The sequence below is a fragment of the Amycolatopsis sp. NPDC114484 genome, from assembly GCF_055633755.1.
In genome coordinates this window covers 209900-295353 of record NZ_JBVKDQ010000012.1, presented here as the reverse complement: position 1 = coordinate 295353, position 85454 = coordinate 209900, and the positions used below count along the sequence as shown (strand labels likewise).

The window sequence follows — 85454 nt, the reverse complement described above, 5'->3', positions numbered from 1 at the left end:
TTTTCGGGGCGGGGAATTTTTTCCTGGAGCTGATGGACCACGGGCTGCCGATCGAGCGGTCGGTGCGGGAGGGTCTGCTGGAGATCGGGAAGCTGCTGGACCTGCCTCCGCTGGCGACGAACGATTCGCATTACGTGACGAAGGACCAGGCGGACACGCATTCGGCGCTGTTGTGCGTGCAGGCGGGGAAGACGTTGAACGATCCGACGCGGTTCAAGTTCGACGGGGACGGTTATTTCCTGAAGTCGTCGGACGAGATGCGGGAGTACTGGGATCGGGAGGTTCCGGGGGCGGCGGACAACACGCTGCTGATCGCGGAGCGGGTCGAGTCGTATGAGGACGTGTACACGCACAAGGACCGGATGCCGGTCTTCGACGTCCCCGAAGGCCACACCGAAGCCACCTGGCTGCATCATGAAGTGATGTCCGGGCTGGCACACCGGTTGCCGGACGGGGTTCCCGAAGAGTACCGAGATCGAGCCGAGTACGAACTCGATGTCATTGTGGACAAAGGGTTTCCCGGGTACTTCCTCATCACGGCTGACCTCATGACGCACGCCCGCGAAGCCGGAATCCGCGTCGGTCCGGGGCGAGGCTCGGCGGCGGGATCGCTGGTCGCGTACGCACTCCGCATCACCAACCTCGACCCGATCCGGCACGGTCTGCTGTTCGAGCGCTTCCTGAACCCGGAGCGAGTGTCCATGCCGGACATCGACATGGACTTCGACGACCGCCGGCGCGGCGAGATGATCCGGTACGCCACCGAGAAATACGGCTCCGACCGGATCGCGCAGGTGATCACTTTCGGCACCATCAAAACGAAAGCCGCGATCAAGGACTCCGCACGAGTCCACTTCGGACAACCAGGGTACTCGATCGCGGACCGGATCTCCAAAGCCTTGCCGCCACCGGTAGCAGCCAAGGACATTCCGCTGTCGGGAATCGTGGACGCGAGGCACGATCGCTACGCGGAAGCGGCCGAGGTTCGCGCCTTGGTCGAGACAGACGAAGAGTGCAAGACGATCTTCGACACCGCCCGCGGCCTGGAGGGGCTGATCCGCAATGCGGGCGTCCATGCCTGCGCGGTGATCATGTCGAGCGAGCCGTTGATGGACGCGATTCCGTTGTGGCGCAGGGACGACGGTTCGATCATCACCGGCTGGGACTACCCGTCGTGCGAGGCCATCGGCCTGCTGAAGATGGACTTCCTGGGCCTGCGCAACCTCACCGTCATCGGCGACGCGATCGACAACATCAAGGCCAACCGCGGCGAGGACATCGACCTCGACCGGCTGGCCGTCGACGACGCCGAGACCTTCGCGCTGCTGGTCCGCGGCGACAGCCTCGGAGTGTTCCAATTGGATGGTGGCGCGATGCGGGATCTGTTGCGCCGCATGCGCCCCACTGGGTTCGAGGACATCGTGGCCGTCAACGCGCTCTACCGGCCGGGCCCGATGGCGATGAACACGCACAACAACTACGCGGACCGCAAGAACAAGCGGCAGGCCATCGAACCGATCCATCCGGAATTGGAGGAACCGCTGCGCGAGATCCTCGCCGAAACGCATGGTCTGGTGGTGTATCAGGAACAGATCATGCAGATCGCGCAGAAGGTCGCCGGGTACTCGATGGGCCGTGCGGACGTGCTGCGGCGCGCGATGGGCAAGAAGAAGAAAGAAGTCCTCGAAAAGGAATTCGAGGGCTTCCGTGCCGGGATGGTCGACAACGGGTTCTCCGGCGAAGCCGTGCAAGCGTTGTGGGACACCATCCTTCCGTTCGCGGGTTATGCCTTCAACAAGTCGCACGCCGCTGGGTACGCGCTAGTCGGATATTGGACGGCGTATCTGAAGGCGAATTACACGCCGGAGTACATGGCCGCGTTGCTCACGTCGGTGGGTGACAACAAGGACAAGTCGGCGATCTATCTGTCGGAGTGCCGTCGGCTGGGGATCAAGGTTTTGCCGCCGGATGTGAACGAGTCGGCGTTGCGGTTCGCGGCCGTCGGGAACGACATCCGGTTCGGCATGGGCGCGGTGCGCAACGTGGGCGCGAACGTGGTGGAGTCGATCATCAAGACGCGCGAGGAGAAGGGGAACTACTCCTCGTTCACGGAGTTCTTGGACAAGTCGGAGCTGGTGGCCTGCAACAAGCGGGTGATCGAGTCGTTGATCAAGGCGGGCGCGTTCGATTCGATGGGGCACACGCGGCTGTCGATGATCCAGGTGCACGAGGACGCGGTGGAAGCCGTGGTGCCGCTCAAGCGCCAGGAAGCGATGGGCCAGTTCGACCTCTTCGGCGGCGGGGATGACGAGCCGGCCTCGTCCCCGTTGACGCACGTGAAATTCACCGCCGAAGAATGGCCGCGCAAGCAATTGCTGGCGCACGAGCGGGACATGCTCGGTCTCTACGTTTCAGCTCATCCACTGGACGGCGCGGAAGGTGTCCTCCGCAAACACGCGCCCCGCCCGATCGCGGCGATCATCGACAACCCGCCGAAAGAAGGCGAACTCGTCCTCGCCGGATTGATCACTTCATTGGAGCGGCGGGTGAACAAAAAGGGCGAACCGTGGGCGATCTGCACGGTCGAGGATTTGGACGCTTCGCTGGAGGTGTTGTTTTTCGCGAAGTCGTACGCGTTGTGCGCGGCGGATCTGGTGGAGGACAACGCGGTGCTCGTGAAGGGCCGGGTGAACTGGCGGGAGGACAAAATGTCGGTCTTCGGGGCGGATCTGGCGCCGCTCGACCTGACGGAACTCGGGGAAACGCCGCTGGTGCTGCACACCCGGGCGGAGAAGGTGACGCTGCCGGTGGTGCTGGAACTCAAGCAGACTTTGCTGGCGCATCAGGGAAACACGCCGGTGCACCTGCACGTAGGGGAGCGGCGTTACGCGCTGGACGGGTACTCGGTCAAGGTGACCTCGGCGCTGCTGGGCGAGGTGAAAACGATCCGGGGGATCACGGTGGCCTCGTGAGTGCATAAACGCTCACGACCCCCCGGCCTAGACAGGCAAGTCGCCTGCGAGGGTGCGCGCCGCTAGCCCGGCCGTGCCGTTGGCGGCGCGGGCCAGGCTAGCGAGGTCGCCACGCCGTGGTGAGGGCAGACCCGTCCGCGCGGAACCGAAAGCCCTCCGCTGAGTCTCGCGAGTGGCTGGCACCGGTTAGAACCGGCACCAGCACCCACGAGGATCCCTCAGCCCTTCAGTCCGTGCTCGATCGCCTCGATGATCCGCGGCCGAAGCTGCGCGGTGCTCACGATCGCGTCCACCGACCCGACCTCGACCGCGCGCTGGATGCTGTGCACCCGGTCAAACTCCGACGCCACCTCGCCGAGCTTCTCGGCCCGCACGGACGACGTCACCTCAGCCAGTTCCGCCGCGCACGCAGCCCGCTCGGCCCCGCTCAGCTCGCCCAACCGCTTCTGCAGCTCAGCCACCCGAGGGTCATTGGCCGTCCGGGTCTTCACCTCACCCGCGAAGACCACCGCCGCCGCCGGGGCGCCGCCCAGCACGGACGCGAACGAGCCCTCCAGCGCCAGCACGGTCATGTTCGGGTTCAGCGCCTTCGAGAACACCACGAACGCCCCGCCGTGATACCGCGAGATCACCGTGAACACGATCGGGCCCTCGAAGTTCACGATCGCGCGGCCGATCTCGGCCCCGTACTCCAGCTGGAGCTTCTTCATCGACTCCGGCGACCCGTCGAAGCCGGACAGGTTCGCCAGCACCACCAGCGGACGGTTGCCGCTCGCCGCGTTGATCGCGCGGGCCGCCTTCTTCGACGACTTCGGGAACAGCGTGCCCGCGGTGAACGTGTCCGGGCCGTCGGTGGGCGGGAAGCCGCGGCGCGGCACCGAACGCGATTCGATGCCCAGCAGGCACACCGGGTGGCCGCCGATGTGCACGTCCTGCACCGCGGCGGTGTCCGCGTCCGCCATGCCCGCCCAGCGTTCCAGCACCGGGTGGTCCTGGTCGGACAGCGCGCGCATCACCGTGCGGATGTCGAACGGCTTCTTGCGGTCCGGGTTGTGCTCGGCGGAGAAGATCTGGCCCACCGTGGCGAAATCGCTGCCGACGACGGCGTGCGGGTAGTCCGACACGTCGCGGCCGGCCGGGTCGGTGGTGACCGCCTGGCGCGGGCCCGCTTCGCCCGGCACGACGTAGGTGTGCGCGTAGTGCGCCATCAGCACGTCGCGCGCCCCGGCGAGGTTCGGCGCCCAGTACTGCGCCTGCCCGTTCGGGCCCATCACGCGGTCGTAGCCGCCGATGCCGAAGTTGTCCTCGGCCGACACGCCGCCGGAGAAGTCCAGCGACTGCTTGCCGGTGAGCACCATCGCCGAATCCGGCGTCATCACCAGGATGCCCTTGGTGTGCATGAGCATCGTGGCCTCGGCGTTCCAGTACGGCTGCGCGCCCACGGTGATCCCGGCGACCACGATGTTGATCTCGCCGCCGTCCTGGGTGAACTCCACGATCCGCTTCAGCGCGGCCGCGACCCAGTCCATGTTCTCGGTGCCGGACTCCATCGAGATCCGCGCGCCGGACGACAGCGCGAACCACTCGACCGGAACCCGCAGCTCCTGCGCCAGGTTCAGCGCCGCGATCACCCGCGTGCACTCCGGTTCGGCCAGCGCGCCGAGCGACTTCGTCGGGTCGCCCAGCAGCACCACGCGCTTGACGCCCTCGGGAACGAGGTCGGTCGGCGTGCTGACCACACCCGCCACGAGACCGGCCTTGTTCTGCCCGCGCGGCCGGTCGACCGGGACCAGCGCGCCGCTGTCGTCCAGGTCGTGCTCCGCGAAAGACCCGCCGCCGGCCAGCAGTTCGGTGAGCTCGTACGGGTACACCGTGTCGCGTCGTGCCGCGCGCAGCACCTTCTGCCGGTAGTCGTCCAGCGGCTGCACCGGTTCGGTGCTCGGGGCCTCGACCGACAGCCGCACGCCCGCGCCGACCTCGTTGCGGATCGTCACCGCGATGTCGGTCAGCTCGCCGGTTTCGGCGTTCCGCTGCCGCGCCAGGAACCGGATTTCCTCCAGGCCCGCGCCCGCGGTGGTCGGCAGCACGCGGCGGGCGAGCAGGTTCAGCTCGTCCATCGTCAGGTCGCTCGGCGGCCACACGTAGATGACGATCCGGTTGGTGTCGAACCGGTTCTTCGCCGGACGCCGCGCCTGCGCGTTGCGCACCGCGTCGAGGCACGCGGCGAGCGTGTCCTCGGCCGAGGGCAGCGACACGAGCCTGCCGTCCGCCTCGCGCAGCGGCGTGAGGTCGCGGACCTGCGCCATCGCGATCAGCCGCTCGTCGGCCGGGTTCGCCTTCGCGGTGCCGGTGAACAGGTACACCTCTTCGTCCGCCGACGGCAGCCGCGTGAGGTCGAATTCCTGCAGCCGCTCCAGCCGCAGCCGCTCGGCGACGCGCGGGTGCAGCCCGCGGATCACCCGGTCCTCCTCGAAGCCGGATTCGGTCCGGCGGAAGGTGAAGTGGTGGTGCATCACCGCGCCGCCGCCACCGGCGACGGTGGTGACGACCCGGTCGACATCGGCCGGAAGCGGTTGCGCGGCAACGATTTCGCCGAGCTTCGCGGCCATCGCGTCGCTGTCGGGCTGGTCGGTCCACTTCAGATAGACGTCCGCGGCCACCGGCGCGCCGGCGTCGGCGGACAGCTCGGCCACCGCGCGCATCGCGTCCGGAAGCTGCGGGAAGTCGACCGCGGTGGTGACCACGCGCGCCGGTTCCGGATGCGAAGCGGTGACGAACGAGCAGCCCGCGACCTCCCGCACGCGCACGTCGGTGAGCGCCTTGTTGCCGTAGTAACGCCGGGTCAGCACCTCGAGCATCGGGGCCGGGTCCGCGCCCGGCCGCCCGATCCGCTGGCCGAGCAGCCGCACCAGCGGCTCGTTGCTCGACACCATCCCGGAGATCCGCTCGGCGCGGTCGGCCGCGTCCGGGTTGCGGTCGAGGTAGCTCAGGTGGCCGCGGATCTCGGCGTACACCTCGGCGCGGGCCCGGCGCAGCAGCGGCTGCGCGAACCAGCGGAACACCACGCCGCGGGCGAGGTCGCTGACCGCCGGGAAACGCAGCTGGGTGGCGGCGATCAGGTGCTCCAGCGCGAGCCCGGCCGCTTCGCGCAGCTCGGCCGAGGGCGGGGCCTCGGCGAGCCATTGGCGCAGCAGCGCGGAAACGATCGCGCTGTCGCTCGAAGCCCGTTGCTGGGCAAGGAAAATCCGGAAGACGGCCTCTTCCAGCTCCGGCGTGCGCTCCAGGTCGCCGACGCCGTAGTTGCCGAGCACGCGGCGCAGCCTGCCCTGGAACTTCTCGGGCAGCCCGGCCCGCTCGACGTCGAGGCTCTGCAGATAGGTGTGGAAGTACTCGCGGGCGCTGTGCACCGGGCTCGACGCGCTCAGGTCGTCCGCGGCCGGCTTGTTCCGGCTCAGCTCGGACAGATCGGCGAAGACGTCCAGCAGCCCGAGCTCGCCCTCCAGCGGCCGCGACGCCAGCTCCGCGCGCGCGGCCAGGTAGCCGCTGAGCACGCGGCCCTGGTCGTGCGGGTCGACGTCGAAGCCGAGCAGCAGGCCGCGCAGGTCCTGGCTGCCGCGCTCGACCCGGTCGGCCGCGCTCGTGCCGCCCGGTTCGGCGGGCAGGTCGATCTCGGCGGTCTCGGCTTCCGCGGCGGCCTCGTCCTCGGCCTCGTCGGCGAGCGGTTCGAGGCGCAGCAGCGGCGCCCCGGTCTCCACCTGGCTGCCGATCGACACCGGGAGTTCCTTCACCCGGGCCCGGAACGGCGCGCGCAGCACCGTCTCCATCTTCATGCTTTCCAGCACGAGCACCGGCGCGCCGGACTCGACCTCGTCGTCCACCGCGACCGGCGTGGCGACCACCAGCGCGGGCGCGGGGGAGCGGACGACGCCGCCCTCGTCGCGGCTGATCCGGTGCGTGACGCCGTCGACCTCGACCAGGTGGATCGGCCCGTGCGTGCCGGTGACGAGCCGGAACCGCGTGCCGTTGACGGTGATCTGCCCGCTGTACTCGTCGAACCGCTCGATCTCGACGTCGGCCGGGTGCACGTCGCCGCCGCCGCTGACGCCGATCCGGAACCGCTTCGGCCCGGTGCGCGCGACCGTGACGCGGTAGGACGCGCCGCGCAGTTTCAGGTCCAGCGGACGGATTTCGTGGCGCACCTGCGGACGGCCGCCGAAAGCGGTGGACAGCAGCCGCTGCCGACCGACCTCCTCGTCGTCCTCGTAGGCCTCGATCGCCGCCGCGGCGAGCGCGACCGCGGAGTGCCGCGTGGTGACGAGCCGGCCTTCGGCGCGGACGCGGTCGATCCAGCCGGTGTCCGCGCTGGCGTCGATCACCTCGGGCTGGTCGAGCAGGTCGAGCACGAAGCTCTTGTTGGTGGCGCCGCCCTCGATGAGCACGGACGTCTCGGACATCGCCCGGCGCAGCCGCGCGAGCGCCTGGTCGCGGTCGCGGCCGTAGGCGATGATCTTGGCGATCATCGAGTCGAAGTCGGCGGGGATCGTGTCGCCCTCGCTGACGCCGGTGTCGACCCGGATGCCCGGGCCGGCGGGCAGCAGCAGCCGCGCGATGCGGCCGGGGGACGGCGCGAAGTCGCGGTCCGGGTCCTCGGCGTTGAGCCGCGCCTCGACGGCGTGCCCGGACTCGGCGGGCTGCTCGCCTTCGAGCTTGCCGCCGGACGCGACGTGCAGCTGCAGCCGCACCAGGTCGGTGCCGGTGGTGATCTCGGTGATCGGGTGTTCCACCTGGAGCCGGGTGTTGACCTCGAGGAAGGCGAACATCCGGTCGCCCGGGTGGTAGAGGAATTCGACGGTGCACGCGCCGCGGTAGCCGACCGCGACCGCGAGCCGCTCCGCGGACGCCTTCAGCTCGGCCGTCTGGTCCGGCCCGAGCACCGGCGACGCGGACTCCTCGATGATCTTCTGGTTGCGCCGCTGCACCGAGCAGTCGCGGACGCCGAGCGCCCACGCGGTCTCGCCGTCGGAGATCACCTGGACCTCGACGTGCCGCGCGCCGGTGACCAGGCGCTCCAGGAACACGACGCCGCTGCCGAACGCGCGCAGCGCTTCCTGGCTGGTGCGCTCGTACGCCTCGGTGAGGTCGCCCGCCGACTCCACCTTGCGGATGCCGCGCCCGCCGCCGCCCGCGGTGGCCTTGAGCATCAGCGGGTAGCCGATCTTGTCGCCCGCGGCGAGGGCCTCCTCGAGCGTCGCGACCTCGCCGCCGCTCCACGGCGCGACCGGGACGCCGACCTCCTCGGCGATCAGCTTCGCGCCGATCTTGTCGCCGAGCTTGCGCATCGCGTCCGCGCTCGGGCCGACGAAGGCGACGCCGATCTTGTCGCACAGCTCGGCGAACGCCGGGTCCTCGGCGACGAAGCCCCAGCCGACCCACGCGGCGTCGGCCTTGGTCTCGACCAGCGCCTTCTCCAGTTTGGCGAGGTCGAGGTAGGGCCGCGCGGAGGCGGGGCCGAGCGAATAGGCGACGTCGGCTTCGCGGACGAAAGTCGCGGTGGCGTCCGCGTCCGTGTAGAGCGCGACCGTCTCGATCCGTCGCCCGGTCTCGGCGGACAGGTCCCGGACGGCGTGGACGAGCCGCATCGCGGCCTCCCCGCGATTGACGATGGCGACGCGATTGAACACGGACAAAGCCTCCCAGCGAACCCAACGACATCCACGCACAGCAGGCGACGCCGGACCCGCCGGAACGTCGCCTGTCTTCGTCGTACACATTGCTCCCTTACCGCCGGGTACACCAATGTCGCGGATGACGCATGCCGCGCCTGCCGGTTTGTAGGAACCCGCCAAAAACGGCTCGTGTCAGGTCGTCCGGGCCTGATTTATCGCGAGGTATGCCACAAATCACGCCGGTCGGCCAGGGGCGGCGGCAACTGGTTGGCCAGGCGTTTCCAGGGGGTCGGACAGGGGTTACCCGCAGTTCAGGCGGCGGCGGGGCGACCGAGGACCGAACCGGGCGGATGCCTCGTGGGCAATGGGAAAATGTGACCCTTGACACTCTCCTGGGCTGCCCCTACCGTCTCGGGTAATCGATTTCTCGACGCGGGGCGGGCCGAGAGGGCGGGCATGGGCGACGGCGGCGTCGCGCTGGTCGAGCTGGCCGGCGTCAGCAAGACCTACGGCGGGGTGCGTGCCCTGGGCGCGGTGGACTTCACCGCGGCGAAGGGGGAGGTGCACGCGCTGCTCGGCGAGAACGGGGCAGGCAAGTCCACGCTGCTGAAGATCTTGTCCGGGGAGGTCGCCGCCGGGGAGGGGGCGATCCGGATCGCGGGGGAGGCGGTCCGGTTCGCCCGTCCGGCCGACGCGCGCCGCGCCGGGGTCGCGATGATCCATCAGGAACTGGACCTCGTGCCCGCGCTTTCGGTGGCGGAGAACGTCTTTCTCGGCCGCGAACCGCACACCCGCGGCGGCACCGTCGACCGGCGGCGGATGGTCGCGGCCACGCGCGAGGTGCTCGAGCGCTCCGGAGTCGACCTCGACCCGCGCACGCCGGTCGAACGGCTGCGCACCGGCGAACAGCAGCTCGTCACCATCGCGAAAGCGCTGTCGCTGGACGCCCGGATCCTGTTGATGGACGAACCGACGTCGGCGCTGTCGCCGCGCGAGGTGGAGCGGCTGTTCACGGTCATCGACCAGCTGCGCGCCGACGGGGCGGCGATCGTCTACGTGTCGCACCGGATGGACGAGATCGGCCGGGTCGCGGACCGTGCGACGGTGCTGCGCAACGGCGAGGTCGTCGCCGAGTTCAGCGCGGCGGAGCTGACTGCCGAGCGGGCCGCGGAGGCGATGGTGGGCCGTCCGGTGCACCTGATGTTCCGTGCGGACAGCGCGTCCTCGCCAGATCAGGGCGATGTGCTTCGCGTCGAGGATCTCGCGGTGCGGCCGCGCGCCGGGCGGCGGGAGCCGGACGGGATCAGCTTGACTGTGCGGGCCGGAGAGATCGTCGGTGTCGCCGGGTTGCTCGGCGCGGGGCGGACGGAGCTGCTGGAGGCGCTCTACGGCGCGTCCGGCGGCAAGCTGGTCGGCGGGCGGATTTTCCTGCGCGGCAAGGAGTTCCGGCCGCGGTCGCCGCGCAGGTCGCTGCGATCGGGGATCGCGTTCGTGCCCGAGGACCGGCGGATCGCGGGGCTGGCGCTGGAACATTCCGTCGTGGCGAACACCGTGCTGTCCATTGTGGAGCGACTGGCTCGGTTCGGGATCGTTCCCGGCCGCCGAGGGCGTGCGGTGGCCGGGGAGGAAGCGGGGCGGCTCGGGGTGAAGCTGGGGTCGCTCGCCGATCCGGTGGGCTCGCTGTCCGGCGGGAATCAGCAGAAAGTGGTGCTGGGCCGGGCTTTGCTCACCGAACCGGTGCTGCTGTTGCTGGACGAGCCGACGCGCGGGGTGGACGTGGGGGCGAAGGCGGAGATCTACCGGCTGCTCGGAGAGGCCGCGCGGAGCGGCGTCGGGGTGCTGCTGGCGTCGTCGGAACCGGCTGAGCTGGTCGGGGTGTGCGACCGCGTGGTGGTGCTGCGCGGCGGGCGCGGTGTGCACGAACTGGACACGGCTCATGCGGGCGAGGCGGAACTGCTCGCCGCGTCGATGGGAGACGTCCGGTGAACGGGCGCGGAGTGCTGGCCGCGGTGTTCCGGTTCCAGAGCGTCTTCGGGCTGGTGCTGGTCTTCGCCGCCGCGATCGTCTTTTCCCCGCACCGTGACGGGGAGCTGGTGTTCCTCGGCAGCGGCAACCTGTTCAACGTCGTCCGCGCGATCTCCGAGATCGGCATCATCGCGGTCGGCATGACGTTGGTGATCCTGGTCGGCGGCATCGACCTGTCGGTCGGGTCGGTGATGGGGCTGGCGAGCGTCGGCGTCGCGCTGCTGCTCACCAGCGGCGGCTGGGGGCTCGTGCCGGGCGTGCTGGCGATCCTCGCGCTCGGCTTCGGTTTCGGGCTGCTGCAAGGGATCGCGAGCGCGCGGTTCCGGATCCAGTCGTTCATCGTGACGCTCGCCGGGATGCAGATCGCGCGCGGGATCGCCCGGATGTGGTCCGGCGGCGAGGGCGTTTCGATCACCTACGGCGACGGTCCCGGCCAGGCTCCGGTGCCGTTCTCGCTGCTGGGCGAGCGGACGTTCGGCGGCGTGGTCCCGATCCCGGCGCTGTTCTTCGTGGTGGTCGCCGCGCTGGCGGTGCTGGTGCTGCGGGCGAGCGCGTTTTCCCGGCACGTGTACGCGATCGGCGGCAACGAGAAGGCGGCGGTGCTGTCCGGGGTGCCGGTGGTCCGGGTGAAGGTGCTGGTCTTCGGGCTGTGCGGGCTGCTCGCCGCGCTGGCCGGAATCGTCCACGCGGGACAGTACAACTTCGGCGGGCCCAACGACGGCACCGGCTACGAACTGAACGCCATCGCGGCCGTCGTGATCGGCGGGACCAGCCTGTCCGGCGGGCGCGGGTCGGTGTCCGGCACCGTCGCGGGCGCTCTGCTGGTCGGCGTGCTCGACAACATTCTCCAGCTCAACGACATCGATTCGAACGTCCAGCTGATCGTGGTCGGCGTGGTGATCGTGCTCGCCGCGGGCCTGCAGCGGCTGCGCCCGGCCACGGCCTAGGCGTTCGGGGAAAAGAGGAGCAGATGTCCGGCTTCATCCGCGGCGGGGCGGTCCTGGCGGGGCTGGCCCTCGTCTCGGCCGTCACCGCCTGCGGCACCACCCACGAGAACGCGCCGGGTGCGTCGTCCGGCACCGCGCCGGCCGCCAAGCAGTGCCACGGCCCGAGCGGGAAGTACAAAATCGGGATGAGCCAAGCGAATCTCGCCGAGCCGTACCGCGTGCGGATGGACGACGACGTCCGCAAGGCCGCGGCCGGCGTGCCGCAATTCAGCGTCAGTTACGCGGATGCCGCGCAGGACAACGCGAAACAGGTCGAGCAGGTCAACACCTTCCTCACCCAGGGCATCGACCTGCTGATCATCAGCCCGAACGAGGCGACGCCGCTGACCAGCGTGGTGAAGAAGGCGTACGACCAGGGGATTCCGGTGCTCGTGCTGGACCGGAAAGTCGACGGCGACGGCTATACGTCCTTTATCGGCGCGGACAATGTGGACATCGGCCGCCAAGCGGGCAAGTTCTTCGCCGAGAAATTGCTGCCCCGTGGCGGGAAAGTCGTCGAACTGAAAGGTCTCGCCGGGTCGACGCCAGCCAAGGAACGCAGCGACGGATTCAACCAGGGCATCACTGATCGCAACATCACCGTCGTGGGCAGCGCGGACGCGGACTGGTTGCGGGACAAGGGACAACAGCAGGCGGACGCGTTGCTGAAGGCGCATCCGGACGCGCAGGCGATGTTCTCCGAGAACGACCCGATGGCCGAGGGCGCGCGCATCGCCGCGCAGAACGCGGGCCGCGCGGACCTGCCGATCGTCGGCATCGACGGCCTGCCGGTTCCGGAAGGCGGCATCAAGGCGGTCGAGGCCGGCCGTCTGTCCGCGACGTTCATTTACCCGACCGGCGGCAAGGAAGCCGTTGCGGCGGCGAAGAAACTGCTCGTCGATTGCCAGACCGTGCCCAAGACGCAGACCCTGCCCACTCGCCTGGTGACGCGCGAGAACGCGGCCCAGGTGTACGCCGAGCTGAACCGGAGCTGACATATGGCGCGAATCGGTGTCCTTGCCGTATCCGACGGGCGTGACCACGTGCACCGGCGGAACACCGGCTTCATCCGGTCCAAAGTGGACGACTTCACCGCGGCCCTGACCGCGGCGGGCCACGACGTCGTCACCGGGGGACTGGTCGCCACGAACACCACCGCGACCGCGGCCGCGCGATCGGTCGCCGCGAGTTCGGTGGACGTGACGGTGCTGTACTACGCGGTGTGGGCGTTCCCGCACTTCACGATGCTGGCTGCGGACGCGACACCGGGTCCGTTGCTGCTCGTCGCGAGCACCGACCCGACCGAGCCGGGCTTGGTCGGCATGCTCGCCGCCGGGGGCGCACTCGACCAGATCGGCCGCGCGCACACCCGCTTGTGGGGCGCGCCTGCCGACCCCGGGTTGATCGCCGAAGTCAGCGCACACGCGAGCGCCGCGGCGGCCGTCGGTTCGCTGCGCGGTTCGACCTTCGGCCGTTTCGGCGGGCGGCCGATGGGGATGAATACGGCCGTGGCGAATACCGATCAGTGGATGCGGCAATTCGGTGTGGACGTCGAGGAAATCGACCAGTACGAACTGGTTCGCCGCGCGGAATCCGGCACTTCTTCTGAAGTCGAGGCCGGGCGGAAATGGCTGGAACAACACGCCACCGTGCACTATGATGGAGATCGTCTCACCCCGGAATTATTGGAACGGCAACTGCGCCTGTACCTGGCCGTACGCGATGTCGCGGCGGAACGGCACCTGGATTTCTCTGGTATCAAGGCACAACCGGAGCTGACGGAACATTTCGCGACGGCTGATGTCGCCGAGGCGCTGCTCAACGATCCTTACGATTGGAACGGTCCCAAGGCGGTGCACGTCACCGCCACCGAGGCGGACATGGACGGTGCGCTGACCATGCAGCTGATGCACCGGATCACCGGGACGCCGGTGCTGTTCGCCGATGTCCGGCATTACCACCCGGATCGGGACGTATGGGATTTGTGCAACTCCGGCCAGCACGCGACCTGGTTCGCCGCGCGGAGCGAGGATCCGGCGGAGAACCTGGCGAAGGTGCACCTTTATCCGGAGGTTTTCTTTTTCCCCGCGGGCGGGGCCTCGGTTCAGCACATCGCCGCCCCCGGACGGATGACCTTGGCGCGGTTGAGCCGGTTGGACGGGGAATACCGGATGCAGCTGATGCTGGGGGAATTCGAGAACTACGACGAGCGGACGACGGAGGAACTGGTGTCACGGTCGACGCCGGAGTGGCCGCATGCGTTCGCGCGCCTGGACGTGGCGGCGGAGACGTTTCTGTCGAGCTTCGGGGCGAACCACGTGCACGCGGTGCCAGGAGACCGGCGAAAGGAACTACGCGCGGCGGCCGGGTTGATGGGGGTGCGGGTGGAGGAGTGGAGCCGCTGACCGGTTGAGTGGGGGGCGGGTCGCCGGGTTTGGGCGGTGGGTCGGATTCCTGCTTCGCCGTGGCTGGTGGGGCGGCGAGGTGAGTGATGTGGGTGGGTGGTTTGGGTTCCCGCAATTTCGAGTGGCTCTGCCCTGGATGGTCGCGCGGCGGGGGAGTGATGCCGGTGGGCGGTTTGGGTTCCCGCAACCTGCAGCGGCTTTGCCCGGGCTGGGCGCGCGGTGGGGTGGAGTGATGCGGACGGCGAGTGGGTTCCCTCTGCTCCCGGCACTCTGAGCCTGCCCGGCTGGCCGGGTTAATGCCCAGGCGAGCGACCGAACTCCCGTGGCTTCAAGGATTCCTGTTCCCCGGCTGGTGGTGCGTTGGATTGCAGCGATGCGGGTGCGCGGTTTGGGTTCCCGCAACCTGCGGCGACCCTGCTCCGGCTGGGCGCACGGCGGGGTGGAGTGATGCGGGCCGTGGCTTGGTTCCCTGCCTCCAGCACTGCCTGCCCGGCCGGTCAGGGGGCTGCGACCGGTCGCCCCCTTGGCGTTCCGGCCCCCCCCGGCTGGGTGCGGAGTTCTGCCGGGGATCGGTCCCGCTCCGGATGGCTAGCTTCGCGGCACGGGCGAACACTCGTCGACCAAGGCGGCCACTACGGCGCTGGTGCTCGGGTATCTCGCACTCGAAGTGGCTCGCCTTGTCGGCGTGGCGACGGCGCGCTGAACCCGCGTTGAATTTCGGAGGCTGTCGCCAACCGATTCGTCGCTCGGCTTTGAACCGATTCCGCCCGCCCGGTCTTCATCGTCGTTTTCGCGGCGAGCAAGCCGCCTCCGCCTGACCTGACCCGTCCGGTCCCACGATCGTGGGGATCCGTTTTCGCAGGTCGAAAGCGTTCGCACCCTGCTGGGGTGCTGAGGTGTGCGCTGCCCGATCCTGCTGTCAATGCTGCCCTTGCGTAGCCAACTGAGACGTAGATCTCCACCGTTGGGGTGAAATCTGCTCGGTCGGGCAGCTTAGGCTCTTACGGCGCGTTACTTATTGAGAAACATTCACTTCGGTCCGGACAGGTTCGCGACCGGGTAACGAAGGAGGCGCCGTCGTGGAAACCGAACCGCAGGTCGTCCGCGCGACGATCATCTTCGGGTTGCGGACGTTCGGGTCCGTCCCGCTGCCGGTGCGCGCCGATTTGGAGTACGACCCGTCGGATCCGTTCGCGGTGTCGGTCGGCTACCACGCCGGCGGCGGCGTCGTGCGCTGGCTGTTCGGCCGCGACCTTCTCGCCGACGGCCTGCTCGCCCCGGCGGGCGACGGGGACGTCCAGGTGCGTCCGGCCGCCGACGACAGCCGTGTGCTCGTCGAACTGAACGCGCCCGACGGTTCCGCGGTGCTGGAGGCGGCGGCGAACGAACTCGCCGACTTCCTCGACCGCACCTACGACGAGGTCCCGGTCGGCTTCGAGGACCGCTGCTTCGACTTCGACGAGGAACTGGCGAAGCTCGCCCTTCGCGACTGACAGTCCACAGTGGACATCAGCCGCAGTGCGAGTGGGTAAGTCGCCGAGTGGGCGGGCAGTTCTTGAGCAAGCGGACTGACCCGCCGCCAGACTGATCGGCAGTGACGTGCGGCTCGATCGCGGTGCGAATCGATGGCTGCAGAATGTCGCCACTACGCGAGCGAACTCGACCCACGCCGGAAGAGGCAGTTGCCGCGAGGGCGAACTGTCGCTGGTGCGCAGTTCGGCTCGGCCGCCGTGCGAATCAGGGGCGCGAGTTCCTGTCGCGCCAAGTCGTTTCAGCTGCCAGACGCGCCCGCGCTGAACATGCCGCGCGGGCCCAGCCAGTTTGCTTGCTGCACCAGTGAACGGCCGCAGCCGCGAAGCTCGATCACCGAGCGAATCGATGGGCGAGCAGACTCCGGAGAAAGCCGCCGGGCCAACCTGATCGTCCGCAGTACCCCAGCGCGCCCTAATGATCGTGCGCTCAACCTCTCCCCGAGGCATCACCCGGCCAAGGTGCCCCGCGAGTGAACAGCCACCAAACGAATCCCCGCACCCGCAACACAACCCGGCAAACCCGCCGCCCAGCCCGCCAACCGGGCTCAACCGCTGCGCAACCGGCGATCACCCGATCGGCCAGGCGTCCCCCCGAACAGGCGGACTCAGCCGCCGCGGGAGTGAACCTCCTTGTCACCTGGGTTGACCGCACGGGCAGAACGCGTACGGTCGCAAGGGTTGGCTGTTGTCCAGAACCGTACTGCGGTCAGCGCCCCCAGCAGATCTCTGCGAAAGGAGCGCAAACCCATGACTCCCCATTTTCCCGGCGTCACCGCGCCGGTCGAATTGACTGTCCGCGCGGCCAGGAAAGCGGATGCGATCCACCTCGCCCTGGTCGGAGACCTCGACGCGGCTACCGCGCACGTTTTCGAAGCGGCGGTCGCGCCGTTGACCGGGCCGGTGGTCGTCGATCTGTCCGGCGTCGCGTTCCTGAGCTGCGCCGGCGTCCGTGCCCTGCTCGACGCGCACGACCGGATGCCCCTGTTCGCGGTCGTGCCTGGGCCGGCGCACTCGGTCCGGCGGTGTCTCGCGGTGACCGGCGCGGACGAAATCCTTTGTGTCCGCGAGACTGTCGCTGCCTGATCGAGCGAGTTTCACCGCCGCCGGGCACGGGTAGGCCGCCGATATGACGATCGAGACGAACCGCGTTCCGCAGCTCGAACTCAACAACGGCGTCCGGATTCCGCAGTTCGGCCTGGGCGTCTTCCAGATCCCGCCGGAGGAAACGGCCGCGGCGGTGCGCGAAGCGCTGGAAGCGGGGTACCGGCACCTCGACACCGCGCAGATGTACCGCAACGAAGAAGGCGTCGGCGCGGGCATCCGCGATTCCGGGGTGCCGCGGGAAGAAATCTTCGTCACCACGAAGCTGGCGAACGACGCGCAGGGCCACGACAACGCGATCAACGCGATGGAGGGCAGCCTGCGACGGCTCGAACTGGACTACGTCGACCTCTACCTGATCCACTGGCCGCTTCCGCACCAGGACAAGTACGTGGCCACCTGGCACGGTTTCGAGGAACTGCAGCGCGCGGGCAAGACCCGCGCGATCGGGGTGTCCAACTTCCAGATCCCGCACCTGGAACGGCTGGCGGCCGAGTCGGCGACAGTGCCCGCGGTGAACCAGGTCGAGCTGCATCCCGCGCTGCAGCAACCGGAACTGCGCGCCTACCACGAGGCGCACGGCATCGTGACCGAGGCGTGGAGCCCGCTCGCCCAGGGCGAGGTGCTCGAAGACCCGCTGCTGGCCGAACTCGCCGGGAAGCACGGCAAGACGCCCGCTCAGATCGTGCTGCGCTGGCACGTGCAGCTCGGCAACGTCGTGTTCCCGAAGTCGTCGTCGCCGAAGCGGATGCGGGAGAACATCGACATCTTCGACTTTTCCCTCAGCGACAGCGACCTCGACGTCCTCAGCGGTCTCGACGAAGGCCGTCGCACGGGCTTCGACCCGGATACGTTCGAAGGCTGAACCAGATCGCCCGGTCGCACGTTGTCTCCGGCAGGGAAGGAGGCAGCGTGCGACTGTCCTGTTTCGTGGTGCCCGGCGACATCGACGACCGCAGCGTGCCCAGCGGCGGCAACACCTACGACCGCCGCGTGGCCGAGCACCTGCCGGTCCGGCTGCGGCCGGTCGAAGGGACCTGGCCGGACCCCGGGGAGGACGCGAGGCGTCACCTGGACCAAGCCCTCGCCGAGGTTCCCGACGGAGCGAAAGTGCTGCTCGACGGCCTGGTCGCCTGCGGAGTGCCGGACGTCCTCGCCCCGCATGCGGACCGGCTCGACCTGGCGGTCCTCGTGCACCTGCCGTTGGCGGACGACAGCCCGCACCGCGCGGCCGACCTCGACGCCCGCGAACGGAAGACCCTCCGGCTCGCGAACCAGGTCATCGTCACCAGCGCCGCCGCCGCCCGTGCCGTCGAGAAACGCCACGGGCTCGCTACCGTCCACATCGCACCGCCAGGGACCGATCCGGCACCGCGAGCGACGGGGACCGACGGGGTATCCCAGCTGATCTGTGTCGCGGCGGTGACCCCTCGCAAGGGCCAGGACATCCTCCTGAAAGCACTGTCCGAAGTGGACGATCTGCAAGTGGACCTCGTCGGCTCGCGCACCCGAAACCCGGCCTACGCCAACACCTTGAGCCACCCCCGTGCCCGCTTCACCGGCCCGCTCGAAGGATCAGCTCTCGAAGCCGCCTACGCCCGGGCCGACCTGCTGGTCCTGCCCTCACACGCCGAGACGTACGGCATGGTCGTCACGGAGGCGCTCGCCCGCGGAATCCCGGTGCTCGCCTCGGACGTCGGCGGCATCCCGGACGCACTCGGCCGCACCCCGGACGGCGAGCGACCCGGCCTCCTCGTCCCGCCCGGCGACCCGACAGCCCTCGCGGCAGCGCTCCGAAGCTGGCGAGATGATCCTGACCTGCGGAAACGACTCCGTGCTGCGGCCGCCGCGCGAGCGCGCACACTGGAGGGGTGGGCCGCCGCGGCGGCCCGGTTGAGCGGAATCTTGGCGGTGCGTTGATGCGGTGGCTGCGACTGCTGGCCGGGGCCGCGCTCATCGCTGCGCTGTGGTGGCGGCTGGGGACCGGGGCGTTCGCCGGTGGCCTGCGCGCACTTGGCCCGGGGCCGATCGCGATCGCCCTGGTCATCGGGGCCGTGACGACGCTGGCGTGTGCCGCTCGCTGGCAGCTGGTCGCGTCCCGGCTAGGGCTGCGCCTGCCGTTCCGCGAAGCCGTCGGCGACTACTACGGCGCGCAATTCCTCAACGGCGTCCTGCCCGCCGGCGTCCTCGGCGACGTCCACCGCGCGGTTCAGCACGGACGACGCTCTGGCGACGTCGGTCGCGGCGTCCGGGCGGTCGTGCTCGAACGCGTCGCCGGGCAAACCGTCGTGGTGGCCGCCGGACTGGCCGTCGTGGTCTTCCGCCCGGAGCTGCTGCCGCGGCAGGTGCTGATCTGCCTGGGGATCGTGGCCGCGGCGCTGGTCGTGGCGGCAGTGGCGATGCGGCGACGGATCCGGCAGGTCTGGGCGGCCGACCTCCGGACCGGCGTGCTCGGAGCGTGGCCCGGCGTCACCGGCTGGTCTGTGCTGGCGGTGGCCGGGCATCTGACGTTGTTCGTGGTCGCCGCCCGGGCGGCAGGGGCGACCGCGCCGCTGAGCGTCCTGCTGCCGCTGCTGGTCCTCGCGTTGCTGGCGATGGGGATGCCGCTCAACGTCGGCGGGTTCGGCCCGCGCGAGGGCGCCGCGGCGGTTTCGTTCGCCGCCGCCGGGCTGGGCGCCGAGCAGGGCGTGACGGTCGCCGTCGGCTACGGCGTGCTCGGTCTGGTCTCGACGCTGCCCGGCGGGGTGGTTCTGGCGCTCCGCCGGATGATCCGGCGGCCGGGCCCGGACGCCCGGCCGGTATCGTCCGGCCAGTGGCAGCGGCTTTTCGGGCGATTCGGCGACGGTGGTTCGCGGCGCTGGCCGTCGTCCCCGTTCTGGCGGCCTCGGCCTGCGCGGCTTCGGACGCGGCGATCAGCCGGGCAGGCGACGTCGTGCACACCTCCGCCGGCGCCGTCCGCGGCAGTGTCGCGCCCGATCACCGGCTCTTCCAAGGCATCCCGTACGCGGCCGCACCCGTCGGAGAGCGGCGCTGGCAGCCGCCCGCCCCGGTCGAGCCCTGGACGGGGGAGCGCGACGCCACGAAACCAGGGCCCCGCTGTCCGCAGGCCGCCGCCGGAGCCCTGACCAGCGAGGACTGCCTCTATCTGAACGTCTGGACCCCGCCGTCCGAGCAGACCGGGCGGCCGGTCCTGGTGTGGCTGCACGGCGGCGCGTTCCTCGGCGGAGGCGGCGACCGCTACGGCGCCGCCCGGCTCGTCGACCGCGGCGACGCGGTGGTGGTCACGCTCAATTACCGGCTCGGCGCGCTCGGCTTCCTGGCCGATCCGTCGCTGGGCGCGGAACCGGGCAACTACGGCTTCCTCGACCAGCAGCAGGCGCTGCTGTGGGTGCGCGACAACATCGAATCCTTCGGCGGCGACCCGAACCAGGTGACGATCGCGGGGGAGTCCGCGGGCGGGATGTCGGTGTGCGACCACCTGGTCGCCCCTGGTTCGCGCGGGCTGTTCCGGGCCGCGATCATCCAAAGTGGACCGTGCCAGGCGCAGGCGACGCTGCCCGCCGCCGAACACAAGAGCGTCGAGTACGCCGCCGCGCGCGGGTGCGCTGACCGCCGGACCGCCGCGGAATGCCTGCGCGCGTTGCCGGTCGGGAAACTCCTGGCCGCGCCGGCGTACGGCTCGATCGCGGGCATCGAGATGCCCGGACCGGTCACCGGCGGTTCGGTGCTGCCCGCCAAGGTTCCGGCGACTCCGGTGCCGGTGATGCTGGGCACGACCCACGACGAGTTCACGTATTTCCTCGCCGAGCAGGCGGCGGCCGGTCGCGAAGTCACGCGGCACGGCTATCCGCAAGCGCTTGCCGCCGTGTTCCCCAACGCGGCCGCGGTCGCTCGCGAATACCCGGTGGATGCGTTCAGCGGCAACGCTTCCCTCGCGTACGCGGCGGCGGTCACCGACTGGGCGTTCGCCTGTCCGACCGCGAAGCTGGCCAGTTCGCTGCCATCGGTGTCGACCTACGAGTTCAACGACCCGACCTCACCGGCCGCGGCCGCGCTGCGAGCACCGTTCCCGCTCGGGGCCACGCACACCGCGGAACTGCCGTACCTCTTCGATTTTGCCGAGCAGCCAACAGCTTTCACTCCGGCTCAGCAACGGCTCGCCGACCGGATGGCGGACGACTGGACGTCCTTCGTCCGCGGCGGTCCGACCGGGCAGGCGGTGGCGTACCGGCCGGGCGGCGCGCAGCCGCTGACCGGTTTCGCGAAAGAACACCACTGCGGCTTCTGGGCTTCTCTACGCTGACCGCATGACCGTGCGCGCCGAAGACCTCGACGAAGCCCTCACCTGTGTTTCCGCCGCCCTCACGCCCGTCACCGGCGGCGACTGGACCCGTCCGGCGGGCGATCTCGACTGGGATTGCCGTTACACCGCAGAGCACCTCGGCGACACGCTGCTGTCCTATGCCGCCCAAGTCGTGAGCCGTCCGGCCGACCATTACGTGCGCTTCCTCGCCAAGACCGACGCCGACGCGTCCCCGGCCGAACTGCTCGAATTCGCCCTCGCCGGCGGCAGTTTGCTCGCCGCCGCGGTCCGGACCGGCCAGCCGGACGAACGCGCCTACCACCCGACCGGCAGCTCCGATCCGGCCGGTTTCGCCGCGATGGGCTGCGTGGAACTGCTGTTGCACGGCGACGACATCGCCCAGGGCCTCGGTGCCGCGATCGATCCGCCGCGCGACACCTGCGCCCGCGTCGTCGCGCGGCTTTTCCCTGAGCAGGAGCCGATTCTCGACGCTTGGGACGCGCTTCGCTGGTGCGCTGGCCGGATCGACCTGCCCGGACGGCCCCGGCGGACCGGCTGGAAGTGGCGGGGCAGCCCGCTCGAGGACCGCTCGATTCCCGAGGAGTGAACACGCCTGCCCGCGGGCTGGTCACATCCGGTAGTCTTGACCACCAGGTCGAGAGGCGCTGCAACGGACCGGTGGTCCGCCACGCTCGGCCGGCACCACCATCCAAGGGCGCCTCCGTGGACTCATGCGGAGGTGGCGATGACCCAGAACCTGCGGAACCTGCTCGACCAGCGCGTCGTCGTGCTCGACGGGGCCTGGGGCACGATGCTGCAGGGCGCCGGCCTCGCCCCCGAGGACTACCGGGCGGACTGGCTCGAAGGGCACGAGAAGGACGTCACCGGCGACCCGGACCTGCTGAACCTCACGCGGCCGGACGTCGTGCTCGACGTGCATCGCCAGTACCTCGCCGCGGGCGCGGACATCACCACCACCAACACGTTCACCGCCACCAGCATCGGCCAGGCGGACTACGGGCTGCAGGACCGCGTGCGCGAGATGAACCTGCGCGCCGCCGAACTCGCGCGCCAGGCCGCGGACGAGTTCGGCGGCCGGTTCGTGGCCGGGTCGATCGGGCCGCTCAACGTCACGCTGTCGCTGTCGCCGCGCGTCGAGGACCCGGCTTACCGCGCGGTCACCTACGAAGACGTCAAAGCCTCCTACGCCGAGCAGATCAAGGCGCTCGCGGACGGCGGCGTCGACCTGCTGCTGATCGAGACGATCTTCGACACGTTGAACTGCAAGGCCGCCATCACCGCGGCCCGCGAGGTCGCGCCGCACCTGCCGCTGTGGATTTCGGTGACCATCGTCGACCTGTCCGGGCGCACCCTGTCCGGTCAGACCGTCGAGGCGTTCTGGACCTCCGTCGCGCACGCGCGCCCGATGGTCGTCGGCGTCAACTGTTCGCTCGGCGCCGCGGAAATGCGGCCGCACGTGGAGGAACTGGCGAAGCTCGCCGACACCTACACCGCCTGCCACCCGAACGCGGGCCTGCCCAACGCGTTCGGCGGCTACGACCAGACGCCCGAGGAGACCGGCGGCATGCTCGGCGAGTTCGCCGGGGCCGGGATGGTCAACATCGTCGGCGGCTGCTGCGGCACCTCGCCCGCGCACATCGCGAAGATCGCCGAGGCCGTCAAGGGGCTTCCGCCGCGGCCGGTGCCCGCGCACGAGGCGAGCACGCGGTTCTCCGGTCTCGAGCCGTTCAAGATCGGCGCGGACACCGGGTTCGTGATGATCGGCGAGCGCACCAACGTCACCGGTTCGGCGAAGTTCCGCAGGCTCATCGAGGCGGGCGACCACCAGGCGGCGGTGGACGTCGCGCTGGAGCAGGTGCGCGGCGGCGCGAACCTGCTCGACGTCAACTTCGACGCCGACCTGCTCGAATCCGAGCAGGAGATGACGACGTTCCTCAACCTGATCGCCACCGAGCCCGAGGTCGCGCGCATCCCGGTGATGGTCGACAGTTCGCGCTGGAGCGTGCTGGAGGCCGGGCTCCGCTGCGTGCAGGGCAAGGGCGTGGTCAACTCGATCAGCCTCAAGGAGGGCGAGGGCCCGTTCCTGGAGCAGGCCCGGCGCATCCGCGACTACGGCGCCGGCGTCGTGGTGATGGCCTTCGACGAGAAGGGCCAGGCCGACACCGCCGAGCGCAAGGTCGAAATCTGTTCCCGCGCATACGATCTGCTCACCCAGCAGGCGGGTTTCGCGGGCGAGGACATCATTTTCGACCCGAACGTGCTCGCCGTCGCCACCGGCATCAGCGAGCACAACGGGTATGCGAAGGCGTTCATCGAGGCGCTGCCGCTGATCAAGGAGCGCTGCCCGGGCGCGCACACCTCCGGCGGCATCTCGAACCTGTCGTTCTCCTTCCGCGGCAACAACGTCGTGCGCGAGGCGATGCACTCGGCGTTCCTGTTCCACGCCGTGCGCGCCGGGCTCGACATGGGCATCGTCAACGCCGGCCAGCTCGCGGTGTACGAGGACATCCCGAAGGACCTGCTGGAACTGGTCGAGGACGTCCTGTTCGACCGCCGCGAGGACGCCACCGACCGGCTCGTGGAGTTCGCCGAGACGGTCAAGGGCAGCGGCACCAAGCGCGTCGTCGACCTGTCCTGGCGGGAAGCGCCGGTGGCCTCGCGGCTCTCGCACGCGCTGGTGCACGGCATCGTCGACTTCATCGAGGACGACACCGAGGAGGCCCGGCAGGCGTTCGACCGGCCGCTCGAGGTGATCGAAGGCCCGCTGATGGACGGCATGAAGATCGTCGGCGACCTCTTCGGCTCCGGGAAGATGTTCCTGCCGCAGGTCGTGAAGAGCGCGCGGGTGATGAAGCGTTCGGTGGCCTACCTCGAGCCGTACATGGAGGCGGAGAAGGCCAAGATGCTGGCCGAGGGCCGCATCGCGACTTCCCGCGGCCAGGGCAAGGTCGTGCTCGCCACGGTCAAGGGCGACGTGCACGACATCGGCAAGAACATCGTCGGCGTCGTGCTGGGCTGCAACAACTACGAGGTGATCGACCTCGGCGTGATGGTGCCCGCCGCGAAGATCCTCGACACCGCGGTGGCCGAGCACGCGGACGTCGTGGGGCTGTCCGGGCTGATCACGCCGTCGCTGGACGAAATGGTGTCGGTGGCGCAGGAAATGCAGCGGCGCGGGCTGAAGCTGCCGCTGCTGATCGGCGGCGCGACCACGTCGAAGCAGCACACCGCGGTGAAGATCGCGCCAGCGTACGACCACACCACGGTGCACGTGCTCGACGCGTCGCGGGTGGTCGGCGTGGTGTCCGACTTGCTGGACACTGACCGTGCCGACGCGCTGGACACCGCCAACCGCGCGGAACAGCAGCGGTTGCGCGTCCAGCACGAAAACCGGCACGCGACGCCGATGCTGACTCTCGAACAGGCCCGGGCGAATGCCGAGAAGGTGTCGTTCGACGAGATCCCGACGCCGGAGTTCACCGGGGTGCGGGTGTCCGAGCCGTCGATCCCCGAGCTGCGCGAGATGATCGACTGGCAGTTCCTGTTCCTGGCCTGGGAACTCAAGGGCAAGTACCCGGCGATCCTCGACCAGCCGGTCGCGCGCGAGCTGTTCGACGACGCGAACCAGCTGCTGGACGAGATCATCGAGAACGGCTCGTTCACCGCGCGCGGCGCGTATGCGTTCTGGCCCGCGCATTCCGAGGGCGACGACATCCTGCTCGACGGCGAGTACTCGGACTGGAAGTTCCCGATGCTGCGCCAGCAGACGCAGAAGCCGGAAGGCCGGGCGAACCGGTGCCTCGCCGACTACATCGCTCCCGCCGGTTTTGGCGACCATCTGGGCGGGTTTGCCGTCGGTATCCACGGTGCGGAGGACCTGGCCGCCAAGTACGAAGCCGAACACGACGACTACCGGGCGATCATGGTGAAGGCCTTGGCCGACCGGCTGGCCGAGGCGTTCGCCGAGTACCTGCACCTGGAGGCCCGCCGCCGCTGGTTCGAGCCGGACGTGCAGCCGGACCTGGCGGACCTGCACGCGGAACGCTTCCGCGGCATCCGTCCCGCGCTCGGTTATCCGGCGAGCCCGGACCACAGCGAGAAGAAGGACCTGTTCGAGCTCCTGGGCGCGGAGGAACTGGGGATCGGGCTGACCGAGTCCTACGCGATGACCCCGGCCGCCGCGGTGAGCGGGCTGATCTTCGCGCATCCGGAATCGCGGTACTTCACGGTCGGCCGGCTGGGGCGCGACCAGATGGAGGACTACGCGGTCCGGCGCGGCGAGGAACTGTCCGAAGTGGAGCGGTGGCTGCGGCCCAATCTGGCTTACTGAGCCTCCGTTTCGCGTGCCGGACCGAGTCCGTGAGGGGAACCCTGAGGGAATCAGAGTCCCTGAAGGTTCCCCTCACAGCATCTCCGTGGGCGGCCGTTCCCCAGGCCGGCTCAGGACAGCAGTTCGGCGAGCCGCTCGGTGTCGCGCAGGTACCGCTCGTACGGGAAACCCGCCTTCAGCAAGGCCTCGCGGAACTCGTCCCGGAGCGGTTTCCCGGTGTCGTGGAAGGCTGTCCGGCCCGCGTCGGTGAGGGTGACCAGCCGCCGTCGCGCGTGCTCGGGGTCTTGGCGCACCTGCACGAGCCCAGCCGATTCCAGCGGGCGCAGCGCGCGGCTGATCGCCGGGTCGGAGACCGACATCGCCTGTGCGAGCTGATGCTGCGTCGCGGGTTCGATGTCTTCCACTGTGCCCAGCAATCGCAGCTGGCTGTAGGTCAATCCGCCTGAGCCGTCCGCGCGCTGCCGCGCGGCTTCGCCCAGCAGGAACACCACTCGATGCAGCGCTTCGGCAAGTCCGTCGTCCACGGGAGCAAGCCTACCATGAGTGTTGACGAGTTAATATTAACTATGCAACACTCATCGGCATGGAGATCCCTTACGCAGCTCAGACTCTGTTCCCCCTGATCTGGCCGCTGATCGCGGTCGTCGGTGCGCTAGTCCGCACCCGGAAGAGCCCCTCGCCGCGGGCCAGGCTCGAAACCTGGCAGCGGTGGTGGGCCGTCGCCGCGCTCGGCTGCGGCAGCCTGTGGATGGTCTTCGCCTTCCTCGGCGCGCCGGGCGTGATGGCCGACGCGATCGGGTTCGCCCGCTCGCCGTTCCAGTTCGAGATCGCGTTCGCCAACCTCGGGCTCGCGGTGATGGGCTTCCGCGCCGCCTCGTCCTCGGCCACTCCTCGGGAGCGCATCACCGTCGGCCTCGGGGCCGGGATGTTCCTGTGGGGTGCGCTGATCGGCCACGTGTACCAGTGGTTCGCCAACGGCGACCACGCGCCGGGCAACACCGGTGGCGTCCTGGTCTGCGACCTGCTGTTCCCGGCGGTGCTGATCGTCCTCGCTGTGCGCTCGAAGCGACTGGCCGCCGCCAAGCAGCCCGCGCTGGTCTAACCGACCTGCGCGGCGTGACGGCTGGGTTTAGTTTCGACGCCGTGGCAAGACTCAGTGTGGTCCGATTCGGACTGGTCGCCGGGCTGGTCGTGCTCGCGGCCGGTGCGGTAGCGCTCAGCGCGGCGTCGGCGTGGTGGTGGTGGTTCCTGGCGGCGCCGTTGCTGGTGCTCGCGGCGACCGGGGTGTACGACGTGACCCAGCGGCGGCATTCGGTATTGCGGAACTATCCGGTGCTCGGGCATCTGCGGTTCTTGCTCGAAAGCATCCGGCCGGAATTGCAGCAGTACTTTGTGGAACGCAACTTCGACGGCCGCCCGTACGACCGCGATGTCCGGTCCATAGTTTACCAACGCGCCAAAGGCACTGCCGCGGAAGAACCATTCGGCACCGAGCGCGACGTGTACGCCGAGGGATACGAATTCCTCGTCCCGTCACTAGCGCCGGTGCCGGTTCCGGATACCGTTCCGCGAGTCCGGGTCGGCGGGCCGGACTGTACCCGGCCGTACGAGATGGCTTTGCTGAATGTTTCCGCGATGAGCTTCGGTTCCTTGTCCGGCAACGCGATCCTCGCACTGAACCAGGGAGCCGCCCGGGGCGGTTTCGCCCACGACACCGGCGAGGGCGGCCTGTCGGAGTACCACCTGCGCGGCGGCGGCGACCTGATCTGGGAAATCGGCACCGGCTACTTCAGCTGCCGGACTTCCGACGGAGATTTCGATCCCTCGACCTTCGCCGGCAAAGCCGCCCACGACGCGGTGAAATGCGTTTCGCTCAAACTTTCGCAAGGCGCGAAGCCCGGGATGGGCGGGGTTCTTCCGGGCAGCAAGGTGAACGCGGAAATCGCCCGGGTGCGCGAGGTGCCTAAAGGGGAGACTGTGGTTTCCCCGCCGTATCATCGAGTGTTCTCGACACCGCGTGAACTCGTGCTGTTCATCGCCCGGATGCGCGAGTTGGCGGATGGCAAGCCGACCGGGTTCAAGCTGTGCGTCGGTTCGCGGGTGCAGGTGCTGGCGGTGTGCAAGGCGATGCTGGCTGAAGGGGTTACGCCGGACTTCATTGTGGTCGATGGCGCGGAGGGCGGTACCGGTGCCGCTCCGCTGGAGTTCGCGGATCACCTTGGCACGCCGCTCACCGAGGGCCTGCACACTGTCCACAATGCACTGGTCGGCACCGGATTGCGGGACCGGATCCGGCTCGGGGCGAGCGGAAAGGTCGCTACCGGGGCGGATGTGGTGAAGAGGCTGATCCAGGGCGCGGACTACACGAACGCCGCGCGGGCGATGATGTTCGCGGTGGGGTGCATCCAGTCGCAGCGGTGCCACACGAACAAGTGCCCGGTGGGGGTCGCGACGCAGGATCCGCGCCGGGGGCGGGCGCTGGACGTGGGGGACAAGACCGAGCGGGTGCGGCGCTATCAGGAGGCGACGGTCGCTTCGGCGATGCGCATCATGGCGGCGATGGGTGTTTCGGATCCGGCGGAGCTGTCGCCGCGGTTGTTGCGTCGGCGGGTTGATGCGCGGACGGTGCTGTCGTACGCGGAGTGGTACGACTGGCTGAAGCCGGGGGAGTTGCTGGGAGAGCCGCCGAAGGGGTGGGCGGAGGAGTGGGCCGCGGCTGATCCGGACCGGTTCGCTTGAGCGGGGGCTGGTTGTGCTGCTGACCTCCGCCGGCTGATTCGGCGGCGAGACAGGTTCGCGGTCCGTGAGGGGAACCCTGACGGAATCTGATTCCCTCAGGGTTCCCCTCACGGACCTCTGCCTGGCCGTATCCGATAGGCGGCGGCGCGTGCGACCAGTTCCGGCTCACCGTTCGCCGCAACCAGCCCGACCACCCGGGACTGACGAGCCGCTCTCCGCGACTGGCCGCTTCCGAACCCGCTGATGGCCGAGCGGGCGCACGGCCAGGCGGGGGCCCGCGTTGCCGCCGACCGGCGGTCCACTGGCGATCCGTCCTCCGATCGGGCACGATCGGCAATCATGGCTTCGGGAGACGGGCAGGACGCGGGCGACCTCGAGGTTTCCGTCCGCTGGCGGGGACCGGCCGCGGTCGTGACCGTGGGCGGCGAGATCGACTTGGTCACCGCGCCGGAACTCGGCGAGTTCGTGGGCGGGGTGCTGGAGCGCGAGCCCGGCGTGCTGGTCGTGGACCTGCGCGCGGTCGACTTCCTCAGCTCCTCCGGGTTGCAGGTGCTGGCCGGCGCGCATCGCCGGCTCGACGCGGGCGCGTTGCGGGTGGTGAGCACGTCCTCGATCACCTCGCGGCCGTTCACGACCACCGGACTCGACGAGTGGATCTCGCTGTTCCCCTCGGTCGACCAGGCGCTGGCCGGGGTCGCCGGGGCGGGCGGTTGACCATGGACGTGCAGGAGGACACCCGCGCACTGAGCTGTCACGGGATCGTGGCGGAGCCGGGGGCGTTGCGCGCGTTGCGGCACCGGTTGCTGGCGTGGGCGCTGGAGTCGGGCATCCCGGACGACCGCGCGCACGACATCGTGCTGGCCGGGTACGAGGCGCTGGCGAACGTCGCCGATCACGCGTATCCGGGCGAGCCCGGGCTGGTGGATCTCGACGCGGTGTGCCGTCCGGACAGTGTCGAGGTCGTGATCGCGGACCACGGGGCGTGGCGTCCGCCGGACGACGTCGAGGACGATCCGGTTTCGGTGCGCGGGCGCGGGTTGCTGCTGGTGCAGGCGACCGCGGACCGCTCGGACGTGCGGACCAGCGCGGACGGCACGGTGGTCACCTTGGGATGGCAGCTGGACTGAGGGCCGGTCCGGTCGAGGATCCGGTCAGAGAGCGGGCCAGCGCGGACGGCATGGCGAGGTGGCAGCTGGATCGGTTGCGGCGGCCAGCGCGCGCGGCATGGTGGTCGCGTCGCGGCGGCAGCCTCGAGATCAGCTCACCGGTTCGGCGGCGCGGCGGCGCAGCAGGTACCGCTGGACTTTCCCGCTCGGATTGCGCGGCAGGTCCCGGATGAACTCGACCCGCCGCGGGTATTTGTACGGTGCGGCAAGGGATTTCGCGAAGTCCTGCAGTTCCTTCACCTTCGCGTCGTCGCCGAGGACGCCGTCGTTGAGGACCACGTAGGCGGCGACGATCGAGCCGCGGGCGTCGTCGGGGGCGGCGACCACGGCGCACTCCAGCACGTCCGGATGGCGCAGCAGCACCTCTTCCACCTCGGGGCCGGCGATGTTGTAGCCGGACGAGACGATCATGTCGTCGCTGCGGGCGCGGTAGTGGAAGTAGCCCTCGGGGTCGCGGACGTAGGTGTCGCCGGTCAGGTTCCAGCCGTCCTCGACGAAGACGGTCTGCCGGTCGTCGGCCAGGTAGCGGCAGCCGGTCGGGCCTTGGACGGCGAGGCGGCCGGGGGTGCCGTCGGGGACGGGGCGGCCTTCGTCGTCGACGATCTGTGCGCGGTAGCCGGGGACGGCGCGGCCGGTGGCGCCTGGGCGGGCGTCGTCGTCGGCGGCGGAGATGAAGACGTGCAGCATTTCGGTGCTGCCGATGCCGTCGATGAGCCAGTGGCCGGTCGCCTCGTGGAAGTCGGTCGCGACGGATTCTGGCAGGGCCTCGCCTGCCGACACCGCGCGTCGCAAGCCGGACAGCAGCGGGCGGCGGTCGGACGCCAGGATCGCCCGGTACGCGGTGGGCGCGGTGAACAGGATGGTCACGTGGTGTTCGGCGACGAGGTCCGCCAGCTCGGCCGGGGTGGCGCGTTCGATGAGCAGCGTTGCGGCGCCGGCGTGCAGCGGGAAGACCAGCAGGCCGCCGAGGCCGAAGGTGAACGCTAGCGGGGGAGTGCCGCAGAACAGGTCGGTTTCCTGGGGTTTGACCAGGTGCCGGGAGAAGGTGTCGGCGATGGCGAGCAGGTCGCGGTGGAAATGCATGGTCGCCTTGGGGCGGCCTGTGGTGCCTGAGGTGAAGGCGAGGAGAGCGACGTCGTCCGCGGCGGTGTCGACGTCCTCGAAGGTCTCGGGGCGGGCAGCGCAGCGGACGGCCAGATCGTCGGAAGTGTCGCCGCCGTAGGGGACGAGGGGGAGGTCGAAGGACTGCAGTTCCTCGGGGTACCGGTGGTCGCAGAGGGCGATGACGGGCGTGCCGGCTTCGATGATTTTCGACAGTTCGTGCGCGCGCAGCATCGGCATGGTGGCGACGGCGACCGCGCCCGCTTTCAGGACGCCGAGCCAGCACGCGGCGAGCCAGGGGGTGTTCGGTCCGCGCAGCAACACCCGGTTCCCCGGCACGACGCCCTGTGCGGTGAGTTCGTGGGCGATCTGGTTGGCGCGGGTCAGAAGGTCGCCGTAGGACCAGGATTCGGCGGGGGACAGCAGCGCGGGACGGTCGGCTCCCCAGCGCGCGATCGTGTCGTCGAGCAGGCGAGTGGCCGCGTTGAGCCGGTCGGGGTACCGCAGTTCGGGCAGGTCGAACCGCAACCGCGGCCACTGCTCGAACGGCGGGAGGTGGTCCCGGCAGAACGTGTCGACATGCGCACTCGGCTGGAGCTGCACCACGTGCCCCCAATTCGGACGACGGCCATTCACGCGTCCAGCTACTGTAATACGTTTTACGATCGTCAGGAAGACGCAACATCGGACTGCGCTCGCGGGGGCACGGAGCGCAGTCGGGACGCGGGATGTTCGAACAGGACGGTGGGGGGTGCGAGGACTTCGCTGGGCAGGGGTTCGATCGGCGAGTCTTGCTCCAGAGGCTGCGCACGGCTGATGCGGGTGCGGCGGTCTGGGCCTGGCAGGTCAGGAGCGGAGCTGCTCGCGGAATTCGGCGATGCTTCGGCGGAGGAGGTCGCCTTCGCGGAGCGGGTCTTGCTTGGCCAGCGCCCGCGACACCCGGATCGGCACGACCTGGCCGAGCGGGAGGGGGACGTCCTCGGCGGTGAGCAGGGCGATGGGCTTGCGCCGCAAGCGATGCACGGTCTCGATCAGCCGCGCCGATGCGAGGCTCCGCGAGAAGTCCGTGAAGGGAACCCGGAGGGAATCAGGGTTCCCCTCACGGAACGCGGCTGCTCAGGCGTGGGCGTCCAGATAAGCCGGATCCGGGGGAGGGATCGGGACGTCCGGTTGTCCGGCCAGGAGCTGGTTCATCGCGGCGAAGTACGGCGGTGCGGCGACCGTGCCGCCGAAGGCGCCGTGGCCGCAGTTGCCCAGGTGGACGGGGGTGCCGGGGCAGATTTCCTGGGGGCGGGGGCCGTCGGCGAAGACCATGGACGACACCGCGTAGTGGTCGACTCCGCCGACGAACGCGACGGACTCGCTTTCCTGCGTGGTTCCCGTTTTGCCGATGTCCGGGTGGGTCCAGCCGGCCGCCTGGGCCGCGCGGGCGGACGTGCCGACGGTGGTGTCCTGGCTCAGCCCCGCCTCCAGCGTGTTCGCGACGCCGGGCGGGATCACCTGTTCGCAGGCCTGCTGATGCAGCGAAACCGGCTGGCCGTGGCGGTCGGTGACGGACAGGATCGGGTTCGGCGGGCACCACATCCCGCCGCTCATCAGGGTGGCCGAGACGTTCGCCATTTCCAAGGGGCTCACCGGGCTGTTGCCGAGGGTGAACGACAGCAGGTTCTGGAAATACTGCGACTGCGGTTCGTTGTATTGCGGATTCTTCGACCGCGCGTCGGCCGGGTCGGTGATCGGCTTGCTGCCCGCGTCGTTGGTCGCCATGGTGTTGCGCAGGCCCAGCTTCCGCGCCATGTCCAGCACGGCGGGCATGCCCACTTGCGACTCCAGGCCGACGAACGCGACGTTCGGCGACGTCGCCAGTCCCGTGGCCAGCGAGATCGGGTTCGGATAGCTCGTGCCGTCGTTGCTCACCGGATAGCAGTGCGTGTACCGGTTCATGTCGGGCGGGTTGAAACAATCGCTGAACGGGTTCGGCAGCGGCGTGTTCAGGCCCGCTTTCCCGGTGACCATCGCCGCGGCCGAGGTGAAGATCTTGAACGACGAGCCCGCGCCGAACTTGTTGCTCGCGTCGGCGACGATGTTCGTCGACGTCTCGCCCTGGCCGGGATCGGTGCCGTAGTCGCGGTTCGCGACCATCGCGAGCACCTGGTGCCCGTCGCTGCCGGGCTGCACGATCGCGAAGGTGTTCGCGACGCCGTCCTGGGTGGTCGGCACGTTCGCGTTCACCGCGTCCTTCGTCACCTGGCTCACGTGCGGGTCCATTGTGGTCTTCACGGTGTACCCGCCGGTGTCGATCTGGTCGGCGGTGAGCCCGGACTGCACGAGGTAGCGCACCGCGTACGCGCAGAAGAACCCGGCGTCCGGGGCCGCGCCGAGGCACGTGCTCGACGGTGCTTGCGGCCGCGAACCGCTGAGGCCCAGCGGAGTCGCCTTCGCGGTCGCCCCGTAGGACGCCGGGATCGAGTGCGCGGACACCATCGAATCGATCACCAGATTGCGCCGTTGGAGCGCCTTGTCCGGATGCGTGTACGGGTTGTAGACGTTGGGGTTGTTCACCATCCCGGCCAGCAACGCCGCCTGCGGCACGGTCAGTTTGTCCGCTGTCGTCCCGAAATACGCCTGTGCGGCGGCTCCGACGCCGTAGACCGTGCCGGTGTACTCGACCACGTTCAGGTAGTCGGCCAGGATGTCGTCCTTCGACACGGTCTGGCTCAGCTGCACGGCCATCTTCGCCTCGCGCAGCTTGCGCGCCAGCGAATCCTCCTGGTCCCGTTGCTGCGCCGCCTTGTTGTCGCGGTCCACGACGTTCACGAGGTAGTTCTTCACGTACTGCTGCGTGAGCGTGGACGCGCCCTGCAGATTCCCGCCGGAACTGTTGTGCACCGCGGCGCGCAGCATGCCCTGCGGGTCGACGCCGCCCTCGCTGTAGAACCGGCGGTCTTCGATGTCGACGATCGCGGCTTTGATCGCCGGGGAGATCTGCGCCGGGGTGACCGGAACGCGGTACTGCGCGTACAAAGTCGCGATCGTCCCGCCGTCGCGGTCGGTGACCGTGGTGACGAGCGGCGGCTCCGCGTGCACGAGATCCGCGGAAATGGAGTCGACGGAATCGCTCATCTGGTTGGACAGCACGCCGGCTCCGATCGCGACCGGGGCCAGCGTGCCCGCGACGAGAATTCCGGCCAGCACGCACAATCCGAGAAACGGGGCTATCCCCCTGCGACGAGACACGGTTCCCACGTTATGCCTGTCCCGGTGAGAAACCGGTGTGCGGACGAGGGTGTTTCATCGAGCCAGCCTTCCGAGCAGAGCCGAAGCGACCGCGATCGCCAGTGCGGTCGCACCCGCTAAGACACCGAAGTCCGCTCCGAGGTTCGCGGGGGTGCCGATCAATAACCCCCGCAAGGCGTCGACTTGATAGCTGAGCGGATTCGCGTGGCTCAGCACCTTGAGCCAGGACGGCATCAGGTTCACCGGATACAGCGCGTTGGACCCGAAAAACAGCGGCATCGTGATCGCCTGGCCGATTCCCATCAGCCGTTCGCGCGAAAGCGCCAAACCGGCGATAACGATCGAAAGGCAGCAGAAAAAGGCCGAACCGAGCACAACGGCCGCCGCGGCGCCCAGCAGCCGCAACGGATTCGCGGTCAGCCCGACCCCGAGCAGTGCGGCGAGAATCACCACGATGAACGCCTGCACGAGCGCGCGCACCCCGGCGGCGAACGCCTTGCCCGCCACCAGCGCCGCGCGCGGCGTGGGCGTGACGAGCAGCTTCGCGAGGACGCCCGCGTCGCGTTCCCAGATGATCTGGATGCCGTAGAAGATGGAGATGAACAGCGCGGACTGGGCGAGGATGCCGGGCGCGAGATAGTCGAGGTAGGGCACCGGGCCGGTCGGGATCGCGCGCAGCCGGGTGAACGTTTCGCCGAAGATGAGCAGCCACAGCGCGGGCTGGATCGCCCGGGTGAGCAGTTCGGTCTGGTCGCGGCGGAGTTTTTGCAGTTCCACCAGGCACATCGCGCCGACCCGGGAGAACAGCACGCGCAGCTGTCCCAGCGGGCCGGGGTCAGCCGAGACGGCGGGCGGTGCGGCGAGCGGCACGGACATCGCGGATCCCTCCTGCGTCGAGCGCGTTCCCGGTGACGGTCCGGAAGACGTCGTCCAAAGTGGACTCCGGGCCGAGCCCGGCTTCGAGGTCGGCCGGGGTGCCGAGCGCGCGGATCTTCCCGGTGTGCATCAGCGCGACGCGGTCGCAGTACTGCTCGGCCTCGTCCAGGTAATGAGTGGTGACGAGCACGGTCATCCCGGTTTTGGCGCGGATCTCGGAGATCCGCTCCCAGACCGCCGAGCGCGCCACCGGGTCGAGGCCGATGGTCGGCTCGTCGAGGATCAGCAGCCGGGGCGAGCTGACCAGTGCCTGCGCCAGTTCCAGCCGGCGGATCATGCCGCCGGAGTAGCGGCCGGCCGGGCGGTCCGCGTCGTTCTCCAGCCCGACCAGTTCCAGCGCCTGGCGCACTTGCGCGGCGCGCTGGGCCCTCGGCATGTCGAAGAGCCGGGCGAACAGCGACACGTTCTCGCGGCCGGTGAGCGCGCCGTCGGCGGAAAGCTGTTGCGGGACATAGCCGATCAGCCGGCGGACGGCCATCCGGCGGCGGGCGACGTCGAGTCCGAAGACGCTGATGCGCTCCGAGGAGACGGGCAGAAGCGTCGTGACCATCCGGAGCGTGGTGGTTTTCCCGGCTCCGTTCGGGCCGAGGAGGCCGAAGACCTCGCCGGCCTCGATGGCGAGATCCACGCCGTCGACCGCGACGGTGGCGCCGAAGGAGTGCCGCAAGCCGGTGCAGCGGACTGCCGGTTCGCTCATGCCGCCGCCTCCTTGGGGAGTTTCACGCCGGAGCAAGCTGCGCTCATGTGTCCTCCTTGAGCACCTCGGTGAGCCGTTCGAGAGCGGGCAGCGCGGCGACGATCGCCGAGGTGTCCTCTTCGGACAGTTGAGTGAGTGCGGCGGAAACGAGCCCGATGCGGGCGCGCCGCCAGGCCGCCATCCGGTCCCGGGCCGCGTCGGTGAGCTGCAGCCGCGCGGCCCGGCGATCGGCCGGGTCGACTTCGCGCCGCAGCAGGCCGGCGTCGGTGAGCACGTTCACGAGCGTGCTCACCGAGTTCCCGGCCAGGCTCAGCTCCCGGGCCGCCGCCGCGACGCCGATTCCCGGATTCCGGTGCACCACGCGCAGCAGTTCCACCTGCGAGCCCGGCAGATGCGGTCCGGGGAGTTCGGTCCGCACCCGGCGGCGCACGACCCGGCGTACGCCGAGCACGGCGGTGAGAACACGTTCGGCGAGGTCCATCCGGGGTGCGGGCATGCCGCAAAGTTAGCTCTGACCCAGAGTTATTAGCAACACTAAATGTCTTGTTCGCCGGAAGCCTGCCGATTCATCCCCGGCGCAGGAGAAGGGCGACGCCCAGCGCGATCATCGTGGCCGCGATCACGCCGTCCAGGATCCGCCAGGCCGCGGGCCGGGCGAACACCTCGGACAGCCGCCGAGCGCCGAGCCCGAGGGCGCTGAACCAGACCGCGCTCGCGACCACTGCGCCGATCCCGAAGAGCCAGCGGCTGTCGCCGTGTCCGGCCGCGACGGACCCGACGAGGAGAACGGTGTCGAGGTAGACGTGCGGGTTGAGCCAGGTGAGCGCGAGGCAGGTGAGGAGCGTGCGCTTCGGCGAGGTCAGGTCTGCGGGCGAGACGGCCAGCGTGCCCGGACGGAAGGCGCGGCGCGCGGCGAGGATCCCGTACCCCACAAGGAAGAGCCCGCCGACGATCGCGATCACCTTGATCCCTGACGGCCACCGCCGCAGCACCGCCCCGATCCCGCTCACCCCGGCGGCGATGAGGATCGCGTCGGACAGCGTGCACACGAGGATCACCGGCACGACGAGGCCGCCGCGCACTCCTTGGCGGAGCACGAAAGCGTTCTGCGCGCCGATGGCGACGATGAGGGACAGGCCGGTGCCGAATCCGGCGCTGAGCGCAGCGATCACCCTGCCGACGTTAAGAGCCGGAGCGACCATTATTCCAGGTAAAGATTCTGAACTAAGATAAGCGATCGTGATGTCCGATCTTCCGCTCGACCAGGTCCGCACCTTGCTCGCGGTGGTGGACGAGCAGTCGTTCGACCGCGCCGCGGCGGTGCTGCACGTGACTCCGCCCGCGGTGAGCCAGCGGGTGAAGGCGCTGGAACAGCGGATCGGCCGGGTGCTCGTGCTGCGGTCGAAACCCGTGCGGCTCACCGAATCCGGCGAGGTGCTGGTGCGGTTCGCGCGGCAGTTGACCCGGCTCGAAGCGGACACTCGCGCGGAACTCGGCCTCGGCGGTCCCGGCTTGCCGACGACGCTGCCGATCGCGGTCAACGCGGACTCGCTGGCCACCTGGTTCCTGTCCGCGCTCGAAGAGGTGCCCGCCGAGCCGCCCGTTTCGTTCGACCTGCGCAGCGACGACCAGGACCACACCGCCGCTCTGTTGCGCGAGGGACTGGTGATGGCCGCGATCACGGCGACGCCGCAGCCGGTGCAGGGCTGCACGGTCAGCCGTCTCGGCACGATGCGGTACCGAGCGGTGGCGTCGGCGGAGTTCGCGCGGCGCTGGCTGGACGGCGGCTCGCTGGCCGAGCGGCTGCCTGCCGCGCCCGCCGTGCTGTTCGATCGGAAAGACGATCTGCAGGACCGGTTTCTGCGCCGCCTGACCCGCCGCAAGCTGCCGGGCCGGGTCCGGCACTACGTCCCGGCTTCGGTGTCCTTTGTGGACGCGGTGGCGGCCGGGCTGGGCTGGGGAATGGTGCCGGACCTGCAGCTGGCGGGGAGGGAACTGGTCGATCTCGCGCCGGAACGGGCGGTGGACGTGGTGTTGTACTGGCAGCAGTGGAAGCTCGACTCGCCGTCGCTGGCCGCGGTGGCGGAGGCCGTGGGCAGGGCCGCCGGGCGCGCGCTCGGACCGTGACCGCGGATCGGCAGACAGAACCCGTCCGGACCGGGCATGCTGTGCGCGGGCTTTTCGAGGGAAAGGGACTCCCGTGACGGAACCGGCCACCGCCGAGGCGATCGACCGCCTGAGCGACGACTGGAAGCTGGACGAGGCCGAGGAGCTGGGCCGCCGGGCGGTGCGGGACTTCCCGGACGACCCGGCGCGGTGGATCGCGCTGGGGAAGGTGCAGCTGATCCAGTACCGCCGGGAAGACGCGCTGGAGTCCTTCGCGCACGCGGTGAACTGCCCGGAGTCCCCGGCGCTGGCAGCGGCGTGGCTGGTGGCGGCGTTGAGCCAGCTCCGCCGGTTCGAAGAAGCGCACGAAGCTGCCGAAGCGGGGCTGATCCGGTTTCCGGGCGACTCGGAGATCCTGCACGCCCGGGCGCGGGTGTACTGCGATCAGGAGGACTGGGAAGGCGCGCTGCCGTTCTTCGACCAGGCGTTGGCGGCAGATCCCGGGCGCATCGACACGAAGCGCTGGCGGGTGATGGCGCTGGCTTCGCTGAACCGTTGCGAGGAAGCGGAGGCGGCTGGCCTGCGGGCGATCGAGCAGCATCCGGGAGAGCCGGATCCGCTGACGACGATGGGCCGGATAGCAGACCAGCGGGACCGCGACGAGGAGGCGCTGGCCTGGTACGAACGCGCGCTGGCGGTCGATCCGCGGAACGAGTGGGCGTTGCGGTGCAGGGTGAGCACCCTCTGGTACCTGGACCGGGCGGAGGAAGCGGAGGACGCGGCCAAAGCGGCGATGGAACTGCATCCCCGCGAGCCGCGGCTCCTGGTCGAGATGGGCTGGGTGGCCGACTACCGGGACCGCGACGACGAGGCGCTGACCTGGTTCGAGCGGGCGCTGGAGATCGCGCCCCGGCTCGGTATGGCGCTTCGGTGGCGGGTGCGGAAACTTCGGCTGCTGGAGCGGTTCGGCGAAGCCGGGACGGCGCTGCGGGAGGCGCTCGAAATCCGGCCGGACGACCCTGGCCTTCTGCTGGAGGGCGGCGAGCTGGCCGAGGACGAGTCCCGCCTCGACGAGGCGCTGGACTGGGTCGGCCGCGTCCTGGCGGTCGAACCGCGGGACAAGCTCGCCTTGCTGTCGAAGGTGAACTTGCTGCGGAAACAGCGGAAGTTCGCCGAGGCGGAGGTCGCCGCGCAGGAGGCGGTCGAGCGGTATCCGGCCGACGTGGACTGCTTGCTGAAGGCGAGCGACGTGGCCGAGGACCGGTTCCGCTTCGAGGACGCGTTGAACTGGGCCGAGCGTGCGTTCGCCGTCGATCCGCAGGACTTGAACGCGCTGTACAGCCGGGTGTTCGCGCTTCGCGGGCTGCGGCGGTTCGAAGCTGCCGAGGAGGTCGCTCGGGAGGCGGTCGGACAGCATCCGGACGACCCCGCGCGCTGGGTGCTCGCCGGATGGGTCGCCGGGGATCTGCTCCGGCACGAGGAGGCGCTCGAGCGCTACGACCGGGCACTGGAGCTGGAGCCCGCGCATTTGCCCGCGTTGCGGTCGAAAATCGACACGCTGCGCGACTTGCGCCGTTATGCCGACGCCGAAGCGGCGGCGGAGGACGCGGCCGCGCGCCGTCCGGAGAACGCGGGCCTGCTGGTGCAGCGGGGCTGGGTCCACGGCGACCAGCACGAATACGAAAAGGCACTGGACTGGTTCCGGCGGGCCGCCGACCTCGAACCCGGGTTTTCCTGGGCCTGGCGGTCGCAGATGTCGGCGCTGATTTCGCTGCGCCGGCACGACCAGGCCGAGGCGGTCTTCGAGGAAGCGGTCCGGCAGTGCCCGGACGAACCGGAACTGCTGATGCAACGGGCCTGGCTGGCGACCGACCAGTTCCGCTTCGACGAGGCGTTTTCGTGGTGCGAACGGGTGCTGGAGCTCGATCCGGCGCACGCTCGGGCGTTGGGGGAGCGCGTGGCTTCGCTGCGTCAGCTGCGGCGGTTCGAGGAGGCCGAAGCAGCGGCGGAGGAGGCGATCGAGCGGCGTCCGGACGAGCTGGACCTGCTGGTGCAGCTCGGCTGGGTGCGGTATGACCAGTCCCGGTTCGAGGAGGCCCTGGAGGCGTTCCGCCGGGCGCTGGACGTCCAACCGGCGCATTCCTGGGCGGTGGTGGCGCAGGCGGTGGTGTGTTTCCGCCTGCGCCGGTACGACGAAGCGAAAGCCGGGGTGCGGGTCGTCCTCGACCGGCAGCCGGACAACGTGGCCGCGTTGATGCAGATGGCGGCGCTCTGCCGGGGTTACGACAACGCCGAGGAAGCCATCCAGTGGTATGACCGGGTGCTGGCGGTCGACCCGAGGCACGCCGGCGCGCTGGAATGGCGGGTGACCGCGTTGCGCCGGCTGAAGCGGTTCGGCGAAGCTCGTGCCGCGGTGAACGAAGCGATCGCGCTGGCCCCGCACGAACCCGAATTGCTGGTGGAACGGGCTCTCCTGCTGGACGACGAGGGGCATTTCGAGGAGGCGCTGGAAAGCGTCCGGCAAGCCCTCGACCTGGACCCGCTTCACGCGCTGGCGCTGGAATGGCGGGTGACCGCGCTGGGGCGTCTCCGCCGGTTCGAGGAGGCCGAAGAAGCGGCGAAGGAAGCGATCGGGCGGCGTCCGGACGAGCCGGATCTGCTGGTGGAGCTGGCCCTGCTGTACGACGAGCAGCTGAAGTACGAGGAGAGCCTCGCCTGGTTCGACCGGGCCCTGCGGATCGATCCGCTGCTCGTGGAAGCGATCACCGGGCGGTCCGCCGCGCTGCGCTCGCTGCGCCGGTTCGACGAGGCTGAGCGCGGCGTCGCCGAGGCGCTGGAACGGATGCCGTGGAGCCGATCCCTGCGCGAGGAACTCGTCTGGATCTACCACGACAGCCGTCGGCTGGACGAAGCCGACCAGCAGCTCGCTTTGCTGCGGGCCGATGCCCGGAATTCCAGCGAGGAAGCCGAAACCGCGGCGCAATCGGGGTGGATCCGGTTCGCCGCGGGGGATTATCAGGCCGCTGAGGAAAGGTTCCGCACGGCGTGCGAGAAGGAGCCGGACAGCGCTGATCGCCAGTTCGGTCTCGCCTGGTGTCTGGTCCGGCAGGCCACGCCGCAGCATCGCGACGAAGCCGAGAAGCTCTGTTTTTCCGTGCTGGAGAAGGAAAAACGGTATCACGCCGCGCACACCTGCCTCGGGGTGCTGAATTACCAGCGGCGGCAGTTCGCTCAGGCAGAGCAGCACTTCCGCCGCGCCGTCGAACTCGACCCGAACCACGCCAGCTACGTCGATCTCGGCGCGCTCTACTCTCAGCTCGGCCGGTTCGACGAGGCGGAAACCCATCTCAACGCGGCGCTGGAACGCGATTGGTACGACGCCCAGGCGCACGTCGAACTCGGATTTGTCCATCTGCAGCGGGGAATCGACGATCCGGCGGGCAAACCCAGCGCCAGTGTCGCGCGGCATTTCCGGCAGGCGCGGCAGATCGATCCGGCGAACGGAAGCGCGAGTCTCGGGCTCGCGGTCGCGCTCATGCGGTCAGCGGGGGATTTCGTCGAGGGCGAAGACGTCCTGCAGCAAGCGTTGCGCCGCAACGACTGTGACCTGCCGCGGTGGCAATTGCTGGTGGCAGTGGCCAAATTGCTCATCGAGCGCGGCGACGCCACCCAGGGCAGGCAGTTCCACGCCGACGCGCTCGCTCGCGCGCAGGAGGCGATTTCCCTTGCCTCGAACGAAGCCGAGCCGTATTTCGTCGCGGCCGTCGCGCGGTACAAGCTGGCTGAGTCCGCCGGGGATTTCCCGGCGAAGCCGATGCAGCGGCGCAAGGCGATCCGCGATCTGCGCCGGTGCGTGAAACTCGATCCGGGGAACGTCGAGGCGCAGCGCAGCCTGCAGATCATGGAGGAAAGCCTGCGGATCACCCGGAGCAGCACGGCGGGCAGCGTCGTCGTGGTGGCCGTCGGGATCGCCGCGCTGATCGCGTTGTGGGTCGCGTTCTTCTTGTCCGACAAGATCACCGGCGTCATGCTGACGACGCTCACGCCGGTGCTCGTCGGGCTCATGGTCGTGGGGCTCGTGCTGCCGTTCTTGATCCGGTTGAAGCTTCCCGGCGGGGTCGAGGCGGATCTCAGCGCGAGCATCCGGCAGATCTCGTCCGGCCCCACCGGGGAGGAGACGTTCGGTCCGGGCCGGTTCAGCGTCACCGCGGCCGCGGCGAGCCCGGGACCGCAGGGGCAGCTGGCCCGGCTGTGACGGTCAGCCTTGCGTGATCGGCCAGAGGTCGTCGTTGAGGAGGCGTTTCACGATCTTTCCGGTGGCGTTGCGCGGAAGTTCCGGGACGAAGTAGACGTCGCGCGGCACGGCGAACCGGGCGAGTTTCTGGTGGATGTAGTGCCGGACGTCCTCGGCGTGCATGCGCGCGCCGTGACGGAGCACGACGTAAGCGGCGAGGCGCTGGCCGAACTCGTCGTCCGGAACGCCGACCACGGCCGCGTCGGAAACGCCCGGCAGCGCGGCCAATGCTTCCTCGACCGGGCGCGGGAACACGTTCTCGCCGCCGGACACGATCATCTCGTCGGCCCGGCCGGTGACGAACAGCCTGCCGGACGCGTCCTGGTAGCCGACGTCGCCGGTGGCCATCAGGTCGTGGGCGCGCGCGACGCTGGAACCGTTGGTGTAGCCGTCGAAAAGCATGTCGTTGCCGACGAAGATCTGGCCCTCGTCGCCGGGCGGGACCGGGCGGCGGTCCTCGTCCAGGACCGCGACCTGGGTGCCGGGCGGGCAGCGGCCGGCGGTCGTCGGCGCGGCGCGCAGGTCCGCCGGGTCGGCGATGCTCGCCCAGGAAACCTCGGTGGAGCCGTAGAAGTTGTAGAGGACGTCGCCGAAGGTGTCCATGAACGACGTCACGAACGCGCCCGGCATCGCCGACCCGCTGCTCGCCACGATCCGCAGCGACGACAGGTCGTACCGGTTGCGCACGCGTTCGGGCAGGTCGAGGATCCGCTGCAGCATGATCGGCACCGCGAACAGCGCGTCGCAGCGGTGCTCGGCGATCGTGCGCAGCGTGTGCTCCGCGTCGAACCGGCGGATCAGCGACAGTTCCGCCCGCAGCGCCATGCCGAGCTGCATCGCGGCCAGCCCCCAGCTGTGGAACAGCGGGGCGGCCACGGCGATCTTGTCCCTCGCCCGCAACGGGATTCGCGACAAAACGGTCGCCGACGTGCTCACGCCCTTCGGCGTCGGGCGGCGCGCGCCCTTCGGGGCCCCGGTGGTGCCCGAGGTCAGCACGACGATCCGGCCCTCGCGTTCGCTCGGCTTCGGCCGCGTCGTGGGGGCGTCCTGGAGCAGCTCGTCCAGCGTGCGGTAGCCCTGCTCGGCGTCGTCCCACGTGCTCACGCGCGGGAATTCGCCGGGCACTGACGCGATGATCGGCGCGAACTCGTCGTCGGCCAGTACCGCGGCGGGCGGGTGCTGGGTGAGCACTTCTTCGACAGCGGCGGGGGAGAGGCCGGTGTTGAGCAAAACGACGTCGACGCCGAGCTTGCTGCATCCGACGAACGCCTCGACCATCGCCGCGTGGTTCCGGCACATCAGCGCGACCCGCGAACCAGCCTCCACGTCGAGCGCGGCCAGTGCGTTGGCCAGCTGGTTGCTGCGTTCGTCGATCTCGCCGAAGGTGCGCGTGTTGCGCTCGTCATGCACCGCGATGTCGTCCGCACCGCGCGCGGTCGCGGCGAGATACCCGCCGGCCAGCGTCGCGCCCCAGCGCGCGAACGAACTGAGCTGCTTGACCATTTTGTCCGGCCGTCCCGCGGCCAGCACGCCCGCGCGGACCAGCGTGTTCGCCGTGCGCAGGGCGGTCGCCGGCTCGTGCTCCGGCGGGTCGCCGGGCAGCCCGGACAGCTGCTGCCCGATCCGCTTCGACAGCTGCTTGAGCAGGCCTTTCACCGTGCCGCGGGCGAGCAGGCCGGAGTGTTCCGGCGGCAGCGACGGGAGCATCATCCGCAGCACGATTTCGGTGCCGCCGCGCGGGACCGGGCGCAGTTCGATCGACACCCAGGTCCGCTCGTCCGGCAGCCCGCACCAGACGACGTGCTCGCCCGGCCGGTACACCGCCGCGTGGATGGTGCCCTCGACCACGGTTTCCCGGTCCGGGGCCAGCCGGAGCAGGCAGTGCGGGCCGCGGCCGCGTTCAGCGGGCACAGTGACCTCGCACCAGCTGATCGCCGGGACGAACCTCGGGTACAGCTCGGGCGTGCCGACGATCTGCCATACCTGTTCGGGCGAGTGCCCGACCACCGCACTCGCCTCGACTACATCGTCTCGCATCGCGATCCGCCTCGCCGCCGCACGCGTGTGGGCTCCCCGGTCCTTCCCGGACGCGTGTTCAGGTTGCGGGGACGCTACCAGGCACGAGAGGCCTGGGGTACTCCGAAAGACCGGAAATCCAACCAGGTGGGAATTTTCTTGCGGGGTTTTCCCCGCCGGTGACGGACGCGACCCGGCGGGTTCCGGCGTCCCGGACATAATGGGCCGGGTGGAGCAATTGGTCGAGGAATACGGACCCAGCTGGGACCCGGGCCCGTACGAACGGGGCACCGACGGACCGCGCGTGATCCTGGTCGGCGCGGACACTTCGCCGACCGGGCTGCGGGCGACGGCGTACGGCGGCGGCCTCGCCCGGAGGCAGCGCGCGCGGCTGGTCGTGGTGTACGTGGCCGCGCCGACGGTGTGGACCGGCCTGGCCGCGTCCGCGGTGGTCGACGTGCAGCAGCAGACCTTCGAGGAGGAGATCGAGCAGCTGCGCGCGGAACTGCGCGACCGGGCGGCCGACCTGCAGGTGCCGGTCACGTTCGTGGTCCGCCGCGGCGAGACGTTCCCCGAACTGCGCCAGGCCGCGCAGGAGGCGAACGCGGACATGGTCGTGGTCGGCGCGTCCGAGCAGGGCGGGCACCGGCTCGTCGGCTCGGTCGGCAACCGGCTCGTGCGCGCGGCGACCTGGCCGGTCGTCGTCGTTCCGTGAGCGATCTCGCGGACTTCGAGGACACCGTCGCCCGGCTGCGCGCCGCCGGATGCGTTTTCGCCGAGGAGGAGGCCCGGCTGCTGCTGGGCCAATCGGGCGACCTGGCCGGGATGGTCGAGCGCAGGGTCGCCGGGGAACCGCTGGAGTACATCCTCGGCTGGGCGGAGTTCGCCGGCCGCCGGTTCGTCGTCGCGCCCGGCGTCTTCGTGCCCCGGCACCGCACCGAGTTCCTCGTCCGGCTGGCGGTCGGGTTCGCGCACGATCAAGCAGTGGTGCTCGATCTGTGCTGTGGTTCCGGTGCGCTGGGCGCAACGGTCGCGGCCGAGGTGCCCGGGATCGAACTGCACGCGGCGGACGTCGAGCCCGCCGCGGTCGGCTGCGCTCGGCGGAACGTGCCTGGTGAGGTCTACGAAGGCGACCTCTACGCCCCGCTTCCGTCCAGTTTGCGCGGCCGGGTGGACGTGCTGATCGCGAACGTCCCGTACGTCCCGACCGGCGACGTCGCGCTCATGCCGCCCGAGGCGCGCGACCACGAACCCCGCGTCGCGCTCGACGGGGGAGCAGACGGTCTCGACGTGCTTCGTCGCGTCGTCGCGGAAGCTCCGGCGTGGCTCGCGCCCGGCGGGCACGTGTTTTTCGAGGCCAGCGAACGCCAAACGGAAGCCGCGACCGCTGAACTGCGCCGGGCAGGGCTGGCCGCGTCCGTCGAAGAGGACGACGAACTCGGCGCGACCGTCGTGGTAGGACGGCGCGAACACTGAGCGGCGAACCGGATTCGCCCGCTTCCCGTACTGCGTGCGCCCGGTGGGGACGTCTAGGGTCGACGCATGAAGGTCGGCCTGCTCACCCGGGAGTATCCGCCGGACGTGTACGGGGGAGCGGGGGTGCACGTCGAGTTCCTCGCGCGGGAACTGCGGTCGCTGGTCGACCTTGACGTGCACTGCTGGGGCCCCGACCGCCCGGACGGCGCGCACGGGCACCGCGACGCGCACGGTTACGCCCAGCCCGCGTTCGCCACGATGGACATCGCGGTCTCGATGGCCGACGCGCTCGCCGGCCACGATCTCGCGCACAGTCATACCTGGTACGCGAACCTCGGCGGCCATCTGGCGAAGCTCGCGCACGGCATTCCGCACGTGATCACCGCGCATTCGCTCGAACCGCTGCGGCCGTGGAAGGCCGAGCAGCTCGGCGGCGGCTATCGCGTGTCGTCGTGGATCGAGCGCGACGCCTACGAGGCGGCGGACGCGATCATCGCGGTCAGCTCCGGCATGCGGCGCGACGTGCTCGCCGCGTATCCGAACGTCGATCCGGCGCGGGTGCACGTGGTGCGCAACGGCATCGACACCGAGCTGTACCAACCTGATCCGGGCACCGACGTGCTCGAGAAGCACGGCATCGATCCGAACCGGCCGTACGCGCTGTTCGTCGGACGCATCACGCGGCAGAAGGGCGTGCCGCATCTCGTGCGCGCCGGGGCCGCTTTGGACGAAGACGTGCAGCTGATCCTGTGCGCGGGCGGTGCGGACACGCCGGAGCTGGACGCCGAGTTCCGCGGGCTGGTCGCGGACCTGCAGGAAAAACGGTCCGGCGTGCACTGGATCCCGGAAATGCTGCCGCGCGCCGAAGTCGTCCAGCTGCTGACGCACGCGCTGGTGTTCGTGTGCCCGTCGGTGTACGAGCCGCTCGGCATCGTGAACCTGGAGGCGATGGCGTGCGGCACCGCGGTGGTGGCCAGCGACGTCGGCGGCATCCCGGAGGTGGTCGCCGACGGCGAGACCGGCGTGCTGGTGCATTACGACGAGACCGAGCCCGGCGCTTTCGAGGCCGGGCTCGCGCGCGGGATCAACGACCTCGCCGCCGATCGCGCCCGCGCCACCCGGCTGGGCCTCGCCGGACGGGACCGCGCGGTGGGAGAGTTCGGCTGGGCAGCGATCGCCGCCGCGACGGTCGGGGTTTACGAGGCGTGCGGGAGGGTTTCGTGATCGACGGATCCGATGTGCTGGGGATCGTCCTCGCCGGGGGCGAGGGCAAACGGCTGATGCCGCTGACCACCGACCGCGCGAAACCCGCGGTCCCGTTCGGCGGCGTGCACCGGCTGATCGACTTCGTGCTGTCCAATCTGGTGCACGGCGGGATCCGCCGGATCTGCGTGCTGACGCAGTACAAATCGCATTCGCTGGACCGGCACATCTCGACGACGTGGCGATTGTCGTCGCTGACCGGCGAGTACGTCACGCCGGTGCCCGCGCAGCAGCGGCTCGGCCCGCGCTGGTTCCAGGGCAGCGCGGACGCCATCCACCAGAGCCTGAACCTCGTGCACGACGAATCGCCCGCGTACATCGCGGTGTTCGGCGCGGACAACATCTACCGGATGGACCCGCGGCAGATGATCGACGCGCACATCGCCTCCGGCGCGGGCGTGACGGTCGCCGGGATCCGCGTGCCGCGCGCGGAGGCCCGTTCGTTCGGCGTGATCAGCACCGAGGACGGGACGAAGATCGACGCGTTCCTGGAGAAACCCGAGGACCCGCCCGGCCTTCCGGATTCGCCGGACGAATCGTATGTGTCGATGGGCAATTACGTCTTCACGACGCAGGTGATGCTCGACGCGCTGCACGCGGACGCCAAGAACCCGGCGTCCAAACACGACATGGGCCGCGACATCATCCCGGCGCTGGTGGAGAAATCCGAAGCGGCGGTCTACGACTTCAACGGCAACGTGGTGCCCGGCGAAACCGGCCGGGACCACGGCTACTGGCGCGACGTCGGAACGATCGACAGCTATTACGACGCGCACACGGATCTGATCTCGACGCAGCCGATTTTCAACCTGTACAACCGGAAATGGCCGATCCTGGCGCACCCCGGCCAGCGCGCGGCGGCGAAGTTCGTGGAAGGCGGCACGGCGACCCAGTCGATCGTCAGCAACGGCTGCATCATCTCCGGGGCGCAGGTGGTGGATTCCGTGCTGTCGCCGGACGTTTTCGTGGAGAACGGCGCGGTAGTCCAGGGTTCGGTGCTGCTGGACGGCGCGCGAGTCGGCCGGGGCGCGGTGGTGCGCCGCGCGATCCTGGACAAGAACGTCGTCGTCCCGCCGGGCGCGCACATCGGGGTGGACCTGACGCGGGACCGCGGCCATTACCACGTAAGCGATTTCGGGATTGTCGTGCTGGGCAAGGGAGAAACCGCGATCTAGGGCCGGTGTCCCGGCGAAGCGGCGGTACGGTCGCCGGAACTGTCCGTCGGACGCTTTAACTCTCGGTGGCCATCGCCGGTTGCGTGGCCGCCCACGACGCCAGCAGCGCCAGGCCGTCAGCGGTCGGTGTGCCCGCGGGGGCGGTGTAGACGTTGAGGTGCAGGCCGGGCTCGGCGGCCAGTTCCAAGGGTTCGACGTCCAGGTCGAGCTGGCCCACGATCGGATGGCGCAGCCGCTTGCGGGCGGATCGGTGCAGCCGCACGTTCTGAGACGCCCAGCGCTGCCGAAACAGCTCACTGCACGTGGACAGTTCGCCGACCAGGGCGATCAGCTCCTCGTCGTGCGGATCGCGGCCCGCTTCCATGCGGAGCTTCGCGGCCACGCCATCGGCGATTTGGTCGTAGTCGACAAAGAACTCCCGGGCCGCCTCGGGCTTGAGATAGACGAACCGCGCTGTGTTCGCGGGCCGTCGCGGGTCGGCCAGCACCGGTGAATACAGCGCGCGAGCGAGGTGATTCATGGCGAGCACGTCGAAACGTCCGTTGAAGAGCCAGGCCGGCGCGTCGGAGATCGCGTCGAGCACCTGCTGCAGCGTCGAGCGCACCGTCCCGGCGGGCTTGCGCCGGCGTGGGCCGCTGGGGGTGCCGGATTGGCGCGCGAGGTGGAACAGGTGCTCGCGCTCCGCCTCGTCGAGTTGCAGGGCGGTGGCCAACGCCTCGAGCACGCCGTCGGAAGCGCCGGCGAGGCTGCCGCGCTCCATGCGCACGTAGTAGTCGACCGATACCCCGGCCAGCAGCGCTACTTCCTCGCGGCGCAGACCTTTGACCCGGCGGTTGCCGCCGTAAGCGGGCAGGCCTGCCTGCTCGGGTGCGATGCGGGCGCGACGCGAGCTGAGAAACTCCCGGATCTCGGTGCGCAGATCCATCGTGGTCATCTCTGCATCGTAAGCCCGTCCCGCAGTCCGAGGGAGGCACTGCTGGTACCCCGAAGACTGGAGAGAGGGGCCCTCGCAGTACCTGCATCAAGAGGATCTCCCGGCCGCCGGTGAGGCCTGCTTAATCTGTGGGCAGTTCCCGGCTGAACGCGGGGAAAGCGTTGGCCTGGATGATGTTTACCGAAGGAGCATTTGCAGTGCAGAAGCGCAAGCTTGGACAGCAACTCGAAGTTTCCGCCCTAGGACTCGGCTGTATGGGCATGAGTTTCTTCTACGGTGAGCCCCCGGGCCGCGCCGAGATGACGAAACTGCTGCGGGCGGCAGTGGACCGCGGCGTGACTTTCTTCGACACCGCGGAAGTCTATGGCCCTTTCACCAATGAAGAACTGGTCGGTCAGGCGCTGGCGCCGGTGCGCGACCAGGTGGTGATCGCCACCAAGTTCGGTATCCGGCACGGCGAACACGGACCGAGCCCGATGTCGGGGCTCGACAGCCGCCCGGAGCAGATCCGCCGAGTAACCGAGGCGTCGCTCACGCGTCTTCAAACCGACAGCATCGACCTTCTCTACCAACACCGCGTCGATCCCGAGGTGCCCATTGAAGACGTGGCCGGCACGGTAAAAGAGCTGATTTCCGAGGGCAAGGTCAAGCACTTCGGTTTGTCGGAGGCGGGTGCGGCGACAATTAGCCGCGCCCACGCCGTGCAGCCGGTAACGGCGCTGCAAAGCGAATACTCGCTGTGGACGCGAGAGCACGAAGCCGAGATTATTCCGACCTTGGAGAAGCTGGGCATCGGCCTGGTGGCCTACAGTCCACTCGGGAAAGGCTTTCTGACCGGCAAGATCGATGATCGCACGGCTCTGGCCGACAACGACCTTCGCCGCTCCTTGCCGCGCTTCACGCCCGAAGCACGACAAGCCAATCAGGCACTGATCGAGTTGCTCCAGCAGATCGCCGACGACAAAAAAGCCACTCCGGCCCAGATCGCTCTCGCTTGGGTGCTGGCGCAAAAGCCGTGGTTCGTGCCGATCCCCGGTACCACCAAGCTGCACCGCCTCGAAGAAAACCTGGGCGCGCTGGACGTCGAGCTGACGCCCGGTGACCTGCAGCACATCGAGGAGGCCGCGGCGCAGATCCCCATCCGCGGCGAGCGCGTTCCCGAGCAGTTGAAGTCGCTGTTCGGCCGCTAAACCTGCGGTAGCCGCGCGGTTGCGGTTGAGCGGCGTCGAAGGCTCTCGGTGCCCCGTTGTCCCGATCGCCAGGCACATTCGGTCAGTGAACGAGAACGCGGCCGAATCCGTCCTGCTGCGCCCGTCCCGCGACGCTAAAGTCACGCGTCCGGCAGGCACTTCGAAAAGGATTCCAGCACCGTGAACCAGGAGACCTCGTTCAACCCGGCACTCGGCTTCGGTTCCGGCGGGCTGGTCGTCACGGTCCTCACCGTCGTCGCGCTGTGGCTGGTGTTCGCCAAGGCCGGACGCCCCGGCTGGGCGGCGGTCATCCCGATCTACAACGTCTACGTCTGGCTGAAGATCGCCGGCCGCTCCGGGTGGTGGCTGCTCCTGCTGCTCGTCCCGCTGGTCAACCTCGTGGTCGTGATCGTCGTGTCGCTCGACCTCGCCAGGGCGTTCGGCAAGAGCGGCGTCTTCGGGTTCTTCGGGCTGTTCCTGTTCTCGATCATCGGTTACCTGATCCTGGGCTTCGGCCGGGCGCGGTACACCGCACCCGGCCCCCGGTGACGAGCCCGCTTCAACTCAACGCGGCGACGGTGCGCGCGATGACGTCGGAAGGGCTCGGCTGCCCGGCGATCTCCGCGCGCACCTCGGCCGCGGCCGCGGAGAACGAATCCTCTTCGAGCAGCTGCCGCACCAGTTTCCGCATCGTCTCGACGTCCACAGTGGACGGATCGTGGCTGAGCCCGACGCCCCGCTCGACCACCCGCTCGGCCGACATCGGATTGTCCGCGAAGCTCGGCAGCACCACTTGCGGCACCCCGTAGAACAACGGCGCGGCAGTGGTTCCGGACCCGCCGTGGTGAACAATCGCCGAACACCCGGGCAAGAACGCCGACAGCGGCAAGTACCCGACCGACCGGACGTTCTCCGGAAGCTCGCCCAGTTCGCTCAAGTCAGCACTGCCCGCCGCGAGCACGACCTCGACGTCCATCCCGCCGAGCGCGTCGAGCACCACCTTCAGGCTGCTGACCCCGGTCATCGCCGGCACGACAGTGCCCAGCGTGACAGCCACCCGAGGCCGCCGCGGCTTCCGCAGCACCCACTCCGGCAGCACCGAGCCGCCGTTGTAGGGCACGAACTGCATCGGCCACCAAGGCACGCCGTCGCGTTCGTCGGCGTGCTCCTCGTCCGCGCGCAGGCCGCCCATGCTCGGCGCGCGCGGGTCGATCCGGGCGATGACGTTCGGCGGCGCGTCCCCGAGGCCGAGCTTCTCGCGCATCAGCGTGCTGAGCCCGCCGTCGAGGAAGTCGTCGTGTTCGGTGCGCCAGGAGAGGTCCCGGGCCGACCACGAGATCCGGTTGCCGACCTCGAGCGCGGGCACGCCGAGCGCGACCGCGGCGAGCGGGCCGGCGCCGTGGTCGGACGGGTAGACGACCAGGTCCGCGCCGAACGCCCGGCCCGCCTCGATCGTGCCCTCGGTCATCGCTGCGGTGAAGAGCCCGAACGGACCCTGGTGCCGCCGCGCGATGCGGTACTCCTCGGGTTCGTCCGGATCCGGCGCGGTCCCGTCCTTGACCGCGGCCAGCAGATCGGTCCAGATGTCGCGGCCGGGGAAGACGTCGGCGACCGGCAGCCCGGCGCGCGCGGACACCTCGGCGATCTCGGCGGTGGTGGCCAGCAGCACGTCGTGCCCGGCGGCGCGGGCGGCCCAGACGACCGGGATCAGCGGCAGCGTGAGCCCGTACCCGGGCGCGGACGCGAACAGGATCTGCACCTCTCCGAGACTGCCAGAACCGTGACGCTCCCCGCATCCTGGTTTCTGTTTCGCCGCAGTGGTAACGCGCGGGGCCGTCGCGGCGACACATCCGCAGATCATCTCTCCCGGAAAGGCCCGGTCCCCCATGCGAAAAGCCCGTGTCGCGGCATTGCTGACCCTGGTCAGCCTCGGCATCGCGATGTCCCCCGCCGTCGCCGCCGACGCCGGTCAGACCAGCACCTGGTGCACCAAGAAAGAGCAGGTGGCGATCCTCGGCACGTCGGCCGACACCGGCTACGGCACCACGGGCTACCAGTCCGCCACGGACACCTACGCGCCGACGACCTACGGCTGGACCACGAAAATCGCCAACGACCTCCACGCGCAGTGGAACACCACGACGAAGAACTACGCGCACAACGGCGCGATGGCCACCGACTACCTCCCCGGCGGCCGCTGGCCGGACACGACCGGCGCGCTCGCCGACCTCACGCAACGCCAGCCCGACCTGGTCCTCGTCGACCTCGGCGGCAACGAACTGATCTCGCAGACCGACCCGGCGGTGTTCAAGGCGAACCTCGGCAAGGTCATCGACAACATCCGCGCCGCGCGGCCCGGGGTGGACATCCTGCTGTCGATCTACGCCGAGCTGAAGTGGACGCCCAACCCGTGGGGCGGCCAGACGCAGAAGTACTTCTGGCCGCAGTACGCGACGGCGATCTACCAGACGGCGGTCGCGAAGGGCACGGCGCTGGTGGACCTGCGGCAGTACATCCCGCCCGCCGGGTCGGCGAACCTGCCCAACCCGAGCCCGTGGCTGGCGGACAACGTGCACCTGAACGACGCGGGGAACCTCGCCGAGTACGGGATGTGGTGGGGCTGGACGTCGAGCCTGGGGAGCATTTGCTGAAAGGCCGGTGCGGGGAACCCTGAGCGAGTCCGCTCGGGGTTCCCCGCACCGGCCCGTGGCCTCGCGCGCGCCGGAACCATCGGCCTAGGATCGCCTGTCATGGCAGAGGTCGCCGACTACGCGTCTCCCGGACCGTTCACCAGCCTTGACGGCGTGGCTTCGCTCGCTCTCGAGCCGGTCGCCGCTGATCCCGTGGGCATCTGCGCGCCGGTCCACGACCTGATCGTCCAACCTGCCGACGCGCAACCACTGAATCTTCCCGCCGATCGCTTCGAGGAGAACCAGATCCGGCCGGCGAGTTCGTTGGTCCGTCGGTTGCTCGCACTGGACCCGGCGCCGGTGACCACTGCCCGCGAACCGGACAAGCGGGTGGTCGGGACCTGCCGGCACTTCGCCGTGCTGAGCTGCGCGCTTCTGCGTTATCGCGGAATCGCCGCGCGCGTCCGATGCGGCTTCGCCACCTACTTCCAGCCCGGGCAGGGAGTCGACCACTGGATCACCGAGTACTGGGACGACGGCGGTTCGCGCTGGATTCGCATCGACTCGGAGATCCTCGGGCAGCCGGTCCTTCCCCATCCGCAGGACCTGCGCCCCGGCGAATTCCTCACCGGCGGCGAGGCGTGGAGCGCCTACCGGCGCGGCGAGATCGACGCTTCCCGGTTCGGCGTCTACGGAACCGAGAACTGGGGCCCGGCGGAGATCCAGGGCAACGCTGTGCGGGACCTCGCCGCGTTGAACAAGATCGAAACCCTTCCGTGGGACGAGTGGGGCCGCATGACCGACGCTTACGCCGGGAAGACCGGCGCGGACTATCACACCTTGCTCGACGAACTCGCCGACGTGTGCGCCAGCGACGATCCCGCAGCCGTGCGCGCGCTCTACGCGCACGAGGATCTGCGTGTGCCGGAGAGTCTGATTTCCCTTGGTGTGCAACAGTGTTCCTGACTGACGCGTCTGCTGACTAGTTCGGGTCCGATCGCCGCACGCACCTCCGGTACGACTTCGTGGAGCCATTGCCGCCGGGACTCTTCCCGCTCAGCTGTTCGGGAAGAACGCGAATCCGTCCGCGCCATGCCCTTCGCTCGCCTCGGCCGGTTCGTCGGTCCAGGCTCGCGCTGACCGGCGAGCAGCCCATTCCGTGCTCGGTGGTGCCGCCGACGAACGGGGCTCGTGCCGAAGACGTTGCAGAGGGTGGAAATCGCGGCCTGCCCGGCGGCGGCCCGGTCGATGAGCGGACGCCGAGCCGGACGCGCCCGCCGGACAGCTCGGACAGTGCCCTGACCGTCCGGCCCAGCGCGGGCACCGGGCCGGATCGCCTTCCCCGGCAGCGGTGCCGTTGAACCCGGAATCGAGCCGGACCCCGAAGACGGTGAGGATCCCCTCCCGTCCCGACTTTGCCGGAACTCCCGCGCCGGTGCCGCGAGGTCGCGGTGGCGGAACGCGCCGACGGGTCACTGTTGCTGCTGCTCACGGCGTTTCCGCAGGTCAATGTAGGTGGCGTAACCTCGGCGTAATCAAAATCCAGGTAGCGTCGCCGAAGTGGTGACTACGCAGCGGCGGGCGGAACGGGCCCGGCAGATGGCCGACGGCTTGCGGCAGCGGATCGTCGCGGGCGAGGTCGGCGAACTGCTTCCGGGCGAGCGGGAGCTGGGCGAGTGGTTCGGCGCGTCGCGGAACGTCGTGCGGGAAGCGCTCGGCTTGCTGCGGGACGAAGGGCTCGTCGAGCGCCGGCAGGGCGTCGGGACGTTGGTCGTGCGCCCGAAGTACGGCCACGGCCTCGACCGGTTGACCGGGCTGGCGGAGGAGCTCGAAGGGCACGGCGAGGTCGTGAACGAGGTCCGCACCGCCGAGACGGTCGCCGCGCCGCCCGCGGTGGCGGAACGCCTCGGCCTGGCGGCGGGGGAGGAGGTCGTGCACCTGGAGCGGGTCCGGCGGCTCGGCGGGGTGCCGTTGTCGCTCGACTCGACCTATCTGGTGGCGGATCTGGGGATTCCGTTGCTGGGGAAGGATTTGGCGCATCGAGACCTCTTCGCGTTGCTGGAAGAGGCGAACGGCATCCGGCTGGGGCGGGCGGAGGTGGAGGTGCACGCGGTGTCCGCTGGGCCGGATACGGCGGCACTGCTGGAGATCGCTCCGGGAACGGCGGTTTTCGCGTTGGATCGGCTGACCCGGTTGCCGGATGGGCGGCCGGTGGATGCGGAATGGCTGCATATCCGCGCGGATCGGCTGACGCTGCGGGCGACTTTGCGGCGAGGCGCGGGGTGATTCGGCTGGCGAGTCACTTGGTACCGCTGCCTGCGGCGGGGAGCGGCTTGGGGACAAGGAAATCTGCGCCGGAGTGCCGAGAGAACCGGTTCCCGGGGCGCACTGAAGTTTGGGGTGATTCGATTGGCTGGCCACGGCTTCTTGCCCGTTCTTCTGGCGGGTGACACCGGCCATGGCGAAATTCTGCCGCGAGCGAACGACTTCCGGAGGTTTCCGAGATGATCCCCGCACTTATCGTCACCGGGTTGCTGGCCGGGATCGGCATCACCGCGGTCGGGCCGGGCGGGGTGCTCGCGACAGTCGGGCTGTTCGTCTTCACCTCGCTCACCCCGGCGCAGGTCGCGGGAACAGCGATCGTCACGCACGTCGCCACCGGACTCCTCGGCAGCGCCGCGTTCGTCCATTCCGGACAGTTGCGCGAGCCGGAAACCCGGAAAATCGCGGGAGTTCTCGCCGCGGCCGCGGTGGCGGGAACACCGCTCGGCGTACTGCTGAACTCCTGGGTGTCCACCAAGGCGTTCGGGATCGTGCTCGGCGGGTTCGCGCTGGTGGTGGCGGTGTTCGTCGGCCTGAAAGGGCGGGAGCGGACAGTCGGGCTGCCGGTCGCGGGCGCGATCGGGGCCGGGGTCGCGGTCGTGGCGGGACTGGTCGGGGTCGGTGGTCCGATGCTCGCGGTGCCGTTGCTGGTCGTCGCCGGGATGCCGGTGCTGGGGGCGCTCGCGGCGGCGCAGGTGCAGTCCGTGGTGATCGCCAGCGTCGGCACGCTCGGCTACGTCCTGCACGGAGCGGTCGACTGGCGGCTGGCGGCGATTGTCGGGATCCCGGAGCTGGCGGGCGTGCTGATCGGCTGGCGGATCGCGCACGCGTTGCCGACCAAGACGCTCAAGGCCGCGCTTATCGCGGTGCTGGTCGGGATCGCGCCGTATCTCGCGTTGCGCGGCTGAGGCCGGGTGGCTCCGGAAGGAACCACCCGGCTCGAGCGGGAACTACCGGTCGAACGGGAGTTGCATGACCGCTCCGGGGACTGGCTTCCCGGCTCGGACGGTAGCCAGTTCCTCTGTGGACAGAGCGCGGCGGTAGAGGCGTGTGTCGTCCAGTGCGCCGGTCAGGTGCTGCGCGCCGTCCAGGCGTTCGCCCAGCCACAGCTGGAACGAGACGGTCTGGGTGACCGGACCGGGGGAGTCCGGGCCGGACGCGGCCACCGCGCCGTCGACCAGGATGCGGAGCTGGCCGCCCGAACGCTGGAGCGCCACGTGGTGCCATTTCTGATCATCGTAGGCCGCTTGCGTGGTCACCGACTTGCTTCCGGCCGCGGTGGTCATCATCGCGATCAGGCGGTGTGCCGCGGGTTCAGCGCGAAGCCAGAGTTGCGGCGCGGTCGAGCCCATGCCGCCCAACCACAGGAGAGGTTGCGGGTCCTTTGAAGCACCGTAGTTAACCCAGGTGGAGAAGGTGAAATCGCCGGAGCCGACCAATTGCGCCGGCGAGTACGGGACGCGGACGAAGGCGTTCTTCAGCTGCACAGCCTTGCCGAATTTGCCGGGGACAATACTGGCGTCGCCGAGCACGCGCGCGGGCTGTCCACTTGAGACGTCTGGAGTGGACACTCCGGGCGAGCGCTTCCAGCCGAGGTAGTTCTCGTCGAAGCGGGCGAAGCGGATCTCGTCGCGCGCGTCCACCGCGCCGCCCTCGTACATCAGGCCGATCTTCGCGTTCTTGTCTTGCGGGCCGCTCAGCTGGACCAGATCGGAATAGCCCGACCAGTCCGTCGTGATCCGGGCGCCCTGGTCGGCGTTCTCCCACGTGCGACCGTCGTCATAGGACGAACGGATGGTCATCCAGCGCCGCCGGTCGGTGTCGGCGGGGGAGGCGAACAGGATCCGCTTTCCGCCCGGGCGGTCCAGGCGCAGCAGCGAACCCTGCACCCTCGGGGTCACGAGGTCGGGAATCGTGGTGAAGCGCTGGGAGAACGTCTCGCCGCCGTCGCGGCTCAATGCGTAGTCGCGGTTGCCGATGTCGGTGCCGCTCTGTTCGCGGCCGCCGGCATAGATGGTGCCGTCCGGCAGTTCCACGACGCTGACTTCCGACGGCTTTTGGGTAAAGGTGCCGCCCACCGGATGCAGGTAGTTGTCGACAGCGCCGACGTGCCAGGTGGAGCCGCCGTCGTCGCTGTAGATGAGTCCGGCGTAGTTTTCGACGGAATTGGTGCCGTCACTGCGTTCGGCGTTCACCCCGAAGACGAGCCGTCCCGCGTGCCGGCCGTGCTGGAGCTGGATGCCGTGCACCGGACCCGAGGCGTACCAGGAATCCCACGCGGGCAGCTTCGCTTGCGCGCTGATGTCGACCGGCGTGGACCAGGTGCGGCCGTCGTCAGTGCTGTACTGCGAGTGCGGCGTGCGCGGGCACGGTACGTCGCAGCCCTTGTCGTCGGTCCGGCCCTTGTTGTACGTGGTGATCAGGACGATCCGGCCGGTCTTGGTGTCCACAATGGGCACTGGGTTGCCGTGGGTGTCCCCGCCGCCGCGGTTCACCACCTGCAGCGGCGACCAGGTGGTGCCGCCGTCGGTCGACCGCTTCAGCACCAGGTCGATGTCGCCGGTGTCACCGCAGTTGTTCTTGCGCCCCTCGGCGAAGGCCAGCAGGGTGCCGTTCGTGCTGCGGACGATCGCCGGGATGCGGAAGCACGCGTATCCGGTTTCCTGGTGCGGGTTGAAGAGCGCCTTCTGCTCGAACTGCGGCGCGGCCTGCGCCGTTGTGGCGGGTGCGAGGAAAGCCAGCAGCACGAACGCCAGCACCACGCGAAGGACGGTTCTCATCTGGGCTCCGTTCCGAACTGTCCGGAAAGGACTGACACGCCGTGCGCGGCCAGTTCCACTTCGGACGATGGCTGAGCGGGATCGGTGAGCAAATCCGCACCGGGCGAAGGCAGGGAAACGGTGACGGCTTCGGCGTTGTGGTTGAGCAGGAACAGATAGTCGTCCGCGCCGTGCCGCACGATCGCCTGGACGCCGTCGGGCAATCCGGGCAGCACCGGCGAAACTCCGGCGCCGGCGGTGATCCGGTCGAAGAGCGTGCGCATGACGTCCGCGTCCGGCCGGGTGCCGAGGTACCACGCGACGCCCGAGCCGAACTCGTGCCGCGTGACCGCGGGGCGACCGGCCAGCGGACCTTCGGCGAAGGTGGCGACGACGTCCGCGCCCTCGGCTTCGATCCATTCGGACCAGATCGTCGCGCCCACGGAGACGCCGTCGAGGTCGAGTGTCGTGGAACCGCCTTCGGGCAGCGGCCAGAATTCGTCGACGCGCAGGCCGAGAATGTCGCGCAGCGGAGCGGGATAGCCGCCGGTGTACACCCGGTCGTTCTCGTCGGCGATGCCGGAGAAGAACGACACCGCCAGATGGCCGCCGCTCTCCACATAGGAACGAAGGTTGGCCACCGCCGCGCTGTCCATCAGGTACAGATTGGGCACCACGACCAGCCGATACCCGGACAGATCACGCGACGGGTGCACGACATCGCAGGTAACGTTCGCGTCGAACAGCGGCGCGTAGTGCGCGAGGTGCGCGTCGAGCTGGCTCAGGTCGTCCGATGGATGCGAGTTCAGCTCCAGCGCCCACCAGCTGTTCCAGTCGTGCAGGATCGCGACGTCGGCCTTCACCCGGCTGTCCGCGAGCTGCGGCAGCGACGCCAATTCCTGCCCCAGGTCGCGCACCTCGCGGAAGGTGCGGGTGTCGGGACCGCCGTGCGGCACCATCGCGGAGTGGAACTTCTCGGCCCCGCCCGGGGTTTGCCGCCACTGGAAGAACAGCACCGCGTCGGCGCCGCGCGCGACGGCCTGCCAGCTGCCCAGCCGCATCGTTCCCGGCGGCTTCGGGCTGTTGCGGGTACGCCAGTTCACCGCGCTCGGCGCCTGCTCCAGCAACAGCCACGGCTGTCCGTCCTTAATGGACCGGACCAGGTCATAGGCGAAAGCCGCTTCCAGGTGCCCGCGCGGATCGTACGGGTCGGGGTAGGAGTCGAGGCTCACGATGTCCTCGTGCGGCACCCATTTGTTCCAGTCGAGCGACTTCTGGACCAGGCCGACGAAGTTCGTGGTCACCGGAACATCGGGCGTGACGCGGGCGAGCACCTCGCGCTCGTTGAGGTAGCAGCCGAGCGACGCGTCGGAGGAGAACCGGTGGTAGTCCAGCTGGTGCGCCGGGTTCGGGAAGGTCGGCGCGACGCGCGGCGGCTGCACCTCGTCGAAGGCGGAGTACCGCTGCGACCAGAAAGTCGTGCTCCAAGCTTCGTTCAACGCCTCGATGCTGCCATAGCGTTCGGTGAGCCAGCACCGGAAGTCCTCCGCGGACGTATCGCAATAGCACGCCCGGATGTGACAGCCGAACTCATTGCCGATATGCCACATTTCCAGCGCCGGATGCCCGGCGTACCGGGTGGCGACCTGCTCCACCAGCCGTGCGGCGTGCTCGCGGAACACCGGGCTGGACGGGCAGAACTGTTGCCGCGCACCGGCGGACAGCCGGGTGCCGTCCGCGCGCACCGGCAGGATTTCCGGATATTGATGCGAAAGCCAGGGCGGCGGAGAGGCTGTCATGGTGGCGAGACAGGCCCGGACTCCGCCGGCGGCGAGGTTGTCCAGCACCGTGTCGAACCAGCCGAAATCGAATTCTCCGGGCCGCGGTTCGACCTGTGCCCAGGAGAAAATCCCGACAGTCACCATCGAAACCGACGCCTCGGCCATCAGTTTCAGATCTTCCGCCCACACCTCGGGCGACCAATGCTCGGGGTTGTAATCCCCGCCGTAGTACAGCCGATCCATCAGAGGAGACCCGCTTCCGCCAGCTTTCCCTTGATCTGCAGCAGTTCGTCGTCGTTGAGGGGGAGTTGCGGCGGCGCCATCACCGCGTTGTCGATAAATCCGCGCATCTTCATCGACGCCTTGAACGCGCCGAGCGCGGCCGAACCGCGGCCCATCCGGTTCGGCGGCGCGACGTCGGTAATGCTGAACAGCGTCAGCAGTCGTTCCTGTTCGCGCCGCGCGGCCTGCGGGTTGCCGCCGCGGAAGTGGTCGTAGATCAGCACATAGCCGACCGGGTCGACGTTTCCGAGTCCCGGCACCGCGCCGTCCGCGCCCTGCGCGAGGGCGGCGTCCACGAGCAGTTCGGAGCCGGTGAACACGGCGAACTGCTCCAGGCCGCGTTCCCGCCGCTGTTGCAGCACCAGGCGGAACCCGGCCTCGTCGCCGCTGGAATCCTTGAGCCCGGCCAGAACGCCGTCCGCGGCCAGGTTCAGCACCATGTCGCGGTCGAGCTTGGTGTGCACGGCCATCGGGATGTCGTAGGCGAAAATCGGCAGCGCCGTCCGCTCGTGCAACAGCCGGAAATGCCGGTCGATCTCCGCGACGTGCGTGCGGGTGTAGTACGGCGCGGTCACCACGATCGCGTCCGCACCGGCCGCTTCGGCGGTCTTCACGTGCTCCGCGACGCGCAAGGTCGTCATGTCGATACAGCCGGCGAGCACCGGGACCCGGCCGGCGACCTGGTCGACCGCGGTTTCGACGGTGATCCGCCGCTGGTCGTCGGGCAGGAAGGCGACCTCGCTGGACGAACCGAGCACGAAGATCCCGTGCACGCCGGCGTCGAGCTGGAATTCGATGTGCCGTCGCAGCGACTCGGTGTCCACTGTGAAGTCGTCGTGGAACGGGGTGCACAGCGGCGGGATGATGCCGGCGAACTTGGGCGCAGTCATGAGGCGGTCACTCCGGTCGGGATCTCGGGATGGATGCAGCGGTAGGTGTGCTCGTCCGGCCCGGACTGCGGTGGCAAGACCAGGGAGCACTCGTCGGTGGCTTTCGGGCAGCGCGTGTGGAACGGGCAGCCGGGCGGCGGCGCGGTCGCAGACGGCACCGGTCCACTGAGGACAATCGGTTCCACCGGGTGCAGCAGGCTCGGCGTCGCCGAGAACAGCGCCCGGGTGTACGGGTGATGCGCGTGGTGCGGCAGCTCGGCGGCCGGGGCCCGTTCGACGATCCGGCCGAGATACATCGTCACGATGCGGTCGCTCATCCGGCGCACGGTCTGGATGTCGTGCGACACGAACACCATCGCGAGTTCGAGCTGTTCGCGCAGTTCCAGCAACAGGTTCAGGATCTGCGCGCGCACCGAGACGTCCAAAGCGGACGTTGGCTCGTCGGCCACCAGCAACGCCGGCCGCAGAGCGAGCGCACGGGCGATCGCCACGCGCTGCCGTTGTCCGCCGGACAGTTGCGACGGCAGCGCGTCGGCCACGCTGGACGGCAGCCCGACGAGGTTCATCAGCTCCCGGACTCGCTCGGCGCGTTCGCCAGCCGTGCCGACCTGATGCACGTCCAGCGGGTCGCGGAGGATCTTCGCGACGGGCAACCGCCGGTTCAGCGCGGTCGACGGATCCTGGAAGATCATGCCGACGGTGCGGCCCAGTTCGGCCGGACGCAGCGCAGACAGTGGCTTCCCGTCGTAGCGCACGGTGCCTGAGGTCGGCTTCTGAAGCCCGACCAGCACCTTGGCCAATGTGGACTTTCCGCAGCCGGATTCTCCCACTACGCCAACGGTTTCGCCCTTCGCGATCGCCAGGGTGGCATCGGTGAGCGCGTAGACCCGGTCGTGCCCGAAGAGACCGGACCCGCGGATTTTGTGCACCACGTGCACACCGTCGACTTCGACGAGGCTCATGCCTGCGCTCCTTCCGCCATCGCCACGACCGGGTTCTCAGCGGGGTAGTGGCAAGCCACGAGATGCCCTTCACCCGCCGGTTCAGGTGCGATCTCGAAGCAGTGCCCGCGAGCAGCCGGACACCGGCTCGCGAACCGGCAACCAGGCGGGAAGTCCGCCGGTGCGGGCACGACGCCCTTGATCTGAGTGAGCTTCGCTTCGTTCTCTTCCAGCGACAGCACCGCGCTGAGCAGACCGCGGGTGTAGTGGTGCTGCGGCGCGCCGACGACGGCCGCGGTCGCACCGGTCTCGGCGACCTGCCCGCCGTACATCACCACCACCCGGTCGGCGATGTCGGATACCAGTGCGAGGTCGTGAGACACCAGCACCAGCGCGAAGCCCAGTTCCTCCTGCAGCCGCAGCAAAAGCGCCATGATCTGCGCCTGCACGGTCACGTCGAGCGCCGTCGTCGGCTCGTCCGCCACGATCAGCTTCGGGCCGCGGGACAGCGCCATCGCGATCAGCACGCGCTGCCGTTGCCCGCCGGACAGCTCGTGCGGGTACGCCCGCAGCGTCCGGCCCGGATCGAGGTTGACCAGTTCCAGCAGCTCCTCCGGCGTGCGGGTGCCGCCGCGCCGGGTGAACTGCTTGAGCTGCGCGCGGATCGTCATCGCCGGGTTCAGCGAGCTGAGCGCGTCCTGGTACACCATCGCCAGGTCGTGCCCGAGATGCCGGCGGCGGACGCCCGGCTTCATGGTGAGCAAGTCGTTGCCCGCGAACCGGATCTCGCCGCTGAGCCGCGCGGCGTCCGGCTGCAGTCCCATGATCGACAGCGCGGTGAGCGACTTCCCGCAGCCCGATTCGCCGATCAGCCCCAGCACCTCGCCGGAACGGACCGAAAAGGACACTCCGTCGACCACGTTCACGCCGTTGTGCCGATCCGGGAAGGAGATCGCGAGATTCTCCACCGCCAGCACGGTTTCCCGCCCGGACAGGTCCCTTGCCTTCGCCGCCAGCCGTTGTCCGGCTTCGCGCAGACCGCGCAACGGCAGCACCGGAGCGGTGGCCTCCGGGGCCAGTTCGATCTGCTGCGCCGCTTCGGCCGCCTTCGCGGTACGAGCCGACGGCGCGGCCCAGGCGTCGGAAATCCCCTCGGAGAGAATGTTCAACGCCAGCACGGTGGCCAGGATCAGCAGGCCGGGGAACAATGTCGCCCACCAGCCGCCGGTGAGCACGAGGTCCTTGCCGTCCGACAGCACCGAACCCCACGACGGATCGGGCGGCTGGATCCCCGCGCCGATGAACGACAGCGACGCCTCGAACACGATCGCGTCCGCCACCGTCACCGTGCAGTACACGAGGATCGGCGCGGCGCAGTTGACCGCGACGTGCCGGGCGAGGATGAACAGCCGTTTCGCGCCGATCACCCGCTCGGCCGCGACGTAGTCCTCGCCGTACTGCGCGAGCACGTTCGCCCGCACCACCCGCGCCACCGGAGCCATGTTGAGGAAGCCGATGGCGAGGATCAGCACGAGGATGCCGCGGCCGAACACCGCCACCAGCACCGCGGCGAGCGCGATGCCGGGGAAGGCCATCAGCACGTCGAGAACCCGCATGACCAGGCCGTCCACCCGGCGGCCGGACGTCGCCGCGAACGCCCCGACGAGGATGCCCGCGACCAGCGCGAGCAGCGTCGCGCCGAGCCCGATCGCGAGCGACCAGCGGGTGCCCGCGACCAGCCGGGAGAAGATGTCGCGGCCGGACTGGTCGGTGCCGAACCAGTGCGCCGCGCTGGGCCCGCCGGTGTCGGTGCTGAGCAGGTCCGGGTTGTGCGTGGCGACGACGGTGCCGAGGACCGCGACGAGCCCGAGCACGACGAGCACGGCCAGCGCGATCCAGGAGGACAGGCGAAGCCGCCGGAACCGGACGCCGGGCCGCGACAGCCGGGCGGTCAGGTTCGGGCGGAGGACGGGGCGCATCACGAGCGGCTCCGCGGACGGGGGTTGGCGGCGGGGCAGGGGGTGTCGGCATGGTGGTCGGGGCGCGTCACGAGCGGCTCCACGGGCGGGGGTTGGCGACGGAGAGGAGGGCCGGGTGCGTCACGAGCGGCTCCGCAGACGGGGGTTGGCGACGAGATAGAGCACGTCGACGATCAGGTTCACGAGCACGAACCCGGCCGCGATGGTGATGACGAAGCCCTGCACCTTGGCGGTGTCGCCGTCCTGTACGGCCTGGATCATGTTCTGGCCCATGCCGGGCAGCGCGAACATCGTCTCGATCACCACCGCGCCGCCGAGCAGGTAGCCGACCCGGAGGCCGAGCACGGTCAGCGGGTTGACCAGCGCGTTGCGCAGCACGTTCCGCCCGACCACCACGACCGGCGGCAGCCCGCCGCCGCGCGCGGTGCGCACGTAGTCCTTGTCGAGCTCCTCGACCATCGACGTGCGGATCACCCGGGTCAGCTGCGCCGCGACCGGCGCGGCCAGCGCGATCGCGGGCAGCGTCAGCGAGTTCAGCCAGCCGGGGAAGGAATCCGCCGGGCTGACGTAGCCGCTGGTGGGGAACAGGCCCTTGCCCACGGCCAGCCACTGCACCAGCAGCAGTGCGATCCAGAACGCCGGCGCGGCGACCCCGGCGAGCGTCACGAACCGGATGAGGTGGTCCGGCCAGCGGCCGCGGAACAACGCCGAGGTCACGCCGAGCACGACCGAGACGACGAGCGCGAGCGCCAGGCCCAGCAGGGTCAGCTGCAGGGTGAGCGGGAGCGCGGTGGCGATGGTCTGGCCCACCGGCTCCTTGGTGATCACGCTCGTGCCGAAATCGCCCTGCAGCAGATGCCACACGAAGTGCACGTACCGCAGCGGCAACGGGTCGAGCAGGCCGTTCTGCTCACGGAACTGCCGGAGCTGATCCGCGGTGGCGTTGGCTCCGTTGAACGCGGCCATCGCCGGGTCGACCGGCGAGAACCGCATCACGATGAACACGAACAGGATCACGCCGAGCAGCAGCGGGATCAGGGCGAGGATGCGACCGGCCAGCATCCGCACGACGACTGTCACTTCGCGGGCCTCCTTCTCAGACCGGTTTGGCCTGGTTGAGGTAGATGCCCGGGTAACCCTGGGCGCGCACGCCGCTGATCGCCTTCGGGTCCCACGCGGTGCCCATCTGCGTGAAGACGATCGGGTAGATCACCGCCTGCTCGGAAATCTGGTCGAGCAATTGCTTGTACAACCCGTTCCGCTTGGTCTCGTCGGTTTCCGCGGCTGCCTTGTCCTGCAACGCCAGCAACGCGGTGGTGTCGTCGCCGTTCCATCGCGCGTACTTCGTCATGAGCACCGATTGCGCGTCGTAGTAATAGCGGATCAGCAGGTCCGGGTCGTTGCCGAACTGCAGCGGGTTGTTCGTGGTGGCCACGACCTGGAAGTCGTCTCCGTTGTCCAGTTTGGAGAACAGCGCCTTGGTGTCCTGGGAGTCCAAAGTGGTCTGCACGCCGATCGCGTCCCAGCCCTCCTTGATCACCTTGACGCAGTCGAGCACCAGCGAGGTGTTCGTCGTGGACAGTGAGATCTTCAGGCCGCTGACGCCCGCCTCGGCGAGCAGTTGCTTCGCCTTCTCCGGATTGAATTCGAAGCTCTGCGACGCGGGCTGCGAACCGGGCAGCTTGGGGTTGATGAACGAGGTGCCCGCGGTGCCGGTGCCGCGCAGGCCGATCTCGATCATCTTCTTCTTGTCGATCGCGTAATGCAGCGCCTGGCGGACCCGCTTGTCGGCGAACGGCGAGTGCTGGGTGTTGAAAAGGAGGAACAGGTTGTTGCCGCCGTCGGCGAATTCGACCGTGCGCCCCGCCTTGCGCAGCTGCTCGGCGTTGGCGGGCGGGATGTTCTCCGCGATCTGCGCGTCCGGCTTGGCCCCGGAGATCGCCGCTACTCGCGGCGCGGAATCCACAATGGACTTCCAGAGCATCTTGTCGTACGCGGCCGGGCGCGGGCCGTTGTAGTCGGCGAACTTCTCGAACGAGGTGTGCGAGAGCGGGGCCTGTTCGGTGATCTTGTACGGCCCGGAGCCGACGACCTTGCCCGCGGCGGCGGCCTTCCAGTTGTTCTCGAACACGTGCTTGGGCACGATCTTGCAGATCTGGATCCGCTGCAGCGCGTACGGGAACGCGAACTTCAGGGTGAACTCCACGGTCTTCGCGTCGACCTTGGCGACCGACTCCAGCCACTGCGAGAAGAAGCTGTGGATGAGAACGTTTTCTTTCGGGTCGAGCACGCGGGCGTAGGTGAACACCACGTCGTCGGCGGTCACCGGGTAGCCGTCGTGCCACTTCGCGCCGTCGCGAAGCTCGAAGCGCAGCTTGGTGCTCTTGAGATCGGCCGGCAGCGCTTTCGCCAAGCCGGGGAAGGGTTCCCGGGTGACCGGGTCGCCCTCCACGAGCGATTCGCAGCTGTGCAGGATGGCCGCCATCGCGAACGCCGACGCGGTCTGCAGCGGGTCCCAGGTCTGGTTGTTGCCGTACCCGATCACCGCGGTGACGGAACCGGACGAATTGCCGGTCTTGTTGGTCGACGCGGGACCGCCGCACGCGGCGAGCGTCGACGAAACCGCCGCGGCAGCCCCGGCGAGGCCGGCGTAGCGCAGCAGCGCGCGCCGGTTGAACGAAGTCCCCATGGCGGTTCGGGACATGGCGTCTCCTGACTTGATGCGGTGTTCCACCCAGAAAGCATCGAGAAGTAGGACGTGGGACGTCCTATGACTTGCCGGAACCCTAAGTCCCGTTCTCGCCCCGGTCAAGAGGCTTGTCCCCACCCGCGCGGGTGCGGCGGGACGAGCCGATCATGACGTAGGATGTCCTCCGATGGCGACGTGCCAGTGCAAGAAAGACATCCGGGAGACACGTGTGGCGCGCCCGCAACGCAGCGAAGAGATCACCAAGCAGATCATCGACCTGATCGTCGACCGGCAGCTGCCGACCGGCGCGCCGATGCCGACCGAGCTGAGCCTCGCCGAGGACCTCGGGGTCAGCCGGAATTCGATCCGGGAGGCGGTCAAGGCCCTGCAGGCGCTCGGCATCGTGGAGGTCCGGCACGGGTACGGCACGTTCGTCGGCGCGGCCGGGTCGGAGGCGCTGCAGACGTGGCTGCTCTTCCGCACGCGCAGCCGCGGCAGCACCGACGCCGGGCGGCTGCGCGATCTGCTCGAAGTGCGCGAGATGATCGAAACGGAGCTGACCAGCCGGGTCGCGCGCGACCACCGGCCGGAGCTGATCGGCGAACTGCGGGCGTGCGTCGCGCGGATGCGCCGCAAGGGACCGGACGCGGCGGTGGCCGACCGCGAGTTCCACGACCTGATCTGCGCCGAGGCGGGTTTCGACCTGGCGCGCGAGCTGACCGGATTGTTCTGGGACGTCTACCGGGCCGCGGAAGGCGAAATGGGCGGGCCGGTGTCGTCGGCCCCGGCCACCGCGAAACGGCACCAGGCGATCGTGGACGCGCTCGTGAGCGGGGACGCGGAGGCCGCCGCGCAAGCGGTGCACCGGCATTTCGACGAGGTGCGCAAGCGCGCGAAGGCCGGTCGCTACGGCGGCTTCGGCGAGGCACGGCCCGCGGTTTCCGGCTCGGCCGCGAGCTGAGTGTGGTTAATCTGGGGTTGTGACGACTCCGGAGATCGCTTTTCTGCCGCCGTCCGCCGCTGAGGACACCGCGCTGGTGGCTCTGCTGACCGAGCTGGTGAACACCGTCTACGCCAAGGCTGAAGCCGGGTTGTGGGCCGGTTCGGCCGATCGGACCAATGCTCCGGAGATGGCCGGGCTCGTTCGCGCGGGCGAGATCGCGGTCGCCCGGCTCGCCGGGGACGTGGTGGGTTCGGTTCGGATCCAGCGGCTGGCCGAGGATCTGGGGGAGTTCGGTCTGCTCGCTGCCTCGCCGGAGGTGCGCGGGGCGGGGATCGGGCGCGAGCTGGTGCGGTTCGCGGAGGACCGCTGCCGGGCTCAGGGGTGTACGCGGATGCAGCTTGAGCTGTTGGTGCCGCGGGAGTGGACGCATCCGTCGAAGGAGTTCCTCGCGCAGTGGTACAGCCGGCTGGGGTACCGGGTGGTGGAGACGTCGACGATCGACGAGCCGCATCCCGAGCTGGCCCAGTTGCTGGCCACCCCGTGCGATTTTCTCATCTGGCACAAGGATCTCGGCTGAGCCAGGCCGCGGCTTCCCGTCCGGTTCTGTCCTGGTGTCAATTCTGACCAGGTGGTAGAAATTGGCGAAAGCCTTCTATCGCTGGGAGCTGGCATGGGTGGACCTTCGGTGCAGCTGTACTCCGTGCGCGACGCGTTCGCGGCTGATCCGGACGAGACGTTGCGGCGGCTGGCTGCGATCGGGTTCAGCCGGGTGGAGCCGTACGGGGTGGTGGAGAACGTCGAGGCGCTGGGCGCCGGGTTGGCGGCGCATGGGTTGAGTGCGCCTACCGCGCATGCCGCGTTGGTGGGGAAGGACCTGGAAGCGGTGTTCGCCGCGGCTCGGGAGCTGGGGATCGGGGTGGTTATCGAGCCGCTGGTTCCGGCGGCACAGTGGCAGAATTCGGCGGATATCGCCGCTACTGCTTCGGCGCTCAATGCCGCGGCCGAGGTCGCGGCGGGGTATGGGATTCGGGTGGGGTACCACAACCATTGGTGGGAGCTGGAATCGCGGATCGACGGGCGCAATGCGTTGGAGGTCTTCGCGGATCAGCTCTCTTCGGAGGTTGTGCTGGAGATCGACGTCTACTGGGCCACGGCGGGCGGTGAGGACGCGCCCGCGTTGCTGAAGCGGTTGGGGGAGCGGGTTTTCGCGATTCACGTGAAGGACGGGTCGTTGGCTGCCGATGCCAGCGGTCAGGTGCCCGCGGGGCAAGGGCGGGTGCCGCTCGGGGAAGTGCTCGCCGCGGCTCCGGAAGCGTTGCGGGTGGTGGAGTTTGATCAGCACGAGGACGTTTTCGGGGGTATTGCGGAGAGTTTCGCGTATCTCGCCGGGGTGGAGAAGTGACTGTCGGCGTCGGGGTGGTCGGGGCGGGGTTTATCAGTGACACCTATTTGGAGAATTTGACGGCGTTTCCGGACGTTCGGGTCGAGGCTGTCGCTGATCTCGATGTCGATCGGGCTCGGGCGCAGGCGGAGAAATACGGGGTTCCTCGGAGCGGTTCGGTCGGGGATCTGCTTGCGTTGCCGGATGTTGAGATCGTGGTGAACCTGACTGTGCCCGCGGTGCATGTCGAGGTGAGTCTCGCGGCGGTGGAGGCGGGGAAGCACGTTTGGACGGAGAAGCCGATCGGGCTGGATCGCCAGACTGTGCGGAAGTTGCTTGACCGGGCGCGGGACAAGGGGGTGCGGGTGGCTAGCGCGCCGGACACTGTTCTCGGTGCCGGGCAGCAGACCGCGTTTCGGGCGCTGGAATCCGGTCGGATCGGGGAGCCTGCTACGGCGTTGGCTTTGTTTCAGACGCCTGGGCCGGAGAGCTGGCATCCCGCGCCGGAGTTCCTGTACCAGGCCGGTGGCGGGCCGTTGCTGGATATCGGGCCGTATTACTTGACGCAGCTGGTTCAGGTTTTTGGTTCTGTGCGGAAGGTTACCGGGGTTGGCGCGCGGGGGCGGGAGACTCGGGTGATCGGGTCCGGGCCTCGGGCTGGGACTGAGTTTCCGGTTACGGTGCCCACTACGGTGAACGCGTTGGTGGAGTTTGTGCGCGGGGGTAGTGCGCAGGTTGTGCTGACGTTTGACTCCGCGTTGCGGCGTACGGGGTTTGTCGAGGTGACCGGGGGGTTGGGGACGGCGGTTTTGCCGGATCCTAATCGGTTTGACGGTTCTACTGTGGTGCATTCGGGTGGGGAGCCGGAGGAGTTGAGTGCGGTGGGGCATTCGGCTTCTCGAGGGGTTGGGGTGCTCGATCTGGCTCGGTCGATTCGGGGCGGGGTGCCGGAGCGGGCTTCGGGGGAGCTGGCGTTTCACGTGCTGGACGTGATGGTGGGGGTGGAGGAGTCGATGGAGCGCGGGGTGGGGGTTGAGGTGGACAGCCGGGTGGAGGTGGGGGAGTTGTTGCCGGTGGGGTGGGATCCGTATGTGCGGACGTTGTGAGGGGGGCTCGTCGCCTGGCGGCGACATTGCTCCTCGTTGTTGCGTGGGGCACCCCGAAGCTGATTGTGCTGACGGTCTGGGGGTGCTTGTCAAGGCGGGAAAGATGCCTTGACAAGCACCCCCAGACCGCAGGGAGGCTTCGTATCGGGGTGCGGGGGGGGTGTGGGTGCTTGGCTGGGGTGGGTGCGCTGGCTGCGGTTCGAGGTGGGGTGGGGCTAGCGGTCTGTGAAGGGCTCCTTGAGGGAATCTAAGTCCGTGAAGGGGCCCCTCACGACCTCGCGCTGGTCGTGAGGGGAACCCTGCGGGAATCAGAGTCCCTCAGGGTTCCCCTCACGGACGGCGAGCGGGAATCGGCGGCCATCTGGGCGAGATTTCCGGATTCCGCCTATTCCGGGAACAGGGGGACGGTCAGGAGAGTTTGCAGAGAGAGGCGGAGGGAACCGACTACATCGACTTGCGTGGGGGTGGTGAGCCACTGGACCTGGAGGCCGTCCATCAGTGCGATGAAGGTGAGTGCCGCCAAGTCCGGGTTTACGCCGGGGCGCAGCTCGCCTGTTTCGGCGAGCGCGTGGAACGACTGGGCGATGCTGTCGCGGGCCTCGCGGTAATGGCGGGCGAAGTAGCCGTGCGCGGGGTGGTCTTCGGAGACTGCTTCGGCGGCGAGGCGCGAGTACAGGTCGACGATGCCTCGGTGGCGGACGTTGTGCTCGGCCAGTGCGAGGAAGCGGCGCAGGACGTCCAGGCCGGGCGGGGCGGCGGTCAGTTGTTCGCGCGCGGCGTCTTCGGCGTCGCGGCGTTCCAGGACCGCGGCGAGCAGCGCTTCCTTCGTCGGGAAGTGGTACAGCAGCCCGGCGTGGGTGATGCCCGCTCGTTTCGCGATTTCCCGCAGGGACGACGCGTGGTAGCCCGCCTCGCCGTACACCGCGGCGGCCGCCGAAACGATGTCGTCGCGGCGGATTCTGCCCTTCAGGTAGCCCCCGCTCACGGGGCGGCGATCGGTTCGGCTTCCACCCGCCCATCATGCCCCGCCCGTCCCTGTGTTCCTGCCTGGACCCGACCCCCGAAGAGGAGCCGAGCCCGATGACCGAGCTTTCCCCGTCTCCGGTGCTGCCCCGCGCGGCCCGCGCCGCCACCTGGACCGTGTTCGCCCTGTGCGGGTTCGCGGTCGGCATGTGGGTGGTGCACATCCCGGTGATCGAGCGCGCGACCGGCGTCTCGCACACCGCGCTCGGGGCGTTGCTGCTGGTGCTCGGCGGTTCGGCGTTGATCGGGATGCAGGTGACCGGGCCGCTCGCCGATCGGTTCGGGCATCCACGGGTCGTGTCTGTCGCGGGGGTGCTCCTGGGGGTCGCGGTCGTGCTGCCGGGGCTCGCGGCGAACTGGTGGACGCTCGGGCTGGCGCTCGCGGCGTTCGGGTTCTTCAACGGGTCGCTGGACGTCGCGATGAACGCGCACGCGGTCGTCGTGGAACGGGCTTATCCGCGGCCGATCATGGCGGCGTTCCACGCGATGTGGTCGATCGGCGGTGCGATCGCGGCGGTCGTCGGCGCGGCGGTGCTGGGCGCGGGCGTGCCGACGCTCGTGTCGCTCGGCGGTACCGGGGCGCTGTGCGTCGTGGTTTCGCTGGTGGTCCGCCGGTACCTGCTCGACTCGTCGGACGAGGCTGCCGAGGAAACCGCTGAGGAAGCCAAACCGACGCGTACGCCCACCCGCGTGGTGTGGTTGCTGGGTCTGCTGGCGTTCGCGCTGATGCTGTCGGAGGGCGTCGCGAACGACTGGGCCGCGCTGTATCTGCGAGACGGGCTGGGGACGTCCGAAAGCACCGCCGCCCTGGCTTACGGTTCGTTCGCGGTGGCGATGACAGTCGGCCGATTCGCGACCGACCGGGTGGCCGCGCTAGCCGGTCCGGTCGCGGTGGTGCGCTACGGAAGCGGGCTGGCGGCGCTGGGGCTGGCGATCGCGTCGCTGGCGCCGTGGGTGCCGTTGTCGTTGTGCGGCTGGGCGTTGTTCGGGCTCGGGCTTTCCGGTGGCGTCCCGCAGTTGTTCACCGCGGCGGGCAACCTGGACAAGCGCGCGTCGGGGGCGTTGATGGCGCGGGTGGTCGGCGTCGGGTACGTCGGGCTGCTGGCCGGTCCGGCGATCATCGGCGGGCTGGCGCACTGGGTGCCGCTGAACGTCGCGTTCCTGCTGCCGCTGGCGTTGTGCGTGGTGGCGGTGGTGTTCGCGCCCGCGATGAAGCCTCGCGGCTGAGGTCACCTGCCGCAAGCCTGCGGCTGCAGCGTTTGCCCCCCGCCGGAAAGCGTGATCGTTCCGGACGCCCCGCCCCCGCCCGCCGCGAGCACCGTGCAAACGATCTGCGAGACGGCATTGGGCGACAATTCCCGGACATTGACCCCGATCTCCGCGTCGCCCACCCCGATGGCGATCGGCTCGAACGACGGCGGAAGCTCCGTCGTGTAACCGCCGGCCCGTTCGCCCTCGTCCGGCCCGCGCTCCAGCACCCGGACCCGATCCGCGGCGACGTCGCCGACTCCGCTGCGCACCACCGGCACGACGTTCCCGTTCAACACGAAATACACCGTCGCGTTGTATCCGCTGTTCCCGTTAGGCGGCCCGCTGGGCGCGTTTTCCCCGGGGATCACGCCGCTGGGCCGCACCCCGCAGCCCACCGCCAGCAGCAACACTGCGATCAGCGCCAGCACCCGCTTCACTGCCGCACCTCCCGCGGCAGCCGCAACGTGAACACCGCGCCGCCCCCGGGCCGGTTCCCGGCGGTCAGCTTCCCGTGGTGCAACCGCGCGTTCTCCCAAGCGATAGCGAGCCCGAGCCCGCTCCCTTCCGAGCGGCTGCGAGCGGTATCCGCCTTGTAGAACCGGGCGAACACGTGCGGAAGCACCTCCTCGTCCAGCCCCGGGCCGGAGTCTTCGACGGAAAGCGTGATCCCCGCCTGGTCGCCCCGCAACCGGATGGTCACCGGCTCCCCGCCGTGCCGCAGCGCGTTCCCGACGAGGTTGGCCACGATCACGTCGAGCCGGCGCGGATCGACGCGCGCCCGGATCCCGTCCGGCAGATCGGTCTCCACCTCGAATCCCCGCGCCCGCAGAGTCGCTCGGACCGCCTCGGCCACATCGACGTCGTCCACCGCGAGCGAGGCGGTGCCGGAGTCGAACCGGGTGACCTCGATCAGGTCGTTCACCAGCCGCGCCAGGTTGTGCGTCTCCTGGCTGACCAGCCGGACCGCCTCGCCCGCCGCGTCCGGCAGCCGCTTCGCTTCGGCGTCGAGCATGTCGGTGACCGCGGTCATCGCGGCCAGCGGCGTGCGCAGTTCGTGCGACACGTCGGCGACGAACCGCCGCGCGTCGGCTTCCATCCGGCGCAGTTCGCCGACGTGGCGTTGCAGCGAGTCGGCCGTCGAGTTGAACGTCTCGGCGACGCTGGCCAGCTCGTCGCTGCCGCGGACGGTGATCCGGGCGTCGAGGTCGCCCGCGCCGAGCCTGCGGGCCGCGCGCTGCAGCTCGCCAACCGGCCGCAACACGCTGCTCGCGGCCAGCACGGCAAGCACCAGCGCCACCACCAGCGCGGCCCCGCCGGTGAGCCACGCGTCCCGGGCGAGCCGGTTCACCGCCTCGATTTCCGCGTCGAGATTGCGCAGTTCGTAGACCTCGATGCCGGAGGGGATCGTCGGATTCCGCCGGTCGCCGGTCGAGATCAGCAACGGGGAGCCCAGCGCCAGCTGCGTCACCCCGCCGACGTCCACGCGCTGCCACGCGACCCGGCCGGATTGCACCACCGCCCGCAGTTCCGGCGTGATCACCGCGGCGGGCATGTTGCCCGCGCTGTGCCCGCCGCTGATCACCAGCGCGGAGTTCTTCCGGCCGTTCAGCCGGTCGGCGGCCGACTGCAGCGCGCCCGTGTCCACCGGCCGCCGGGGGAGCGGGTAGAGCTGCTTGAGCTGGGTCGTCATCTCGACGGCGGCGTTGTCCTGGGTGCGCTGCAGGATCCCGTCGCGGGCCTGCACGTAGCCGATCCCGGCGACGGCCAGCGCGGTGAACACGCTCAGCAGCGCGAACGCCACCAGCAGCCGGGTGCGCAGGCCCCGGAACCGCCAGCCGGTCACAGCGGCCCGAAGCGATAGCCGAAACCGCGCAGGGTCTGGACGTACGCCGGTTTCGCGGCGTCGTCCTCGATCTTGGAACGCAGCCGCTGCACGCACGCGTCGACGAGCCGCGAATCGCCGAGATAGCCCTGATCCCACACGGATTCGAGCAGCTGCTGGCGGCTGAGCACGCGGCCGGGGGAGGCGGACAGCTCCAGCAGCAGCCGCAGTTCGGTCGGCGCGAGCCCGATGACCGTGCCGTGCTTGCTGACCACGAGACCCTCGCGGTCGATCGTGAGGTCGCCGTGCCGTTCCGGACCCGGTTTCGCGCCCTGGCCGCGCGGTTCGCCGCCGGTGCGGCGCAGCACGGCGCGGATGCGCGCCTCCAGGACGCGGGCCTGCGCGGGCTTCACGACGTAGTCGTCGGCTCCCGCTTCGAGCCCGGCCACCACGTCGATGTCGTCGTTGCGCGCGGTGAGCATGATGATCGGCAGGTCGCCGGACGCGCGGATGCGCCGGCACACCTCGAAGCCGTCCATCCCGGGCAGCATGAGGTCGAGGACGACGACGTCGGCCGCGTCCCCGGCGAGCCGGGCGAGGCCCTCCTCGCCGGTCTCCACCGCGTCGACCGTGTGACCCTGGTACGTCAGGGCCAGCCGCAGGCCGTCGCGCACGGCCTGGTCGTCTTCGATCAGCAGCACCCTCGGCATGTCTCCCACTATCGCAGCCCGCCCGTCCGGCCGCCCGGACAGTCCACAGCGGACAGCCGGGCCCCAGCCTGCCCGGCCCGCATGCCCGCCCGGTGCGTGCCGTGTCATCGTTCGGTAACAGCGCCGTCGTGGGGAACTGTTACAGAGCTGTCAAACTCCGTGCGCAGTGCGCGCACACTGGGGCCCGAAAGTGAACCCCATGATCGAGTCGCTTCGCCGGCCCCGGGTCCTCGCGGCCGTCACCCGCCTCCTGGCAGTGGCGCTGCTCCCGGCGGCGTTCCTGCGTTCGCCCGGCCGCGGCCGGTACCTGGCCTGCCAGTGGGCGCTCGCGGTGCGATACCCGGCGGAGGACCTCGCGGGCCTCAGCGAACCGGCCCGCGCGGCCTTCACCGCGGCGCGCGCCGAGGCGTTCTGGCAGCACCGCCAGCTCATCGGCCTGACCTCCGGCCACCGCGACGCCGCCCATCAGCACCGGCTGTTCGCCGAAGAGGTGCACCGCACCGGCTCCGTCGCCGCGGCTCGGCGCCGGGTGTTGCCGCCGCACGAGTCGGCACACGTCCGCGGCACCGCACTGGACGTGCGCCCGAGCGAGGGCGCGGCGTGGCTGGAGCGGCACGGGCCGGAGTATCGGCTGTATCGCCGTTACGACAACGAATGGTGGCACTTCGAGTACCACGCGCACACCGTGCCGATGCGGTTGCCGGACCCGGACGCGCTGCGCCCGTCTTCGATGGCCCGGGTCGCCAGCTAGGGTGATTTCCCTGACGCGGCACGGGCTTCCAGGTATTTTTGCTCTGGAAAGCTGAGCGTTTTCTGTGCCGCTGAACGGTAATAGACGCGGGCTTGCTCGCGCTCGCCCGCCAGATCGAGCAGATGCGCGCGCACGACGTCGACGCGATGGTGCTCGTCCAGCCCGGCGATCTCGTCCAGCTGCCGCAACCCCTCGCGCGCGCCGTGGACCATGGCGACCGGGACGATCCGGTTCAGCGCCGCGACCGGACTCGGCGCGACGGCGAGGAGAAGGTCGTAGAGGGCGAGGATCTGCGGCCAATCGGTGTCCTCGGCGCGGGCCGCCTCGGCGTGCACAGCGGCGATCGCGGCCTCGAGCTGATACGGCCCGAGCTGGGCGGTGGCCAGGGTTTTCCCGATCAGGTCGAGCCCTTCGGCGATCGCCGCGGAGTCCCAGCGGGAACGGTCCTGTTCGGCCAGCGGCACGGCGGTGCCGTCGGGCCGGGTCCGCGCGGGCCGCCGGGCGTCGCTGAGCAGCATGAGCGCCAGCAGCCCGGCGACCTCGCCGTCGCCGGGGGCCTGCGCGTGCAGCTGCCGGGTGAGCCGGATGGCCTCGGCGGTGAGTTCGACCCGGTTGACGGCGGTCCCGGAGCTGGCGGTGTGTCCCTCGGTGAAGATCAGGTACAGCACCTGCAGCACCGCGGCCATCCGCTCGGCCCGCTCCTCCGGCGGCGGCATCCGGAACCGCGCGCCGCTGAGCCGTTTCTTCGCCCGGTTGATCCGCTGGCTCACGGTTTTCTCCGGGACCAGCAGGGCCCGGCCGATCTCCGCCGTGGTGAGGCCGCCGACCGCCCGCAGCGTCAACGCGAGCTGGGACGATTTGCCGAGTTCGGGGTGACAGCACAGCATCAGCAGGGTCAGCGTGTCGTCGTCGGCCGGTGCCAGTTCCGGCTGCGGCACTGCCAGTCCGGCGGCGGTGTGCTCGCGTTGCCGTCGGGCGGATTCGCTGCGTTCGATGTCGATGCGCCTGCGCGCGGCCGCGGTGATCAGCCAGCTTTTGGGGTTGTCCGGCATGCCCTGCTCCGGCCACTTCAACGCGGCGGCGAGCAACGCTTCCTGCACCGCGTCCTCGCACCGCGAGAAGTCGCCGAACCGGCGGCAGACGGCGTTGAGCACCTGCGGCGCGAGGTCGCGCAGGAGCTGTTCGAAACCGGGCGGGGGAGTCAGAGATCCAGCTCTTTCACGTTCCGGACCGGCCGTACCTCGACCTTGCCGTACAGCGCGTCCGGCACCCGCGCGGCGTGTTCCAGCGCCCGTTCCATGCTCTCGCATTCGACCAGGTAGAAGCCGACGAGATGCTCTTTGACCTCGGCGAACGGCCCGTCGCTCGCCACCGCCTTGCCGTCCCGCACGGTGACGCACTTGGCTTCGGCGGGATCGGCCAGCCCGTCGCTGAGCACCAGCTCGCCGGACTCTTCGAGCGCCCGGCTGAGCGCGAGGTGGCTCCGGCCGAACTCGGCCTTCTTCTCGTCCGGCAGCTCCTCCCACAGCGCCCGGAAGCGCGGATTGCTGTGGATCATGATCAGGTACCGCACGAAGGCCCCCTTCGAAACTTTTCCGCCGCCGGTGTCGCCTTCCGGATTCCGGCTCCGACGTCCCCGGCGAAGGTCAGCTGAGAAAGGAGCATAGTAGTGCGGAAGATCGTGGCGGGACTGTCGGTTTCGCTGGACGGGGTGACCGAGTCGCCGCCGGACTGGATGATGTTGAACCACGAGGCGGACGAGCTGATCCGGGCCAGTATCGCCGAGTCCGACGCCGTCCTGCTCGGCCGGAACACCTACGCGGAGTTCGCCCGGATGTGGCCAGGGCTGGGCTGCTCGTCGCCGATGGCCGCGTTCCTGAACAACACCCCGAAGTACGTCGTGTCGAGCACGCTCGCCGATCTGGACTGGGGCGGCTCGACGCTGCTCGGCTCCGATCTGGCGGCCGAATTGACCGCGCTCAAGAGCGACCCGGGCAAGAACATCCACATTCCCGGCAGTCCTCGGCTGGTGCGCTCGCTGCTGTCGGCGGGTCTGCTGGACGAGCTGAATCTGCTGATCCACCCGATCGTGCTCGGCTCGGGCGCGCGGCTGTTCGAGGAGCCCGCCGACCGGGCCGACCTTGAACTCGCCGCTTCCCGGACCTTCGAAAACGGCGTCCTCTCGGTGACATACCGACCGAAGCGGCACTGACAGTTCTCAAGGAGAGAAAATGTTCGACACCAGCAAGGCATTCAGCGGTTTCTCCGTGGACGACATCCCGGCCGCGCGGAAGTTCTACGCCGAGACGCTCGGCGTCGAGGTCACCGAAAACTGGGGGATGCTGCGTCTGCGGCTCGCCGAAGGACGCGAAGTGCTCGTCTACCCGAAGGGCGACAAGCACGTTCCGGCCGAGTACACCATTCTCAACTTCCCGGTCGACGACATCGACCAGGCGGTCGCGGACCTCGGCGCGGCAGGCGTTTCCTTCGAACCGTTCGACGGGGTGGACGACAACGGCGTCTTCCGGCTCGGCGGTCCGCTGATCGCGTGGTTCAAGGATCCGGCGGGGAATATTCTTTCGGTCCTGCAGGAAAACTGAAGAGCAAGAGTGAAGATGCCGGACCGGGCGCGCGGGTGAGAAGTTGGAGGCATGACGACAATTTCGGCGCCGGCTCGGACGGGCTGGCGGGGATTGCTCGCGCTGGCGGCGGCAGTAGTCGTGACCGCGTCGGCGGTGGGCTTTTTCCGGGCTTTCCAGATGCCGGGAATGGAGGCGATGGATTCGACGGGTTCGACGGCCGACCGGCGGCTGCACGGCATGGCGCTGGCCGACATGCCGGAGATGTTCGTCGCCGGAACGGCCTTGCTCCTCGCGCTCGGAGCCGCGCTGGTTCTCGGCCGGACGCGCCGCAGTGCCGCCCTCGTTGACCCGCCGCAGCCGAAAGTCCGGGGAAGGCGGACGATCGCGGTGGTCGCTACCGCCGCGCTGACGATCGACATCAGCAAGACCTCGACGCTCGGGTTCGTCATCCCCGGCCTGCGCGCGGAATACGGCATCGACGCCTCGGCAGCGTCGCTGCTGGCGGTGAGCGGGCTGTCCGGCACCGCGTTGGGCGCGTTGCTGTGCGGCCAATTGGCCGAGCGCATCGGCCGCCGCGCCTGCTACCTGCTCGCCACGCTCGGGTTCACCGCGACCAGCATGTGCGGCACCATGCCGGATTTCGGCGGCAACGTGGTGATGTGCTTCCTGATGGGCATCGCCGTCGGCGGGCTGGCTCCGATGCTGATCACCGTGCTCAGCGACCTCTTCCCGGGGCCCGGCAGGGGAGCGGTGGTGACCGGGCTGTCGATCGTGGCGACCGCGATCGGCTACCTGGTCGCGTCCGGTTCGGCGTGGTGGCTGGAACCGGTGTTCGGGTGGCGGGTGCTGTGGCTCATCGGCGCGCCGACCGGGCTGCTGCTGGCCGCCGCGGCGGCGGTCATCCCGGATCGGCGAAGCGCTCCCGCGCATCCCGCGGCGGAGCCGAACTGGCTGGCCCGGAACACGCTCACGACCCGGCTGCAATGGGTGTTCGCGTTTTCGATCGGCTTGACCACGTTCGGCCTGACGACCTGGGTGCCGACCCTGTCCCGCGCCGGCGGGCTTTTGCTGACCACGGCGAACGCCCTGCTCGCCGGATCCGCGGTGGCGATGGTGCTGTGTGCGGGTCTGCTGGTTCTCGGCTACCGCCGGTTCGGCCCGGCCGGCGTGACAGTGCGGTTGGCCGTGTGCACCGCGGTGCTGTTGCTGGCACTCGCGGTGTCCGGATGGGCGGTCGCCGCGCCGTGGCTGTCGGCTGCCGTGCTGACGGTCGCGTTGCTGGGCGTCAACACGATGGCCGCGGTGTTCCTCCCGGTCGCCGCCGACGTGGCCGACGACGGCCAGCGCGGGCGGGTGGCCGGGTCGGTGTCGTTCTTCAACCGGCTCGGCGGATTGGCTGGACCGCTGGCGCTTTCGCTCCTGGTGACGTCGGTGGCGGACGTGCTGACGGCGGTCGCGATCCTCGCGCTGCTGTGCGGTTCGGTCGCGGCTTACACGAGCCGGCGACAACGGGTGCTGCGGAAAGCCGGCGCCGGGTCATTCTGACTGTCCACAGTGGTCAGAACCGCCGGGCGAACGGAAGGGGCCGGCGCATCCGCACCAGCAGCAGCAACGGGATCAGCACGTAGGGCAGGTTGAACGCGAGGAACTTGCCCGGGTTGCCGGTGCGGGTCGCCGGGTCGCCGAAGAACTCGACGCCGAACACGACGATCCCGGTGAGCGTGGCGATCATCGTCGCGTAGATCACCGCGAACAGCTGGATCCCGTTGCGGCCCGCGACGAGACACCAGACCAGCACGACGTAGAACGGGAGGTAGACGAACGCGGAGAGCCCGGTGACGATCCGCATCCAGTCCGGCGGGTGCGTGAAGAGCGGGTCGGCGTCGTGGGCGTACCAGTAGTTGGAGTCGACGAAGAAGTCGCCGGTCGGACGCGAGAAGTCGACGCCGATCGTCGGCAGCAGGTCGCTGATCAGCGACGTCACCGTGAAGACGGAGAAGATCGCCGCGAAGAAGATGTCGATCTTGCGCTCGCGCAGGGGCAGGTTCGCCGTCATCGGCGGATTCTACGGCGGCGCCCGGCGATTCCGGCAGTAAAGTCGCGGTCATGAACGCGTTCCAGGTGTGCCTCTGGGTTTTCGCGGGCGTCTGCGCCGGCTGCTGGCTGCTGTCGGTGCTCACCAGGGAGTACTCCTGGGTGGACCGGATCTGGTCGGTCGTCCCGGTCGTCTACGCCGGGATCTTCGCCGGGCACGCGGGGTTCGCGGACGCCAGGCTGAACCTGCTGTTCGCGCTGGTGTTCCTGTGGGGCGCGCGGCTGACGTTCAACTACGCGCGCAAGGGCGGCTACGCGCCCGGCGGCGAGGACTACCGCTGGGCCGTGCTGCGCGGCCGGATGGCTCCGTGGCAGTTCCAGCTGTTCAACCTCTTCTTCATCACGCTCTACCAGAACGTGATCCTGCTGCTCATCACGCTGCCCGCGTGGACCGCGCTGGACCACCGGACGCCGCTGGGCGCCGCCGACATCGTGCTGGCTGTCGTGTTCGTGGCCTGCCTGGCCGGCGAAACCCTCGCGGATCAGCAGCAGTGGAACTTCCACCAGTGGAAGAAGCGCGAGACGGCCGCCGGGCGCACCCCGGAACCGAGGTTCGCGCAGACCGGTCTCTTCCGCTTTTCCCGCCACCCCAACTTCTTCTTCGAACAAGCGCAGTGGTGGGTGGTGTTCCTGCTGGGTGTCTCCGCGGCGGGCGCGGTGACCTGGACGATCGCCGGCGCGGTCCTGCTGACCGCCCTGTTCGCCGGCTCGACGGTCTTCACCGAGAGCATCACCCTCGGCCGCTATCCGGAGTACGCGGACTATCGGCGGCGCGTTTCGCCGATCGTGCCGTGGTTTCCGCGCCGGGCGGCGCCCGCGTCCGCGCGCGAGGGATAGCCGGTACGTCCGGAATGTGGCGGTGGTCACGTCGATGCCGTGAACCGACGTCATGTCCGATGAGTCGGAAGGATACCGTTCGCTCAGTAGGGTGACGGTTCATACGACTGGGGGTGGACCCATGATCGGTTTCGAAACCGACGTGAAGGATCTGCGCAAGGCGAGCGGGTTCGTAGAGGACGCCGGGCACGCGGCGGAGACCGCGCGCCGCGGGGTGGACGGGCTGGACATGCCCGAGGCGGCCGGCCCGCAGGGCATCTTCGGCGGGTTCAGCCCGTTCGGCGGCGGTCCGACGACGGCTTTCGGCGGCTCGCTCGGCATGCGCCAGGTCGCGGCGGCGTACGAGTACCACCGCTCGAAGGTCGAGGAAGCGCTGGCGAAGCTCGCTTTCACCACGCAGCAGGCGAGCGTCGCGCTCGCGCGCGTGGCCGACCTGTACGAGAGCGCGGACGCGGAAGCGCGGATGGGCGTGCGCAACGCGGCAGGGGAGGGGCTCTGACGTGAGCGACCAGGAAAACTACTTCGGGCTGAGCGGCGGTTCGGGCGAGCGTCCGCGTGCGGAGCTGCTCGAGGGCATCTGCGAGGACCTGCAGCAGGGCGCGAACGACGCGCTGGACGGCGTGCTGGCGTTGCGCTACGCGGAGTTCATGCTGTTCGACATGATGGACGGCCTCTACGAGTCCTATCAGGACGAGGTCACGAGCATCTTCCGCGAGTTCTCCGAGGCCGATCTCAAGGACACCGGCTCGGGCCTGCAGGCGTTGATCAACTCTTACGAGCACATCTGGCAGGACCTCGGCCGCGGCTCGATGACGGAGCTGCGCCGGGCGAAGGAACTGATGGGCTCGTGGCGCGGCGAGGCGGCCGAGGACGTGAAGACGTATCTCGACCGGCTGTCGGAGACCTACGACCAGATGGCGACCGAGATCTCGGTGCTGGAGAGCGGTGTCGTCGCGGGCCGGGACAGCGTGTGGGGCGCCCGGGACGACCTCAACACGCTGGCCAAATCTTTCAAGGACGCCGCGGACAAGTACCAGAAGGACAAGGCCAAGGAGGGCGAGATCTCGCTGTCCAAGGTGCTGACGACGGCCTTCACCGTGGCACTGGTCGGGATGCTCGCCGCGGTCGCGACCCCGGCGGCCGCGGGCGCCGGGCTGACCCTCGCCGCCCAGGGCACGCAGGCCGCGATAGCCGGTGCGGGCGCGGGGCTGTCGGAGGTCATGGCCGAGGCCACGGCGCGGGTCGAAGGGGAGTCCTCGAAGGAGATCTTCGAGAGTTTCCTCGACAACGTCGAGAAGATCCGCTCGGGAATGGACCAGTCGGCCGGACGGCTCGCGGACAAGATCCGCGAGAAGGCCGACGGCCTGCCCGACATCCCGAAGCCCGCCGACGTGAGCCCCGGCGACTCGTTCGACCCGTCCAACTTCGAGACCTCGAACACCCCGAAGGACACGGAGAAGAAGATCCGGGACCGGGGCGTCGACATCGCGCCGGACGGTTCGGTGTCGCAGCCGCTGACACCGTCCACACTGGACTGATGTGTCCGGTCCGGAAGAACTGATCCAGGCACTGTCCGCGTTGTCGGTCGAGGCGTCCTCGCCCGGCAACGCGGTCACGGCCACCGTCAACACCGACGGTGTCCTCACTGGACTGAAATTGACCGGCGCGGTCCGGAATCTGCCGCCGGAGGAACTGGCCGCGCTGGTGCTGCACACGTGCGCCGAGGCGCAGCGGGAGTCCGCGCACCGGACGGCGGCGCTGCTGGCTCCGCTCGGCACTCGCGGGTATGTGATGGACCGGCTGAAGTGGCGGGCCGGGTTCACTCCGGACGTCGCCCCCGCGACTCCGCCCGCTGCTCCTCGGCGGCCTGCGCCGCCGGTCGAAGCGAAACCGCCTGCCGTGCCGGACCGGTCGAAACCCGTTGCTGCGCCAGGGAAGTCTTCCGCGCCGCAGGTGGCTGCCGGGCCCCGGCAAGCGGCGGGCGGCACCTCCGCCGCCCCGGGCGAGGGCGACTACCTCCGCAACCGCACCGGCGATCCCGAGCTTCCCGCGGAGCCGGAACGCCCGGTGAGCGACGAGGACTGGTACGAGGCCGGCGTGCGGTTCGACGAGGCCTGGTAGCCGCTCAGCTCAGCGTGCCCTCGTCGCCGAGCAGCTTGCGCAACCCCGGCAGGACCGCGGAAAGGTCTTTGCCAGTACGGAAAGCGACGACCGTCGTCTCGGTCTCGCCGGTGTTGCCGAACAGCGCGACGGTGTCCGCCATCGCGGCGTCGAATGCCGCTTCCGGGTCGCTCGTCTGCCCGCGCAGCCATCGGCGGAGGACGTGGTTGTGCGCCGTCACCACAGCAGCCGCCATGAGTTCGGCGCGCAGGGCGGTTTCTTCGCCGCCGCCCATCCAGCGGTGGACGAATTCCTGGAAAAGCCGTTGGTACTGCCGCGTGCCGGCGATTTCCCGGGCGCGCAGCGCGGGCACGCTGCGGGTGAGCCGATACCGCGCCAGTGCCAGATCGCCCTCGGCGACGTAATGCCGCAGCACCAGCCGCGAGGCCTCGGTGACCGCGACGGTCGCGGTGCGCGGGTCGGAACCGGCCAGCCGGGCCTCGATCGCGCTCAGCAGCACCTCGTGATCGGGGAAGATCACGTCCTCTTTGGACCGGAACGCGCGGAAGAAGGTGCTGCGCCCGACGCCCGCGCGATCGGTGATGTCGTCCACCGTCGTCTGGTCGTAGCCGCGTTCCTCGAACAGCGCGAACGCGGCCTCGGTCAGCCGTTGCTTGGCTGGTTTCTCGGGCATCGGGCCACCTTTCGCACGCACGCCGCGCCAGCCTAATCGCCCGCCGGCCCTCCGGAGCAGGGTGAGGTGGGCCACCCCGCGCTGGCCTACCGGTCGGTACTGAGTACCGTCATCATGAAACCAAGTACCGGAGGGATGGGTGAGGCACGTGGAGCTCGTCGGCGTGGTCGGCTGCGGCCAGATGGGGGCGGGGATCGCCGAGGTGTGCGCCCGGGCCGGGCTGGCCGTCGTGGCGGTCGAGTCGAACCGGGCGGCCGCCGACGCGGGCCGGGCGCGGCTCGAGGCCTCGCTGGGCCGGGCCGAGCGCAAGGGGAAGATCGAGTCCGCGGCCGGCGTGCTGGAGCGGATCCGGATCACCGAGGACCTCGACGACCTGGCCGACCGCACGCTCGTCGTCGAGGCGATCGTGGAGAACGAGGCGGTCAAGGCGGAGCTGTTCGGGAAACTGGACAAGATCGTCGCCGCGCCGGACGCGGTGCTGGCGTCCAACACCTCCTCGATCCCGATCATGAAGCTCGGCACCGCGACGCAGCGTCCGGCGCAGGTGCTCGGCATCCACTTCTTCAACCCGGTCCCGGTGCTGCCGCTGGTCGAGCTGGTGCCGAGCCTGCTCACCGGCGACGAGACCACCGCCCGCGCGCGGAAGTTCGCCGAGGAGACGCTCGGCAAGCACGCGATCCTGTGCCAGGACCGGGCCGGGTTCGTGGTGAACGCGCTGCTGATCCCGTTCATCCTCGCCGCCGTGCGCATGCTGGAGTCGGGTTTCGCGACGAAGGAAGCGATCGACGAGGGCCTCGTGCGCGGTGCGGCGCACCCGCAGGGCCCGCTCGCGCTGGCCGACCTGATCGGGCTCGACACCACGAAGGCGGTCGCGGAATCGCTGTACGAGGAGTTCAAGGAGCCGCTGTACGCGCCGCCGCCGCTGCTGGCCCGGATGGTCGACGCCGGGCTGCTTGGCCGCAAGACCGGCCGCGGCTTCTACACCTACTGAGTTCCGGCTGACTTTCGACCAGGAGATCCCGATGAGCTTCGACCTGTTCAAAATCAACGAAGACCACGAAGCGATCCGCGGGGCCGTCCGCGCGGTCGCCGAAGAGCAGATCGCCCCGCACGCCGCCGAGGCCGACGAGCGCGAAGAATTCCCCAAGGCGTCCTACGACGCACTGGTCGCGTCGGACTTCCACGCGCCGCACGTGCCGGAGCAGTACGGCGGCGCCGGTGCCGACGCGCTGGCCACCTGCATCGTGATCGAGGAAGTGGCGCGGGTGTGCGCGTCTTCCTCGCTCATTCCCGCGGTCAACAAACTCGGCAGCCTGCCGCTGATCCTGGCCGCGAACGAGGACGTCAAGGCGAAGTACCTGCCGCCGCTGGCTTCGGGCGAGGCCGGATTCTCGTATGGACTGTCCGAACGAGACGCGGGGTCGGACACCGCCTCGATGCGGTGCCGTGCCACCCCTTCCGGCGACGACTGGATCCTCAATGGACAAAAGTCTTGGATCACCAACGCCGGGGTGTCGGAGTACTACACGGTTCTGGCGGTAACCGACCCGGACGGCCGCCGCGGCGCCAATGTGAGCGCCTTCGTGGTCGAGAAGTCCGACGCCGGTTTTTCCTTCGGTGCCAAGGAAAAGAAACTGGGCGTCAAGGGCTCGCCGACGCGTGAGCTGCTGTTCGACCAGGTGCGCATCCCCGGCGACCGGATGGTCGGCGAGCCGGGTCAAGGCCTGAAGATCGCCCTGCGGACGCTCGACCACACCCGCGTGACGATCGCCGCGCAGGCGGTCGGGATCGCGCAGGGCGCGCTGGACCACGCGCTGGCGTATGTCAAGGAGCGCAAGCAGTTCGGCAAGCACATCGCGGATTTCCAAGGAATCCAGTTCATGCTGGCGGACATGGCGATGGCGGTCGAGACGGCGCGCCAGATGGTGTACACCGCGGCCGCGAAGTCCGAACGCGGTGACGCCGACCTGTCCTTCTTCGGCGCGGCGGCGAAGTGCCACGCGTCGGATGTGGCGATGAGCGTGACCACGGATGCTGTTCAGCTGCTTGGCGGGTATGGCTACACGCGGGACTTCCCGCTGGAGCGGATGATGCGGGACGCGAAGATCACGCAGATCTACGAGGGCACGAACCAGATCCAGCGGCTGGTGATGGCTCGGCAGCTTTTGAAGGGCTGAGGTTCTTCCGGTTGTTCGGGCGGCTCTGGCTGCTCGTGC

Annotated in this window: 71 protein-coding genes, 1 pseudogene and 1 riboswitch (1 of these 73 cut by a window edge); of the genes and pseudogenes, 45 read left to right on the top strand and 27 right to left on the bottom strand. The window is 69.5% G+C overall.

Going from position 1 to position 85454, the window contains the following annotated elements; translation table 11 throughout:
• The coding region (gene dnaE, locus ACZ7SW_RS28270) for a DNA polymerase III subunit alpha (RefSeq protein WP_470233386.1) at positions 1-2972 on the top strand (2972 nt) is incomplete at its 5' end.
• Between the two features lie 218 nt (positions 2973-3190).
• Here dnaE and ACZ7SW_RS28265 read toward each other — a convergent pair.
• Entirely contained in the window at positions 3191-8653 is a 5463-nt protein-coding gene (locus ACZ7SW_RS28265; protein WP_470233385.1) for an ATP-binding protein, read from the bottom strand.
• A gap of 441 nt (positions 8654-9094) precedes the next feature.
• On the opposite strand from ACZ7SW_RS28265, the gene ACZ7SW_RS28260 reads away from it, so the two are divergent.
• The 12 genes and pseudogenes from ACZ7SW_RS28260 to metH all read left to right on the top strand — a co-directional run bounded on the left by ACZ7SW_RS28260 (position 9095) and on the right by metH (position 25341).
• Positions 9095-10624, top strand: coding sequence for a sugar ABC transporter ATP-binding protein (locus ACZ7SW_RS28260; protein WP_470233384.1), 1530 nt, complete (start codon positions 9095-9097; stop codon positions 10622-10624).
• Complete coding sequence (locus tag ACZ7SW_RS28255; RefSeq protein ID WP_470233383.1) at positions 10621-11610, top strand: ABC transporter permease; 990 nt, start codon at positions 10621-10623, stop codon at positions 11608-11610. Before ACZ7SW_RS28260 ends, ACZ7SW_RS28255 begins: the two co-directional genes overlap by 4 nt.
• A gap of 23 nt (positions 11611-11633) precedes the next feature.
• Positions 11634-12644, top strand: a complete 1011-nt coding sequence (locus tag ACZ7SW_RS28250; RefSeq protein WP_470233382.1) for a substrate-binding domain-containing protein — start codon at positions 11634-11636, stop codon at positions 12642-12644.
• A 3-nt stretch (positions 12645-12647) separates the two neighbouring features.
• A complete protein-coding gene (locus ACZ7SW_RS28245) occupies positions 12648-14054 on the top strand; it encodes an L-fucose/L-arabinose isomerase family protein (RefSeq protein WP_470233381.1) in 1407 nt (468 codons plus the stop codon).
• A gap of 1079 nt (positions 14055-15133) precedes the next feature.
• Positions 15134-15547, top strand: coding sequence for an SsgA family sporulation/cell division regulator (locus ACZ7SW_RS28240; protein WP_470233380.1), 414 nt, complete (start codon positions 15134-15136; stop codon positions 15545-15547).
• 786 nt (positions 15548-16333) lie between these two features.
• Positions 16334-16669: an STAS domain-containing protein gene (locus ACZ7SW_RS28235; protein ID WP_470233379.1), complete on the top strand. Its 336-nt coding sequence runs from the start codon at positions 16334-16336 to the stop codon at positions 16667-16669.
• A gap of 43 nt (positions 16670-16712) precedes the next feature.
• Entirely contained in the window at positions 16713-17552 is an 840-nt protein-coding gene (locus tag ACZ7SW_RS28230) for an aldo/keto reductase (RefSeq protein ID WP_470233378.1), read from the top strand.
• 53 nt (positions 17553-17605) lie between these two features.
• Positions 17606-18607, top strand: a complete 1002-nt coding sequence (locus tag ACZ7SW_RS28225; RefSeq protein ID WP_470233396.1) for a glycosyltransferase family 4 protein — start codon at positions 17606-17608, stop codon at positions 18605-18607.
• Positions 18607-19416: pseudogene (locus tag ACZ7SW_RS28220) on the top strand (lysylphosphatidylglycerol synthase domain-containing protein); the annotation flags it as partial. The gene ACZ7SW_RS28225 and the pseudogene ACZ7SW_RS28220, both read left to right, overlap by 1 nt.
• A gap of 203 nt (positions 19417-19619) precedes the next feature.
• Positions 19620-20990, top strand: a complete 1371-nt coding sequence (locus ACZ7SW_RS28215; RefSeq protein ID WP_470233377.1) for a carboxylesterase/lipase family protein — start codon at positions 19620-19622, stop codon at positions 20988-20990.
• 4 nt (positions 20991-20994) lie between these two features.
• On the top strand, positions 20995-21597 hold the full coding sequence (locus tag ACZ7SW_RS28210) for a maleylpyruvate isomerase N-terminal domain-containing protein (protein WP_470233376.1): 603 nt from the start codon (positions 20995-20997) through the stop codon (positions 21595-21597).
• A 44-nt stretch (positions 21598-21641) separates the two neighbouring features.
• A riboswitch (S-adenosyl-L-homocysteine riboswitch) is annotated at positions 21642-21718 on the top strand.
• Positions 21719-21735: 17 nt separating this feature from the next.
• Complete coding sequence (gene metH / locus ACZ7SW_RS28205) at positions 21736-25341, top strand: methionine synthase (RefSeq protein ID WP_470233375.1); 3606 nt, start codon at positions 21736-21738, stop codon at positions 25339-25341.
• A gap of 110 nt (positions 25342-25451) precedes the next feature.
• Here metH and ACZ7SW_RS28200 read toward each other — a convergent pair whose 3' ends face one another.
• Positions 25452-25865, bottom strand: coding sequence for a MarR family winged helix-turn-helix transcriptional regulator (locus ACZ7SW_RS28200; protein WP_470233374.1), 414 nt, complete (start codon positions 25863-25865; stop codon positions 25452-25454).
• A gap of 59 nt (positions 25866-25924) precedes the next feature.
• Between ACZ7SW_RS28200 and ACZ7SW_RS28195 the strand changes: the two genes are divergently transcribed.
• From ACZ7SW_RS28195 to ACZ7SW_RS28180, 4 genes are all read left to right on the top strand, one after another.
• Entirely contained in the window at positions 25925-26443 is a 519-nt protein-coding gene (locus ACZ7SW_RS28195) for a DUF6790 family protein (protein ID WP_470233373.1), read from the top strand.
• Between the two features lie 41 nt (positions 26444-26484).
• Entirely contained in the window at positions 26485-28080 is a 1596-nt protein-coding gene (locus ACZ7SW_RS28190; protein WP_470233372.1) for an FMN-binding glutamate synthase family protein, read from the top strand.
• Between the two features lie 339 nt (positions 28081-28419).
• Positions 28420-28794, top strand: coding sequence for an STAS domain-containing protein (locus tag ACZ7SW_RS28185; protein ID WP_470233371.1), 375 nt, complete (start codon positions 28420-28422; stop codon positions 28792-28794).
• A 2-nt stretch (positions 28795-28796) separates the two neighbouring features.
• Positions 28797-29207 carry an ATP-binding protein gene (locus ACZ7SW_RS28180; protein ID WP_470233370.1) on the top strand — a complete coding sequence of 137 codons (411 nt, stop codon included), beginning with the start codon at positions 28797-28799 and terminating at the stop codon, positions 29205-29207.
• 129 nt (positions 29208-29336) lie between these two features.
• Here the strand turns inward: ACZ7SW_RS28180 and ACZ7SW_RS28175 are convergent, their stop codons facing one another.
• The 7 genes from ACZ7SW_RS28175 to ACZ7SW_RS28145 all read right to left on the bottom strand — a co-directional run bounded on the left by ACZ7SW_RS28175 (position 29337) and on the right by ACZ7SW_RS28145 (position 36389).
• Positions 29337-30950, bottom strand: a complete 1614-nt coding sequence (locus ACZ7SW_RS28175; protein ID WP_470233395.1) for an AMP-binding protein — start codon at positions 30948-30950, stop codon at positions 29337-29339.
• A gap of 243 nt (positions 30951-31193) precedes the next feature.
• Positions 31194-31361: a hypothetical protein gene (locus ACZ7SW_RS28170; RefSeq protein WP_470233369.1), complete on the bottom strand. Its 168-nt coding sequence runs from the start codon at positions 31359-31361 to the stop codon at positions 31194-31196.
• 102 nt (positions 31362-31463) lie between these two features.
• Positions 31464-33593 carry a transglycosylase domain-containing protein gene (locus ACZ7SW_RS28165; protein ID WP_470233368.1) on the bottom strand — a complete coding sequence of 710 codons (2130 nt, stop codon included), beginning with the start codon at positions 33591-33593 and terminating at the stop codon, positions 31464-31466.
• Between the two features lie 45 nt (positions 33594-33638).
• Positions 33639-34460, bottom strand: a complete 822-nt coding sequence (locus tag ACZ7SW_RS28160; RefSeq protein WP_470233367.1) for an ABC transporter permease — start codon at positions 34458-34460, stop codon at positions 33639-33641.
• Complete coding sequence (locus ACZ7SW_RS28155; RefSeq protein WP_470233366.1) at positions 34420-35217, bottom strand: ABC transporter ATP-binding protein; 798 nt, start codon at positions 35215-35217, stop codon at positions 34420-34422. Before ACZ7SW_RS28155 ends, ACZ7SW_RS28160 begins: the two co-directional genes overlap by 41 nt.
• A gap of 43 nt (positions 35218-35260) precedes the next feature.
• Positions 35261-35713 (bottom strand): MarR family winged helix-turn-helix transcriptional regulator, encoded by a 453-nt coding sequence (locus ACZ7SW_RS28150; protein WP_470233365.1) that lies wholly within the window; start codon positions 35711-35713, stop codon positions 35261-35263.
• 70 nt (positions 35714-35783) lie between these two features.
• Positions 35784-36389 (bottom strand): LysE/ArgO family amino acid transporter, encoded by a 606-nt coding sequence (locus tag ACZ7SW_RS28145; RefSeq protein ID WP_470233364.1) that lies wholly within the window; start codon positions 36387-36389, stop codon positions 35784-35786.
• A 70-nt stretch (positions 36390-36459) separates the two neighbouring features.
• On the opposite strand from ACZ7SW_RS28145, the gene ACZ7SW_RS28140 reads away from it, so the two are divergent.
• Entirely contained in the window at positions 36460-37344 is an 885-nt protein-coding gene (locus tag ACZ7SW_RS28140; RefSeq protein WP_470233363.1) for a LysR family transcriptional regulator ArgP, read from the top strand.
• Positions 37345-37417: 73 nt separating this feature from the next.
• Entirely contained in the window at positions 37418-41578 is a 4161-nt protein-coding gene (locus tag ACZ7SW_RS28135) for a tetratricopeptide repeat protein (RefSeq protein ID WP_470233362.1), read from the top strand.
• Positions 41579-41581: 3 nt separating this feature from the next.
• On the opposite strand, the gene ACZ7SW_RS28130 is transcribed toward ACZ7SW_RS28135, so the two are convergent.
• Positions 41582-43654, bottom strand: a complete 2073-nt coding sequence (locus ACZ7SW_RS28130; protein WP_470233361.1) for an AMP-binding protein — start codon at positions 43652-43654, stop codon at positions 41582-41584.
• A gap of 208 nt (positions 43655-43862) precedes the next feature.
• On the opposite strand from ACZ7SW_RS28130, the gene ACZ7SW_RS28125 reads away from it, so the two are divergent.
• The 4 genes from ACZ7SW_RS28125 to glgC all read left to right on the top strand — a co-directional run bounded on the left by ACZ7SW_RS28125 (position 43863) and on the right by glgC (position 47547).
• Positions 43863-44348 (top strand): universal stress protein, encoded by a 486-nt coding sequence (locus tag ACZ7SW_RS28125; RefSeq protein ID WP_208637471.1) that lies wholly within the window; start codon positions 43863-43865, stop codon positions 44346-44348.
• Positions 44345-45109 (top strand): putative protein N(5)-glutamine methyltransferase, encoded by a 765-nt coding sequence (locus ACZ7SW_RS28120; protein WP_470233360.1) that lies wholly within the window; start codon positions 44345-44347, stop codon positions 45107-45109. The genes ACZ7SW_RS28125 and ACZ7SW_RS28120 overlap by 4 nt, the downstream gene beginning before the upstream one ends.
• 66 nt (positions 45110-45175) lie before the next feature.
• A complete protein-coding gene (gene glgA / locus ACZ7SW_RS28115) occupies positions 45176-46333 on the top strand; it encodes a glycogen synthase (protein WP_470233359.1) in 1158 nt (385 codons plus the stop codon).
• Positions 46330-47547 carry a glucose-1-phosphate adenylyltransferase gene (gene glgC, locus ACZ7SW_RS28110; RefSeq protein WP_470233358.1) on the top strand — a complete coding sequence of 406 codons (1218 nt, stop codon included), beginning with the start codon at positions 46330-46332 and terminating at the stop codon, positions 47545-47547. The genes glgA and glgC overlap by 4 nt, the downstream gene beginning before the upstream one ends.
• Positions 47548-47602: 55 nt before the next feature.
• On the opposite strand, the gene ACZ7SW_RS28105 is transcribed toward glgC, so the two are convergent.
• A complete protein-coding gene (locus ACZ7SW_RS28105; protein WP_470233357.1) occupies positions 47603-48481 on the bottom strand; it encodes a helix-turn-helix transcriptional regulator in 879 nt (292 codons plus the stop codon).
• Between the two features lie 197 nt (positions 48482-48678).
• Between ACZ7SW_RS28105 and ACZ7SW_RS28100 the strand changes: the two genes are divergently transcribed.
• Both ACZ7SW_RS28100 and ACZ7SW_RS28095 read left to right on the top strand, forming a co-directional pair.
• Entirely contained in the window at positions 48679-49671 is a 993-nt protein-coding gene (locus ACZ7SW_RS28100) for an aldo/keto reductase (RefSeq protein ID WP_470233356.1), read from the top strand.
• 180 nt (positions 49672-49851) lie between these two features.
• A complete protein-coding gene (locus tag ACZ7SW_RS28095; RefSeq protein WP_470233355.1) occupies positions 49852-50220 on the top strand; it encodes a DUF5684 domain-containing protein in 369 nt (122 codons plus the stop codon).
• Between the two features lie 10 nt (positions 50221-50230).
• On the opposite strand, the gene ACZ7SW_RS28090 is transcribed toward ACZ7SW_RS28095, so the two are convergent.
• Positions 50231-51430 carry a glycosyltransferase gene (locus tag ACZ7SW_RS28090; protein WP_470233354.1) on the bottom strand — a complete coding sequence of 400 codons (1200 nt, stop codon included), beginning with the start codon at positions 51428-51430 and terminating at the stop codon, positions 50231-50233.
• A gap of 127 nt (positions 51431-51557) precedes the next feature.
• On the opposite strand from ACZ7SW_RS28090, the gene ACZ7SW_RS28085 reads away from it, so the two are divergent.
• The 4 genes from ACZ7SW_RS28085 to ACZ7SW_RS28070 all read left to right on the top strand — a co-directional run bounded on the left by ACZ7SW_RS28085 (position 51558) and on the right by ACZ7SW_RS28070 (position 55531).
• Complete coding sequence (locus tag ACZ7SW_RS28085; protein ID WP_470233353.1) at positions 51558-52322, top strand: SGNH/GDSL hydrolase family protein; 765 nt, start codon at positions 51558-51560, stop codon at positions 52320-52322.
• A 99-nt stretch (positions 52323-52421) separates the two neighbouring features.
• Positions 52422-53267 (top strand): transglutaminase domain-containing protein, encoded by an 846-nt coding sequence (locus tag ACZ7SW_RS28080; protein ID WP_470233352.1) that lies wholly within the window; start codon positions 52422-52424, stop codon positions 53265-53267.
• 594 nt (positions 53268-53861) lie between these two features.
• Complete coding sequence (locus ACZ7SW_RS28075; RefSeq protein ID WP_470233351.1) at positions 53862-54587, top strand: GntR family transcriptional regulator; 726 nt, start codon at positions 53862-53864, stop codon at positions 54585-54587.
• Positions 54588-54805: 218 nt separating this feature from the next.
• Positions 54806-55531 carry a sulfite exporter TauE/SafE family protein gene (locus ACZ7SW_RS28070; RefSeq protein WP_470233350.1) on the top strand — a complete coding sequence of 242 codons (726 nt, stop codon included), beginning with the start codon at positions 54806-54808 and terminating at the stop codon, positions 55529-55531.
• 42 nt (positions 55532-55573) lie between these two features.
• On the opposite strand, the gene ACZ7SW_RS28065 is transcribed toward ACZ7SW_RS28070, so the two are convergent.
• From ACZ7SW_RS28065 to ACZ7SW_RS28035, 7 genes are all read right to left on the bottom strand, one after another.
• Positions 55574-57403, bottom strand: a complete 1830-nt coding sequence (locus ACZ7SW_RS28065) for an exo-alpha-sialidase (protein ID WP_470233349.1) — start codon at positions 57401-57403, stop codon at positions 55574-55576.
• A complete protein-coding gene (locus ACZ7SW_RS28060) occupies positions 57400-59406 on the bottom strand; it encodes a beta-galactosidase (protein WP_470233348.1) in 2007 nt (668 codons plus the stop codon). Before ACZ7SW_RS28060 ends, ACZ7SW_RS28065 begins: the two co-directional genes overlap by 4 nt.
• Entirely contained in the window at positions 59406-60335 is a 930-nt protein-coding gene (locus ACZ7SW_RS28055; protein ID WP_470233347.1) for a dihydrodipicolinate synthase family protein, read from the bottom strand. Before ACZ7SW_RS28055 ends, ACZ7SW_RS28060 begins: the two co-directional genes overlap by 1 nt.
• Complete coding sequence (locus ACZ7SW_RS28050; RefSeq protein ID WP_470233346.1) at positions 60332-61297, bottom strand: oligopeptide/dipeptide ABC transporter ATP-binding protein; 966 nt, start codon at positions 61295-61297, stop codon at positions 60332-60334. Before ACZ7SW_RS28050 ends, ACZ7SW_RS28055 begins: the two co-directional genes overlap by 4 nt.
• Complete coding sequence (locus ACZ7SW_RS28045) at positions 61294-63255, bottom strand: dipeptide/oligopeptide/nickel ABC transporter permease/ATP-binding protein (RefSeq protein ID WP_470233394.1); 1962 nt, start codon at positions 63253-63255, stop codon at positions 61294-61296. Before ACZ7SW_RS28045 ends, ACZ7SW_RS28050 begins: the two co-directional genes overlap by 4 nt.
• A gap of 120 nt (positions 63256-63375) precedes the next feature.
• Positions 63376-64335, bottom strand: coding sequence for an ABC transporter permease (locus ACZ7SW_RS28040; RefSeq protein ID WP_470233345.1), 960 nt, complete (start codon positions 64333-64335; stop codon positions 63376-63378).
• Between the two features lie 16 nt (positions 64336-64351).
• Positions 64352-65959 carry an ABC transporter substrate-binding protein gene (locus ACZ7SW_RS28035; protein ID WP_470233344.1) on the bottom strand — a complete coding sequence of 536 codons (1608 nt, stop codon included), beginning with the start codon at positions 65957-65959 and terminating at the stop codon, positions 64352-64354.
• A gap of 214 nt (positions 65960-66173) precedes the next feature.
• On the opposite strand from ACZ7SW_RS28035, the gene ACZ7SW_RS28030 reads away from it, so the two are divergent.
• The 4 genes from ACZ7SW_RS28030 to ACZ7SW_RS28015 all read left to right on the top strand — a co-directional run bounded on the left by ACZ7SW_RS28030 (position 66174) and on the right by ACZ7SW_RS28015 (position 69374).
• The gene (locus tag ACZ7SW_RS28030; protein WP_470233343.1) at positions 66174-66905 is read left to right on the top strand and encodes a FadR/GntR family transcriptional regulator; all 732 of its coding nucleotides are present in this window, start codon (positions 66174-66176) and stop codon (positions 66903-66905) included.
• A gap of 19 nt (positions 66906-66924) precedes the next feature.
• Entirely contained in the window at positions 66925-67464 is a 540-nt protein-coding gene (locus tag ACZ7SW_RS28025) for a GNAT family N-acetyltransferase (protein ID WP_470233342.1), read from the top strand.
• A 93-nt stretch (positions 67465-67557) separates the two neighbouring features.
• Entirely contained in the window at positions 67558-68289 is a 732-nt protein-coding gene (locus ACZ7SW_RS28020; protein ID WP_470233341.1) for a sugar phosphate isomerase/epimerase family protein, read from the top strand.
• Positions 68286-69374, top strand: coding sequence for a Gfo/Idh/MocA family protein (locus tag ACZ7SW_RS28015; RefSeq protein WP_470233340.1), 1089 nt, complete (start codon positions 68286-68288; stop codon positions 69372-69374). Before ACZ7SW_RS28020 ends, ACZ7SW_RS28015 begins: the two co-directional genes overlap by 4 nt.
• Positions 69375-69759: 385 nt before the next feature.
• Here the strand turns inward: ACZ7SW_RS28015 and ACZ7SW_RS28010 are convergent, their stop codons facing one another.
• Positions 69760-70359 (bottom strand): TetR/AcrR family transcriptional regulator, encoded by a 600-nt coding sequence (locus tag ACZ7SW_RS28010; protein ID WP_470233339.1) that lies wholly within the window; start codon positions 70357-70359, stop codon positions 69760-69762.
• A gap of 95 nt (positions 70360-70454) precedes the next feature.
• Between ACZ7SW_RS28010 and ACZ7SW_RS28005 the strand changes: the two genes are divergently transcribed.
• Positions 70455-71624: an MFS transporter gene (locus tag ACZ7SW_RS28005; protein ID WP_470233338.1), complete on the top strand. Its 1170-nt coding sequence runs from the start codon at positions 70455-70457 to the stop codon at positions 71622-71624.
• 2 nt (positions 71625-71626) lie between these two features.
• Here the strand turns inward: ACZ7SW_RS28005 and ACZ7SW_RS28000 are convergent, their stop codons facing one another.
• Genes ACZ7SW_RS28000 through ACZ7SW_RS27990 form a run of 3 tightly spaced genes read right to left on the bottom strand, consistent with a single transcriptional unit; the run spans position 71627 to position 74180 of the window.
• Positions 71627-72085 (bottom strand): hypothetical protein, encoded by a 459-nt coding sequence (locus tag ACZ7SW_RS28000; protein WP_470233337.1) that lies wholly within the window; start codon positions 72083-72085, stop codon positions 71627-71629.
• The gene (locus ACZ7SW_RS27995) at positions 72082-73491 is read right to left on the bottom strand and encodes an ATP-binding protein (RefSeq protein ID WP_470233336.1); all 1410 of its coding nucleotides are present in this window, start codon (positions 73489-73491) and stop codon (positions 72082-72084) included. The genes ACZ7SW_RS28000 and ACZ7SW_RS27995 overlap by 4 nt, the downstream gene beginning before the upstream one ends.
• Entirely contained in the window at positions 73488-74180 is a 693-nt protein-coding gene (locus ACZ7SW_RS27990) for a response regulator (RefSeq protein ID WP_470233335.1), read from the bottom strand. The genes ACZ7SW_RS27995 and ACZ7SW_RS27990 overlap by 4 nt, the downstream gene beginning before the upstream one ends.
• 199 nt (positions 74181-74379) lie before the next feature.
• On the opposite strand from ACZ7SW_RS27990, the gene ACZ7SW_RS27985 reads away from it, so the two are divergent.
• On the top strand, positions 74380-74931 hold the full coding sequence (locus tag ACZ7SW_RS27985) for a M15 family metallopeptidase domain-containing protein (protein WP_470233334.1): 552 nt from the start codon (positions 74380-74382) through the stop codon (positions 74929-74931).
• Here the strand turns inward: ACZ7SW_RS27985 and ACZ7SW_RS27980 are convergent.
• Positions 74928-76136 carry an RNA polymerase sigma factor gene (locus tag ACZ7SW_RS27980; RefSeq protein ID WP_470233393.1) on the bottom strand — a complete coding sequence of 403 codons (1209 nt, stop codon included), beginning with the start codon at positions 76134-76136 and terminating at the stop codon, positions 74928-74930. The two genes, ACZ7SW_RS27985 and ACZ7SW_RS27980, sit on opposite strands and share 4 nt — an antisense overlap.
• Complete coding sequence (locus ACZ7SW_RS27975) at positions 76133-76504, bottom strand: YciI family protein (RefSeq protein ID WP_470233333.1); 372 nt, start codon at positions 76502-76504, stop codon at positions 76133-76135. Before ACZ7SW_RS27975 ends, ACZ7SW_RS27980 begins: the two co-directional genes overlap by 4 nt.
• A gap of 96 nt (positions 76505-76600) precedes the next feature.
• Between ACZ7SW_RS27975 and ACZ7SW_RS27970 the strand changes: the two genes are divergently transcribed.
• Genes ACZ7SW_RS27970 through ACZ7SW_RS27960 form a run of 3 tightly spaced genes read left to right on the top strand, consistent with a single transcriptional unit; the run spans position 76601 to position 79058 of the window.
• Positions 76601-77143, top strand: coding sequence for a dihydrofolate reductase family protein (locus ACZ7SW_RS27970; RefSeq protein ID WP_470233332.1), 543 nt, complete (start codon positions 76601-76603; stop codon positions 77141-77143).
• A gap of 19 nt (positions 77144-77162) precedes the next feature.
• Positions 77163-77531: a VOC family protein gene (locus tag ACZ7SW_RS27965; protein WP_470233331.1), complete on the top strand. Its 369-nt coding sequence runs from the start codon at positions 77163-77165 to the stop codon at positions 77529-77531.
• Positions 77532-77582: 51 nt separating this feature from the next.
• Positions 77583-79058 carry an MFS transporter gene (locus ACZ7SW_RS27960; RefSeq protein WP_470233330.1) on the top strand — a complete coding sequence of 492 codons (1476 nt, stop codon included), beginning with the start codon at positions 77583-77585 and terminating at the stop codon, positions 79056-79058.
• A gap of 13 nt (positions 79059-79071) precedes the next feature.
• Here ACZ7SW_RS27960 and ACZ7SW_RS27955 read toward each other — a convergent pair whose 3' ends face one another.
• A complete protein-coding gene (locus tag ACZ7SW_RS27955; RefSeq protein WP_470233329.1) occupies positions 79072-79569 on the bottom strand; it encodes an EXPERA domain-containing protein in 498 nt (165 codons plus the stop codon).
• A gap of 50 nt (positions 79570-79619) precedes the next feature.
• Here ACZ7SW_RS27955 and ACZ7SW_RS27950 point away from each other — a divergent pair, with 50 nt between their 5' ends.
• The 4 genes from ACZ7SW_RS27950 (at position 79620) to ACZ7SW_RS27935 (ending at position 82565) form a co-directional block, all read left to right on the top strand.
• Positions 79620-80444 carry a DUF1295 domain-containing protein gene (locus ACZ7SW_RS27950; protein WP_470233328.1) on the top strand — a complete coding sequence of 275 codons (825 nt, stop codon included), beginning with the start codon at positions 79620-79622 and terminating at the stop codon, positions 80442-80444.
• 121 nt (positions 80445-80565) lie between these two features.
• The gene (locus ACZ7SW_RS27945) at positions 80566-80943 is read left to right on the top strand and encodes a hypothetical protein (RefSeq protein WP_470233327.1); all 378 of its coding nucleotides are present in this window, start codon (positions 80566-80568) and stop codon (positions 80941-80943) included.
• Between the two features lies 1 nt (position 80944).
• A complete protein-coding gene (locus ACZ7SW_RS27940) occupies positions 80945-81982 on the top strand; it encodes a hypothetical protein (RefSeq protein ID WP_470233326.1) in 1038 nt (345 codons plus the stop codon).
• A gap of 1 nt (position 81983) precedes the next feature.
• The gene (locus tag ACZ7SW_RS27935; RefSeq protein ID WP_470233325.1) at positions 81984-82565 is read left to right on the top strand and encodes a YbaB/EbfC family nucleoid-associated protein; all 582 of its coding nucleotides are present in this window, start codon (positions 81984-81986) and stop codon (positions 82563-82565) included.
• A 4-nt stretch (positions 82566-82569) separates the two neighbouring features.
• On the opposite strand, the gene ACZ7SW_RS27930 is transcribed toward ACZ7SW_RS27935, so the two are convergent.
• Positions 82570-83238: a TetR/AcrR family transcriptional regulator gene (locus ACZ7SW_RS27930; protein WP_470233324.1), complete on the bottom strand. Its 669-nt coding sequence runs from the start codon at positions 83236-83238 to the stop codon at positions 82570-82572.
• A 139-nt stretch (positions 83239-83377) separates the two neighbouring features.
• On the opposite strand from ACZ7SW_RS27930, the gene ACZ7SW_RS27925 reads away from it, so the two are divergent.
• The 3 genes in view from ACZ7SW_RS27925 to ACZ7SW_RS27915 are tightly spaced (at most 31 nt apart) and all read left to right on the top strand, a layout consistent with a single transcriptional unit that may run on beyond the window.
• The gene (locus tag ACZ7SW_RS27925) at positions 83378-84229 is read left to right on the top strand and encodes a 3-hydroxybutyryl-CoA dehydrogenase (protein WP_470233323.1); all 852 of its coding nucleotides are present in this window, start codon (positions 83378-83380) and stop codon (positions 84227-84229) included.
• Between the two features lie 31 nt (positions 84230-84260).
• Entirely contained in the window at positions 84261-85415 is a 1155-nt protein-coding gene (locus ACZ7SW_RS27920; protein WP_470233322.1) for an acyl-CoA dehydrogenase family protein, read from the top strand.
• A gap of 11 nt (positions 85416-85426) precedes the next feature.
• Positions 85427-85454, top strand: the beginning of a protein-coding gene (locus ACZ7SW_RS27915) for a hypothetical protein (protein WP_470233321.1). Its footprint extends 326 nt past the window's final position; only the first 28 of its 354 coding nucleotides appear in the window; the start codon lies at positions 85427-85429; its stop codon lies off the right edge, out of view.

Bases quoted from the DNA above. Each gene is read 5' to 3' on its own strand.
- ACZ7SW_RS28260 (WP_470233384.1), top strand. From the start codon at position 9,095: ATGGGCGACGGCGGCGTCGCGCTGGTCGAGCTGGCCGGCGTCAGCAAG.
- ACZ7SW_RS28250 (WP_470233382.1), top strand. From the start codon at position 11,634: ATGTCCGGCTTCATCCGCGGCGGGGCGGTCCTGGCGGGGCTGGCCCTC.
- ACZ7SW_RS28245 (WP_470233381.1), top strand. From the start codon at position 12,648: ATGGCGCGAATCGGTGTCCTTGCCGTATCCGACGGGCGTGACCACGTG.
- ACZ7SW_RS28235 (WP_470233379.1), top strand. From the start codon at position 16,334: ATGACTCCCCATTTTCCCGGCGTCACCGCGCCGGTCGAATTGACTGTC.
- ACZ7SW_RS28230 (WP_470233378.1), top strand. From the start codon at position 16,713: ATGACGATCGAGACGAACCGCGTTCCGCAGCTCGAACTCAACAACGGC.
- ACZ7SW_RS28210 (WP_470233376.1), top strand. From the start codon at position 20,995: ATGACCGTGCGCGCCGAAGACCTCGACGAAGCCCTCACCTGTGTTTCC.
- metH (WP_470233375.1), top strand. From the start codon at position 21,736: ATGACCCAGAACCTGCGGAACCTGCTCGACCAGCGCGTCGTCGTGCTC.
- ACZ7SW_RS28195 (WP_470233373.1), top strand. From the start codon at position 25,925: ATGGAGATCCCTTACGCAGCTCAGACTCTGTTCCCCCTGATCTGGCCG.
- ACZ7SW_RS28185 (WP_470233371.1), top strand. From the start codon at position 28,420: ATGGCTTCGGGAGACGGGCAGGACGCGGGCGACCTCGAGGTTTCCGTC.
- ACZ7SW_RS28180 (WP_470233370.1), top strand. From the start codon at position 28,797: ATGGACGTGCAGGAGGACACCCGCGCACTGAGCTGTCACGGGATCGTG.
- ACZ7SW_RS28160 (WP_470233367.1), bottom strand. From the start codon at position 34,460: ATGTCCGTGCCGCTCGCCGCACCGCCCGCCGTCTCGGCTGACCCCGGC.
- ACZ7SW_RS28155 (WP_470233366.1), bottom strand. From the start codon at position 35,217: ATGAGCGAACCGGCAGTCCGCTGCACCGGCTTGCGGCACTCCTTCGGC.
- ACZ7SW_RS28150 (WP_470233365.1), bottom strand. From the start codon at position 35,713: ATGCCCGCACCCCGGATGGACCTCGCCGAACGTGTTCTCACCGCCGTG.
- ACZ7SW_RS28140 (WP_470233363.1), top strand. From the start codon at position 36,460: ATGTCCGATCTTCCGCTCGACCAGGTCCGCACCTTGCTCGCGGTGGTG.
- ACZ7SW_RS28130 (WP_470233361.1), bottom strand. From the start codon at position 43,654: ATGCGAGACGATGTAGTCGAGGCGAGTGCGGTGGTCGGGCACTCGCCC.
- glgA (WP_470233359.1), top strand. From the start codon at position 45,176: ATGAAGGTCGGCCTGCTCACCCGGGAGTATCCGCCGGACGTGTACGGG.
- ACZ7SW_RS28105 (WP_470233357.1), bottom strand. From the start codon at position 48,481: ATGACCACGATGGATCTGCGCACCGAGATCCGGGAGTTTCTCAGCTCG.
- ACZ7SW_RS28085 (WP_470233353.1), top strand. From the start codon at position 51,558: ATGCGAAAAGCCCGTGTCGCGGCATTGCTGACCCTGGTCAGCCTCGGC.
- ACZ7SW_RS28080 (WP_470233352.1), top strand. From the start codon at position 52,422: ATGGCAGAGGTCGCCGACTACGCGTCTCCCGGACCGTTCACCAGCCTT.
- ACZ7SW_RS28070 (WP_470233350.1), top strand. From the start codon at position 54,806: ATGATCCCCGCACTTATCGTCACCGGGTTGCTGGCCGGGATCGGCATC.
- ACZ7SW_RS28065 (WP_470233349.1), bottom strand. From the start codon at position 57,403: ATGAGAACCGTCCTTCGCGTGGTGCTGGCGTTCGTGCTGCTGGCTTTC.
- ACZ7SW_RS28060 (WP_470233348.1), bottom strand. From the start codon at position 59,406: ATGGATCGGCTGTACTACGGCGGGGATTACAACCCCGAGCATTGGTCG.
- ACZ7SW_RS28055 (WP_470233347.1), bottom strand. From the start codon at position 60,335: ATGACTGCGCCCAAGTTCGCCGGCATCATCCCGCCGCTGTGCACCCCG.
- ACZ7SW_RS28050 (WP_470233346.1), bottom strand. From the start codon at position 61,297: ATGAGCCTCGTCGAAGTCGACGGTGTGCACGTGGTGCACAAAATCCGC.
- ACZ7SW_RS28045 (WP_470233394.1), bottom strand. From the start codon at position 63,255: ATGCGCCCCGTCCTCCGCCCGAACCTGACCGCCCGGCTGTCGCGGCCC.
- ACZ7SW_RS28035 (WP_470233344.1), bottom strand. From the start codon at position 65,959: ATGTCCCGAACCGCCATGGGGACTTCGTTCAACCGGCGCGCGCTGCTG.
- ACZ7SW_RS28020 (WP_470233341.1), top strand. From the start codon at position 67,558: ATGGGTGGACCTTCGGTGCAGCTGTACTCCGTGCGCGACGCGTTCGCG.
- ACZ7SW_RS28005 (WP_470233338.1), top strand. From the start codon at position 70,455: ATGACCGAGCTTTCCCCGTCTCCGGTGCTGCCCCGCGCGGCCCGCGCC.
- ACZ7SW_RS27990 (WP_470233335.1), bottom strand. From the start codon at position 74,180: ATGCCGAGGGTGCTGCTGATCGAAGACGACCAGGCCGTGCGCGACGGC.
- ACZ7SW_RS27985 (WP_470233334.1), top strand. From the start codon at position 74,380: ATGATCGAGTCGCTTCGCCGGCCCCGGGTCCTCGCGGCCGTCACCCGC.
- ACZ7SW_RS27965 (WP_470233331.1), top strand. From the start codon at position 77,163: ATGTTCGACACCAGCAAGGCATTCAGCGGTTTCTCCGTGGACGACATC.
- ACZ7SW_RS27960 (WP_470233330.1), top strand. From the start codon at position 77,583: ATGACGACAATTTCGGCGCCGGCTCGGACGGGCTGGCGGGGATTGCTC.
- ACZ7SW_RS27955 (WP_470233329.1), bottom strand. From the start codon at position 79,569: ATGACGGCGAACCTGCCCCTGCGCGAGCGCAAGATCGACATCTTCTTC.
- ACZ7SW_RS27950 (WP_470233328.1), top strand. From the start codon at position 79,620: ATGAACGCGTTCCAGGTGTGCCTCTGGGTTTTCGCGGGCGTCTGCGCC.
- ACZ7SW_RS27945 (WP_470233327.1), top strand. From the start codon at position 80,566: ATGATCGGTTTCGAAACCGACGTGAAGGATCTGCGCAAGGCGAGCGGG.
- ACZ7SW_RS27930 (WP_470233324.1), bottom strand. From the start codon at position 83,238: ATGCCCGAGAAACCAGCCAAGCAACGGCTGACCGAGGCCGCGTTCGCG.
- ACZ7SW_RS27920 (WP_470233322.1), top strand. From the start codon at position 84,261: ATGAGCTTCGACCTGTTCAAAATCAACGAAGACCACGAAGCGATCCGC.